Below are 115,343 nucleotides of genomic sequence, written 5' to 3' on the forward strand. Positions count from 1 at the left end.
ATCTCTTCAATTCACATCCTGTATCTTTACATATATCAAGTATTTCCTTAATTTCAGAAACCTTTGCCGATGGCATTGCGACAATAATCTCTTCTACCCGAAGTTCTTCTACATTTTGAATGATTGTAGAACGATTTCCCACAACTTTCACACCATGTATATAATTTCCTATCTTCGCCTTATTATCATCTATTACACCTACCACAGTCATATTGATGTATTTGCTGTTTTTTATTTCACGGATTAGCGCATCTCCCGCATCTCCCGCACCAATTATAAGTACTCTCTTTTTGCCTCTTTCCTTTACACGTTTGCGCATAACTGCACGTACTGCACGGTACATATATCGGCTTACAAAAATGAAGCCTATTAAAGTAACTGTATAGACAACACAAAAACTTCTTGGTAACGGAACCGTAATCTTTCTAAATGAGAGCATAGCAACTAAAGTATAAACAAATCCTGCTGTTATTCCTGCTCCACATATATTCACTAATTCCATAGCACCCGCATAAGTCCACAGGCTAGAATATAACCTAAAGCAGAAAAATATAAATATTGTAATAACTATATTCCATGGCAGCATCTGCCATACTCTTACCTCATATTCATTCGGTATTGTAGAAAGAGAGAAATCAAATCGAACCAAAAGAGCTACATAACTTGCTACCACCACCGCTATTGCATCATATATAATTAAAATCATGCGTTTTATCCATAATGATTTATCAAACTTCTCCATTTTTTCTCCTTTGCATTCTTCACATTTTCTTCGAATTTACTAGCGATGAAATACTCGTGCTATCTTTGCTATCGCCCTCCACCGTTTTGAATTAACAATTGCGCTATATTGTTCTCTACTTTCCATAAGCATTGTCTCAATATTTTTAATATGTGTATCCTTATCTGATACGCATTGCTCTAAAAATACCACACGCTGCTCCAGTGTTTTTTTGTCTTGTAAAATCCGTTCATTTTCTTTCTGCAATAAAACCGGTTCTCTATTCTTTGCACAACTGTCTTTCCAGTACTGCGCTAACTTGGCATTTTCATGCAGTAAATCATCTATTTTATAATTTAAATTTTTATTGTCAAGTTCTAACCTGTCCTGCACCTTATTCTTTTGGTCTATTATTGCATTTAAATTGTCTTTTTCTGACACCAATGCCTGAATTTGTTTATTTAAGCGATCATTTTCTTCACAGCTTCCCTGCCAGTTTTTCGCTGTCTTCTCCCATTCACTCCGCACATATTGTATTTCATCACGCATATCACTAATCTTTTTTATCTCTTGAAGACATTCAAATTTCTTTTCTGCAAAGCAAATATCATTTTTCTCTTCTATTACATTTTTATAAAAATTTTGATAAAATTCCCTCATCTTCTCTATCGGAGTGAATACACGGAGAATATGCATTGCCTCTTGCAGTGGAACGAATTTTTCAAGGTTTTCAAGATGAAGATATGCATCTCCTATACAATGAAAAACAGCTAAATCCGTCGGTATTCCACAATCAAACACCCATTCATAATCAATAAAGCTAATATTATCGCCTACCACAATATTGCTTGGTGTAGCATCAAAATTGGCAATCTTAAGAGATGGTTTTCCATTAAATTCTCTCATATTTCCAAACCATTTTTTTGTCTCTTCGCTTTCCTCAAAAATCCCCTTATTATCCTCTGCACCACATATCATCTGGTAATGTTTTTCTAACAGTTCAAAAAATGCTTCCTTATCATCTAAATTCATGCATCTTTCATACTCATCTAACAGTAAATGACCCTCTATATAATCAAATACAATTTTATCCTTCTCAAATTTCACCGGACAAATTTTAATATCTGGATAAGCCTTTTCTAACATATCCTGATAAGTACATATATTTTTTATATGCTCTATTCCTTCTGGATATATAGGGGTTTTTTCAACAAACTTATTGCCATTTTTCTCTACTATCGTTGTTTGAATACTATATTTTTTATTTCTTTCATCACTGAATTTATAATACTGCATGAATTATTCTTCCCCCTTAATTGCTTCCACTAAAAATGAGTTTGCAAGCATTTTTACTTCTTCCGCCCCCTCTAAGCTTTGGAACGCCTTTGTTTGGTCAAATCCGACATATACTGGCAAATCATAGTTACTATGAGATGCGAAATCTATTTTCTGTGTTAATATACTTGTTTCATCATAAATTACAGTTGGTAATTTATAATCTGGAAATGGGTAAAAGAATTCTGTACTGGAAAATCCATTTTCTAACAAAAGCTTTTTTAGCTGGCTTCTGCTAAAAGTCTTTACCTTGTCACTCTTTTTATATCCCTCTATGCCAACATATGGTTTACCAAGATGATCTTCATGAAAACCTGCTATATATTTCATTCCTAATTTGTTTTCAATAGCAACATACAGTTTTCCATTTGGTTTTAGTGAATTCGATACCTTTCTGATAAAATCCTCATATGGATGCTCACTATTGATATAATGAAATGCATATTCAAGTACACCAATCAATGTTATAACATCATATTTCTTTGTAATCTCTATGTCCTGAAAATTTCCAACAAAAATTTCAATATTGTTTAAGTCTTTATGACGGTTTGCGTTGACTAAAGATCTTCTTTTTGATAATTCGATGCAATCTACTTTTCTACATTTTCTTGCAATTGCACCTGTTACCGCTCCCATTCCGGCACCAATCTCTAGTACTTCATCATCTTTTGCAATTTCCATAGGTGTAACAATATTCTCTCTTTGTCTACTCAGATGATATAATACTGCCCAATTGTTATAATCTGGATGTGCATAATCATATCCATTATCATTTTTTACAATTTCAAGAATACGATTTTCAATCGCATCTCCATCGCTATACAAATCCTCACCCGAATAGTACTGATAATTTAATGTCACTCCACCTATTTTCTCATTCATCTTTCTTCCTCACACTAAACCTTATTTCTTATTTTGCTTCAAATTCATTTTTCTTTATTCTATCAACGACAATTGAATGATAACTTGGTCCATATTTTTCAAAAGCGACTTTATTCAATTCTCGCATTCGATAATCGCTATTTGTAATCGAGACCGGCGCATAATCTGTATTATAAGCTGTCCCTATATAAAACCCTGCATTTTGAATCAAAAATGGAATTGTTAATAATGTTTCCTTTTCATCTTCCATACTCGCCAGACAATTAAAATCTGTTTTATTTCCTTTAAGGGTTTCTGTCTTTAACCAAAAGCTTCCTCCTATTGGTGTTCTAGGCTCATCTTCCCTCTTTATGCTTACTCCAATGTCCATTTTTTCCAAAAAATGTTTTACACTATCGTATTTTCCATACCATCCGTCCTGTGCATTTGCAAACAAAGTTCCAAAATTAGGAATCGGCGGTATTAACATTCCCAAGCGTTCGTTTTCCCGTAATGTCTGTATAATATTATTTACATATGCCTTTGATGCCATTACATTTTTCCAGTCACTGTACTGCCATGACACTGCATTACTGTATGGCTGCTCCTTTTCGCAGTCTTTCATCTCCAAAATTCCAACGTACTCAGCTTTTTCTTTTACGCTTTCTAGGATTTCACACAGCATCTGCGCATATGTACCACCCTCCCATATTTTATAGATGAATTTTTCTTTCTGTAAAAAGGGATTTTTCTTAATTTGTTCCAGTTCCTTTGATTCTCCAACTATTACGCAGGATGTATGATCGTCAATTTCTGATAAATATTTCTCATACTCTATCATATGCTTTGCAGATTGCACATAAATTATGATTGCAACTTTGTGTTCTGCCACATATTCTTTTTGGCATTCACTCTCTGGGAGCATATAATTAAGCTGCATCGCTCTGCTTATTTCCGTCATATTTTCAAGACGAAGTAAATTGTCCCATATTAAATTCAAATCATATAAATTATTTTCCTTTAAGTATTCATATACTTCTGCTGTTGTTTCCCCGCATGAGTTCAACATAAAATCCTGATAATTTGTAAAGAATGAGCGTCTCTTTATTATCGGACATCTTTTAGATATCAGCATGTCCTTGAGACGAAACATTACTGGATTGTATACATATCCTTCATACTCTTTTTCATCACAGTACAAATCTCCAACAAATCCCAAATCCTCAAAATGCTTTCTAAATATAGATTCGTAATCACATATCGATTCTATATATGATCTTGGATTTCTCATATTTATTATAAAATCCTTGTACTCACTGCTCAAAAAAAGACTTCTTCTTAATACAAGAAAATGTGACTGAATATGTTCTGGCAAATACCCATATCTATTCTGCCCATACGGGTCTGGCTCAACTTTAAAATGCCCTGTTATTCCCCAAAAATCAACATCACGATTGCTCATATCATCAAACATTTCTTCAAATGGGTAAATCGGTCCGAAAAATGTATAATTTAACATGATAAGTTCATCATAACTTTGTAATTTTTGGAACCCGTAGTAAAATAATCCTTCTCTATATCCCCCAACATCAAACCCCGCATTATCGCGAACTAATATATCTTGCGTTATCGTCCTAAATTTCCGTTCGCTTTCTTCTGGAATCCTGCCATTGCACACTACAAGAATATTATCTACATTTTTCTTTAATTCTTTTAATAAATACACTACATAATCATCAACAATGCCATCTCGATCGTAAAACAAAAAAATCGCACAGCGCTTTATGTCATCTTTAATTAATTTCATATCTATCTCCCATTTCTTAGGATAAGTTCTTTACTCTCTCTAACAACTCTCTAAAATCGCAATAACCAACTTTTTCAAACATTGCCTTTTCAAGTTCACGATTTATAAATTCCCAGTTTGTAAGTTCTATCTTTGCAAACCAATCTGACATAAGCCACCCTGGATAATATCCCTCATGTTGTACAACAAATGGGTATATTCTCTCTATCGCATGCAAGACAGTTGCATCTGTCTGAATTGGTTCTTCCGGGAATTCTCTATACTGCCAATCATGTGCAAATAATGCTTTCAAAGCCTTTGTTCTTACCCAAAACATGGAACCTAACGGGGCAATTGGTTCTTTCTCCTCATTCATGTCAACTTGCAACCCAAGTTGTATTGCCAATTCCTTTGCAACTTTGAAGTTGTCACCCCATTCTCCTTTTCCAGTTGTAGGATAATATGCTCCATGTTTTGGAACTGGAGGCGTTAACATTCCAAGATATTTTTTTTCTTCAAATAGTGTAATTACATTTTCAACAAATATCTGATTTCTCAATAAGTTCTCGTAACACTCTGTTTGCCAGGAAGCCCCAATTGACATTGGCATAATCTGATACACTTTTTTATCATGCACTTTACAAATCAAATCGTATTTGTCAATAATATCTTTACATCCAACCAAAAATGGTGCTACATCACGCCCTATATTGCCAACAATTCTATACTCTATATTATAATCATCCAAACCTGTAAACTCATTTTTGACAATTTCTGCTTTTTCTTCGTTTGGAACTGTAACATATACATCTGTTCCCTTAGGCATAGATGTAACATATGAAGCACAGAATTTTGCCAGTTCAGTATAATATATATGAATCACAAGCGCTACCGTAAGCTTCTGTGACCCACTCTCTTTCTTTCTGACTTTAGAAGAAAGCACATAATTCCAATGCATTCTCTTCTTAAGGTCTGCCTGATTCTGTAATCTAAGCAAATTTTTATAAATCAAACCCGTATCATAATCCAGATTATTTTCTATATATTCCAATGCCTCTTTTGCTGCTTCTCCGCCGCTTCTTGAAAGTGCCTCTGAATATTCATGAAAAAAAGATCTTCGTTTTATAATTGGGCAACGTTTTCGCTCTATCATATATCTAGGGAAATCTCTAAGTCCCTCATATGTATATCCCTCTAATTCATCTGTATTTGCATACACATCCCACTTGTATCCCTTATCAGCAAAATCTTTTGTGAATACCGTTTCATGAAAACCTACAGCTTCCTCGTAAGAATGAATTACCGGCAACTCTTTCCAATAATTTTTAAAATCATCTGTTAAAAATAAAGATTTACGGAATACCATAAAATAAGATTGAATATGCTTTGGAATATACCCATATTTGATTGTTCCAAATGGATCAAAAGGTACTTCATGAAATTGTGTAATTCCCCAAAAATCCAAATCCTTTCTTGCCATACAATCAAACATTTCCGAAAATGGGTATAGAGGACCAAAGCTTGTAGAATTTAATACCATTATCTCATCATACTTGCTGAGTTCCTCATACCCATAATACTCTATACCAATTTTATACGCTGTAATATCAAATCCCTCATTCGGTCGTACAATTACTTCATCCGCTATTTTTTTGAACTTTTGAAGTCCCTCTTCATTTATTTCTCCATTGCATATAATCAGAAGTCTAGAAAGATTCTTTTTCAAATCATTCAAAAAAACTTCGTTGTATTCATCTACTATTCCATTCTTATCATAGAATACATATACCGCATACCTTTTTGCAGAATCTGTCTGTATAACCATAATTGCTCCTTATCTAATGAGTTAATATTTTTATCTCAGAATTCATATCATAAAATCCTACCGTGTTTTTATCTGAAATTACATTTATATTACATACATCATATAATCTATGATATACATTAAACCTATTATTGTGAAAACCAACACACCCTAGTGCAAGTAAATAGTTTCTTCCTTGCAAGTTCATCACCTGTTTAAACTCTGCTACTCGAATATCACCTTCCTCCACCGTTCCTGTATCAATTCTTTCATACATGGTGTTGGTCCCGGTAACCTCTGTTCCCTGTAAGTCTTTAATTGTAAACGCAAAAATTGGCTCTTGCATTTTTTTATTAAACTTAACCTTCATCTTTATTGTAAATTCGGTATTTTTTTGTATATTTGAAGTGATATCACCTTTATCATCAATAATTGCAAAATCAATAATCTCAGCCTGTTTTTCTCCATACTCAATCAATGATGGATTTAACTTTAATTTGCTTTTCCAAACAACATCATCTCTCTGCTCTATTGTACTACTCTGTACATCAAGTGGCATGTCGTCATGTTTTACAAGTATCTGTTTATATTCATCTACGATTTCTTTCGGTTTTCCCTCAGATATCTTTTCTCCTTTATTTAATAAAATAACCCTATCACAGTATTTACTGATACTTCCTAGGTCATGGCTGACGAACAATATCGTTTTCCCCATTTTTTTAAATTCTTCAAACTTATGATAGCATTTTACCTGAAAGAAAACATCTCCGACGGACAATGCCTCGTCCACTATCAGTATATCCGGTTCAATATTAATGGAAACTGCAAATGCCAATCGTACAAACATACCACTTGAATACGTCTTTACCGGCTGATACACGAAATCTCCGATATCTGCAAATGACAAGATATCATCCATTTTTTTATCAATTTCTTCCTTCGAAAATCCCATCATCGTACCATTCAGGTAAATATTTTCAATACCAGTATATTCCATGTTAAAACCGGCGCCAAGCTCCAACAATGCTGAAATACGCCCCTGTATCTGGACATCTCCATCAGAAGGATTTAAAACACCTGTTATAATTTTAAGCATAGTGGACTTACCGGAACCATTTGTTCCGATAATTCCCACTGTTTCTCCTCTGTGCACATCAAATGAAACATTCTTCAAAGCATAATGTTCCTTGTACATCTTTTTTCTTGATAAACCCAATGACTCTTTCAAACGGTCCATTGGCTTATCGTATAATTTATATAATTTACTAACGTTGTTTACACGTATTGCAACCTCACTCATACTGTAACCTTTCTACTTATAGCACGTCTGCAAAATGCACCTTTAATCTTCTGAACACAAAACTTCCTGCTCCAAAAAGGAGTGCTGTAACAATCCAAAAATAAATTGTCAATTGGGCATTCTCCCAAAACCATGCCTTATTAATCAATGCATCTCTATATCCTGCCACAATATAATACATTGGATTCAATTTGAATATCGTAAGCAATGTTGGGCTTAAATCCATCGCATCTATGTTCCACATAATTGGGGTCATCCAAATTCCAATCTGTAAAATAATATTTATAATCTGTGTCAAATCCTTGAAGAAAACGACAATCGAACATGTTATATACACAATTCCTAATACATAAATAATCATGCAAAATGTATAGTATAGTATTTGCAATGTATATAGGTCAGGATAATAGTGATAGCATGCATACAAGACCAATGTAAAAGCAATAAAAAACAGATGTACAAATAAAGCTGACATTACTTTTACAATTGGAAGAATACTTATTTTAAACACAACCTTTTTTACCAAGTAACTATATTGAACCAGAGCATTCGTTCCACCATTAAGTGCATCCTGAAAGAAAAACCATGGTACAATACCTGCAATCAACCACATTACAAACGGAACCTGTATTCCAGCTCTTGTGTTAATTCCTCCCGCCTTTAAACCTTTCTCAAAAACAAACCAATAAACAAGCACAGTAACAATCGGTTGAACAAATGCCCATATTATTCCTAAATAAGAGCCTGCAAACTGTGTCTTAAAATCGTTTTTCGCAAGATTAAAAATCAGCTTTCTGTTCTGAAACAATTCTATTGGCAACATTGCAATTTTTTTAATATTAATCAAAGTATATATCACCATCAAATCAATAATTAAACATGCAAGCACTTTTAATGCTGTTGATTTCATAAGTGAACCCTGATATGCTACATCTGCAATGTTCCATGTCGAAGCATTCCATGTAATAAACGGATCCTCAGAATTGGCATTTACCTTTACATATCCATCCTGTTCCTGTACTTTGGCTTCATTTACTGACATTAACGAGCACAACTCTTTCGATGTGATTGTACGTTCTACTTTACCACATCTCAACACAATTTTTTCTACAATGTTGGATGATTTTCCGCTTGCAAAATCAAGTCTTAACATTGTAGTGTCACTCGGAATCTGATATGTTAGCGTAGCATCTTTATCTGGAACTTCATATTTGACTATCTGGCTGTTTTGTATAGTAAAACCTTCCTGCGAATTTACCTCTGCATAGAAAAATTGAAACTCCGTTGAAACATCAGATTTCACTGTAACATCGACATCTATATTTTTTGCAGGAAATTTCATGCAAATTATTCCAATATTTATCAATACTGCGACAAGTAAAACTAAGACTCTCACCGCAAGTTTTTTCTTTGACATTTTTTCACTCCTTTAATTGTCACCACTTTTTCACAATTTCATTAAGCATTCTGCATAATTTTATCAATTTTTGATGGATTTCCCCAAATTCCTGGAGAATCATACTTTCGTTCTGGATAAACTCCATACTGTAATTTTATATTATATCCATGATTTTTTATAAAGCTTTCAACTTCATCTGCCAATGATACAGGTTTTCCGGTACAACAATTAATGATTCCCGTCACTTCTTTTTGTAATGCAACTGAACTGATCTGCTTTGCCAGTTCTTCCACTTCTATAAAATCATACAAATTTTTCCCTGTTGTAAATGGGAATGTCGTCTTACCCTCCTCAGCCGCCTGAACAATTTTCGAAAATATGGAATTGCTTCTCAAATCATCACCAATTATATAAAATCCTCTGGTCCATTGCAAAATAGTTCCATGCTCTTTTGCAACAAGTTCTACCAATTGACGTAAAGAATTTTTCGCAATTGCATATAATGACATTGGATTCGTTGGTGTATTTTCATCAATAGCACCTTCCCAGTATCCAACCTCATGCATACTTCCCATCACTACTAACTGTGGGAGTCCTCCCTCTATCATATGTTTTAAAAATGTATAGTGATTCGGCAAGTCTGTTATATGTGTCTCTGCATTATGGATAAAACCGTTTCTCCATGCCAAATGTATACATACATCTGGCTTACCTAATTGTTCGTATATTGTTTCATCACCACTAAATATTTCCACAGGAACTTGATGTACCCTGTTGTCAATTCCATCAAATCGCAAATCGCAGGCATACACCTCGCAGTTTCTATTAAGGAGTTCATTCACAACATGTCTGCCAATATAGCCATTTGCTCCTGTCACAAGAACTCTTTTTTTCACCATTATGTTCACCCCTATTTTTCTTTTCTGGCAATGTACTCTTTTATTCCACCATGTACTTTATCTTTTTCGGATAAGATTAAATCCTTTTCTGTCATTCCTTCTGGCATTGGCCATTCCACTCCAATTTCAGGATCATTCCACATAAGTCCGCCCTCATCATTTGGGTGATAGAAGTCTGTTACTTTATAGCAGAATTCTGCATAATCACTTAGTACAATAAATCCATGTGCAAAATCTTTTGGAATAAAGAACTGCTTCTTATTTTCAGCAGTCAGTTCCACACCAAACCATTTTCCAAATGTTTCAGAGCCTTCTCTTAAGTCCACAGCCACGTCAAATACTCTACCATTTACAACTCGAACAAGCTTATCCTGTGGATAGTTAATCTGAAAATGAAGTCCTCTTAAGACACCTTTCTTAGATGCAGACTGATTGTCCTGTACAAACTCACAATCAATTCCTGCTTCTTTAAAATCATTGTAGTTATATGTTTCCATGAAGTATCCTCTCTCATCACCGAATACTGCAGGTTCAATTACTTTTAATCCTTTAATTCCATTACAATCGTTTGTTACTTTAATTTTTCCCATTTTAATTTCCTCTTTTCTTTTTCAGCTTAATTAATATAGATGCAAAGAAGCTAAATAAATCTATTATTTAGAACAATAGTTTATTTAGCCATACTCTTGCCTTTTATTTTATAATCCTTCTGCGATTTCCATTAAATACTTACCATAATCTGTTTTCAATAACGGCTGTGCTAATTTTACAAGCTGTTCCTTATCAATAAATCCTCTCTTATAAGCAATCTCCTCGATACAGGAAACATACAATCCCTGACGTTTTTGAATTGCAGATACAAAATCTGCTGCTGCAAGAAGCATGTCATGATTTCCAGTATCAAGCCATGCGAATCCACGTCCTAATGTCTCTACGCTTAATGTTCCTTTATCTAAATATGCATTATTAACACTTGTAATTTCAATCTCACCACGAGCAGATGGTTTTACATTCTTAGCAATCTCTACTACACTGTTATCATAGAAGTAAAGACCTGGTACTGCGTAATTTGATTTTGGTTCTGCTGGTTTTTCTTCAATAGACAATGCTTTACCATTCTCATCAAATTCTACAACACCATACTCTCTTGGGTCTCTTACATAATATCCAAAGATGGTTGCACCACCTTCATTTTCGACACGCTCTGCAGCACTTCTCAACACTTTTGAGAAACTCTGTCCATAGAAAATATTATCTCCTAGTACTAATGCCACAGCATCATTTCCAATGAACTCTTCACCAATAATAAAAGCATCAGCAAGTCCTCTTGGGCTCTCCTGTACTGCATATTCAATGTGCATACCAAGCTGACTTCCATCTTCTAATAATTCCTTAAATACAGGAAGATCTCTTGGTGTTGAAATAATAAGAACCTCTCTGATTCCTGCCAGCATTAAAGTTGACAATGGATAGTAAATCATTGGCTTGTCATAAACCGGCATAATCTGCTTTGAAATCGCTTTTGTTAATGGGTAAAGTCTGGTGCCAGATCCTCCAGCAAGAATAATTCCCTTCATATATAATACCTCCAAATTTGTTTTTTTCCTTATTTAGGCATAAACATGCCTATGAAACCAATTCATTATATCACATCTATTTGTAGTTTTCATCTTTTTTTTCTTGACGAATGATGTATAATATGGATATTAATAAAAACTTAAGGAGATTTACCGAAATGAATATACCAAAAGTTAATATACTTCTAGCTACATATAATGGTAATAAATACCTAAAAGCTCAATTGGATAGTCTTATTGCACAAACCTACCCTAATATTAACATCTATATTCGTGATGATGTCTCAACTGATAATACCCTTGACATTATAAATGAATATATTAAAAATAACAGTTCTAATAAAAATATTATTCTTCTAGACAACAAGGGAAGCAATCTACGTCCTCCACGTTCGTTTTATCAAATTTTAACAGAATGCGATAGCGCCGACTATTATGCATTCTGTGATCAGGATGACATCTGGCATCCTGACAAAATCAAATGGGCCGTAGAAGAACTAGAGAAAAAAAGAGACTTGCAAAAACCTCTCGTTTATTTCTCTTCATATGATTATTATACGGATGATGGTACCTTTATCCGACACTCCCCGATACAAAAGGAACATATTTCCCTGAATGATGTTCTCTATTATACACCTGCCTCTGGTTTTCTGCTTGTATTCAATAACATGGCCAGGCAACAATTTTTCCTTGATGTAGATCCAGGCACCGAGATGCATGATAGATGGCTCCTCCGATGTTGTGCATGCTTTGGTGATACCATCTATGATCATAGATGTTCTGCTTATCATATTCGCCATGCAGAAGCCGTTACTTCCGAAGATTCTGGTACCATTAACCTTTTAAAAGGTTTTATTCAAAAAGAGCTATTAGGTTCAGCAAGCATTGAAGCAAAAAAGCACCTACATTATTTTTACAAAACTTTTTCCAATCAGTTCACAACGAATCAAAATCATGTTTTGCATTTATTTACAAGAAAAAATTCTGTTTTCACCCAATTAAAAAAGCTATTCTACCCTCATTCCCTTCGTGCGAGAATACCTGGAGAAATAGCTTTAAGAATTCTGTTTTTGCTAGGGAGAGCTTAATCCCTAGCTTTTTTTATTCCACCTTTTAATATTTCAATCACTTTCACAAATTGTGGTTTAAAACAGATTACACATATTAAAAGTGCTAAAACTGCATAAACAAAAAATGATACTATTGTCTCTACTTTCAGTAAGGCATAAAATGCTATTAAACAGAAAACAATGCATACATATCTTCTCACACATCCATTTAATGGTATATTTAATCTCCTAATAAAGATCCAATCTGTTACCACATACCATATAATGAATGAAATCAGACTTGCAATGGCAATATAGATATAATCATGAAAAAATAAATATGCTAATAAATCTAACAAAAATGAGATGCAAATTGCAAACACATTATTCTGTGTGTATTCCTTAATCATTTTTAATACCTTAAAATAGTTACCGCATACAAGCATAATTAAGGATCGGAATATAACTGTTCCAAATAAAATTGCAGTAATTGCAATACTCTCCGTATACTTGTCCAGCCATATATCTATAATGAACTTTGCGACATAAAATGCAAGCAGAGAAAATATTGAAATCACAGATAGCACATCACTCATCAAACAATAGTATTCTGCATATCTATTTTCATCAACCCGTACCAAATAAGGATATATCAGATTTGAAACGGTACTAATCATTGTATATATAACTGTAATAATAGATACTGCAAATGAATACATCGCAAATTCTTCAATACTAAATAAGTTCTGAACAAAAATACTATCGATTCCGAGAATAATGATTCCAACAAATTCACTTAACATCAGGAAAAATCCACTCTTAATCAAACCAACGCATTCTTCTTTCACATTAAGTATTGATTTTCCCCACACAATGTTCTTATTCTGCCACATGACAATAACCATGCAAACCGCATTAATAGCTGTTGTAAAAATAAGAAGCACTTCAAAATAGTACCAATGTGTCACTACAATGCAGATAACCATAAGTAATGTCAATATATTTTGTAAATAGGTAACATAGCTGTCTATTACAAACCTTTTGGTAAACTGATTTATGGAAGAATAGAACCATTTTATATTAATCAACGGTATATTGATAATAATAAACGCATACGCAATCACATTGTTACTATCCATTTTTCTAAATGTAAGTAACAAAATCACTGCAAGTAAAGCAACCACAATTCCTTGCATTGCAAACATAATTTTACTGAACTTTCGGAACTTATCGATTGGAAGTTCATCTTCATTGTATTTTCCATACTTTAAATAGATTCCATTCACAAATCCAAAATGTAAAAATCCTGCATAGGCAATATATAACATATATACATGATAATATGCATAATCCGCTACACTCAATTGTTTTGGAATTACAAACCCGGTAAACAAAGCAATCAGTATTGTCAAGAGATTACTTGATATTACCATGAACACATTCTTGGTATTTTCATTTTTTATCTTTTTCATATTATTTCTAACATCTCTTTTCTGTTTATTATTTCTGTGTCTGCTATTATACATTAGGAAAAACATTATTGCAATTTAAATACGCCTGTTTTTACTTTTCATGCGAAAACAGGTTGTTCTTTTTCCCTAGCTATTGTATGATAGATAAGAAAATTTTATTATTTAGGAGATAATTATGAGTTTAAAATCACAAATGCCTTATGGCATTTCTTTGCTAAAACACTATGGTTTCCATGACTTTATGCTACGATTTATGGAATGGTTCGACACCAAGAAAAGGGATTCCTATTACCAAAAACACCTAGATTTATTTTTCCCTAGCGAGGCTGAACTAGACATACAGCGGAAAACATCATTTTCTTATGAACCACTTATCAGCATTGTTGTTCCTGCATATGAAACACCAGCTAATTTTTTAAAACAATTGGTTGACAACGTTCTTTCTCAAACATATTCAAAGCTTGAATTATGTATTGCTGACGGAAGTAAAACATCTCTTGTTTACGATACACTGAACGAATACTCTGATTCCCGTATCAAATACATTAAATTATCAAAAAATGCCGGTATCTCTGAAAATACCAATGAAGGTTTTGAACATACTACCGGTGATTACATTGCGTTATTAGATCATGATGATCTATTAACACCAAATGCCCTGTTTGAGATGGTTCAGGCTTTGAACTCCTATGAATCCATTCCAGATATGGTGTACTCCGATGAAGACAAGATTATTGCAGACACAAATGTTTTAAGTAACCCTACCTTTAAATCTGATTTAAACGAAGAATTTTTACGGCATACAAATTATATCTGCCATTTTCTTATTTTTTCCAAAAAACTTTTGAATAAAGTCGGTGGTTTGGATTCTTCTTATGATGGCGCACAAGATTTTGAATTCGTACTTCGTTGTAATGCTTCTGGAGCAGTAATTAAGCATGTTCCAAAGATTCTTTATCATTGGCGCATTCATCCTGCTTCAACTGCTGCAAACCCAGAAAGTAAACTATATGCCTTTGAAAATGGTAGTAAGGCAATTGAAAAATATCTTGCAGAGAAAAATGAAACCGGAACAGCTTCTTTGACAAAAGATCTTGGTTTTTACCAAATTGATTATGCTTTGCAGGGGGACTACAACGTTACTGTTCTTGCATATACAGAAGAACAGATTCGTGAAATGAAAAAAATGCAGGCAGAACGCCAAAATCTTCATATCACGTACAAGCTTATCGACAGATTAACAAATGACTTATTATTGTCTCTTACCGATGATTATATTGTCATTTCCCAACCGGACATCATACCAACCACACCAAACTGGATTGAAGAATTTTTAAAACATTGTCAATGGTCCCGTATCGGTATTGTTGGTGTAAAAACCCTTAACCGCCATAATCGAATTGAAAACTGTGGATTTACATACAATCAAAATGGTCAGATTTTTAGCCTATTTTACAATTTACCTTCCATTTATAGAGGTTACTGTCATCGTGCAGATTCTCCACAAAATGTTTGTGGTGTGTCTTTTTCTCTTTCAATGGTAAGACGTGACGCTTTACATGCCGCTAATGGAATTAATGAAACTTTCACTTTTCCATACCAAGATTTAGATTTTTGTTTTAAATTATCTGCTCTTGATTATGAGATTATATTAAATACAGATATTCATGCTTTATGCAGGAAAACATTCTTATATCCTGCTAAGACTGATGAAATCTTTTTGAACTCATGGAAACTCAAATTAGAAAAACCAAATCCATATTATAACTCTAATCTAGCTGCTAAAAATGGAAATTTTGTTTTAAAATAATTCAAAAGAACGGATCCTCGCTCAACGTGAAGACCCGTTCTTTCTTTTTCCCTATTTTGAATATTCTTTTTTGCACAAAATCAATTTTTCAATTACAATCTCAAACATCTTTACAATAGATATTGACCAGCTTGCAATCAGTAGTGCATAACCAGAACTTAGATACATATAATTTATTGCTGGTGTTTCGTCTAATTGTGTTTTCGCAATTCCAAAACATAAAACCGCAACACTCAAAAACAAACCTGTAATAACAAGCCAAGGATTTACCAAATCATACCTCTTCTTTGTCAGTTCATATATCATAAAACAGGTGATAACTGCGTAAGCGAAAAATCCAAAACGATACGCCGTCAATCCAATCTTTTGGTATAAGGTACTAATCATATTAAGTCTGTTTATTACGCTATTTGCAGTATCATACTTTGCATTATCCATATCTGAGGTATAATAAATATCCTCGTTGCCATATATCTGAACATTATCTTCGTTCTCGTAGGAACCTTGCAATATCTTTACTTTACCAACAGTCTTGCCTTCTTGATATGCCACAAAATAATAATCTGTCTCTGAATTTTCTGATAATTTATTCCATGAAACTTTATAACGACACTTATCTGCCCATGGATAATCACCCTTGTCTTTGACTGCCTCTACCACGTCCTTACTTTTTATAAAATTTACTTTCGTATATTGATTTCCTGCATTATCCTCAATATACACTTGCATATTACTCATATCATAATCCGTAAAGAGAAGCCAGCCTTCTACATAAAAATCATCCTGTGAATACCGATACAACGCATTATCATTTGTGAGATTTTCAAATGACCATACACCAAGTCCTCCATCATACTCACTTTCTAGTGCAACTGCGTTTGCATCATTGAAGCTCGCCATATATTGTATCGCTGTCTTAATTGTACTAAATAATTCCTGTCTACGTTCTCCAGTATCTAAATGATATTTTTGCATTGTCGTCTCTTGTTTTTTTGAGATTTCACCTGTAGCATATGCATCCTCAAGTTCCTCATATACAGCTTTATAAAATTCGTTTGCATCTTTACAGCTATCATAATATCCTGCTTCTTTTACTGCGTCAACAAGAGCCCAACCGAACCATCCATCATCTACATTTCCGTCATCCGGAGCTGTATCATATACACCATAAACATCCATCTTATCCTGCATTTCATCCCATATCGAATTGAGTGTTGGAGATACATCACACAGTTTTTTTAACGATTTTCTCGATATGCTGACTGTATCAGTAGCATCATCCGCAATATAACCTGTTATATCACTAATCGCAGGACCATAATATTCAACCCCCTTATAGCCATATGTTTGAACATTAAAGTAATCTTTGATGCCAGAAAATAACAAAATCCCTATAATTGGAGTTAACAACATTACATATCTAGGGATACTTTTTTTGATTCTCATTTTGAACACAAGAATCCCAGCACTAATAATCATAACCACTAGCGTAAGTGGCAATAGCCAAATTGTATCATTTTTTGTCACCCACAAATACCCTATTGATAATCCAGATAGAACAGACCATATCATAGGTATTTTTGTATTTTTATCTAAAAGTGTAAAATAAAAATTTAATAAACATCCAACAAAAAACAATGCAAGTGCCAACGCAAATCCATTTCTATATACTCTTTGCAACGTCTGTAAAGAAAAGGAAACTGGATTAAAAAGCACAAATATATATACAATATATACCACCCATGATTTTTTTATCACTTTTTTTATTGCGTAAGCAAATACGATTGCAGCAATTGAATACAGCAATGTTGTTGTCATAATATACGATAAATGCAACCTATAACATACTGCAAGATAAAAGCTAAAACCCGGATCTTTTAGAAAGATATAACTAGTAAATGGTCCCGTCCACTCAAGTCTCGATAATGAATATGCCCAATCCCTCATTAGCTGATCATCACATGCAGCAGCAGGAATTGCATAAATAGTTAGTCCATGAATCAAAATTTGCTTCACTATTGCAGTTAAAATAACCGCTATCAGGAACATATGAGACATCACTTTTTCTTTTACAAATTGTTTCATTTTTTCCTCCAAACAGAATGCCATGCGAATCTTGTTCACATGGCATTCCACTTTATTCCAAGATATTTTGCAATATCTCCATATATCTTATTTATTGCTATACATATCCTGATAATATTTCTGATAATCGCCACTTGTTACATTCTTCATCCAATCTTCGTGTTCAAAGAACCATGCGATTGTCTTCTTGATACCTTCTGCAAACATTGTCTCAGGTTCCCAGCCAATCTCTGCTTTAATTTTATCTGGAGCAATAGCATAACGTCTGTCATGACCTTTTCTATCCTCTACATAAGTAATTAAATCCTTGCTAACATTTGCTCTTCTAGGATCATTCTCTGGTAACATTTCAAGTAATGTATCAATAATAATATTGATGATTTCAATGTTACGTTTCTCGTTATGTCCACCAATGTTATAAGTTTCGCCAAGACGACCTTTTTCCTGAACCATGTCGATTCCCTTTGCATGATCATCTACATATAACCAATCACGGATGTTCATACCATCGCCATATACCGGTAATTTTTTGCCCTGTAATGCATTGTTGATGATAAGTGGAATCAATTTTTCTGGGAACTGGTAAGGTCCATAGTTGTTAGAACAGTTTGTAATATTAGCAGGGAAATGATAAGTATCAATATATGCCTTTACCAAAAAGTCTGAGGATGCCTTACTTGCAGAGTATGGGCTGTGTGGGGAATATGGTGTTGTCTCGTAGAAATAGCTTGTACCATCATCTTCCAAAGAACCATATACTTCATCTGTTGATACATGTAAAAATTTCTTACCTTCTTTGAATGTACCATCTGGCAATTCCCATGCAGCTTTTGCGCAGTTTAGCATAACAGCTGTACCAAGTACGTTTGTCTTTACAAATACTTCTGGGTTCTTGATACTTCTGTCAACATGACTTTCTGCAGCAAAATGAACGACACGATCGATATCGTTCTCAGCAAAGATTTTGCTGATTGCTTCGCTGTCTGTGATATCGGCTTTTATGAATGTATAATTGTCTCTATCTTCGATATCTTTTAAGTTTTCTAAGTTACCTGCGTATGTCAGAACGTCAACGTTAATAATTCTGATTTCGTTGTCATATTTTCTGAACATGTAGTGAATGTAGTTAGATCCAATAAATCCAGCTCCACCAGTTACTAAATAAGTTCTCATTTATATTTTCCTCCTTATATAAAAACGCATCTGCGCTTTTCACAATAAATATTTACTCTAAATTTCTTTTTCGAAATTCAATTTCATGCAATTCCATCTCGAAATCCTGACGGTTTTTTTGACAACTTGTCTGTAAAATCAGTCCCGAGAAAAATGCTTGAATTGCTGCTAATAATGTAAAGCCACAAACAACTAATGTCGGGAAATTCGGGACCAAATGTGTCTGAGAAAAAGTTACAAGTACTGGAATTAAAAATGCTATTCCAATAATTGTCAAAATCGCTGCAACTCCTCCAAAAAAGGCCATCGGTTTATAGGTACGAAATAACCTAATAATTGTGCGGATTACTTTAAATCCATCTGAATAGGTATTTAATTTTGATACACTTCCTTCTGGTCTATCACGATATTCAATTACAACATTTTCAACCTGCATATTCTTGTCTGTAGCATGTATACTCATTTCTGTCTCAATCTCAAATCCTTTTGATAAAACCGGAAATGATTTCACAAACTGAAAACTAAATGCTCGATATCCTGTCATAATATCCTTAATCTCTGTACGAAATAAAACATTGATAGATTTTCTAACAAGTGAATTTCCAAAATTATGAAATGGACGTTTATTCTCTTCAAAATATGTGGAAGACAAACGATCTCCAACAACCATGTCAGCGCCATAGTTTAATACTTTATCAATCATCTCTGGTGCCGACTCTGCCGGATAAGTATCATCTCCATCTGTCATAATGTAACATTCTGCATCTATCTCCCGGAACATTCTTCGAATTACATTTCCTTTTCCCTGCATATGTTCATATCTGACAATCGCTCCTGCATTTTTTGCAATCTCTGCTGTTCCATCAGAGGAATTATTATCATAAACATATATCTTTGCCTCTGGCAAAACACGTTTAAAATCTGTGATTACCTTCTCAATTGTTTTACTTTCATTATAACAAGGAATCAGTACTGCTACTTTATCCATCCGTTTTCTCCTTTTTCTATCTAACAAACAGTTTCAGATAAATTGATACTGCAAAGCAACGAAATCTTCGAATCAGAACACTTATCTCTATCTCTAATTCAGACAACCTTAATTCATCCTTATTCTTTTCAAGGAGATAGCGATGTTCTGCAACGTATATGTTTGTTTTTTCTTTATCATCACCCATTACCTGACCTGTATTCGAATCTCCTCTCACACGGAAGAAATTCAATGGTTCGTGTATAATATAGATGTCACCCAACTTTGCGATCTCTGCAAAAAAGTCATAATCTAAAATGTAAGTATACTTCGTATCAAATCCACCAATCTTCTGATATGCTTCTTTACGAAAAGTATTGGCCTGTGGTGCGCCAAAATAGTCCTTATTGAAAAAACCTCTTCTTGTAACCTTTTTACCATTCACAAGCCCTTTCACTGGATATCGCTTATAAAATCCCTTTCCTTTTCCAGCCAAATCAATAAGTTTTGTATCACTTTCAACCATGACCGCACTTGGATTTTCAAGTAATGCCTGTACCTCTCTTTCAATTGCCTCTGGTGCCAAAATATCATCCGCACAGATTAACTTTATAAACTCTCCCTCGCACAAGCTTAAACAATAATTCCAGTTTCCAGACATACCAAGGTTTTTTTCATTATGGTAAATTTTTACTCGTGTATCCTTATCTGCATAGACACGAATCTTCTCCAACGTATCATCTTTAGAATTGTCATCTACAATAATAAGTTCCAGATTCTGATAAGATTGTTTCAAGATACACTCTATTGTTTCTCCGATGTAATCTGCATTGTTGTATGCAGGAATACACACACTTACTAACGGTTGATTCATTAACCTTCTAATCCTTTCAAGTAAACATCCAATGCATCATGCCAGTCTGCCATTCTATAATCAGATGTCAATTTTAACATATAATCCTCTAAAATGGAATATGCTGGTCTGTCAGCAGATGCCGGATTCATTTCTTTGTACTGTTTAGAAGTTACATGATTTACCTTTGTTGTCTTTCCCGTCTTGCGGAAAATTTCTTCTGTAAAATCTGCCCAGTTTGTATCACCTTCACAAGTAGCATGGAATGTTCCGTAGTTCTCTGTCGGTTCTAAATGGTGAATCAATTTTGCAAGTTCTACCGCACTTGTTGGAGAGCCTACCTGGTCACATACGACATTCAATTCATCATGTGTCTCAGACAATGCTAACATTGTCTTTACAAAGTTTTTTCCATCCCCATATAACCATGCAGTACGGAAAATAAAATGTTTAGCAGCAAATTCTTTTACAAATTTCTCACCTTCCCATTTTGTCTTTCCATAAGCACTGATTGGATGTGGCTCATCAAACTCTGTATATGGTCTTGTACCATTTCCTTCAAACACATAGTCAGTAGACACGTGAATCATTTTTGCTCCAACTTCTGTTGCTGCAATACTTAAGTTTCTTGGTCCAAGTGCATTAATCTTGTATGCAAGATCCCACTGTTCTTCACATTTATCAACATTTGTATGTGCTGCACAGTTAATGATAACATCTGGTCTCGTCTCACGAACCAGCTTCAATACCGCATCCACATCTGTAATATCAAGGGATACTACACCATCGCCTTCTACAACGTCTGTGTTGATAAACTCAACTCCGTCATTTTCATACTCCTTACGGATAGCTCGTCCCAATTGTCCGTTACACCCTGTTACTAAAATCTTCTTCATGGATTTATCCTCTCTTCTTTCTACAGTAATCTATTTATCAATAATAAAATTTTCGCAATTATTTGATCTAATTTACTTTGTCTTACAAAAGAACAATGAAGCAACATCTTACACTTACCTGCAAATTTCTTTGTATTCAATATATCAAGAACCAAGGTATCCTTTTCTTTATCCCCCTGATATAGTTCATGAAATTCACGCAATTGATTTTCTAGTTTACCTCTACTCTTTTTTAAATGTTTTGCTTTGGCCTTTACAGTGTCCAAAAACTTATCACTTGCACCAATCTCATTATTACCATGTTGGCGATACCAAATATAGGAATTTTCGTCAAATATTACCTTCCCATGATACGTTGCCACCAAATAACACCACCAGTCATGCATCATAGCATGTTTTGGTATGTTTTGTCTAATGATTTGTGCTAATTTCTGGTTTAATACAGTTGTGCACCCTGTACAAATACACTCTACAACTGCATTTTCAAATGATGGAGACAAATATTTTCCATGGTTTTCTGCTATAACATGATTATCTGCATCAATTAAAATTTTATTACTGCAGTACAATGCAGGTTCTTTTATTTGCTGTAAATTCTGGATTGCTTTTTCAACCTTGTTTTCAAGCCAAATATCATCCTGATCACAAAATGCGATATAACCCGCCTCACTTTTTTTCAAAAGGTTAAAAAAACTATTAACAACTCCAATATTCTCCTCTTTGAAAACCTTTATACTCGGATAGTTCTGACTGTATTCCTCTAGTATAGATATTGTTCCATCCTTCGATCCATCATCTCGAATCAGTATTTCTATATTTGAATACGTCTGACTAAGAAGACTTTCTATTTGTTCTCTCAGATATTTTTCACCATTGTAGGTAGACATTAATATCTGTACTTTTTGTTGTTCCATAATGTTAATATCTTTCCCTCTACTTCGCCAACCTGTTCAGTGCACTAAACACGCCCTTAATAGAAGCATGTGTGATATTGGAGCTTACTCCAACACCAAATGTTACTTTTCCGGTTCTATTATCGCGCATCTGAATATAAGCTGCTGCTTTTGCATGGGAACCTTCGCTGAGTGCATGTTCCCAGTAATTCAGCACTTTTATGTCAACCGCACTGACACACTGTCTGATAGCAAGTTTGACTGCGTCAATCGGTCCATTTCCTTCTGCAACGGAGTGCATCTGCTCGCCCATATACTTAAAAGCAAGTTCTACGTGAACATCATCACTCTCTTCTGATTCCACAACCTTTAGTTTCTGGAATTCAAATGGAGCTTTGGACTCTAAATATTCTGTACGGAATGCCTGCATAATCGCAGCCGGTGGCACTTCTCCACCCTGTCTTTCTGAAATCTTTTGAATGACATCTGCAAATTCCCGCTGCATCTCTTTTGGAAGTTTGTATCCATACACGGTATCCATCACAAATGCAACACCACCTTTTCCAGACTGGCTGTTAATTCGGACAACCGGCTCATACTTTCTTCCAATGTCCGCAGGATCAATCGGTAGATATGGAACCTCCCAGATTTCAGATCCTTTTTCCTGTAATGCCTGAACACCTTTATTGATTGCATCCTGGTGGGAACCAGAGAAAGCAGTAAACACTAATTTACCGCCATACGGATGACGCATGCCGACACCCATTTTACAACATCTTTCGTATATGTCAATAATTTCGTTGATATTTTCTATATTCAGGTTCGAATTGATTCCCTGTGAAAACATGTTGTAAGCTACGGTTAAGACATCAACATTTCCTGTTCTTTCACCATTTCCAAAGAGGGTTCCCTCTACTCGCTGTGCTCCTGCAAGAAGGGCTAACTCTGTTGCTGCAACGCCTGTTCCGCGGTCATTGTGCGGATGAATACTTAAAATCACCTGGTCTCTGTCCTCAAAATGTTTATTCATCCATTCAATCTGATCTGCATAGACATTTGGCGTGTTCATTTCAACGGTTGCAGGAAGATTGAAAATAATTGGGAAATCGTTCGCATGATTCCATTCTTTCTGAACTGCTGTACAGATTTCTAATGCGAAATCCATCTCCGTTCCGGTAAAGCTCTCAGGGGAGTATTCAAGCTGGATATTCCCTGGAAAATCCTTCATCTTTTCCTTTACCATTCTCGTTCCGTCCACCGCAATCTTTATGATTTCTTCGCGGTTTTTATGGAATACAACCTCTCTTTGCAAGGTCGAGGTGGAATTATAAATATGCACAATCACATTTTCAATTCCCTCGATTGCCTCAAAAGTCTTATCAATCAGTTCCTGTCTGCACTGTGTCAAAACCTGAACCTTGACATCTGATGGAACCATATGTTCATTGACTAATTTTCGAAGGAAATCATACTCAATCTGGGATGCAGCCGGAAAGCCAATCTCAATTTCTTTGAATCCAAGTTTTAAAAGAAGCTGGAACATCTCTACTTTTTCATCTACATTCATCGGTTCGATGAGCGCCTGATTTCCATCTCGAAGGTCTACGGAACACCAGGTTGGTGCTTTTTCAATCTCCTTATCTGGCCATTCCCTCTCAGGGTAAGAAAGAACCGGATTTTTTCGATATCGCTGATAATTTAGCATTTCCTATTCTCCCAATCCATTTTCAATCTGTTCAATGATATGTTTTAACGCCTCTTCCTCATCTTCTCCCTCACAGATTAATTCGATTTCATCTCCGGATTTGATGCATGCGCCTAATACACTTAATACACTTTTTGCATTCGCAATATTATCACCGTAACGAAAGGTAACATGAGACTTATATTGCATTGCTTCCTTACATAAAATTCCAGCAGGTCTTAAATGAAGTCCTGTCGGATTTTGGATTGTTACTCTCTGCTTTACCATGTTGCTTCCTCCTAAATTTGTATTTCAAGATTACACAATTATTTTTGTAATTAAATCGGCAAGGTTTTCTGCCTCTCTTTGGATTTCTTTTTGATTTTTTCCTTCAATCATGACACGGACCAGTGGCTCTGTACCGGATGGACGAATCAACACCCTTCCCTCTCCATTGAATTTTTCTTCTAATTTCTGAATTGCCTCTGCGACTTCATGATACTCCATAAATATCTCTTTCTTATCATTGGGAACTTTCGCATTGACAAGAGCCTGTGGCAACACTTCCATAACGGATGCAAGCTCTGACAATTTCTTTTTACTGTCCACCATAACCTGCAACAAGTGAAGTGCGGACAAAAGTCCATCTCCGGTTGTATTGTCATCTAAGAAAATAACATGACCAGACTGCTCTCCTCCAATGTTGTAACCGTTCTCTCTCATATTTTCTAAGACATAACGGTCTCCGACCTTTGTTTTTTCAATATGGATGCCTTGTTTTTCTCCCATCAAGGTAAAACCGAGATTGGTCATTACCGTAACCACAATCGTATCTTTTGCAAGTGTTCCTTTTTCTTTCATGTAATTTCCACAGATTGCCATAATCTGGTCACCATCTACTAAGGCTCCTGTCTCATCTACCGCAAGCATACGGTCTGCATCACCATCGAATGCAAGACCTACATTCGCCTTTTCCGCTGCCACTCTTGCCTTTAACTCATCCATATGGGTAGAGCCACAATTTGCATTAATGTTGGTTCCATCTGGATTTACATGAATTGCTACAAGGTCTGCTCCCAGATCTTTTAACGTCTGTACCGATGTATGATAGGACGCACCTTCTGCGCAGTCAATCACAATCTTCATTCCGCTCAAATCAACAGGAACTGTTTTCTTCATAAAATTGATATATTCCTGAGCCATATCGAAGCGGTATTCTACTTTTCCAATTCCAGAACCGGTTGGAAGTGTTACGCCGTCCATATTGGAATGAATCAGTGCCTCAATCTCATCTTCTAATTCATCGGAGAGTTTATAACCTTCCCCATTGAAAAATTTAATTCCATTGAATTCCATCGGATTATGAGAAGCTGAAATTACAACTCCTGCATCTACTTTATGCATTCTGGTCAGATAGGCAATCGCTGGCGTCGGCATCACACCCACAAAGATTGCATTTGCTCCAACAGAACAAATTCCTGCCATCAAGGCATTTGCAAGCATTCCTCCTGAAATTCTGGTATCACATCCTACAATAATAGTAGCCTGATGCTCTGTTTCTTTGGTCAGCACATAAGCTCCTGCCTGACCTAATTTCATTGCCAAATCAATTGTAAGTTCTGATCCCGCTACACCTCTTACACCGTCGGTACCAAACATTCTTGCCATTCTTCTAATTCCTTTCAACTTTTTCATGTACTTATTTTATACAAATTGCTATGTTTTCCATAGCAGTAAGAAAATATCCCTTACATTTGTCTGATTCTCTTATGTACCACTCTCATCCCCTGCCTTGGAAGACGAAGAACTTCCAGTGGTTCCACTGCTTGTTCCACCAGTATTTCCAGAAGTTCCGTTTCCATTCGTCTCACTTCCGGTAGTTCCGCTGCCAGCAGTTCCTGTCCCCGAAGTACCATTTCCACTTCCAGAAGAGCCTGTTCCTGAAGTATTTGTTCCATTTTCCGTATTATCCGTGTTATCCGTTGTCTCTGAATCTGCTTCCTGTTTTTCAGTCAGACTTACAGACGCTGTCACATTCGTTTTTACCGAATAGATACTGTCATCCAAATTCCAGGATACCTGTGCCATATGAACACCTTTTCCAAGGCCACTCACATCTACCGTTCCGGAAATATTTGCAACATTCAACCGGTTCATATCAGACGCAAGACCACTCACTGTAATCTTGACCGTTTCCACCTCAAATGCTGCATTATAGTTGCTTGCAACATTGGTAATTGACAAGTTCGAAACCGGCACATCAAAATCTTTTGTCACAACTTCTTCTACATGCACTGTGACGGTTACTTTGTTCTCACTCTTATCAACCAATGAGACTCCATCCGGTAAATAGGAGGTCACATCGATTTCTTTTACAAAATCACTGGTGGCGCCGGAAATATCTAAGACTTCCACCGGAATCTCAATTTTTGTCACAGCATTCAAAACAGACGCCGTGCCTTTTATCTTGACTGTACCCGGCGAAAACTCTGTTCCCGTCACTTCATATCCATCTGCCGGCTCACCCATCGTATCAACCGCTAATTCTACCTCTTTGGTACCAAGAATCTTCGCTGTTACCGTAACAACATCGATGCTTAATTTCAGCTTCGTCGTATCAATTACATTACCGTCCGCATCATATAAAACCGGAATGACATTATCCGTGATATCATCTGTCATGCCATCCACATTAATCGTCGCAACCGCAGAGTTAATCTTGCTTACAATGGATTTTGGTCCTGATACATTTACAACATTCGTTGTATCAATCGAAACATCACCAATCGCGCATCCATCCGCCACTTCACCCTCTGTATTCGCGGTAATCATAACCTTCTTTGTTGTTAATTCTTCCAAGTCAACCGTAACATACTGTGTTCGTGACACAACAGCAACCTGGGACGCACTATATCCGTTCACAGAAATCGTAATCGGAATCTGATAAGTTTTTGCCTTGTCATTATATTCAATTCGTTCCATATCTGCCGACGCACTGAATGCAGTACTGCTTAATTTTTCCAGAATACTTCTTTTTGCAGATACTGAAAACGTTACCGTTGTACTGTCATTTGTGACTTCATAATATTTTTCCAGTGTTCCGGTAATGTAGTCGGAATTCTCCAATGTGACATTTGTCGTAAACGGTTTGGTCCGTGTCGGATCATCAATATTGACAACCACTAGCCAGAGGATCATTGCAAACAAAATTGCAAGGATTTTCAGGCCGAAGTTATTCGTTAAGATCTTGCCCAGCTTTTTTAACATTTTTCAGCCTCCTCTTCCATGATTCAATTTTTGATATATCCTGCTCTCTCTTTTGAATATAAGCTAATTTATTGCGTAGGAAATCAGCATCCACATTCCGGTATAATTCTCCGGACAATGCTATGGATACCTTACCTGTTTCCTCTGAAACTACAATTGTAAGTGAATCACTTACTTCGCTGATACCAAGTGCTGCACGATGTCTGGTTCCCAAATCTTTGCTGATTGTCATGCTGTCAGAAAGTGGCAGATAACAGGTTGCTGATATCACACGGTCTCCACGGACAATTACAGCACCATCGTGTAACGGTGTGTTTTTTTCAAAGATATTGATTAAAAGCTGACTTGTCAAAACACCGTCAACCGTGATACCGGTTCTCTCATATTCACTTAATACAATCTCGTCCTCAACTACGATTAATGCGCCTGTCTTTACCTTGCCCATCTCAAAGCTGGCTTTTACAAGTTCATTGATGGTTTTATCAGAGAATTTTTCATTGGTACCTTTTGAAAAATCAATCGGGATAATGCTGGCCAGAAAATTCTTTCGTCCAAGATTCTCCAAGGCTTTCCGCATCTCAGGCTGGAAAATGACAACCAGGGCAACCACACCGACACTAAAGGTCTTTTCCGCCAGCCAGAGGATTGTATTCATCTGGAAAATTGCTGCAATCAGCACAAATGTCAAAATGACTAAAATACCTTTTAGTAACATCCAGGCTCTTGTATTTTTAATCCATAACAGAACCTGATAAAACAGGAATGAAATAATGCAGATTTCCACTACATCCGTTATTGACACATCCGGTAAATACGAATATGCCTTTTCCAATAACGTTTCTATATAAAATGTAACATTCTGCACATTTTTCACTTCCTTTCTCTTTCTTCTCTATCTCATCTTAATCAAAGAGATTTTCATCAATTTCCATCTCTTCTGCGAATTTTTTCTTGTTAAGTTTTTCGGTTTCTTCCTTCTTATTGAAGTGTTTTACCTGTTTGTCAGAACCGGAAACATATACTTTCGGAACCGCTTTTACATAATAATAATACTCATCATCCTCAAACTGCAAATGCTCCGTTCTTGAATAATCCAAGTCAAAAAATAAAAACTGAATCACAAAGGAAATCGCAAATGAAATGATGTTTCCAACAATCAGCCACAACGTCTTGCCTGAAATTCCAAGCAAAATATATCCGGTAAAAAACGCAACGATTTCAAACAGAATTCCCGCAAGGATTGCAATGCTCCAGGCGTGATCGATGGAAAGTCTTCTCACAAAATAAACAATCAAAGTTGCCACTAACATCACACCGATTGCAAGATACATTTCTTTGTTGCCAAACAACTGATTCAACGCAATTACAACCTTCGAAGCTGCGCCCGTTCCTTCTTCCGCATTCTCACTGAGCAATGTTGCATTCTCTCTTACACCATCCAGGAAAAAGAAAATCACCGTTCCACAGACAACAGAAAATACAGAGTAAGCCTCTCGAAGTAATCCAACTCCAACCGGCATTACATAAGGAATATGAAGTTTAAAACAAATCGGTGTCAGTAATGCATTGTATCCATTCTTTGGTGCAAACCGGAAATAGATAAAATAAATAATGATAAACATCGCAATTGCAGTCAGGCACACTTCTACCGAAAGCACATAAAAATCTGCCACAATTACCAGCGCTGCTATAATCAAAGTTCCATTAATCGGAAGAATGGAACATACCAGTGCAAGAATCAATGCAACCGGCACACTGCTGATTTGTTTCATGTAGCCAATATTCCCATTTATCAGTAAAAATGTAACAAGCGCAACCACAAATTTAATTACCGGCAGCACATATACTTCATTTTTTCCATAAAATCTTGTCAGTTTCTCTCTATATTCCAATAAGGTTGTCATCTTTACCTCCCAAGTCCGGTTTCTTGCCAATCGCCTGTGGACGTACCTTTTAGTCTGTCCTCGCGTTCGTACATTCTATTCACTTTTTTCAGGCAGGAATAGTATTGTTTTACTTTTTTCCTTCCCGAACTGTATTTCATCTGAAAAACAAGATACGTTGCAATCTCATAGACAACCATAAATACAACGTATAACAGCAATAGGGTTCCAACAAATTTCTGAATATCCATCCCTGTAATCTCTTCCATCAGACGTTCCATCTCATAGACCGCCCACATAACCAGCATAATTACATAGGTAATGGTTCCTGTAATCAAACTTCTTAACATCTGCATGGAAACATAATCCCGTCTGGCATACTGCGCCATTGGTTTGCACGCTTTTCCATCGTGCTTTTCAAATGTTTCCATCTTAATCATATGCCTTAAGCGTTCTTCATTTACCATATTAAAACTCATGCCTCTCTTATTTTGCACGCAATTTTGCATTCTTATATGCTATTATAACACATACAGTATCGTTTTCAAAGAAAAATCATTGATTTTCCGCCATAGAAAAACAGGTCGTACCGATTCCGAATTCTCACATCTGTAAGGATTCCCCTTCTGTTTACGACCTGTTTTTCTTTTTCTCTATTATTTTAAGAAACGCATCTTATCGCCATCACGGTCTTTTTTCTTCGGAGGCTCGATGATTTTCTTTGGTTTCTCAATCGCATCGCGCATCTCATGTGCCATGGAATTCTTGCATGCCTCACAGAATCTTCCCGTCCGAATCAGCTTGCCACATCCCTCACACTCAATTCCTTCTATGGAATCGTCAGAAAATGCCAGTCTTTCTTCACGAATCCACTGTTTAATCTGTTTGACGGAGACATCATTCTCCTCTGCCACAGCAGCCACCGGGGCATGTGGATTATCCTCGATATAAGTTTTCACCTGACGGAACTTCTCTTCCAGCACCGCCTGACAACTTGGACAAATCGGCTGTCCGCCAAGATAATTAAACATTCGTCCACAGTTTCTGCAATTTCTAACATCCATATAGGTATCCTCCTAAACTTCCTCTTAAAAAACAATAGAACCACAATAAACCAGTATCCGTTCAAACTCTGCTTCCATTAACATCCTGCTCCGATACTGATGCACAAAAAATAAATCTCTTCTACGCCCGCCTTTTTCAATTCTTTTGAAACGGCGTCCATTGTGCTTCCCGTCGTATAAATATCATCAATTAATACTATTATTTTATATTTTACAATATTATCCCGAATTTTAAAAGCTTTTTTCAGATTATTTTTGCGTTCGACGTCATTTAATTGTTTTTGAGGCACTGTATTTCGGATTCTTATGACAGTATTGTTCAAAACCGGCAATTGCATTTGTTTTCCAATTTCCCTGGCAAATACCTCTGCCTGATTATATCCACGAAGACGTTGCTTGCCCCGATACATCGGAATCGGAATGATTGCTTCTACTTTGTGGTGCAGCAGCCAGTCTCCATATTCTTTTACAGCTTCCCTTGCGTAATAAGCCGCATATTCTCTTTTATTGCTATACTTAAACCGATACAAAGACTGCTTGATTCCTTTTTGATAAAGAAAAACTGCTTTCCCTTGTGTGAATTCATGATGTTTCTTTGTGCAATCATAGCAGAATTCAATTCGCTCATTCTCCACAGATTTTCCACAGCGTTTACAGGTCGGTTCGCTGATGATTGTTACCTCTTTCTGGCATTCTGTACAGATTAGTTCTCCCGCCGGTGCAATTTCGTCACAAATTGGGCATCTTCTTGGAAAAATAAAATCCCATATTCTCTTTTCCCCCATGTTATCCTTTCTAGCAGCCAGGCGTCACCCCTTCGCTAATCTCTCCCATCCTGTAAGTGTAACATATTTCGCCGGAGCATTTTCGAAAGTTTTTCTTAATTTTCTATTATCGTTTTTTCAAAATTCCTTCTGTTTTTCCAGTTTTCTTTTTGTCGATATTTTTATAGGTTTTCTGCCTGTTCGCGCAACCGGTTAGCCAAGCCGCTGTATCGTTTTTGCTGAGAGGTATTTTGTATCATTTGCTGAAATGTCACGTCATTTCCGACCAAAGTGACGCATTTTCTCGCACGTGTGACCGCTGTATAAAGAAGATTCCGGTTCATTAACATTGCCGGTCCACTCAAAAGCGGAATCACAACCGCCGGATATTCACTACCCTGGGATTTGTGAATCGTAATTGCGTATGCAAGTTCCAACTCTTCCAAAAGTTTAAACGGGTACTCTACCATTCTTCCTTCCTCAAATTCAACCGTTACAATCTCTGTGTAATCGTTGATTTCACGAATGACTCCCATATCTCCATTGAACACACCGGTTCCCTTATCGATTGTTAGTCCGTACTTACTCCGAATCTCCCACTCCAACTGATAATTATTGCGGGTCTGCATAATCTTATCTCCCTCCCGAAAAAGAGTGGAGCCGACTTCTTTTTCCCTTTTTCCTTTTTCAGGCGGATTCATATACTGTTGAAGAATTCCATTCAGTCTTTCCACACCAAGAAGTCCTTTTCTCATTGGAGTTAAAACCTGGATATCATACGGTGTTGCATTGACAAACTTTGGAAGTTTTTGCTTAATCAGCTGCAACGTCACACTGATAATCACATCCGCGTCATATCGCTTTAAGAAAAAGAAATCCATGCTCTTATTATCTAATGTTACTTCTTCTCCTCGATTAATTTTATGCGCATTGACAATAATATCACTCTCACTTGCCTGACGGAAAATCTTGGTTAGTTTTACAACATTACAGGTACCGGAATCAATGATGTCTTTTAGTACGCTTCCCGGTCCGACACTTGGCAGCTGGTTGACATCGCCAACCAAAATCAATCTGGTTCCAGCCACGATTGCTTTTAAAAGCGAAGTCATTAGGCTGATATCCACCATTGACATCTCATCGATAATAATGACATCCGTCTCAAGAGGATTGGTCTCGTTTCGCTCAAAACCGGCGCTGCCTTCCATCCCACCATTCAATTCCAGCATACGGTGAATCGTCCGCGCTTCAAATCCTGTTGTCTCACTCATTCTCTTTGCCGCACGTCCGGTCGGTGCCGCGAGGAAAATATCCATCCCTTCCGACTCAAAATAACGGATAATCGTATTGATGGTTGTTGTCTTACCGGTACCAGGACCACCTGTGATAATAAGAAGTCCATTTCGGACTGCCTCTTTTACCGCAGTCACCTGATGTTCATCTAACGTCATGCCTGTCTGCTTTTCTATTTTCCGAATGCGCTGTTCAATCTCAATATCCGGGACATCATAGGATACATTCAACCCCCTTAGCATCGTTGCCGTGTTCGCTTCCATATAATAAAAAGTTGCAGCATATATCTGCGTCTGTTCCTGCATTTGTTTCATGATGATTTTTCTCTCAATTGCAAGATCCATATAATGACGTTCGATGTACTCTGGCTCTACCTCCAACAGATTACTGGCACGTTTCGTCAGTTCCTCCTGTGGCAAATAGGTATGTCCCTCTGCAGACGCCTGTAAAAGTGTATACAGTATACCACTTTTAATTCGGAAATCAGAGTCTGTGCGAATTCCAACCCTACTGGCAATCTCATCTGCTGTACGAAATCCCACTCCCGCAATATCATCTGCCAGACGGTATGGATTTTCCTTGATAATTCCATATACTTCCTGACCATATTCCGCATACACTTTTACTGCAAGATTCATCGTAATTCCATATTGCTGTAAAAAAATCATTGCCTGACGGAGGTCTCTTTTCTCATTCACCTGGGCTGCAATCTCCATTGCCTTTCGCTCACTGATTCCTTTTATCTCTGCAAGCCTCTCCGGTTCTTCCTCGATGATTCGAAATGTATCTTCTTTAAAGCGGCGCACAATCCGGGCTGCCAGTGCCAGGCCAATCCCCTTGATTGCTCCAGATCCCAGATAACGCTCGATTGCCTCCTCATCCTCCGGTGCCTTTTCTTCAAACCGTTCCACCTTGAACTGTTTTCCATAGGTCGGATGTGATGTGTAATCACCCTCCGCTTCGATATTCTCTCCTTCTGCAATGTCCGAGAAAATACCGACACAGGTAATTTCATCCTCTCCACTGACAAGGTTTAATACGGTATATCCATTGTCTGTATTCCGGTATATAATGTGTTCCACATAACCTGCTAACTTTTCCACTTGCTATTCTCCTCGAAAAAAGAAAACCTTGACAAAATCAAGGTTTTCTAACATTTCTTATCTTAATCAAGATTGTAATTTCGTTTCATCTGTTCATAGAGCTGCTGTGTATAACTGTCGCCAACCTGATCTACCAGTTCTTCTGACACTGTCTGAATGACACTGTCCATGTAAAAGTCCTTCTGTGTTGACATCCCGGAATCACTTTCTTCTTCGTCATCGGAAAGGAGAGATTCTTTCACTTCCTTTAACACTTCCTCTACAAAATAAGACTCAAAATCTTTCACAGTCTGTAACAATTCATCATCTGATGAATCTGACGAGACACTGCTCAATGAATTTTTTAACTGACTGGCTCCATTCGTCGCGTTCGACGTTGTATTTTCAAGTATGGATGCCATTCCATCTATCGAAATACTCATCTATTGTCCTCCTTCAGGCATCAAAAGACTTATCGTTTCAAATTGTTTGCCTGTTCCAGCATATCGTCCGCAGTTGTAATCGCTTTTGAATTCAACTGATAGGCACGTTGTGCAACAATAAGGTTCACCATCTCATCTGCAACCTGGACATTAGAAGATTCCAGATATTTCTGATTTACCTGGCTTCTTGTAAGTCCTACTGTTGTAGCTTCATTCATCGGATTGCCGGAAGCTACTGTTGCCTCATAGAGACTGGAAGATGTCTTCTCCAGACCTGCCGGATTATTAAACTGGAAAACTCCAAGTGTCTGATTCATGTTGGTATATGTTCCATCCAGATTGTAATATCCAATCTGTCCGTATCCATCCACAACTACTTTTTCTGAATTCACATTACCCGGAATGACAATCTGGTTGCCATTGGAGTCCAAAACAGGATAACCTTCTGATGTACATAAAGTCACGCCGTTTGTTCCCATTGCCCAGCTAAAGTCACCATTTCTGGTATAATAAGTCTCTCCATTCACACCTCTTACCGCAAAGAAACCGCTTCCTTTTAAAGCAAATGCAGAATTGCTTTCGCTTTCTGTCAAGGTTCCCTGCGTAAAAGATGAAGTTGTAGAAGAAACTCTGGTACCAAGTCCAACCTGTGCCCCAATTGGTTTTTGCTCACCATTGGCACTTGTTGTTCTGGTCTGAATGTTCTGGTATAACAACGATTTAAATTCTGTTTTGTTGGATTTAAACCCTGTTGTATTTACATTCGCAATATTGTTTGAAATTGTATCAACGCTTGTCTGCTGGGCAATCATTCCGCTTGCCGCAGTATAAAGTGCTCTCATCATTGTCGTATTCCTCCCTCACGGATTCCTCATAGCCTGTATTTTAAATACATCTGTAGTTAAACTTTACCTACCTGGTTTACTGCTTTATCAAGAGTGTCATCAATTGAATTGATGACTTTCTGTCCTGCCTGATAAGCTCTTGCTATAGTAATCATATCGACCATTTCGTTCACAACATTAACATTTGACATCTCAATAAATCCCTGATTTACTTTTGCATCAGATGCTGTAACCTGACCACCCTGCACTAACTGATACATATTCTCGCCATAATGTTCTATGTAATTATAATCTGCGACATCAACAACGCCTAATCTCGCAACCACCTGGTCGTTCTGGTAGATATTTCCAAGTTCATCCACGGTAACATCCTGGTTTGGATCAAGGCGAATATAATTCGCCTGTCCCGGATCTGAATTCAGTGCACCGTTTGCGTTCAACACATAATCTCCGTCTTTTGTCACAAGATATCCCTGTGTATTAATGGTAAATGCACCATCTCTTGTATATTTTACGGATGTATTCCCAGCCTTGTCTGTAAAAGAGATTGCAAAAAATCCATCGCCATCCAATGCAAAATCGGTCTCATTTCCCGTCTCATCATAACTTCCCTGGCTATAATCTGTATAAGATTCCCCTACATGTACTCCCATGCTCATGGTTCCTAATTTCTTCGCCATGTTATAATAAGAGGTATCCTTGATTTTAATTGCAAGCTCATCACTGAATGTCTGAGAAGTCATTCCTTCTTTTTTAAAGCCATTGGTTGCAGCATTTGCAAGGTTATTCGATAATGTGTCTAATCGTTTCTGCTCATTAATCATGCCTGTGTAAGCAGTGTATAATCCTTTTACCATATCGTATTCCCTTTCCTGATATTTCTTCTATCTGTTGCACTTCCATGTCTCTATCTACAAGTCAAATTCACATCCGTGTTTTCTAGTCGTCGTCTCTTTTTCCTGAGAGAAATTCTACGAATTTTCCAGTACCAATTGCAACGCAGGTCATAGGTTCATCTGCTGTCATGGTATTGATACCTGTTCTGTCCTCGATCAATTCCTCAAGACCGCGGAGCAATGCTCCACCACCAGTTAATACAATTCCTCTGTCTGCGATATCTGCAGCTAATTCTGGTGGAGTTTTCTCCAATACAGAGTGTACTGCTTCTACAATCTGTAAGGTTGGCTCTCTCAATGCCTCTTCTGTCTCCTCTGAAGATACTGTAACAGTCTTTGGAAGTCCTGTTACCAAGTTACGTCCTCTGACATCCATTGTCTCGTTCTGAGCTAATGGGAAGCAGCTTCCGATTTTAATCTTAATGTCTTCTGCTGTTCTCTCACCAATTAAGAGGTTGTGTTTCTTTCTCATGTAACGAACCAATGCCTCGTTAAAATCATCACCTGCAATCTTAATCGATGTGCTGACAACAGAACCACCCAGAGAAATAACTGCGATATCTGCGGTACCACCACCGATATCTACAATCATGTTTCCGCATGGTCTTGAAATATCAATTCCAGCACCGATTGCAGCCGCAATTGGCTCCTCAATAATTGCAACTTCTCTGGCACCAGCCTGATAAGTTGCGTCCTCTACTGCTTTTCTCTCTACCTCAGTTGCACCACTTGGGATACATACGCTGATACGTGGTTTACGAAAGCTCTTCTTGCCAAGTGCTTTCTGGATAAAATATTTAATCATCTTCTCTGTCACAGTGTAATCTGAAATAACACCCTGACGAAGAGGTCTTACTGCTACAATATTTCCCGGTGTTCTACCAAGCATCAGTCTTGCTTCTTCACCGATTGCTTTAATCTTATTGGTGTCGCGGTCAAAAGCCACTACGGATGGCTCTTTTAACACAACGCCTTTTCCTTTAATATATACTAATATACTTGCAGTACCTAAATCGATACCAATATCTGTTCCAACCATGGTCTCTAGTTGCCCCTTTCTAAACTATGCAATAACCTTATATGGTAACACCCTTTGCATCCAAAACGACACAAAGGTTCATTTAATCATATTTTTGCTTATACGGTTATATTATATACAATTGATTCCATTTTTTAAAGGGCTTTTTTTAATTTTTCATTTTTTCATCACATATTCATCACATTTGTACTTTATATTACAAGAGTACTAGCTAATAAAGCTAATATAATTTTTCATAACTCATGCTTCCCAGAAAGCTTCTGCTTCTGGGAAGTACTCCCCGAAGAATCATCCTATTTCAGGTAACGTTTGATATACTGTCCTGTATAGGATTTTTTATTTTTCGCCACTTCTTCCGGTGTTCCTTTTGCGATTACCATTCCACCGCCGTCTCCACCTTCCGGTCCCATATCAATGATATAGTCGGCTGTTTTGATGACATCCAGATTGTGTTCAATTACAACAACTGTATTTCCATCATCAGACAAACGGCGAAGAATCTCCGTTAATTTGTGCACATCTGCAAAGTGAAGTCCGGTTGTCGGCTCATCTAAAATATAAATGGTCTTTCCGGTGCTTCTCTTACTAAGCTCAGTTGCTAGCTTGATACGCTGTGCTTCTCCTCCTGACAGTTCGGTAGAAGGCTGTCCTAATTTCACATAGGATAATCCTACATCATAAAGCGTCTGAATCTTTCGATGAATGGTCGGCACATTCTTAAAGAACTCCAATGCCTCCTCCACGGTCATGTCCAGCACATCGTAAATACTTTTTCCTTTATATTTCACTTCCAACGTCTCACGGTTATATCTTTTTCCGCCACAAACCTCACAAGGAACGTAAACATCTGGAAGGAAATGCATCTCTATCTTTAAAATACCGTCACCGGAACATGCCTCGCAACGTCCACCTTTTACATTGAAACTGAATCTGCCTTTCTTATAACCCTTTGCTTTTGCATCTGGTGTCGCTGCAAACAAATCACGAATCATATCAAAAACGCCTGTGTATGTTGCAGGATTAGAACGCGGCGTTCTTCCAATCGGTGACTGGTCAATATCAATAACCTTATCTAATTTCTCAATTCCAAGAATCGCATCATGTTTTCCCGGAATACATCTTGCACGGTTTAAATCTCTCGCCAGTCTCTTGTACAAAATCTCGTTGGTAAGAGAACTTTTTCCAGATCCGGAGACACCGGTAATACAGGTCATAACACCAAGCGGGATATCCACATCAATGTTGCGCAGGTTGTTCTCCCTGGCACCTTTGATGGTCAAAAATCCGGTTGGCTTTCTTCTGACATCCGGCACCGGAATTTTGATTTTCCCGCTTAAATATGCCCCTGTAATGGAATTCGGATTCTTCATAATCTCTTCTGCGTTACCGGTTGCAACCACTTCTCCACCGTGTGAGCCTGCACCCGGTCCGATATCCACAATAAAATCTGCTGCTCTCATGGTATCTTCGTCATGTTCTACCACAATCAGACTGTTCCCCAGGTCTTTTAAATTCTTTAGGGCATTCAAAAGCTTGTCATTGTCGCGCTGATGAAGTCCGATGGATGGCTCATCTAAGATGTATGCTACCCCAACCAGACCGGAACCAATCTGTGTTGCAAGACGAATACGCTGTGCCTCTCCACCCGAAAGGGTTCCTGTTGCACGTGTCAGTGTCAGATAATCAAGTCCTACTTCACGAAGGAATCCAACTCTTGCACGAATCTCTTTTAAAATCTGGTCTCCAATCAGATGCTGCTGTTTGGTTAGTTCCATCTGCTCTAAGAATACACACAGGTCTTTTATCGACATCGAAGTTATCTCATGAATATTTTTTCCACATACGGTAACAGCCAGAGACTCTTTTTTCAAACGCTGTCCACCACATACCTTACAAGGTGTGATTCTCATAAACTGTTCATATTCCTGCTTCATCGTATCGGAACCGGTTTCACGGTATCTTCGCTCCACATTCTTGATCAGACCGTCAAACGCAATATCGTAAACACCTTCTCCACGCTGTCCTTTGTAATGTACTTTTACCTCACGGCCATTTGTTCCATGAATTAACATATGACGAATGTCCTCTGGCAAATCCTGGTAAGGGGTATCTAACGAAAATCCATATTCCTTCGCCAGTGCCTGCAGCGTTGCATTCGTAAAGCTTCCCTTCTCCGAGGAGGACTGCCATCCCATCACCTGAATTGCACCTTCAGACAGACTCAGGCTTTTATCTGGAATCATTAGATCTTCATCAAATTCCATCTTATATCCCAAGCCAAAACATTCCGGGCAGGCACCGAATGGATTGTTAAACGAAAAACTTCTCGGCTCGACCTCATCAATGCTGATTCCACAGTCCGGGCAGGAAAAACTCTGTGACATCTGGAACGACTCTCCATCAATCACATCTACAATCATAAGTCCATCCGCAAGTTCCATCACATTTTCGATGGAATCTGTCAGACGTTTTTCAATTCCTTCTTTTACCATCAAACGGTCTACCACAATCTCAATATTGTGCTTCTTATTTTTATCTAGTTTAATCTCTTCTGACAGTTCATATATACTGCCATCTACAATCACCCTGACATAACCACTCTTTTTCGCCTGCTCAAAAAGTTTCTGATGTTCGCCCTTTCTTCCTCTTACAACCGGAGCTAGAAGCTGAATCTTTGTTCTCTCTGGCAGGGACAAAATCTGGTCTACCATCTGGTCAATCGTCTGTTTCTTAATCTCTTTGCCACACTTTGGGCAGTGTGGGATTCCAATTCTCGCATAAAGTAATCGAAAATAATCGTAAATCTCAGTTACGGTTCCGACCGTAGATCTTGGATTCCGGTTGGTCGACTTCTGGTCAATCGAAATTGCCGGAGAAAGTCCCTCAATCTTCTCAACATTTGGTTTCTCCATCTGACCTAAGAACTGTCTTGCATAAGAAGACAGCGATTCCATATATCTTCTCTGTCCCTCTGCATAGATGGTATCAAATGCCAGGGATGATTTTCCTGAACCGGAAAGTCCGGTCAGAACTACAAATTCATTTCTTGGAATATCTACATTAATATTTTTCAGATTATGCTCGTTGGCGCCTCTGATTTTAATATATTTTCGTTCACTCATGTTCTATCTGTTCCTTTTTTTAATATCTCTTACTTTGTCACTAAATCTTGATTCTGCTCCGCTGCAAGGCTTATTCTGACTTTTCCAGTTCCTGCAGCATATGCTTTAACCCTACCATCTTATCACGGTACTCTGCTGCCGCCTCAAAGTTCAGGTCTGTTGCGGCTTTCTTCATCTTCTTCTTGATGTCTGCAATCAGCTTGGTTAGTTCATCCTTACTCATGGATTCCGGATCTTTCTTGAAGGTCAGTTCTTCTTCTGCTACTTTCTTCGAAATACTAATCAAATCCCGGACGGACTTCTGAATTGTGGTCGGCGTAATACCATGTTCTTTGTTATATGCCTGCTGCACTTCCCTTCGTCTTGCCGTCTCGTCGATTGCAAGGCGCATGGAATCTGTAATCTTGTCTGCATACATGATAACATGTCCCTCACTGTTACGTGCAGCACGACCGATGGTCTGAATCAAAGAAGTCTCAGATCTTAGGAATCCTTCTTTGTCTGCATCCAGGATTGCCACCAAGGTAATCTCCGGTATATCAAGTCCCTCTCGCAACAGGTTAATACCGACTAACACATCAAAAACATCCAGGCGAAGATCTCGGATAATCTCGGCTCGTTCCAACGTATCAATATCAGAATGTAAATATTTGACACGGATTCCAACTTCGCTCATATAATCTGTCAGGTCTTCTGCCATTCTCTTTGTCAAAGTCGTAATCAATACCTTGTGGTGATTCTGAATCTCTTTTTTCACCTCACCAAGCAAGTCATCAATCTGACCTTCAACCGGACGGACGGAAATCTCTGGATCTAGCAGACCGGTCGGACGGATAATCTGCTCCGTACGCAGCAGCTCGTGCTCCTGCTCATAGACATTCGGCGTTGCAGATACAAATAACATCTGATCTATCTTACTTTCAAACTCTTCAAAATTAAGAGGTCTGTTATCTTTTGCAGACGGAAGACGAAAACCATAATCAACCAACGTGCTCTTTCTCGCCTGGTCCCCTGCATACATTCCACGAATCTGTGGAATTGTAATATGAGACTCATCTACGATAATCAGGTAGTCATCTTTGAAATAATCCATCAGGGTATGTGGTGTTGCCCCTGCAGGAAGCCCCGCAAGGTGTCTGGAATAGTTCTCAATTCCACTACAAAATCCGGTCTCGCGCAGCATCTCGATATCAAAGTTCGTTCTCTCTGCAATTCGCTGTGCCTCTAACAGCTTATCCTCCCCTTTAAAGTAGCGGACACGTTCTTCCATCTCTGCCTCAATTGCTTCACATGCCTTGTTAATCTTCTCCTGTGGCACAACATAGTGTGATGCCGGGAATACCGCAAAATGCTCTAGTCTGCACTTAATCTCACCCGTCAGCACATCTATCTCTGTAATCCGGTCAATCTCATCACCGAAAAATTCCACACGGATTGCCGTATCGCCGTAGTTTGCCGGAAAAATCTCTAACACATCTCCTCTTACACGGAAGGTTCCCCTGTGAAAATCCATATCATTTCTTGTATATTGGATGTCAATCAGACTCCGGATGACATCATCTCTGTCACGCTCCATCCCCGGTCTTAACGATACCATCATACCTAAGTAATCTTCCGGGCTTCCCAAACCATAGATGCAGGATACACTCGCAATGACAATGACATCCTTACGCTCCACAAGGGATGCTGTCGCAGACAAACGCAATTTATCAATCTCTTCGTTGATGGAAGAATCCTTTGCAATATAGGTATCCGTCTGCGGCACATAAGCCTCCGGCTGGTAGTAATCATAATAGGAGACAAAGTACTCTACTGCATTTTCGGGGAAAAATTCTTTAAACTCGCCGTACAACTGGCCCGCAAGGGTTTTATTGTGCGAAATAATCAAAGTCGGCTTATTTAATGCGGCTATTACATTCGCCATTGTGAAGGTCTTTCCAGAACCCGTAACACCTAGTAAAGTCTGGAATTGATTGCCTTCCTTAAAGCCTTTTACAAGCTCCTCAATTGCCTGTGGCTGGTCTCCAGTCGGTTGGTATTTTGAATGTAATTTAAACTCCATCTCTGCCTCTTTTCTCTTAGTCTTTATGCTCTGCTATATTCGCAAATAATATGCACAAAAATAGACAATCGGATCACATTTCATTTATAAAATCTTCTGCAAATTATTGCATATTTTATCATGAAATGTTCCGATTGTCCATAGATTTTAGAACATTTGTTCTATTTGTTATACGCACTAATTTCCTACACAGGAAAAAGCGGTTGCAATTCCCCTACTAATGGATACCGCAGCCGTTTTACCTTAGCATTATTTATTTTTGTTTGATTCTAAATACCTTTAGTCCCTCAGAAAGTTCTGCTGAAATCTGTGCAAGCTCACTGATTTCTTCTTTCACACGATACATCATATCGCTCTGCTCATTTACCGCATCAGATATGTTTTCTGTATTCTCACTCACCTCACCAGCTATCTCCTCAATGGTTTCTATAGCTGCCTGCAATGAATCAACTCCATCGGAGGTTTCCTGTACGACATCAGCAATACTTCTAATCTCATTAGAAATCTCATTAATTTTCTCATTGATGCCCTCAAAGCTTACCATTGTATCCTCAGCCAAATCTACACCTTCCTGAGCTGAGTCAACACCTTCCTCCATAAGAGAAACACATGCCTTTATGCATTCCTGAATCTCACGAATCATGTCAGCTATCTTCTCTGCAGACTCACTTGACTGAACTGCAAGTGCACCAACTTCTGTTGCAACCACTGCAAAGCCTTTACCTTGCTCGCCAGCACGCGCTGCCTCAATTGATGCATTAAGAGAAAGAAGATTTGTCTGTGATGCTATATCAGCAATCATCTTAATAACACTTTCAATCTCACTTGACATGCTCTCAAGCTCGCCAATCTGTTTTCTCGTCTCATGTACATTTGCACCAATTTTCTGAACCTGATTAACTACGTTGTTCAGCTTCTCTGCTCCCAACTCTGCTGCTGATGCCGTTTCCTGAGCCGCAAGACTAATATTTGAAATATTATCAGATACGCTGTTCACGCCTTCACTTATATCCTTTGCACGATTCATGTTATCAGCTGACAAAGATTTCTGCTCTGCTGTATGCCCCACAGCATTATCTGTAATTGAAACAATAAATGATGACTTATTTCTAGTATCATCAATTCTCTCTGTAAGATTTTTCTGCATCTGGGAGAGAACCTCAACCTCTTTGTTGGTTCTTCCAATAAGTCTCGCCAGATTTTCTTTCATATTCTCTGCTGATTTTGCAATTATACCAATTTCATCATTGCGCTCTACATACTTTGGGTCTATTTCTACAGTAAAATCTCCCTCTCCCATAATATCAAAAACAGCTGCTAGCTTGCCAAAATCCTTCAACTCACGTTTTAACACTATTACCAGCAAAGCACCTACTATAAGTGATAAAACCACTGCAGAAATTATCTCTGTCTTTTTTACTGCAGATGAAACATCACTCACTGTATTATCGTATATTCCAATATCCATAGATGCAACAAGCTCTCCATTTTGATAAATAGGATACATTACATCATATGTCCACGCCTGCTGTACATCTGCCCAGAATTCACTTGTCTTTACTTCCCCCTGTGTAGCCGCCGGTACCGTATATGATGTGTCATCAGAATAATTTTTCCCAATTTTTTCAGTATCAGAATGAGCAATCGCAGTAACTGTAGTATCTATCACAACTGCATAAGCAATATTTTGATTCTTCTGTGTAAGATTTTGTACAAAAGTTTGTAGCTCCTCTGTTCCGCCTCCCTTTTCCAAAATAATTTCTACTTGTGCAGCAATTTGCTTGTCCTCTTCTACAAATTGCTTAATCATCGAATGTTTGATTCCAGATTCCATAGTTTTGACTGAACTCATTACTAATAATAAGATCCCAATCCAAAGAACCACAAGCGATATTATGATTATTCTTGTTTTCATTGCCAGTTTCTTCATGTAATACCCTCCAAAATCATTGTAATTTTCCCTTTAAACCAATTAGATGTCTATTTAGTATTATAGGACTATCACTTTATACAGTCAATACCACTATTCTTATTTTATGGCACACACAATTTTCCTTATTCTCTATAATTAATCTCAAAAACGTTTCGGTGATTGTACTTCTTTCCTGATTCACATGGACATGGCTCATTTGGAAATACCTTTTTGCTTGCTCGTTTTTTAGGTGCATTTGCTGCTGACTCATCCTTATTGGTTCCTGTAACCTTTGCTACCTGCTCACGCTCAACCTTCTGCTGAACCTGTACATGATAGAGAAGTCTGATTGTGTCTTCCTGAATTGCAGAAATCATTGCGTCAAACATGTCAAATCCAGCCATCTTATATTCTACAAGAGGATCTCTCTGTCCATATGCCTGCAGACCAATTCCCTGACGAAGCTGTGTCATATCATCGATATCCTTTGCATGAATTTTCTCAAGAGGAATAATTGGGTCACCAGCGAAATACTGTCTATATAGTCCGTATAGTCTGTGAGAGTATTGCGGACACAATATACAGATTAAAAAACCGCACTTTTCCCAATATTTTGTGGTACATATTTTCTAGGCATAATAGGAGACAAAATACTCTACTGCATTCTCCGGGAAAAATTCCTTAAATTCCCCGTATAGCTGTGCTGCCAACGTCTTGTTATGGGAAATGATAAGCGTAGGCTTCTGAAGCTGCTGGATGACATTCGCCATTGTAAACGTCTTTCCTGAGCCCGTTACACCCAGCAATGTCTGGAACTGATTGCCTTCTTTAAATCCCTTTACTAGCTGTTCAATTGCCTGGGGCTGATCCCCGGTCGGCTGATATTTCGAATGCAATTTAAATTCTGCCATACACCCATCCTTTCCTCATCGTTTTGTGAATATTTTCAGTATAGCACTAGAACACATGTTTGTAAACATGTGTTCTTTGTTTTATCCATTATTAATAATATTAATAAAAAATACCTTTCTTCTTCACATTCCAAAATATCCTATGCCAGAACCCCTTTTGCAATTTCCTCCGCCATCTGCCAAAGCTCCGCTTCCTGTGCATCCTTCATGGCTGATTTTATTGTAATCTGCTGTTCTAAGATGGTCATATTCTTTAACTGTTCTAACTCTGCACGCATCTGTTTTGCTGTCGTCGCTGCCCAGGTTCCGTTCTCCATCAGTGCAACCGTCTTGTTCTGAACATTGAGTGCCTTCATATCATGGAACAGATTGCTCATAACCGGATAGATTCCGGCATTGTAAGTCGGGCATGCAAAAACAAGATGGCTGACACGGAAAATCTCGCCAATAAGAGTTGAAATATCGACGTTTGAAACATCATATACTGCAATATTTTTTACCCCTTTTTCTGCAAGTTTTCCTGCAAGTGCATCTACGGCGCTCGCTGTGTTTCCGTACATGGAAGCATACATGATTGCGACTGCTTTATCCTCTGCTTCGTAAGTGCTCCACTTCTGATATTTTTCCAAAATATATCCTAAGTTTTCACGCCAGATTGGTCCGTGTAAAGGGCAAATCATCTGGATGTCAAGCGTTGCCGCTTTCTTTAAAAGTGTCTGGACAGATGGACCGTATTTTCCAACGATATTGGTATAATAACGTCTTGCATCGTCAAGCCAGTCGCGGTCAAAGTTTACCTCATCCGCAAAAATATTTCCGTTCAGCGCTCCGAATGTTCCAAATCCATCCGCTGAAAATAAAACCTTATCCTTTTCATCATAGGTCACCATCGCCTCCGGCCAGTGTACCATCGGTGCCATCACAAAATGAAGCTTATGTGCTCCGGTTTCTAGTGTATCGCCCTCTTTTACTACAATTTTTCTTTCTTCAATTGGAAAAGTAAAAAACTGCTCCATCATAGTAAAAGTCTTTGCATTTCCAACAATTTTTACTCCCGGATAACGGGAAACAATGTCGCCAATCATGGCACAGTGGTCTGGCTCCATGTGATTTACAATCAGATAATCCAGTGTCTTTCCATTTAATGTTTTCTCTAGATTTTCAAAAAACTGTCCTGACACCGATGCATCTACTGTGTCAAGAAGTACCGTTTTCTCGTCATGAAGTACATACGCATTATAAGAAACCCCTCTTGAAATTGGGAAAATATTTTCAAACAACGCAAGTCTTCTATCACTTGCTCCTACCCAAACCAAATCTTTTGTAATATTTCGAACCTGATACATCTTTCCTCGTCTCCTTTTTCTTTTTTATTGTTCGGATAATTTTTGATATCCGTTTTTTATAAATTTACAGCTTCGGCACCTGTCACTCGTGCTTTCTTATTTCATATTAACATATTATCTTAAAAATAGCAATAGTTACTATTATTATTTTTAAAATTATTCCAGTGTTATCCTTGCGGTACATTTTTTATGCAACAAGAACAAAATTGACTTGTCATTGTGCAATTTGCCAATAAGAGAACGGTGAGCAACCTTTTTACACCCGAATGCTATTATATAAAGAAAATAGGGACCGTAGTCCATACCTGCCGGTATGGACGCCAATCCCTATTTTCATGCGATTTACCTATTATATATTATGCAGTTTTTTCTTTTTTAAAGACTGAGTTGCATAAGAAGATTCCAAGGAATACAACTGCTGCGATAATTCCGATTGGATAAGCAATCTTCGTACCTAAGTTCAGGCACTCTGGTGCGTAGAAGAAATAGGTAACGGATACTGCTGACATGAAGGTTGCTGGAATTACCGTTATCCAGTAGAACTTCTTATTCTTAAACAGATACATGGATGCTGTCCAAAGGGCAATCATTGCGAGTGTCTGGTTAGACCAGCTGAAGTATCTCCAGATGACGTTGTAATCTAACTGGCTGATAATTGCACCTGCTAAAAGTAAAGGTACGCAGATGAATAAACGTTTCTTGTAAGATTTCTGTTCAATCTTGAACCAGTCTGCAATGACAAGTCTTGCGGAACGGAACGATGTATCGCCGGAAGTAATTGGACAGGCAATAACACCAATCATCGCAAGAATAACACCGACATTTCCCATGGTCTTTACGCTGACATCGTATACCGTTGCTGCCTGACCGGAATCGGTTAAGATTTTTGTTAATCCAGTCATCAAACCGCCTGTTTTCTCATAAACAGCACATCCTGCTGCAGCCCAGATTAAAGCGATGATACCTTCGCTGACCATTGCTCCATAAAAGACACTGTGTGCTTCTTTTTCGCTCTTACAACAACGTGCCATCAAAGGTGACTGGGTTGCATGGAAACCGGAGATTGCACCACAGGCAACGGTGATAAACATAACCGGCCAGATTGGTGTTCCGGATGGATGCAGGCTGTGTAACGTAATCTCTGGAATGGTATATCCATGTGTGAAGATACCAACACCTACACCGATTGCCATAATGATAAGGCAGATACCAAAAATCGGGTAAATCTTACCAATAATCTTATCAATTGGAATGAAGGTTGCAATAAAGTAGTAAATCAAAACAATTGCTAACCAGAAATATGTATTTACAAGGATTCCGGAAGTAACACCCTGTTTTCCAATTAACATGGAAATCAAGGATGCAGGTCCTACTGCAAATACGGTACCAACCATAACAAGAAGTACTACACTAAAGACTCTCATGACATTTTTCATGAAATTGCCAAGATAGGTTCCGGTCAACTCTGAAACAGAAGCACCATCATGACGCATACTCATGAATCCAACGGAAAAGTCATGCACAGCACCTGCTAAAATCGTACCACCTGTAATCCAAAGGAAAACTGCAGGTCCCCACTGTGCTCCTGCTAATGCACCGTAAATAGGTCCTAATCCTGCAATGTTCAACAGCTGAACAAGGAAAAGTTTCCATTTTGGCATTACAACATAGTCAACTCCGTCATTGATTCTTACTGCCGGTGTCTCACGATCATCCGGTCCGTACAATTTTTCTACCACTTTACCATAGGTGAAGTAGCCGATAATAAGAATTGCAAGACATACAAAAAAGCTTACCATAATATCAACCTCCCTGATATTTATTCTAACTGTAGTTTATAATTTTTTTAGAATTAGCTCAATAGATTTTGTATGTAATGCATAATTTTTGTCATGAATTGTATTTTTTATTGTATAAAATGCATTGTCATTGAATCACAAACAGATTCCGGACATTTTTCACCTGTGTACGGCTGATTGGAATCTTTTCTTCTAAATATTTCATCTTCATGGCATAGCCGTTGTTGTAGCTTGGAATCAGCTCCTCCACGTAATCGAGATTCACCAGATAACTCTTATGTACCCTGTAAAAATTGTAGCCTTGCAGTTTTTCTTCCATATGGCTCATTGTGATGTTTTCTTCATAAACATGATTTTTGGTGCAAATCCGGCAGCTTCTTTGATTTGCCTCCACCACAATAATCTCTTTTAAGTCAATCAGATGAATGCGGTCTCCACCATTGACTGCAATTTTTCCTGCATGTGGCTTTGCGATATTCTCCTTTTGCACCTGTTTCATCTCTAAAAACCCCTGATTTTTTAGCTTTTCTACCGCTTTTTGCAGACGTTTCATATCAAATGGCTTCATCACATAATCCACAGCATCTAATTCAAATGCCTCCACGGCATAATTTTCATATGCTGTCACAAAGACAATACCTGCATCCGGCTGTTTTTCCCGGATGATGGACGCTAATGTCGTTCCCTTGACTTCGCCTAAATTAATATCTAAGAAAAATGCCTGTATCTTTTCGTTTTTTACAAGTTCAATTGCCGACTCTGCACTGTCTGCCTCTAAAAATTCTGCATCCTCCAGGATGGATTCTAACAGGAAAATCAACTCTTTTCTTGCCGGTCTTTCATCATCAATCACTGCTATTTTCATACTAATCTCCATTCTTGCACTGTAAAAATTTATTTCTCACACTATCTGTATTTTTACATAAGTCTCGTTTTTCGCGGAATCCGCATCGTGACAATCGTTCCGCTTTCTCCGGTATCTATCTGAAGTCCAAAGGTTTCTCCATAGATGCTGCGCAGCCTCGAATCTACATTCAACAGTCCATATTGTCCTGTCGTGTCCTTATCGTAAAAGCCTTTTAGCACTTCCTTTGGAATTCCGTATCCATTATCTTTTACAGCTATCACCAAAATATCTTCCACAACAGATGCCTTTAGCAAAACTTTTCCCTGCTGACGCTTCATGGCGCCATGTTTTACCGCATTTTCCACGATTGGCTGTAAAATCAGCGTTGGCACCATAAAATCAAGAGCCTCCGGGAAATCAATCGTTACTTCTAGCCGCTCTTCAAACCTTGCCTCCTCTAGCATCAGGTATGCTTTTACATGCTCTAATTCCTGCTCGATTGAAATCATGTAGGCACTGCTCGAATTTAGCGTATGACGAAAATAGACGCTAAGTGCCAGCAAAAGTTCCCTTGCCCGCTCCGGCTTTTCCCTGCAAAAATAGGTAATCGTATTTAGCGAATTAAACAAAAAGTGGGGATTAATCTGTGACTGCAGCGCACGGAATTCCGCCTGTTCCCTTAACTTTTTCTGGTGCTCAATCTGCGACAACTCATAATTTGTGGAAAAGAATTTGGCAAGTCCCTGCACAAAATTAAGTTCCGAGTGAATGGACTCGACATGTCTTGGAAAAAAGAGTACCAAAAATGCCCACGTTTCCGATCCCATCGTCATTTTATCCCCGATGGCAAGATATTTTCCAAGCTCTTTGTAATTCGGGTCACTTTTTTTCGTCTCCACACAGTAGTTGTTCGGTTCATCCATATGTTCTAACAATTCATACGGAACTACAATATTAGTTGTATTTAACGCATGGGTTCCATCCGGCGACAAGATAACGACTGCAAGACAGCCGGAAAAATCCTGAATGATTTTCGCAACATGGTCATACCCTTCTCTTGGAATCGTCGTCTTCTGCAGGTAAGGCACACATTTATCTGCAATATTTAGTGCAAGCCGGATTTTATCCGCAGCAAGAAGATCCTGCCTGGTAAAAGCCTCCCGAAATACAGAAAAGAATAACACCATTCCGCAGGAGTTAAAGGTAATCATCGAAAAGGCAATCTGTTTCACCAGCGCTAACGCTTCCGCATAAGGCTTTGCTATCGCTAAAATAATCAACATCTGGCACGCCTCTGCAAACGCCGTGATCAAGAAAAGCGAAATGGTATTCTGTTTTAAATTTTTCTTTTTACAGATTATCCAGATTGCAGAGCCCAGCACACCTTCAAATAAAGTCGATATGGTACAGGATACCGATGTCAGTCCCTGTGCATCATAGAAAAACCGATGCAGTGCACCGATGACTGCTGCCGTCATCCCAACAACGGGGCCTCCGAGAAGTCCACCCGCAAGTACACCAAGCACCCTTGTATTCTGGATACCTCCGGACACTCTCACACCGGTACACGTCGAGAAAATACAAAACATTCCAAAGATAACCCCCAGTGTAAAACGGTCCATCAATCCAGAACCATGTTCTTCGGACAGTACCCGTTTCACCAGCGGTACCTTTGTTAAAATTGTAGCAATCAGCACCAATAAACTGATATTGATGACCAGACTTCCGTATGCATTTGTCAGCATTTCCTTTCATCCCCTATCTTTTGTACATTGCTTTCTTTTTATTATACTCATCCTTCTTGTGATAGGAAAGCATTTTCTAGCGTTGTTTTCTATTGAAATTTTGATATACAAAAAAGGCCGTGCACGGCTGATTTTCTCAACCTGTGCACGACCTGTCTATTTCTGCAATGTTCCAAATTGCTGGATTTTTTGTATGGTTGACTTTCTTAAGCCATTCTTCCACAACACTGTTTGTATTTCTTTCCACTTCCACATGGGCATGGATCGTTTGGATATACTTTTGCAGCGGCACGTTTCTTTGGTGCACTTGCTGCAGATTCGTCTTTGTTGGTTCCGGTTACTTTTGCAACCTGTTCACGCTCTACCTTCTGTTCAATCTTCACATGATATAAGAGACGAACCGTGTCTTCCTGGATGTTTGCAATCATTTCATCAAACATATCGAAACCAGCCATCTTGTATTCTACAAGTGGGTCTCTCTGACCATATGCCTGAAGACCGATACCCTGGCGAAGCTGATCCATATCATCGATGTGATCCATCCACTTACGGTCGATAACCTTAAGAAGAACCACACGCTCTAATTCACGGAACTGTTCTGGTTCAGGGAACTCTGTCTCTTTTGCTTCATATAACTTCACAGCCTTCTCTTTTAAGCTATGTTTCAATTCTTTGTTGTTCTTGATGGAATCTAAGTCTTCCTCTGTTACCGGTTCCATTGGAATAATGGAGGTCAGTAACTGGTTCAATTCATTCAAATCCCACTCTTCTTTTGGAATATCTGCAGAAATACAGGTATCCACGCAGCTTTCCACGCGATCTGTAATCATCTTGAAGATAACATCTCTCATGTTCTCACCATTCAAAACACGAAGACGTTCTGCGTAGATGATTTCTCTCTGGTCGTTCATAACCTGATCATATTCTAACAGGTTCTTTCTGATACCAAAGTTGTTTCCTTCAATCTTGGTCTGTGCCTTCTCGATTGCAGAAGTTAACATCTTATGCTGAATTGGTTCTCCTTCTGGCACACCGATGGTATTGAATACTTCCATCAATTTGTCAGAGCCAAATAATCTCATCAAATCATCTTCCAGGGAGATGAAGAACTGAGATTCACCCGGATCTCCCTGACGTCCGGAACGTCCACGCAGCTGGTTATCAATTCGTCTGGATTCATGACGTTCTGTACCAATAATCTTAAGACCACCTGCTGCTCTCGCTTCATCATCAAGCTTAATATCGGTACCACGACCAGCCATGTTGGTTGCGATGGTTACAGCACCATGTACTCCGGCTCCTGCAACAATCTCAGCTTCCTGCTCATGGAATTTTGCATTTAAGACCGTATGCTTGATGCCTTCTCTCTTTAACATCTCACTGATTAATTCAGAAGTATCAATGTTAATCGTACCAACCAGAACCGGCTGTCCTTTTGCATGTGCCTCTTTTACGCTCTCGACAACTGCATGATATTTTTCTTTCTTGGTCTTGTATACAATATCGTGTAAATCCTTACGAAGGATTGGTTTGTTGGTCGGTATCTCGATAACATCCATTCCATAAATATCACGGAACTCTTTCTCCTCTGTCAAAGCAGTACCGGTCATACCGGATTTCTTTTCAAACTTGTTAAAGAAGTTCTGGAATGTGATGGTTGCAAGTGTCTTGCTCTCACGTTTTACTTTTACATGCTCTTTTGCTTCGATTGCCTGATGAAGACCATCGGAATAACGACGTCCTGGCATGATACGTCCGGTAAACTCATCGACAATCATAACCTGGTCATCTTTTACAACATAATCCTGATCACGGAACATTAAGTTATGTGCTCTTAAGGCAAGGATGACATTATGCTGAATCTCAAGGTTCTCTGCGTCTGCAAGGTTCTCAATCTTAAAGAACTGCTCTACTTTCTTCACACCTTCCTGTGTCAAAGAAACGACTTTATCTTTTTCGTTGACAACGAAGTCTCCGCTCTCTTCCTGCTCAACTCCCATGATGGCATCCATCTTAGAATACTCAGGGACATCCTCACCACGTACAAGCTGACGTGCCAGGATATCGCAAGCCTCGTAAAGTCTTGTAGACTTGCCACTCTGACCGGAAATGATAAGAGGTGTTCTTGCCTCATCAATCAAAACGGAATCGACCTCATCGATGATGGCATAGTGAAGTCCACGCTGAACAAGCTGTTCTTTGTAGATAACCATGTTATCACGCAGGTAATCGAATCCCAATTCATTATTGGTTACATAAGTAATATCACAATTATAGGCCTCACGGCGTTCCTCGTTGGACATGTCATTTAAAACAACACCGACTTTCAGTCCCAAAAATTCATGAACCTGTCCCATCCACTCGGAATCTCGTTTTGCAAGGTAGTCATTGACCGTTACGATGCAGACGCCCTTACCCTCTAATGCATTCAGATATGCCGGAAGGGTGGAAACCAATGTCTTACCTTCACCGGTTCTCATCTCCGCGATACGCCCCTGATGTAAGATAATACCACCAATAATCTGTACACGGTAATGTTCCATTCCAAGCACACGTTTTGCAGCCTCGCGGACTGTTGCGTATGCCTCTGGCAATAACTGGTCTAATGTCTCGCCTTTTTCAAGCCTTTCTTTATATTCTTTTGTTTTGTTTTTTAATTCTTCATCGGAAAGTTTCTGCATAGATTCGCGATAGGATTCTACTTTATCCACGATTGGATAAATTCTTTTTAATTCCCTTTCGCTGTGTGTTCCGAAGATTTTTGTAATTGCGCTCATAAAAACTCCTATTCTTTTACTACGTTCTCTCTGCGAGCCCCATTCTTAAGTCAAACAATTCTCGCACAATATGGATATTGTATCACTTTTTATGTACAACCACAATATACATTCCCGTGAACGAATTGTAAATTTTTTATAAACCAGACATGACAAACGATGAGAAACACATACGACCTGCCATACACGCGAAGAAAAATTTGCAAGACATGCCAACTTATCGTATAATAAGTGCAATTATCAACAAAATTTTTTACGAGAAGGAGAATCACAATGAAATATACCTATAAAACAAAAGGAACCTGTTCCACTTTGATTGAATTAGAGTTAGAAGGAGATGTCGTTCACAACGTAAAATTTACCGGCGGATGTAACGGAAACCTTCAGGCAATCCCGAAATTAGTAGAGGGACTTACCGTAGACCAGGTCGTAGAAAAAATCGGTGGTATTTCCTGTAACGGACGTCCAACCTCCTGTGGCGACCAGCTTGCACGCGCCTGTCGTGAGGCTCTTGAAGCATCCAAACAGCAGTAATTATGTAAACCTTCAAGAATTCAGACGGTACGATTTTTATTTTTCAAAAAATTTTCCGACTGTCTGGTTTTTAAAATAAGGAAACTTTCCGGCAATCTGACATAAATTAGAAAGAGTTCAATCTTTTGGAGTATTTATGAGCAGTATTGCCGGTTTTTTTCATCCATTCATGGATTTTACAAAAGAAAATGGTTCTTACACGACCATTTTAAAACAAATGTCTGCGACCTTGCTACATCGTGGACCCGATGAGCAGCATTTCTATTATGCACCGCACGCCTTTCTAAACCATAACCGCCTCTCGTGCGGGTTAAACCAGGATTCTGGGAAAGGCAGCCTTACTTATGAGACACTTCCCGCCACCAAAAAATTCAAGGACAATCATCTGACCATCGCCTATGACGGTGCCATCTACAATTTTAATGAACTGACCCAGTCTTTGCGCCGCGACGGTGTGGAAACAAAAGGTCTGTCTGACGCAGAACTTTTACTTTGTGCCTTCATCCGTTATGGAACTGATTTTGTCCAAAAGCTAAACGGTGGTTTTTCCATCGTTATCTATGACGAGAAGAAAAATCAGCTCTTTCTTTTCCGTGACCCGCTTGGCATCAAACCTCTTTTTTACACACTTACCGATAAAACCCTCGTCTTTTCCTCCGAATTGAAAGGTCTGTTCTGCCACCCTGCAATTACACCCGTAGTTGATTTGAACGGGCTGAACGAAATTTTTTCCATAGGTCCTGCGAAAACACCTGGATGTGGTGTTTTTTCTGATATCTACGAAATCAAGCCCGGACATTTTCTTGCGTATGGACCAAGCAAGCTATACGATGAATGCTACTTCCGTTTTTCCTCTGATTTAAGCAGCGACTGCTACGAGGATGCATTAGAAAACGTTTCCTATCTGGTAAAAGATGCCGTTATCCGGCAAATGGAGGGCGACGCACCACTTTCTTGTTTTCTTTCCGGTGGACTTGACTCTTCTGTTGTAACTTCCATCTGCGCGCATCAGCACCCGGATGAGAACATTAGGACCTACTCTTTTGACTTTAAAGGAAATGACCAGAATTTTAAGGCAAACAGCTTTCAGCCTTCCTTAGATGCCCCTTTTGTACAGGAAATGGTGGACTATCTTCACACCAACCATACCCGTTTTGAATGCAACAGTGCGCTTCAGGTTGACCTCTTATCTGCCTCCGTCGCTGCACATGACCTTCCTTGTATGGCAGATATTGACGCCTCTTTGCTTTATTTTTGCAAGCTTGCCGCAAAAGACAGCCGGATTGTTTTAACCGGTGAGTGCGCCGACGAACTTTTCTGTGGGTATCCTTGGTATCATAAAAAGGAAATGTATGAGGCCGATACGTTCCCATGGAGCCTTGATTTTTCTCCAAGGCAGCTGTTGTTAAAAGATTCTTTTATGGGAAAATTAGATGGCGCGTCCTACTTAGAACAGACTTATCAGAATGCCTGCGGGGAACTTCTTTTTGCCGATGATTTGTCAAAAGAGCAACGGCTGCACCAGAAGACATTTTTCCTTACTGTCCGCTGGTTTATGCAGACTCTGCTTGACCGTATGGACCGTGCCGCTGCCCAGACCGGACTCGATGCAAGAGTTCCGTTTGCCGACCTTCGGATTGCAAAATACCTGTTTGGACTTCCATACGAATTCAAAACGAAAGACGGAGAAGTCAAACATCTGCTTCGAGCCGCTTTTGCTTCGATTCTTCCACCGTCTGTTTGCCAGAGAAAAAAGAGCCCTTATCCGAAAACCTACGATCCAGGCTACGAAGCCTTGCTTGCAAACCGCTTAAAATCTGTCATTAGTAATCCAAACAGTCCGCTGCTCGAATTTGTAGAGCCAAAGAAAGTGCTTGCGTTCTGCCAGAACCCAAAGGACTATGGCAAACCATGGTACGGACAACTGATGGCCGGACCACAGCTGATGGCTTATTATTTGCAGATTAACGAATGGATTGAAAAATATCAGGTTCAACTAAAACTGTAACAAAGCCTTGACACCCGACACAGTGCGATCCTCACGGAGCATTTTTTATGTATTAGGAACGGATTTTCCTATTACATAAAAAAGGAACTGCATGTAGCATCTAACTACAAATGCAGTTCCTTTTTCTTTATTCATTTGGATTCTGTAAAATCGGCTGAATCTGTTTTCCTTGTATTGCCTGTTCTATGGTGTCTGGCAAAAGCTCCATTTTTGCAATCATGGAGTTCGGTTTGCTTTTTGTATTATCCTGCCCAAACGGCACAAAATAAATCTGTTTGGTGTTCATCAGGCTTCCAATATTCTTAAAGTTCGCAGATAGCGCATCATTCGTGGAAATTGCAATCACGAGGGGCTTTCCGTTTCTCATATGTGCCTTTGCAGCCATCAGTACCGGCGTGTCTGTGATTCCATTGCAGAGCTTCGCAGCGGAATTTCCGGTACAGGGTGCAATTACCATCACATCCAAAAAATTGTTTGGCCCGATTGGTTCTGCGGCACATATCGTACGGATGCCTTCGTTTTCTGTGATATCACAAATTCCTTCCACAAAGTCTCTTGCACTTCCAAATCTTGTGTCACAGCTTTGTGCATTAAATGAAAAAATAGGGATCACATTTGCCCCCATATCCTTAAGCCTTTGTATCTCACGTCTTGTCTTCGCAAATGTACAAAACGAACCTGTAATTCCAAGTCCAATTGTAAGCTTTGAAAAATCCATTACGCATTTCCTTTCCTGCTTTCCATGAGCGTAAAACGTTCCATCGCTCTTGCCAGAATATAGGCACTTTCCATTGGTGCATATTTTCCCGGTATTCCAAGAAGCAAATCCGATCGAATTCCATATTCCCTCGCCACATCAAAATCAACTCCTCCGGGAGCAGAAGCTATATCCAGAATATAGGCATCCTTTGGAAGTTCCCGAAGGATAAGTTCCGTTACAACCGGTGCCGGAACCGTATTTACTACCATTGTTGTTCCCATTGCCTCCTCCGGTCCGAACGCAAAATCTGCTGCATAAAATCCTTCTTTCTTTGCAAGCTTACGAACTTCCTTGCGCCTTGCCAGGATTGTCACTCTTGCACCAAGTGCCTTCAAACGGATTGCCAGTGCCCTTCCACATTTTCCATATCCGGTTACGATAATTTTTGCATCCTTTATATTATAAGGACTCTTACGGATCAGTTCTGAAATGGCACCCTCGGCTGTTGCGATGGCATTTTCCTCTACTACAATTTCATCCTCCATAAAATCCAAAGCACGAAGGTCTCGTTGCTGTAATAATTGTCTTAGTTCTTCCGTAAAACATCCCCCTAAAATCATGATGTCCTGATTCAGATTTTTATTTAAAATCGTAAGAAACATTTTCTGGTCCGTTATTTTCGTAACGGGAATAGGAAGAATCAGCATCTTCGTCTCCGGCAGAAATTCACTCAGTTTTGCAAGCTGTTCCTGCATCTTTTCCGGGTTGCGGATATCCAGGCACCGTAAGGTATAACCTTTTTTTGTCAAAATATCTGCCAGATAGACCTGACGCATATCACTGATAAAAAGAACCGTCTGTCCGTTCATAATAATCTCCATTCTTGCGCGACTTCTTCACGCGAACGATATTTATCATCTACGCTCCCTCAATTGTATTATATGTCTGCTGTGGCTTTTGGTTCCTTCCGTTTCCTCGACCTTTTTCATTGTTGTAGTTGTTTTAATTTTCAGAATATTTTATTTTATTTATACATTTTGCAATGTATTTCATTTTATTTTAATTATTTTCTAAAAATATATTGACAATCTTATAAAGTGATACTATAATACAATTAAACAAAAGATAACAAATATAGAAAAAAGGAGGAGAGACCACCAGAAACGAAACGATATACCCCATAATTTAACGAAGGAGGTACGGACCACCAGAAACAGTACATGCATTCGTTTTTCTTAATGGAAGATGGAAACCATGACACCTACCCCACATAGAACGGAATCAGAGCCAGTCAGATAATTTATCTTATATGTCTCGATTCTAAGGTCATCGGAATACAGATATTGGAAAGAAAGAGAAAGCGAAGAAGTCCATAATAATTCGAAAAGGAACGAAAGAATACGATTAGAGTCGTAAATAAACGAAAGAGGTACAGTCCCATGGACAACGAAAATTGAAAGGCGGCATCCCTTATTGATAAAAGAGATGTCGCCTTTCTTCATGCCTTTTTAGCAAATTCTATATTATCTGTTCCATCTTGTATGGATTTCACCAGCCATTCGTTTTTTAGGATTCTTCACTGGAGGCCTCAACCAGTTCGTTTGTAATCTGGTTAATACTCTGATATCCCGTCACGACCTGACCGATATTATCCTGTAAATTGGTGATACTGGAACTGATTTCTTCCATTGCAGCCGAAGTCGACTCTACATTCTGGCTAATCTGTTCTGCCTGCGTCAGCGTATGCTCTAGCAAATCTTTTAAGGTATCGGTACGCTCCTCTACCTGTGTTGCCTGCTCTAATACATTTGATGTATTCTCTGAAATTTCATCAAACGATTCTTTTACATTGTTTACATAATCGGTACAGTCTGAAACTGCCTCTAACTGTACTTTTAACTCAGAATTTACCTGATTGGTCAGTCCGTTGATACCATCTAAGATATCGTGAATCTGTTCGGTAAAGCTTTTGGAATCCTCGGAAAGCTTACGGATTTCGGATGCAACAACTGCAAATCCTTTGCCGTGTTCTCCTGCTTCTTACGTTTGCATCATTTCCTATTTCTTATTTCGTTCTGATTATACCTTCTTTTTCCAAAAAAGTATAGGAAAAAAGCAACAAAAATACCAGTCTCTAAGGATTCAACCGATATGGGTCGTTCCCTCTTTGACTGGTATGTTGTATTTTATCCCGTTATCGCGATAATTTATCAATTTTTAAATCTGTGTGAGTACAAAAATATCGTAAATTGCCTTGATTGCATTCTCAAAATCATTGTTGCTGACACCGATGATAATGTTAAGCTCAGAAGAACCCTGGTCAATCATTTTTACATTGATGTTTGCGTGTGCTAATGCAGAGAAAATTCTTCCTGCAGTTCCGCGCGTGGACTTCATTCCTCTACCTACAACGGCAATCAATGCAAGATTTCCTTCCAAATCAATAGTGTCTGGTTTTGCAAGACGATGGATGGAGGAAATGACCTGCTGCTCTTTTCCTTCAAATTCTGCCTGATGCACAAACACGGTCATCGTATCGATTCCAGATGGCATATGTTCAAAAGAAATATCGTTCTCCTCAAATGCCTGCAGCACTTTTCTTCCAAATCCGACCTCGGAATTCATCATGTCCTTATCAATATTGACAGAAACAAATCCTTTCTTTCCGGCAATACCGGTGATGGTAAATGCAGATGCCTGGCAAGTACTTTCCACAATCCAGGTTCCCTCATCCTCTGGTGCATTCGTATTGCGGATGTTGATTGGGATTCCAGCCTTACGTACCGGGAATACGGCATCCTCATGAAGTACGCTTGCACCCATGTAAGATAACTCACGAAGTTCACGGTAAGTGATGGTCTTGATGGTCTGTGGATTCTCGATAATTCTTGGATCTGCAACAAGGAAACCAGAAACGTCAGTCCAGTTTTCATAAACAGATGCGTGAACTGCCTTTGCAACGATAGATCCTGTGATATCAGAGCCACCTCTTGAGAAAGTCTTTACGGTTCCATCTGGAAGAGCTCCATAAAATCCTGGAACGACCGCACTCTTTGTCTTCTCCAATCGCTTCGATAATACCTCGTCTGTCTTATTGGCATCGAAGTTTCCATCCTCATCAAAGAAGATGACTTCTGCTGCATCGATAAATTCATATCCCAGATAATTCGCCATGATGATACCATTTAAGTATTCTCCACGTGATGCAGCGTAATCAACGCCTGCCTTCTGCTTGAAATTCTCTGCGATTTTTTTGAATTCTTCATCTAATGATAATTTTAAATTTAATCCATTGATAATGGAATCGTAACGCTCTTTTATTTTCATTAACGGTACACGGAATTCTTTTTCTTCCTCCACTAATGCATAGCAGGCATAAAGCATATCCGTAACCTTGGTATCCTTGGAATTTCTTTTTCCAGGTGCACTTGGCACAACATATCTTCTCTGTTCATCCGCACGTATGATCTTACCGACCTTTGCAAACTGCTCCGCACTTGCAAGGGAGCTTCCACCGAACTTTACAACTTTTTTCATCTTCTTTTGCTCCTATCGAATAATCTTAACTTTTTCTATCTTACCATAAATAGGGGGAGCGTCAAACCATTTTTTTATTTTTGTCCAATTGCAAAAAAATATCGGCTGTTTCTTGTCTATTTTTAGCACTTTTTCACGGTGTTTCGTTAAAGTGTTAATTCTATTCCAAAGAAAACGCAGTTTCCATACAAACCGAAAGACTGTTGGAAACTGCATTTTCTTATACCAGACGGGAAGCTATGAACTTTGCAAGTGACTCTGCCTGCTCGGCTGCAATATCAAAGGTCTCAATGGATTTTTTATATTCGCCGTCATAATATTGTTCCATCTCCTGGCGCAATAAATCCAAATGTTCAAACAGCATCCTTCTTAATTCCGTCTCACTGCCTGGTTTCATATTTTTTGCAAGCAAGGATGCCATCTTGGCCGCATTCTCATACCATGCATTCACCTCTCTTTGATAGGCATCCATATCTTTTGCCATCAGAAGTTTCATCATTTCAGCTGCCATATCTTCGTGTTCCAGCAAAAGATCACGCAGCTGATTCAGTTCTGTCTGGGAAAGGTACCCCTGAAATGTATTCACAATCTCCCCCACATTCCGAAGCAGACGCTCCTTCGTTGCCTGCTCATTTGACATCTGCATCTGCGGTGTCTCCTCCATTGGCATGGAAAGCATCAGCATACGATGCCAATAGACATGCTCTAACCATGCCCGCATCATCTCTTCGCTTAGGCTATCCTCTTTTTCCTCCGGTACCGCATAGCCCGGTCCCGGACAGATATTAAAACGCATTCCAACCTGGAGGTTATACGGATTTACTCCCGGATTTTCCAAAATCAGTTCCGTAACAGTTGTCATGTACTGTTTTGCCAGCTTGTATAGGGAATCCCCCTCTTTAATCGTGTGCACAATTTTGTTCTTACAATACAATGATTATTCTCCAAAATCTCTTTCCTTTTATCTTATGCAGCGAAAAAAAAGTTGCGAAACAATTTCTTGCTTCACAACTTCGTTTTATAATAATCCTGCAAAAAATGGTGCTACCACAACCGTCAAAAGACCTGCAACTGCGATTGACAGGCTGCTCATGGCTCCTTCAATCTCTCCAATCTCCATCGCCTTTGCCGTTCCGATTGCATGTGCGGCAGAACCAAGCGCAATCCCTTTTGCAATCGGCTCTTCTATTTTAAAAAGGTGGAACACAAATTCTGCAATAATATTTCCAACTACGCCTGTAATTATAATTACTGCCACTGTAATCGTAACAATTCCACCTAACTCTTCTGACACACCCATGCCAATTGCGGTCGTAATGGACTTTGGAAGCAGAGTTACATACTCCTTATGATTCAAATGAAACAAAAGTGCCATTGTCATCACACAAAGTACGCTGGTAAACACGCCGGATAAAATTCCTGCTGTAATCGCTTTTGCATTGTTTTTCAAAAGCTGTACCTGTTCATACAATGGAATTGCAAGACAAACCGTAGCCGGTGTCAGCAGATAACTTAGGTATTTTGCTCCCTCATTGTAACTGTCATAGTCAATTCCGGTTGCAAGTAAAAACAGGATTACCACTATGATGGAAACAAGAAGTGGATTAAACAATGCCAGCTTTAATTTCCGTTTTAAAAATGCTCCGATTTCGTAGGTTGCAATACTTATCATGACTCCAAAGAAAATGGAGTTATTTAACATCTCTCTCACTTTTATTCCTCTTTTCCAAACGAATTACAAACTGTGTGACTCTTCCTGATATTCCCATAACTACAATTGTAGATACAATGGTAATCACGATAACCGGAATGCAGATTGGCTTTAACACGCCCCACGCATTCATGAGTCCGACACCTGCCGGGATAAACATCAGTGGCATAATCTCAATCAGATATTTTGCAGCTTCCTTTACCTGCTCTAACTGAATCACTTTAAATTGCAATGCCAGAAACATTAGCACCAGTCCATAAATACTCGACGGAATCTTAAAAGGAAGTATCATTTTTAAAATTTCTCCCAGAAACGTAACCGCCAAAATCAATCCAAATTGCCTGATATACTTCATCTTTATCGCCCTTCATCATTCGACATATTTCTACATTTTTTCAGTACACATTGTATACGCATTATTCGAATAGGGCAAGATGTATTTTTATTTGTACAATTTTGCTATTTTTTGAGCGGATCAGACGCCGGATTCTTGATTGGATTTCCTTCTTCATCAAATCTGGAGCCGTGACACGGGCAGTCCCAGGTGTGTTCTAACGCATTCCAGCGCAGCTTGCACCCTAAATGTGTACAGCGTTTTCCACCAAATGACAGCAAGTTTACTGTCGCTTCTTTCAGATTGGTAAAAAACTGACGGGAAAACATTCCCCTTGACGGCAAAAACAATTTTGCATATTCGTTGTCATATCCTTGCACTAAATCCGTTAAAATCTGGGCTGCAATCATGGCGGAGGTCATTCCCCATTTGTTAAATCCGGTTGCTACATATAAATCCGGTGTACTTTTGGAATAACACCCGATATAAGGCATTCCGTCCAGCGACATACAGTCCTGTGTCGCCCAGTTTGCATATTCTGTCGCATCTGGGAAATACATGTTTGCAAAATTCCGTAAGTATTCATATCCCCTTGCAGGCTTTCCGGTCCGGTTTCCGCCGCCGCCAAGTAATAAGGTATCCCCCACCGAGCGCAGGGAAATTCCGTTTTCCTCAGCCTCCAGATAGATACCCTCTAATTCTTTTACCCCCTTTAGGGCAAGCACATAGGAACGTTGCTGGTAAAGTTTTAAAAAATAAAGTCCTTTTTTATCGATGATTGGAAAATGCGTGGCAATGATAATCTTTTCTGCCGTCACCGTACCTTTTTCCGTCACTGCAAAATATTCCGTCATCTCTTTTACTCTTGAATGTTCATAAATTGGAAGATCTTTGCTAATCTCCGCCACTAACCGGTACGGATTCATTTGCCCTTGCTCTGGGAAACGCACTGCTGCCTTCACCTCAAAAGGCAGTTCTGTTTTGGTAACATATTCTGCCGGATAAGTCAGGCGGTGCAAAACATCTACCTCTTTTCGAAGCATCCATTCATCCGTTGTCGAAAACAGATAGGCATCTTTTTCTTCAAACTCAAACTGATAATGCCAGGATAATTTTTTGTATTGGCGAATTGCAAGCTCATTCGCCTCCAAATACTGTCTGGTAAGTTCCAGACCATACTGGTCACACATCTTCGCGTAACGCAATCCATGCTGGCTTGTCACCTTTGCCGTCGTATTTCCTGTGACACCACCTGCAATGGTATCTGCCTCAAGCAAAACGGCTTCTATCCCTGCCTGCTTGCAATAATAAGCGCAAAGAAGACCTGCAAGCCCACCCCCTATAATCAGGACGTTGGTTCGCAGGTCCTCCCGTAATTCTGGAAATTCTGGTAATGTTATCTGTTCTGACCATATCGAACTCATTGTCTTATCCTTTCCTGCCAAAGCATCTGGCACTCTATACACAATTCTTCATTCTGCATTTAATATGGTCAGTTTTTCATTTTTTATGCGGGATTTTTCCCGATACTGTCACTAAGGCTCTGATATAACTCACCCGGATTGATTGGTTTGGTCAGATGTCCGTTCATTCCAGCCGCTAACGATTTTTGCACATCTTCCTCATAAGCATTCGCTGTCATGGCAAGAATCGGAACTGTTTTTGCATCTTTCCGGTCTAAACCGCGGATAGCCTGTGTTGTCTCAAGCCCGTTCATCACCGGCATACGGATATCCATCAGAATCGCATCATAATGCCCTAATTCACCTGATAAAAACATATCCAGGGCATCCTTTCCGTTCTCCGCGTGCTCAACCTTCATGCCTTTGCTCTCCAAAAGTCTTCGCGCCACAAAGGTATTGATTTTATTATCTTCTACTAATAAAATACATTTTCCCTTTAAACATGCAAAATCTTCCGCACCGGAATGGTTCTTTTTGCCTTTTTCTTCAAGCGGTTCTGCTTCTGTCACTGGCAAATCAACTATGATTGTAGTTCCTTTTCCAGGTTCACTTTCAATCTGTAAAACACCGCCCATAATCTGAACGAGCTTATCTACAATCGTAAGTCCAAGACCTGTTCCCTGCCATTGAAGATCTGCTCCATTTTGTTCCTGTTCAAACGGTTCTAGCGCCTTTTTCAAAAATTCAGGACTCATTCCGATTCCATTATCCGAAACTCTGTAACGAATCCAGGTGTCCTCCGTTGGCATTTCCTTTTTCTGCGCTGTAAACTCAACTTTTCCACCAGACATCGTATATTTGACTGCATTGGATAACAGATTAAAGAAAATCTGTTCCAGACGGACTCTGTCTGCATAGATACATTCCACACCACAGTCAATGTTGCAGTAGAACTCCATATTTTTTTCTTTTATAAGAGGACGGATTGTGGTATCAATGGATTCCTCAAAATCGTCTTTTGTAAATACGGTAGGGTTCAATACCAGCTTTCCGCTCTCAATTTTGGAAATATCCAAGATGTCATTGATTAAGCCTAGCAAAAACTTGCCGGAACCTTCGATTTTTCCAAGATAATCGTCTAGTTCTTCCTTGGACTTGCACTCTTTTGCAAGCTCTGTCACACCTAAAATCGCGTTCATCGGTGTTCTAATGTCGTGACTCATCCTTGCCAGAAAATCACTTTTTGCATAGCTTGCTCGTTCTGCCGTCTCAAGCGCCTGCTCTAAAATGTCCTGTTTTTCCTTTTCCCTTTTTACAATATCATCAATATCTGTTCTGGTATTGATGATAAATCCTTTTTCATGGTCCGCATAAGTGTAACGGAGCAGCTTCCGGCGAACAGAGCCGTCCGCCTCTCTCATATCATATTCGTAGGTGTAAAATTCTTCCCGCTGAAGATTATGCAAAATATTCGTAAGTGAGACATTGGCAATCAGCTTTTCCATGTCATCTGTCACTGCAACACGGCGCATGTAATCCGCAACCATCTTGTCATAGTTTTCGTGAAATTCCTCCGGTTTTACAATGCCATCCTTGCTGGAATACATCTTAAAATGCTTGTTCCACACATTGATTCCACTCATGTAGTCATAATCAAAGCGGCTTGTCGTATTCACCATCATGTTAAGCATGCGTTCATTTGTAATGTCACGGTTATAGAAAAAGGCAACCACGTCATCACTCTCCGGGCGTCTTAACATCTTTACATCCACCTGCATCCAGACAATGTCACCGGACTTTTTCCAGACCGCCCAGTATGTCGTCTGATAGTCCTCTTTTCCCTCCTGGAACATCTTTAGAAGAGACTCGGTTCCAAGCTTTTGATTTTCTTCGTCTGACAAGTGAATCGCGGTCAGATACTGGCTGACACGCTTTTTGTAATCGACAACCGGGAGCTTATCTTCCTCGCCGAGTTCTTTTCGTCCAAAATTGATTTCTTCCACACATTTTTTGGTCAGATTCACACAGCAGGTCACAACCGTACTTGAAATCGCGTTCTTGTGATAATTAATTTCCTCCTGATAACGCTGTTCCATCAGGGTTTCGCGCGTAATATCCCGGCTGGCACCGTAGGCATGTGTTGCGACCTGATTTTCATCTTTTACCGCAAGATAGGTTGTGTGTTTTCTCCACCAGCCATCATGATTCTTGTTTGCAACCCAGAAACTTCCAGATACTTTCGGTGCACCGTTTTGCAATTCTTCGTACATGCGAAGAAATTCTTCCCTGGAATCTTCCCTGACATATCCATTTTCAATAAAAAACTCCGGTACATTCTCAATGACAAGCGGATATTCGTTCAGTTCTGTCGAGGTATCAGTCTGTAAAATCCGTTTCCGTTCGATATCATATTCCCAGACGCTGATAGAAGCCCCCTCAAGTGCACGCATATATTTTTGCTCACTCTCACGGATTTTCTTTTCCAACAGGGTCTGTTCTGTCACATCATTCATCGTAAAGGCACAGTAACCCGCATCCTCCTGATAGATGGTTAAGGAAAAGTATCTTTGAAAAATCTTACTGTAAAAAACAGAGTTTCTCTCCTGTCCGCTTCTTTCCACCTGTTCAATCAGTTTCAGCCAGATTTTTCTTCCTTCCACAAACACATCATAATGGTATTTTCCAATCAGATCATCCGCAGAACATTTGATCAGATTCGCATACGCATGGTTTACATAACGATATGTCATATTGGAAACGTTTCCATCCTCATCATATTCCGGTCTTACAATCCCAAACGGAATCGGGCTAAAATCCATGCAGTAACGGAACTGTTCGATTCTGGCATTCGACTTATCCTCCGACATAATGCCCCGCACTCTGTGATACAACAATTTTGAAGCAAACGGTTTTGTAATAAAGTCATTTGCTCCTAGCTCCAATACACGGTTTTCAATCACTTCATTATGTTCTGTTACCGCTATGATAGGCAAAAGGTGATAACGCTCATCTTTTCTTAAAATCTCAATCAACTGGAAACCGTCCATCACCGGCATATAAAGATCAGTCAGCAGAAGATCTACAAACTGTTTTTGCAGAATATCAAGTGCTTCCTGCCCATTTTCGGCCTGAATAATCACATATTCTTCTTTAAAATATTCGTTCAGGATGACTCTGTTCATCTCGATGTCATCCACTATCAGCATTACCTTTTTACTCGCGTCCATCTTATGTACCTCAAGCATTCTCAAACATCATCTAATTTCTAATTTTAAACGAATTTTTGTAAATAGCAACTAGAATTCATACACTTTTCAAAAAAGAATCCTGTTACATAAAAAAGTTTTTACCGCAGAATTTGCACATTTCGTTTTCTGAGCGGGGAATTGTGACATATATCCTATTGACAATAACTTTACACCAATGCTATCATGAAAAAAAATTTTGGAAAGATGAATTATTCGGAGTCTTTCCAAGCAATTATCCTGGACCACTCATCCCGAGTCAAGGCCATACGGACAGCCGGGTCCACTGCCGATTGGCAACTTTCGTTGCCTTATTGATTGAGTTAGAAGCTCAAATTTTATAAGTTGGTTCCTTTATAACCAAAATGCGTGAATCGCAGACTTGTGAAACGGTCAATAAGAGTAGTAAAAGTATGATTGCTATATAGACTCTGATTATCCCGAATCCTTACATATTGATATCCCACCGGCAGGTAATGCTGGTTTTTCTGTGATAGAGCGGAAGCTGTATGTTTTATAACTACGTTTTTCGTTGTATTGCATCATCATGGATTTGTAACGCAGGTTATGCACACGCATACCCTGCGTTTTTTCGTCTATTGAATTAGGGTAACAAAACATGATTTATCACTTGAAAAACTAGAAATCATGTTTTGTCACCCTAATTCTGTAGGAGAAAATTTCGAGTATTTGTATAAAATTTACCTTACAGATTGTGCAAAAAAGGAGAAACTAGAAATGAATTCAACTACAAACCGCACACCTCTCGACCAGAACCGTGCGCCAATCCACGAAGCCTTGGAACAATTCCGCCAGATGCGTGTTGTTCCATTTGATGTACCGGGTCATAAACGGGGACGTGGCAATCCAGAACTGACCGCTTTTCTCGGACAGCAATGCGTCTCTGTCGATGTCAACAGCATGAAGCCTCTTGACAATCTCTGTCATCCGGTCTCTGTCATCCGCGAGGCAGAGCAGCTTGCCGCCGAAGCCTTTGGAGCTGCGGAAGCTTTTCTTATGGTCGGAGGAACCACAAGTGCCGTGCAGAGCATGGTCTTAACCGCCTGCAAACGTGGCGACGAGATTATCCTGCCACGTAATGTGCACCGCAGTGTCATTAACGCTTTGGTACTCTGCGGCGCCGTTCCTGTCTATGTAAACCCGGAAGTGGATCACCGCCTCGGTATCTCGCTTGGCATGAAGCTTTCCCAGGTAGAAAAGGCGATTCAGGAACATCCAAACGCTGTCGCCGTGCTCGTAAACAATCCGACTTATTATGGCATCTGTTCTGACCTGCGCGGCATTGTAAAGCTTGCGCACGAACACGGCATGCTCTTCCTTGCCGATGAGGCTCATGGAACCCACTTTTATTTTGGAAAAGACTTACCGGTCTCTGCCATGGAAGCCGGCGCCGATATGGCATCCGTCTCCATGCATAAAAGTGGCGGCAGTCTGACACAGTCCAGTTTTTTGCTTGCCGGGCCAAACGTCCATGCCGGATATGTCAGACAGATTATCAACCTGACACAGACAACTTCCGGCAGTTATCTTTTGATGAGCAGCCTGGATATCTCAAGGCGCAACCTCGCACTGCGCGGTGAGGAAATTTTCGGAAAAGTACGGGAAATTGCGGAGTACGCCAGAGCCGAAATCAACTCCATCGGCGGCTACTACGCTTTCGGCCCTGAGATGATTAACGGTGACTCCATCTATGATTTTGACCCAATCAAGTTAAGTATTCATACGCTAGACATTGGTCTTGCCGGAATCGAGGTCTACGACCTGCTCCGCGATGACTATGACATTCAGATTGAGTTCGGTGACATCGGAAATATCTTAGCCTATCTTTCCATCGGCGACCGTATTCAGGAAGTCGAGCGGTTAGTGAGCGCTCTCGCCGAAATCCGTCGCCGTTACCAGCATGATAAAACGGGTATGTTAAGCCAGGAATATATTGACCCACAGGTTATTGTAAGCCCGCAGGAAGCCTTCTATGCTGAAAAAGAAAGTCTTCCAATCTTAGAGACAAAAGGAAAAGTCTGCAGCGAATTTGTGATGTGCTACCCGCCTGGAATTCCAATCTTAGCGCCCGGCGAAATGATTACGGAAGATATTTTAAATTACATTTTGTATGCGAAGGAAAAAGGGTGTAGTATGACCGGTCCGGAAGACCCGGAAATTCTTCGCCTCAACGTTTTAAAATAAGGAGCAGAAAATGGAACTTTGGTTTAGTGAATTGCACACCCCGGATGTAAAACTCAGCATCCGTGTGGAAAAACAACTTTTTTCCAAGGAAAGTGATTATCAGCGAATTGACGTTTTTGACAGTCGGGAGTTTGGCCGTATCCTTGCTTTGGATGGAAATATTATGTTAACCGAACGTGACGAATTTATCTACAATGAAATGATTGTACATGTCCCGATGTCCGTTCACCAGAATGCGAAACGTGTCCTTGTCATCGGTGCCGGGGACGGCGGTGTTGTAAAAGAGCTGACCCGCTACGAACGCATCGAACACATTGACCTTGTTGAGATGGACCCTATGGTTGTGGAGGTCTGCCGCCGGTACTTACCGGGAAATGCCTGCCAGCTCGACGATGAGCGCGTCCATATTCATTTTGAAAATGCCTTAAAATTCATGCGTTACCGTGAAAATGAATACGACCTTATCATCGTCGATTCCAACGACCCTTATGGCCCGTCCGAAGGATTTTTCACAAAAGAATTCTACGGAACCTGTTACAAAGCGCTTCACGAGGATGGCATTATGGTAAACCAGCAGGGAAGTCCTTTTTACAAACAGGATGCCGATGCCATGCAGCGCAGTCACAAACGAATCGCAAATACGTTTCCCATCAGCCGCGTCTACCAGGCACATATTCCGACCTATGCGGCCGGTTACTGGCTTTTTGGATTTGCCAGCAAAAAATACCATCCCATCGATTATTTAGACGGGGAAGCATGGAATCACCTGCACTTAAGAACCCGTTATTACACCACGCGTCTTCATAAGGGTGCCTTCTATTTACCTGCATTCTTAGAAGAAATGCTAATGGAAGTGGAATAGAAAGGAGTCCTATGAACAAAAACATTGAAACCTTTATCGGATGTGATGCCGAATATGAGGATGCATCCCTCGTCTTATTCGGTGCTCCGTTTGACAGCACGACAAGCTACCGCCCCGGCGCACGGTTTGGTTCTTCCGCCATTCGCCACGAAAGCTATGGTTTAGAAACCTACAGTCCTTATCAGGATGAAGATTTAGAGGACTACTCTATTTTTGACAGCGGGGATTTAGAGCTTTGCTTTGGTTCTTCTAAGGCAGCTCTCTCGGATATCGAAGCACGCGCATCCGAGATTTTATCCGATGGAAAACTTCCGCTTTTGCTTGGCGGAGAACATCTTGTCACCTTAGGTGCCGTCCGTGCTGCCCTGCAAAAATATCCAGATTTACATATCGTGCACTTTGATGCACACACGGATTTGCGCGATGATTACCTTGGTGCCACGCTCAGCCATGCATGCGTCATCCGCCGCTGCCACGACCTCATCGGGGATGGGAAAATCCATCAATTCTGTATCCGAAGCGGAGAACGGGAAGAATTTCGTTTTGCAAAAGAGCACACGGACCTTCATAAATTCAATTTTGAAGGATTAGAGGAATCGCTTCACGCCATCGGTGACGCACCGGTCTATTTTACCATCGATTTAGACTGCCTTGACCCAAGTGCATTTCCGGGAACCGGAACCCCGGAGGCTGGCGGCGTCAGCTTTTTAGAATTATTATCAGCAATCGAACTTGTTGCAAAATCAAATGTAGTTGCAATGGATTTGAATGAATTAAGTCCAATGCTTGATGCGAGCGGTGCAAGTACGGCACTCGCGTGCAAGGTCACAAGAGAGCTGATGCTTTCCGTTTTAAAAAACAAAAAATAAGCGGTACATTTCTAAGAATTGAAATGTGCATGCCCTAAAAAAATACATGGTACATTTCTGAAAGTTGAAATGTGCATGCCTTGAAAAATAAAAAGAAAACGTACACTTTTGGTACGAATTGGAGGAGAAAATGAGTAGAGTTTTAGTTATCGGCTGCGGTGGTGTTGCTTCCGTTGCCATTCAAAAATGTTGTCAGGTGAGCGAAGTATTCACCGAAATCTGTATTGCAAGCCGCACGAAATCCAAATGTGACGCACTTGCTGCAAAGTTAGAGGGCAAAACTGCCACCAAAATTACGACTGCCCAGGTCGATGCTGACAAGGTAGAGGAAGTGATTGCCTTAATCAACGCTTACAAACCGGAACTTGTCATGAACATCGCCCTGCCTTATCAGGACCTTACCATCATGGACGCCTGCCTTGCCTGCGGCGTCAACTATATGGATACTGCAAACTATGAACCGGAAGACATTGAAGACCCGGAATGGAAAGCCATCTATGAAAAACGCTGCAAAGAGGAAGGTTTTTCTGCTTACTTCGACTACTCCTGGCAGTGGGCATACCGCAAGAAATTTGAGGAGGCCGGCTTAACTGCTCTTCTCGGTTCCGGATTTGACCCTGGTGTCACACAGGCTTACTGTGCGTATGCTTTAAAACATGAATTTGACCAGATTGACACCATCGACATCTTGGACTGCAACGGCGGCGACCACGGTTATCCGTTTGCCACAAACTTCAACCCGGAGATCAACCTTCGTGAAGTATCCGCTCCGGGAAGCTACTGGGAAAACGGCCACTGGGTTGAGATTCCTGCCATGAGCATCAAACGTGAATACAACTTTGACCAGGTCGGAGACAAAGATATGTACTTGCTCCACCATGAAGAAATCGAATCTTTAGCCAACACCATCCCCGGCGTCAAAAGAATCCGCTTTTTCATGACCTTTGGACAAAGCTACTTAACCCATATGAAATGTTTGGAAAACGTTGGCATGCTTTCCACAACTCCTATCGAGTACGAAGGAAAAGAAATCGTTCCTATTCAGTTTTTAAAAGCATTATTGCCAGACCCTGCAAGCCTTGGTCCACGTACCGTCGGCAAAACCAATATTGGCTGCATCTTTACCGGAACCAAAGATGGAAAACCAAAAACTTACTATATTTATAATGTATGTGACCATCAAGAGTGCTACAAAGAGGTAGGCTCCCAGGCAATCTCCTATACCACCGGCGTACCAGCCATGTGCGGCGCCCTCATGCTTTTAACCGGAAAATGGAACAAACCTGGTGTTTATACGGTTGAGGAATTTGACCCAGATCCATATATTGCAGCATTGGATCAGTATGGACTTCCACATCAGGAGAATTTTGCACCGAAACTGGTGGACTAATTTCGGATGATGCAAAATGCATGCAGGATTTTGTGCGACATGAATCGTATTCGGGAAACCACCGCAGGCACGCTCCCGCTACTTGTCGCTCGTAGCGGTACATAAGGTGCTAGAATACAGCACCTAAGTACCGACGGCTCCAAAGTACCTGCTTGTGGTCTTCCCGAATACGATTCATCTCAATAAAGGTTGTGAGCATTTTGCTTATTAGAAATTGAATCTACGGTTTTTATACCCACTGATTTGTGGCATTTTGCATATTAAAATTTAGTCACTTTTTATGTCATGATTCGGAAGTCAAAAGGTAACTCACAATTTTCCTTTTGGTAAATTGTAAACTGCTTTTTTACACCAAAATCATGTTATTTTACAGTTAGATTTAATTAGGATGTTTGACTTTGGAAAGGTTTTTGTAATGAAACGAGAGGAAATGATTTTGAGACACACTTCTCTTCCTACGCCCTGTTATCTTTTGGATGAGGCGAAGTTGATGGAGAATGGGAGAATTTTAAAAGAGGTGCAGGAGCATACGGGATGTAAGATTTTACTTGCGCAGAAGGCTTTTTCAAACTATGACTTGTATCCTATGTTAGAGCCTTATCTTGCCGGAACGGAGGCAAGTGGGCTATATGAAGCGCGCCTTGGTTTCGAGGAAATGCCGGATAAAGAATGTCATGTCTTTTGTGCTGCCTACCGCGAGGACGAATTTGAGGAACTTTTAAACTATGCGGATCATATTGTCTTTAATAGCCCCGGACAGTTGAAAAAATTTGGTGCCCGTGCCAAAACAGCCGGAAAAGAGATTGGACTTCGCATCAATCCAGAATGTTCCACGCAGGATGGACACGCCATCTACGACCCCTGTGCACCGGGAAGCCGTCTTGGCACAACCCTGGCTCAATGGAATGCTTTGATGACACCGGAGCTCATTGCAATGCTCGACGGTCTTCATTTCCATACACTCTGTGAACAAAACTCCGATGATTTAGAGACAACCTTATCCACATTTGAAAAAAATTTTGGCTTTGTTTTGCACAAGATGAAGTGGTTAAATATAGGCGGTGGACATCATATCACACGTGCCGATTATGATATTGCACGTTTAGAACGCTGTATTACAAAAATGCGGGATACCTACCAGTTACAGATTTATTTAGAACCGGGAGAGGCCGTTGCACTCAATGCAGGTTATCTTTGTACCAGTGTACTTGATATTCTGCAAAATGGCGATATTTCTTTGGCTATTTTAGATATGTCACCTGCCTGCCACACCCCAGATGTCATTGAGATGCCATATCGGCCACCACTTTTTGGTTCCCTGCCGGAGGAAGAAAACGATTTTTCCGGTGCAAAACCGGATTGCTTCACCTACCGCCTGGGAGGCCCGACCTGTCTGTCCGGTGATGTTGTAGGCGATTACAGTTTTAAGACACCTCTATCAATTGGCGACCGGCTTCTATTTCAGGACATGGCAATCTATTCCACCTGCAAAAATAATACCTTCAACGGCATGCCTCTTCCAGATATCTGGGTGCTTCATGCAGATGGTTCTTATGAGCAGCTGACACACTTTGGCTATGATGATTTTAAATATCGTTTAGGAAAAAGACGGCGATAATTCCTATGTCTGATGTTTTGGAATCTTTTTCATAGAATTATGATTGATTTTTTGAAAGAACTTGTTTGTTCTTAAAATAGAATCCTAGATAAGCATCTACTAAAATAGATATTTGTAGGAAAATTGACTGGAACCGCAATAACATGAGGAATCTGCAAAATTTCTCACGTTATTGCGGATTTGTTATGCTTATACCAACGCTTTCGCTGTTTCTATCTGTGCTTCAAAGCCCTGCATACTTTCTGCTTGTAATGCAAGCTTCATCCAGGAATCCAGCACCTCTAGCTCTCGCTGATTTTGGATACTTTCCTTAAGTTTAGACGATACGTTTCCCTTCTGTGATAAAATTAACAATAATGCTTCCTGTTTTGCCTCGGCTTTTCCTTCTGCCATTCCCTCTTTCTTGCGCTCTTCGAGCAACTCTTCAAAATACATATAACTCGCCTCCAACTCTCTCCATTCCTTTAGTTGTTTTACCTTGTTATGTATCTTTTCTACAGCTTTATCCTCAATACTTGCCACATACTCGTCCGTGCTTTCCTCAACATATTTTAGAAAATGGATTAGTTCTTTTGGTACTTCATCTGCATTTTTCCCCTTTGTACTCAGGAAAATCTTTGTCGTTCCATCGTTCAGCTTTAAATCTCTCTCCAGACATTTCTGCTCAAACGTGTAACGATACAGCCCATACCCAAATGGGTCAAATGCACAGATAAAAATAACGTAACTTGGCTTTAAATCATTAAAATCTTCTCCCGGTTTTAATGACATCACATCCATTTCCGCCTGATGATACCGGCTCCTTTTCGCGATATTCTTCTCATCGGAATTCTGCATCTCAATGTTATACATAACCTGCATCTCATCACTTGCATAGATGTCAAGCCGAATGCTGCGAAAATCAGAACTAAACAGCAACGAATGTTCTGCGTGGACTTTTACTTTTGAAATTGGAAATCCTAAAATAATTTCTAAAACCTGCTGGCAGGTTTCCTCATCTTCTAAGGCAGCTGCAAAAAGAAAGGCATTACTTAAATCTAACTCTTTAAATGGTTTTTTCATAGGTTTCTCTCCTGTTCTGTTTGTGCAGACACAGGATATCGCCGTCACCTTTTTTGCAAAGACGCATCTTTTCATCGTCTTTGTCTTGATTATAGTATCCAGCAACTAAAACTGCAAGCAGTTCCTTCTTTTTACAACTTCTTTTAATTCTTTTTCAGACGCCCGCATGGTATAAGACATCAGACAGGCTCCGTCTGCACCAGCGAAAAATACACGCTCTAGATTTTCCAGTGCAATACCGCCCAGTGCATAGACTGGCATAGCAGCCTGCTTGCAAATTGTCTCAAGAAAAGGAATCCCTCTCGCCGGAAGATTTTTCTTACATTCTGTCGGAAAAACGTGGCTTGCCGTAATATACATGTGATTTACGTGCAATCTTTCCTGCAAGCCCTTTACTTTTTGCAGCTCCTCCGCCGAATGAATGGAGCCTCCTACTTCATAAAAATTGTGAAGTTCTTCACAATCTTCTGGAAGTTGCGATTCTTTTTTCCCCAGATAACCCTGCTGCATCCATGCCAAAATCGCGCCTTCCTTTTCCCAAAGCAGCGGTAACGGCAGATGTATACTTTTCACCTGAAGTTTAACTGCAGCTTCAAGGAAAGAATGAAGGGTACAAATCGTCTCGTAGGGTTCTAATGCACGCATCACCTGCTCCGCCAAAGCCTGGTATGCATCAGGTGTTAAATCTTTTTCTCTTAAAATAATCCGGTCAAATCCAGCGTCCGCAATTCTTTTTATCTGGTCTAGGAAGTCGTTCTCGCAGAGTTTTCGATTCGTAATTGCAATCAGTTCCTTCATTTTGTCTCCATTCTATTGGTGTGCATTATACATAGATGTAATCGCTCATAACCGGCTGCAATCCAAGGTTCTCAATTGCCTCATACACTTCTTTTACGCTTCTGCCATCGGAAATTTCAAACTGCTCATCGCCTTTTGCATCTTCCTCGTCAAGATGTTCTCCGATTCCAACCGAAACACCGGCGGAGATTTTTGTGGCTGCAATGTCGATGAAGGCATCCCTCACACGTGCACATTCTCTCGTCGAAATTGTGATGCTCGCATATGGCAGGAAAATACGATACGCCGTAACAACCTGCAAAAGCTGTGCCTCATGAACGTCCATCGGATTAATTTTGTCATTGTTAATAATCGGACGAAGTCTCGGACAGGAGATTGCAATCTCTGCGTGCGGATATTTTTTCTGAAGCAGACTTGCATGATAGCCGACCGCCAATGCATCTTTCCGAAAATCGTCCAATCCTAACAGCGCTGCAAATCCAACACCACGCATACCACCTTTTAATGCACGTTCCTGTGCATTGAGACGGTATGGGAAAATTCGTTTATGTCCGGCAAGATGAAGTGTCTCATATTTATCAGAATTGTAGGTCTCCTGGAATACCGTCACATAATCAGCTCCACACTCATGCAGATAGGCATACTCATCGGAATTCATCGGATAGACTTCCAGACCAATCACTTTGAAATATTTTCGTGCAATTTTACAGGCTTCTCCAATGTACTTCACATCTGACTTTGCACGGCTCTCCCCTGTTAAAATCAAGATTTCCTGCAAACCTGATTTTGCGATATATGCCATCTCTTCTTCAATCTGCTCATAATTTAAGCAGGCACGATGAATCTTATTGTGGCAATTGAATCCACAATAGATACAATAGTTTTCGCAATAATTTGCAATATATAATGGTGTAAACATCATCACGGAATTTCCGAAATGTTTCTGTTTTTCTAATTTTGCACGCTGCGCCATCTCCTCTAAATGTGGCAATGCAGCCGGAGAAAGCAATGCCTTATAATCCTCTAACGTACATGTCTCATGCGAAAGTGCACGTCTGACATCCGCATCGGTGTATTTGTCATAATCATACGCTTCCATCTCACGGATTACTTTTTCCTGCACCTCTGACTCTAACGCCTCCATGCCCGGAAGATACGTCATATGGTCAATTCTATTTTCTTTTAAATGCTCCCGAATCTCATCGTTCAAGATACTCTCATTTATTTTTTCACTCATGTCTACTCTTCTTTCTTTTATATCGTTGCTGGTAAAATCCGAATATGAAAAAGGCTGTCCAAAAAGTATCAGAATAGACATATAAATAGAATACTGAAAATTACTGTAAAAGTTTTATCAAAATGATTTCACAACAAAATTTTGGAATCTTCTATTTATAAAGTCTTTTTTAATTGTATTCAGCCTTTTTTCACATCCGAATTGTCCTTTTTACTCGCGAAGAAATCCCGTCAATGGAGAGGATGCCTCTGCTCCTTTTTCACGGACACGTCCTAACCCTGCCAGATAAGCGCTTCTTCCTGCCTCAATTGCTTTGCGGAATGCTTCTGCCATTGCCGGAATGTCTCCTGCAGTTGCAATTGCGGTGTTTGCCATAACGGCTGCTGTTCCCATTTCCATCGCCTCACACGCCTGTGACGGACGTCCGATTCCGGCATCCACGATAATTGGCAAATCAATTTCATCGACAAGAATCTGGATAAATTCTTTGGTGCAAAGACCTTTGTTCGATCCGATTGGTGCGGCAAGCGGCATGATGCTGGCTGCTCCTGCATTCTGTAAATCTCTTGCGACATTCAAATCCGGGTACATATACGGCATGACGACAAATCCTTCTTTTGCAAGAATTTCGGTTGCCTTGATGGTTTCCTGGTTATCCGGGAGTAAATATTTAGAGTCGCGCATGATTTCAATTTTTACAAAATCACTTCCGCAGACTTCTCTTGCCAGTCTTGCAATTCGGACTGCTTCCTCGGCATTTCTTGCCCCGGATGTATTTGGCAATAATGTAACATCCTTTGGCATATAGTCCATGATATTTGCCGTTCCCTGGTTTGCTCTTCGAAGTGCGAGCGTGATAATCTGCGCACCGGCCTGCTCCACTGCAGCCTGAATCAAATCCAGTGAATATTTTCCAGAACCTAAAATAAAACGTGATGTGAACTCATGTCCACCAATTACTAATTTGTCTTGATTACTCATTTTTCTATCTCCTTTATACCTCGTTCTCTCCAAGCAGCAGTCGAATTACCATATTTGCCTCATGTCCGGCGCAAATGCTGACGCGCGGTGCCATAAGACTCTGTCCGCTTTCTAATCCATTTACGCCATCCCCGCATAAGTAAAAGCGTTTATTTAACTGACGGGTTTTTATGGCATTGCTGCTGTGATATCCAGCCATTCCACTGCCGGACAACAGAATTTTTTCTTCTTTAAAACTGGAAAAAAATGCGTCCACTAACATTGCCTTCTCTTTTGCCTGGTCAAATGCCTCACAGACAATGTCCTCCTCACGGAAAAGTTCCGACACGTTATCTGCCTCCACACGGACGCAGTCTAGTTTTAATTGTACAAACGGGTTAATATCCCGGATAATCTGTGCAAGTGCTTCTGTTTTCTTTCTTCCAATGTCCCGGATGCGGTACTGCTGCCGATTCAGATTGCTGATATCCACAACATCAAAATCAATCAGGTGAAGGGTTCCCACACCTGCCCTCGCAAGTGCTACCGCAATGTTAGACCCAAGCCCGCCAAGCCCTGCTATTGCAACTTTTCCCTGCAAAAGTTTATCCTGTACTTCCTTCGTATGGCGCTCGCAAAGGCTTGCATACATCTCTTCCCAGGTTAATTTTTCGCCTTGCATCAGCCGCCTCCCACAAAGGACACTACTTCTAATTTATCATTCGGCGCAATCACATATCCCTCATACTCTGCTTTCGGGATAATTGCTTCGTTTACTTCGACAGCAATCTGCTCCTTCTTATAGCCCTCCCGCTCAATCAACTGCAGGATGGTGATGTTTTCCTCATATTCTTTTTCTTTTCCGTTAACCCAAACGAACATAAATCCTTCCTTTCCCCGATAACCCAGAGTTCGTTACATCGAACAAAACTTCATTCATTTGCTTTCGCTGTATACAACCAAACTTCATTCATTTATTTTCGTTGTATACAACCAAACTTCATTCATTTATTTTCGCTGTATACGACTTTCATGTAGCTTTTTTATAATTTTATAAATCGTTGCACTTGGTATCTGCTATTCTATAACTCTTTTCTGTGACTTTGGAAATGAATTAGATTTTCTTAATATATCTGTCTACGCCCAGCAATGTTCTGCCATGGATGGCAGAACAAATTCGAACGAACCACGGACGGTTCGTTTCGAATGTTTGCGTCACCTCTTATCACACTAAATCAGATATATTTAGAAATTCTTATTCATGTACAACGGAGCAAAAAGAATTATAGAATAGCAGATACCAAATTCAATGAAATTCATAAAAATCCATAAAAAAAGGTTCATGAAAGAACATACCCGCGGTGGTATGCCCCTTCATGAACCATAAGTTCACTCTGTGTTATCTATATTTTGTTTCCAAATAGAAATTATAACAGATTGATTTCAAATTGCAAGCTTTTTATGCTTTTGGTCCTGCTGCAACTAATGCTTTACCAGCATCGTTTCCTTCGTATTTTGCGAAGTTCTTCACGAATCTGGATGCAAGATCTTTTGCTTTTGTTTCCCATTCTGTAGGATCTGCGTATGTATCACGAGGATCTAAGATACCGGAATCTACGCCTGGAAGTTCTGTTGGAACTTCGAAATCAAACATAGGAATCTTCTTGGTAGGAGCGTCTAAGATTGCGCCGCTTAAGATGGCATCGATGATACCACGGGTATCTTTGATGGAGATACGTTTTCCAGTTCCGTTCCATCCTGTATTTACTAAGTAAGCTTTTGCTCCACTCTTCTGCATTTTCTTAACGAGTTCTTCTGCATATTTAGTAGGATGTAACTCTAAGAATGCCTGTCCAAAGCAAGCAGAGAAAGTAGGGGTAGGCTCTGTGATTCCACGCTCTGTACCAGCTAATTTTGCTGTAAAGCCAGATAAGAAATAGTACTGTGTCTGTTCTGGAGTTAAGATGGAAACTGGAGGAAGTACACCAAATGCATCTGCGGATAAGAAGATTACGTTCTTAGCTGCTGGAGCAGAGGAAATTGGACGTACAATATTCTGAATGTGATCGATTGGATAAGATACACGTGTATTCTCTGTCACGCTCTTATCTGCGAAATCAATCTTACCGTTTGCATCAAGAGTAACGTTCTCAAGAAGTGCGTTACGTTTGATTGCATTGTAGATATCCGGCTCAGATTCTTTATCCAGGTTGATAACTTTTGCGTAGCATCCACCTTCGAAGTTGAATACACCATTGTCATCCCAACCGTGCTCATCATCACCGATTAAGAGACGTTTTGGATCGGTAGAAAGCGTTGTTTTACCTGTACCGGAAAGACCGAAGAAGATTGCTGTATTCTCACCGTTCTTGTCTGTGTTTGCAGAACAGTGCATAGAAGCAATACCTTTTAATGGAAGGTAGTAGTTCATCATGGAGAACATACCTTTCTTCATCTCACCGCCGTACCATGTATTGATGATAACCTGCTCGCGGCTTGTGATGTTGAATGCAACACATGTCTCAGAGTTAAGACCTAATTCTTTGTAGTTCTCAACTTTTGCTTTAGAAGCATTGTAAACAACGAAATCTGGCTCGAAGTTCTCTAATTCTTCTGCTGTAGGTTTGATGAACATGTTTGTTACAAAGTGTGCCTGCCATGCTACTTCTACGATGAAACGAATTGCCATACGTGTATCTTTGTTTGCACCACAGAATGCATCTACTACGAATAATCTCTTATTGGAAAGCTCTTTCTTTGCGATATCCTTTACAGCGCTCCAAGCTTCCTGTGTCATTGGATGGTTGTCATTCTTATACTCATCAGATGTCCACCATACAGTGTCTTTTGAGTTCTCATCTACTACGATAAATTTATCTTTTGGAGAACGTCCTGTGTAAATACCAGTCATAACGTTGACTGCGCCCAATTCACTTTCCTGACCTTTTTCGTAACCGTCAAGTCCTGATTTGGTTTCCTCTTCATACAGTACATCATAAGAAGGATTGTATACGATTTCTGTTGTTCCGGAAATACCATACTTGCTTAAATCAATTTTTGCCATCTTACATTAACCTCTTTTCTTTAATAGTAGTGAATCTGATTCCCGCTTGCGAGCGTAGGTAACAATTTCATTCGTCACTAGCTTACCACTTCACCTAGATAACATTATACACAACTATCGCTCATTTGACAGTCAAATCTTGAAAATTTTTTCATTTTTTGTAAATTTTTTTCGTTTTTCTTTCTTTTGTGACAAAAGTACTATATTTTCAAGTCATTCTATATGCAAAAGTTATGCCCGCAAAATCCGGTACGCCTGCTCTAGCCTTTTTTCAAACTGTGAATAAAAGTCTGCCTGCATATCATACGGTTTCAGATAAAAATTATGGAGTAAAAACATATTCAGCGTTTTTACAAGCTCCTCATCCTGCTGTGCTGCTATCACCGCCTGTGCTTCCTTGCGAAGTCTGTACCATGCCATTGCAAATGCTTCATACCTGGTCCGATCTGGAATGTTCAGCCATTTTCCTACTTTTACCTTCGAGCAATTCTGTTTTTCACATTCGCCTGTCTGCAAAATATAGCTTACTTTTCCATCTTCATAAATCCTTCCTAATGGAAAAAGCCTGCATATCCCCGGCCGGAACGCATGAATCTTGCAGCGCCCCTCCTGGTTTAAAAAAACGCATGCCCCATCCGTCTTTAAATGTGGCAGAATCATTCCCTCTTCCACACCAAGTGCTATCTCCTTCGAAAGAAGTGTCTCAAACTCCTTTTCCAATCCTTTTGTCAGGAAAAAAGCATCATACGGGTCAACTTTTACCGTATCTGCCATATCCCTGCAACAGGAAGAACAGCCCGCGCAGTCGTTACAACTTACCCGTACCATATCATTCCAGCCATATATTTTTCCATCCGAGATTTCTGCTAAATCCCTCTGCATATTTCTTCCTACCTTTTCTAAATCATTCCTGCCCACTGACAGTTTCTTCTATTATAATTGCAAACTTTTTCACGGTCAACCGCTAGCCAATTCTCGCAGAGCATTTTTACACTATTGGAACAAAATTGGCTTGTCATTGTGTAATTTGCCAGTAGGAAAACTGTAAGCAACCCTTTGACACCCGAATCCTATTACATAAAGAAAAAAGGGAGTGTGAAAAATTTCACACTCCCAAATTGCTACCTATTCTTAGTCTTCAAAAGGAATAACAGCTCCATCGTATTTTTCATTGATGAAATTCTTGATTTCGTCTGATTTTAATACGTTAACAAGTGCTTTGATTCCTTCGTTGTTCTCATTTCCTTCTTTTACGGCAATGACATTTACATAAGTTTTTGCTGCTTCGGAATCAGATTTTTCATAAGCAAGCGCATCTTTTCCAACAGAGAAACCAGCCTCTAATGCATAGTTACCATTTAAAACTGCGTAGGAAACTTCGCCAAGTACGTGAGGAATCTGTGCTGCTTCTAACTCTTCAATCTTGATATTGTAAGGATTTTCTGCGATATCGTTCACAGTTGCCTCTAATCCTGCGCCATCTTTTAATTTGATGATGTCGTTATCCTGTAACAGTAAAAGTGCACGTGCTTCGTTTGTTGTATCGTTTGGAACTGCAATAACATCGCCATCTGCGATATCAGCAAGATCTGTCTTTGTTCCTGGGTAGATTCCAAATGGTTCGTAGTGAATACCACCGGCATTTACAAGGTGTGTTCCTTTTTCTTCATTGAAGCTATCCAAATATGGGATGTGCTGGAAGTAGTTTGCATCAAATTCGCCGCTCTCTACGACTTCATTTGGCTGTACATAGTCATCAAACACTTTTATCTCTAAGTCCCATCCCTCTTTTGCCAAGATGTCTTTTGCTTCTTCTAAGATTTCTGCATGAGGAGTTGCGGATGCTGCAACCTTAATCACTTTGTTTTCTGTGGTCTCGGATGCTGTTTCTGTTGCTGCAACATCGTTTGTGCTGTTGTCTGCTGCTGTGCTGTTATCTTTTGCACTGCTTCCGCATCCTGCTAATACTCCAACTGCTAATACTCCTGCTACAATACTTGATAATACTTTCTTTTTCATAATTATAATCCGCCTTTCTGCGAAAGGCACCAATGCGTCATGAAACACTTTGGCTAACTTCCGCTTTTCTAATTTATATTCCTTCTGATATTATTTACCTATAAGACTGACACACTACAGAACACGTGGAGGTGAGTGGCGGGGCTGTATAGCGGCGACCTCGTATAATTATTTGTTGTCGGTCATCCGTTAAGGCATCAATGATTGGCGCATAACGTAGCCCGTAAACTTATCTCTTCCAAAGTCGACTCGATTTTGCCGGATGACCAGTCACTGTCAGTTTTATAACGCTAAATCATCAGGAGGTACTTTTATTGTCGTTTAAAATTCTCAAAAATAACTGTTGTGGTCTTGACGTCCACAAAACCTGGATCTATGCCTGTATCGGCATAACTGATTCCCTGAAACGTACCGAGTATAAAGAAGCCCGCTTTTCTTCCTTTACCAAAGGTCTGCAGGAGCTGTGTGACTGGCTTTCCAAATACAACTGTACGGATGTCTGCATGGAATCTACCGGTAAGTACTGGATCCCTGTTTTTAATGTTCTGGAGAAGAATAACATCTGGGTTACTCTTTCCCACCCCAAATATACCAAACCGCAAAAAGGCAACAAGACTGACCGCAAGGATGCTAAATGGATTTGTGACCTATATATGTGTGGAATGGTAAAACCTTCCTTTATTCCACCGGCTGACATCCGTGAATTAAGAGATTTAGTAAGATACCGTTTCAAACTCACTTGTATGATCACCGGTGAGAAGAATCGTGCTCATAACTGTCTTACTGTTTCTAACTTAAAACTGGATGATGTCTTTTCTGATATATTTGGTAAATCCTCCCGTTCCATTACGGAACAGATTTTACAACACCCTGGGGAAACATTTGATGTGTCACCTTTTGTGGATAGCAGATGTAAGACTCCTACCGAAGAAATACAAGCTGCTGTTGATGGTGCCATATCCAAACAACAAGCTGTAAAGCTCAGACAATGTTTAAATCACATTGATGAATTAGAAATGCACAAAGTAGAAATAGAACGGGAAATCTTTCGTCTCAGTGATAAGTATGAAAGCATTCTCAATCTTATACGAACCGTACCTGGATTCGATAAGACCCCAATGACTGCTATTCAGGTGCTTTCTGAAATCGGAGGTGATATGTCTGTCTTCCCCACAGCTAAAAACCTCATATCATGGGCTGGATGTTGTCCCCGTAATGATCAAAGCAATCATAAAATCAAATCCACTAGGATTTCCCGTGCTGGTTCTTATTTTAAACCAGTTTTGGTGCAAGTTGCAAATGCTTTAATCAAATCCAAGAAACACCCAGAATTTACAAACCGTTATCGACGTATAAAAGCACGTCGTGGTCACAAGAAAGCTATCATTGCCATCTGTCGTATGATCCTGACCGCTATCTGGCACATACTCACAGATCTAAAACCATATACGCCTGAAGGTTTTCTTGAATCGCGACCTGTGAATAAATCCAAAGTATTGACTACTTCACAGGCACTTAATTTAATGAAGCAGCGAGGCTACATTATCAAAGATGATGTTGTTCCTGTTACCTGATTAGGTGTTGTGTATATATTCAATTTTTAAAACCGACTGCTTAGGCGGTTTATTTGCTATGCTCTTTATTTTTAGGCTGTCCTCTACTTGTTTGTTTCAAACTTTTTCTCTCCTTCTTTTTTGTTATGTAAACCTCTTTTGTAGATGTTTCTCGAAATCATTTTTTCGTAGAATAAAAGCTTTTGCTTTCTGTCTGGCTATTTTCTTCGGTCAAACTTTGTTGCGACCTTCATTCCGATTGTCTGGAAAATCTGAACCAGCGCAACCAGTAATACTACGCAGACAATCATGATATCTGCTTCATAACGATAATATCCGTATCGGATTGCAATATCGCCGAGTCCGCCACCGCCGACAACTCCTGCCATGGAGGAATATCCAAAAATCGTTGCAAATGCAATCGTAACGCCTGTAATCAGAGAGGTTCTTGCTTCTACTAAAAGAACCTTGGTAATGATTGCAAAATTTCCGGCTCCCATGGATCTTGCTGCCTCAATGACACCTGCATCCACCTCTTTGATGGAGGATTCTACCATTCTTGCAATAAACGGTGCTGCCGCAATTACCAATGGCACGATGGTTGCTGTGGAACCATAACTTTTTCCAACCACAAATCTGGTAAATGGAATCAAAAGCATCAGTAAAATCAAAAACGGAATACTTCTGACAATATTTGCGATAAAGTCCAAAATCTTGTATACAACCGCGTTTGGCCGGATTCCTTCTTTATCCGTTACCGCTAAGACAATTCCCATTGGAAGTCCTAACACATAACCCACTAAGGTAGAGACCAAGGACATATAGAGTGTCTCCCCGATTCCTTGTATCAGCATTGTTACAACTTCGCTACTCCACATCGTCGGTCACCTCCTCAATCTCTAATCCTTTATCTAACAGATATTGCTCCATGTCCTGTAACAGTGCCTGATCTGCGGACAGTCCAAGAATCATTTCGCCTTTTGCAACACCATTCACATTTTTGGTATCTGCTTTTAAAATGTTAACCGGTATTCCAAATTTTAAAACCATGTTCGCAACTACCGGCTCAAATGCGGAATTCTCTGAGAATACGATTCGAAGCTTTTTATCTCCTTTTAAAAGTTCCTGCTGTCTTTCCTCTCCATTCCAGGAAGCCGTCTGCTGTCCTGAAATATCCTTGATAATCAGCTCTCTTGCCGCCTTTGATTTTGGATGATTGAAAATGTCTTCCACCGTTCCCTGCTCCACCAAGCATCCTTTTTCCACGATTGCAACATGGCTGCAAATCTCCCGAACCACAGCCATCTGGTGTGTGATGATGACAATGGTAATTCCAAACTTCTGGTTGATTTCCTTTAACAATTCCAGAATAGAGGATGTGGTCTGCGGATCAAGTGCGCTGGTTGCCTCATCACAAAGAAGAATCTTTGGATTCGAGGACAACGCTCTCGCAATGGCAACCCTTTGTTTCTGTCCACCGGAAAGCTGTGCCGGATATGCCTTTGCTTTTTCGGTTAAACCTACTGTCTCTAACAGTTCGTATGCTCTTTTTCTTGCTTCCTTTTTCTTAACTCCCTGTAACTGAAGTGGAAAACAGATGTTGTCAATTACATTTTTTTGCATCAGCAGATTGAAATGCTGAAAAATCATTGCAATCTCGCTTCTTTGTTTGCGAAGTTCCTTTTCACTCAAAGAGCCAAGGTCTACTCCTTCAATCAAAACTTCTCCCTCGGTCGGACGCTCCAAATAGTTAAAGCATCGAACCAGGGTACTTTTTCCAGCACCGGACATTCCAATGATTCCGTAGATATCACCTTTTTCAATCGAAAGGTTGATATCTTTCAGTGCCTCTACTTTCAACTCTTTCTGGTTAAAAACCTTCGAAAGATGTTTTACTTCGATTTCTGCCATATCGATATCTCCTAACTAAAAAAGCAGATACACACAATTGCATGCATCTGCTTCCTTCTATCTTGCAAAACTTATCAGTTCCGCTTTAAGCCGGGACAGCCAGAGGCAGGCAAAGAACGCATGCACATCATACCACAAGAGCACTCGCACATGGTGCTCATCATTTCATTCATCATGGTTGTCATCTGTCTTTTCATTTCTTTTGTCATCCTCATAGCTGACTCTCCTTTCTCTTTCTTTTCTCACACACTTTTTATTCGTGCGTGTGTTTCATTTGATAGTTGTATTATAGCAAGGCTTTCAAAAAAGTGTTAATACATGAAATTGATAGTTGGGTATAGGTAAAACCTATACTTAAAACTATTACATGACCTTTTCTTTGTATTTTTTCAGTTCTTCGATATAAAGTTCGCCTAAGTGGCTTACTTTCGCACCTTTTCGCTTGATATAGCCAATCCGCATTTTCTCCGATTCCTTTAGCGGAATTGCCAGATAATCGCTGCCGTTTAGCTCCTCACAGACAATTCCGGAACAGAGCGTGTAGGCATTTAAGCCAATCATCAGATTCAAAAGCGTTGCCCTGTCATTTGCCTTAATCAGACGTTTGTATTCGTAGGTACTTTTCATCTCCTCCGCAAGATAAAGGGAATTATTTTTTCCCTGGTCAAAGGACAGACATGGGTATTCGTCTAATTCTTCCATTGTGATAACCTTCTTTTTGGCAAGGGGATGTCCTGACCAAAGGTAAACATAGGTATCACACTGGAAAAGTTCGATGAACTCCAGACTGTTTTCTTTGATTATTTTGGTCATAACTTTCTCATTAAAGTCGTTTAGATAAAGCACACCCAGTTCACTTTTAAAATTCTTGACATTGTCAATGACATCATGGGTCATCGTCTCGTGCACCGCAAATTCGTACTGCTCCATACCGACTTTTTTTACAGTCTCGACGAAGGCTTTGACTGCAAACGTGTAATGCTGCATCGAAACACTGAACTTTTCTTTGGTCTGTTTTTCGATGTAGCGCGATTCCAGCAAACCAAACTGCTCCTTTACCTGCCTTGCATAACCTAGAAATTCTTCCCCTTCCGGTGTAATCACAATTCCCCGGTTAGAACGCAGGAAAATCTGAAAACCAATCTCTGCCTCTAATTCTTTCATCGCCTCCGATAAACTTGGCTGCGAGATAAACAACTGCTTTGCTGCCTCGTTCATGGAACCGCTGTCCGCTATCGTCAATGCGTATTTTAACTGTTGAAGTGTCATTCTTTTTCTCCGCCTTCTTTATTTCTGAAAATACCAATCCTATATATGGTAACATATCTTACCTGGTTGTTCTATTTTTTTACGAAAAAAATGCATTTACGTCAAATATTTTCTTCTCTTTTCTGCATGTCTGTAATAGAAAAACATGAGAATACTGCAAAGAATCCACCCTGCCGGATATGCAAACGCCACCGGATAAATACCTCCGATAAAATGTGCCGTCAATGCAAGGTAAATCTGGCGGAAAACAACAAACGAGCCTAACATAATAAACATCGGACCATTTGCATCCCCCGCACCACGAAGTGCTCCTGCGTGAATCTGATTGAAACAACAGCATACGTAAAACGGTGACATAAAATGAAGAAAAATTCTTCCAAAGTGAAGCACCTTCGCATCTCTCGTAAACATCATGATTGCAGGTGTTGCTGCGATATTTAAAAGAATTGTCAGCACAATCGTAACACCAAGTGATAGGTAAAGTGCCGTTTTCATTCCTTTTCCTGCACGTTTGTCATCATGCGCTCCCAGATTTTGACCTACAAATGTAGTTGCAGCAAGTGACAGGCTCTGCATCGGCAGAATCACGAACTGATCAATCTTAGAGTACGAGGTCCAGCCCGCCATACAGGAGGAACCAAAATGATTGATATAAGACTGTACAAACACATTGGAAAAAGATGTCACAGCCATCTGCAAGCCTGCCGGAATTCCGACGATACAGATTTTCTTTAAAATCTCTTTTGTCAGGCATAAATCTCCCCAATTCAGACGGTATACATCTTTTGTCTTTGTCAGAACCCATAAGACCATAATTGCAGAAATAAGCTCCGACAAAATGGTAGCGTAGGAAACTCCTTCAATTCCCATTCCAAGTCCAACTACAAAAAGCAAATCCAAAACAATATTGATGACAGAGGAAAGACACAAGAAATAAAGCGGGCGCTTCGAATCCCCAACTGCACGTAAGATTCCTGAGCCCATATTATAAACCATAAGTCCCATCAGACCTGCAAAATAAATTCTTAGATATCTCGTTGACTCCGCTACTACATCTGCCGGTGTTTTCATGAAAGATACCATAAAAGGAACCATCAGAATTCCAATCACGGTAAACAAAATTCCAAGTAAAAACGTCAGAAGAACCGTCGTGTGAATCGCCTGGTGCAATTTCTTTTCATCCTTCGCCCCAAAATAATGGGAAATCACAACGCCGGCACCGGAGGACATTCCAAGGAAAAATCCAACTAACGTGTTAATAACCGGCCCTGTCGAGCCGACTGCCGCAAGCGCCTCGCTGCTGACAAAATTTCCAACAACAATGCTGTCCACGGTATTGTATAATTGTTGAAAAAAATTTCCGATTAATAATGGTATGGAAAAGAGAACAATGTGTTTCCAGATTGTTCCGCTTGTCATATCTCTCGTATTACGCTTTTCTTCCATTTCCCACTCCTGCTAAATCCTTTTTTTACAAATATCGGCAAGACAGCACCGGTCACAGTATGGTTTCGTCCTTGCCGTACAGACGGCACGCCCATGCTCCACGAAACGATGACACAAATCATTGCCTTCTTCCAGCGGAACAATCTTACGAAGTTCCATCTCTACCTTCTTCGGGTCTTTTATCCCATCTACCAAACCAATCCGGTTTGCCAGGCGAATACAGTGTGTGTCTGTTACAATCGCCGGTTTTCCAAACACATCCCCCATAATCAGATTTGCGCTTTTTCTTCCGACACCGGGAAGTTTTAGCAAAGCATCAAAGTCGTCCGGCACATTTCCGTTATATTTTTCACAAAGCATCTTCATACAGGCACTGATATCGCGCGCCTTACTTTTTCCAAGACCACAGGGACGCACAATCTGCTCAATTTCGTCTACACCGGCTGCTGCAAGTGCGGCCGGATTTGGAAATTTTTCATATAAATCCTGTACGACAACATTCACCCTTGCATCCGTACACTGGGCTGCAAGCCGAACACTGACTAAAAGTTTCCACGCCTGATCATAATCAAGACTGCAGGATGCATCCGGGTATTCTTTTTTCAAACGATCTATCACTTCTAATGCCAATTCTTTTTTTCGCATTGCATCTTCCACCTTTCACTTCTTATTTTATGTGCACTTGTCAAGAACCCGATGGAATCCGAATCAGACGTATTTCTCCATCGACCTCTGCTTTTGTAAGAACCGTTATCTTTTTCTTGCGAAGCAAATGCACAACCGGATATGTCTCCCATACGGTTCCATCAACGTAAACCGCCTCCGGTTTCTCCGCTAACAGTTCCTTGCACTTTTCTTTTTGAAGCTGCTTCCAGTCCTGTTTTTCTAACGCAACCTCGTCATACCCTTGCTCCGATGTCAGCTCTGGAATATCGGAAAAAGACTTTCTTACCATTTTTGCCTGTTCCATCCCCGGAATCTCCCGCAATAATTTTTCCATTTGCGGGTCTAACTCACAATCTTTTGTCACCGTCACAAGTACCGGCTGGAACCGGTACTCCCTCTGACTGATTTTACATGCTTCGATGGCATCCTCTAAGGTATCGACCGTCATCAAAAATCCGCCCTTATGGCAAAAAGATGCACTCTTCAATCCACTCTCTTTTTGGAGTTCCTCCTTCTCTAATCCAAGCCAGCGTTCCGGGAAACTACATTTGTAGTTCATAGAGTGTTCCCTTTTCTGTGGTTGTATACAGTATCCACCACGATTCGATGGAAATACGACAAATTCAATTTCTGTTTCCTTTAATTTCTTCTGGCAAGGCACAAACTCTTTCAACACCAGTATCTTCTCTTCTCCAGGCTTTTCTCCCTCTAAAACCGCCTGCTCATGCTGCAACAAAACACGTTCGACCTGCTCATCTGCACGCCCGTTTGCCTGATACTTTAAAAATTTGTGTTCCAAAATCTTTCCAGCAACACCCACTGCTTCGAAAAAGGAGTCATCGCTTCCCCCTTCTTCGTCCCAGGATGGGTTAAAACTTCCAATCAACGATGCAAGCTCATTCTTCTCTCCCGTATTATCATTGCAATCAAGCGGCTGCACAAATTCCTCGTCAAACTGTCCGGCAAGTTCCTCCCCTAAAATATCCGCGCCAAGTGCCTCCCACAAAAGTCCAAATGCGGCATACGGCACTCCGTTTTCCCGGATTCTGCTATCCTTTTGATGGTGGTCAAACGCACCTCTTCCAATGTCATATACAAGTCCTGTAAAATCATCCGGCACCTGATTTTTTCTTAAAATTTTAATTTGGGGATTTATATAAAAAAGCAACGCAGTCGAAAACACATCATCTGCATGAAATTTTCCGCCATGCGTCAACGCAACCGCATTGGATTCCTTTATCTGTTCTATCATCTGTCTTTCTCTCTTTTCTATTTCTGTCAGCTGAAAAAAGAGCAACCGCAGTCGCTCTTTTTTCTAACTTTTTTTAGTCTTCTATTGCTGCTGTTTCTTTTAAACGTTCCAGTGCTTCAAACGTATCATCAATCGCTCCGGAAAAGCTTGTAACACTATCATGTAGGTGTTCCATATCTTCTTTTCCTGCTGTTGTACTTGCCGAAATCTCTTGTGAAATTCCTGACAATGTTGTGATACCATCTACAATCACCTGGTTTGCATTCAGTACTTCCTGTACTTCCTCGCTCACCGTCGTCATATTCTCAACCAAAGAATTGACATCTTCCTCCACGACAATAAAGCTCTCGTGAACGACTTTTACCTTTTCTCTTTGGACATCTATGCTTTCCACCGCCGTCTTTAACTCGGTCTGTGTCGCATTGGTAATGGAAATCAGTTCGTTCATAATTTCCGTAATCTGCTCCGTAGAAACCTTTGTCATCTCCGCTAACTGCCGGATTTCGTCCGCAACAACCGCAAAACCTTTTCCTGCTTCCCCTGCACGCGCTGCTTCAATTGAGGCATTGAGCGCCAGAAGATTCGTCTGACTTGAAATATTTAAAATCGCATCGGTAATGCCGGATACTTTGTCCACATGTTCAGCCAGTTTCTCGATGGTCTTGGAAATCTGAACCGTCGATTCATCCACAATAACCGATTGTCTTGCAAGTTCATCGGATTCGTTCTTTCCATTTTCAATAATATGCTGTAACTTTTCTGTGGTATCCAATGCACGGACTGCAGTGTCGTTGGTATTTCCCAATCGTGCCTGAATCTCATTTGTTTTCTCAGTCTGCACAATGGTCTGGGATGCACTGTTACTGGAACCATCTGCGATAAAATTCATTGCAACCTGAGTATTATCAATTGTGGATGAAATCGCCGCAAGGTCTTTTCTTACTTCTGAAAACTGTTCATTCACATTATTGACAATCTCCTCAACCTCAAGTGCAACCTGTAACTGCTTTTCTGCCTTGCTTGCAACTGCATTTGTCTCTTCATCTGAAAATTCAATCAGACGTTTTACCGCCTTGCATCCACCAAATACACACATAAGCAGACACGCAATTACCAGGTTCAGACGGTTCAGCTGGTCCTGCCCATCTGCCGGATTCAACATCTTAATGCGAATAATCTTCGTAATAATAAATACCAGTGTCGCCCCGGCTCCCCAGATAATCAGGTATTCATTCAGATAAACCGCCAAAGAAAGAAGTACCGGAAAAATTAACATCATCGTACTCGGCGGCTGTAAAAAGGAAATGATGCCAAAGCCAATACCAAAACCGGCTGCAATAAAAATCTCCGCTTTTCTTGTCTCAATATACTTCTTGGTAAACACGGTTGTGATTGCAAACCAAACCACAAAAAACGATGTGAATATGACTTTCTCTATCATATTCTGTTCTTTTGACGCTAAAATAATTACAATAAAGAAGAAATATGCCATTGCAACTGTTGTCGAAGTCGTAATATTGGCACGTCTCATCTGGTCTGGCGTCAAATCTTTTCTCATTAATTTTATCATGCGTGCACCTCTCCCTTTTGATCTGTATTTTTACTTTTTCACTTTACCAAACCACCTTAGCTTGCTGTATCATAACATAAAATTCCCGCTTTCCGCAATAATTTGCGCAAAAACGGGAATTTTTTTACCAAAAAGGATAACGCTGTCAGACTTTCGGTGCTTACTCGCCTACCTCTACCAATTCAATTTTAAAATTCAGTTCTTTTCCTGCCATCTCATGATTTGCATCAAATGTAATGGTCGTCTCATCTTTTTCTACAACTTTAACCGGAATCGGCTGGTTTAATTCATTGGTCAGGTATACCTGTGCTCCCACCTCTAAATCCTCTGCACCCGGAAGCTCTGCGATGGTCACGCCAAAAATATTGCGCGGGTCAGGCTGTCCGTATGCTTCCTCCGGCATTAAATGGATGTCCTTGATTTCGCCGACTTCCATATCCTTTACCGCTTCATCAAAGCCTTTAATCATCATGCCCGCACCGCAGATGAATTCCAATGGTTCGCCACGGTCGTAAGAAGAGTCAAATTTGGTTCCATCATTAAATGTTCCTGTATAGTGTACCTTGCATGTTTTATTTTCGTTACTCATTCTGTTTCCTCCAATGTGTTTGTTCTATTGTGATTTGGGTATAAAAATCAACGGTATCATAGCATATCCGCCGCAAAACGTAAATGCTCCAATTTAAACCCCTATTTCATTTCCAGCACAATCGGACAGTGATCCGAACCCATAACGTCTGTCAGAATCTTTGCATCTTCCAACCGGTCTTTCAAGCACTCTGACACACAAAAATAATCGATACGCCATCCTGCATTCTTCTCTCTCGCCTTAAAACGGTAAGACCACCAGGAATAAACGCCTTCCTGATCCGGATAAAAATAGCGGTAAGTATCGATAAAACCTGCCTCTAAAAGCTCTGTAAATTTCTGCCGCTCCTCGTCCGTAAAACCAGCATTTTTCCGGTTTGTCTTTGGATTCTTTAAATCAATCTCTTTGTGCGCAACGTTCATATCTCCCGTCACAACAACCGGCTTTGTTTCCTCTAACTTTTTCAGATAGGCACGGAAATCATCCTCCCATTGCATGCGGTAATCTAAACGTTTCAATTCATTCTGGGAATTCGGTGTATACACGGTCACAAAATAAAAATCTTCAAACTCACAGGTAATCACACGTCCTTCCTGGTCGTGCTCCTTAATTCCAATCCCATAATGCACGGACAGTGGTTCTTTTTTGGTAAAAACAGCGGTTCCGGAATATCCCTTTTTCACCGCAGAATTCCAGTATTGATAATATCCATCTAACGCTAATTCCAACTGCCCTTCCTGCATCTTCGTCTCCTGCAGACAAAAGATATCCGCATCTATTTCGTTAAAAAAATCTAAAAATCCTTTTTGCACACAGGCACGTATTCCATTGACATTCCATGATACAAATCTCATTTTTTCTACACCTTTCTTTTTCACATATAAAAAAGAATCCTGCTTGCAGGATTCTCCGCCTGCGGCGGGTCGCATTTGCGACATTGTTCAACTCACCGGCAACACCTGGCCATCATGCTCTTTTCCTATCATACCATGAATTTCTCCTTCTTAAAAGAATCGAATTGTCCTTACAAAATAACAACATTTTCCAGATACTTCACCTCTTCCACCTGTTTTAGCCGAATCGAGAACTCTGCAATCTCTTTTTCAAAATATTTTGTAATGTTCTGGTTTCCGTCATACTTTTCTTGTATGAGCAGCTGAAAACAATTATACAACGTATTTTTTAGTTGAATCTCATCTTTTTCTTTCAGCAACGTAAACAGATTTTGATAATCTGTGTCTGTTGCAGCCGTCCCCATTCTCTTTTCTATCATCATGTTTCCTAACAGGTGACGCACCACAACACTTCCAATGTTAAAAAACTGCTCCTTATACTCTGAATCAAACCGGTAAAGCAGAGGACAAATGTACTCCCTTGGCAGTTTTTGCAAAAAAATCTGTTCCGTATAAATTGCTTTCACATATACCGCAATTGCATCGATTCCCTGCAGTTTCTGGTCAACATTCAAAACCGGATAATCCATTGTGATTCTGGTATGCTGCGGTGCAAAAACCGGATCATAATACTGGAAAAATCCGTAGATTGCCTTCTCCACGGTGTCTTTTAAAATGTCATTTCCATAATCGTAAAAAAATGACATTAATTCGTTATACATTTCCTGCGTTTTCTTAGCCTTTTGCATCACTGCCTCAAAGCCTAGCTGATATGCCTCCTTTGCCGGAATTCCCTTTTGTTTTGCAGGCATATTCTCTTGCAGCTGTTCGAATTCGTCAATGCAAAATAAAACCGCACCCATAAACTGCTGCGCTTTTTCATAACTTATGGATGTACTCTCCGTCGTTGTAAACCTCCGGCTTAACTGCGCCACAACGGGCAGCAGTTCCTCCATCTCATACCTCATCTTCAACCGTTCTCCTTCTCCTTTGCTCCCTCAAAAAACGTTCCCCACCGACACGTATGGCTCTTGCCATCTTCTCTAGTATGGTTTCTTCCAGATAATCAGCACTTCCCTGGCATTCCCCATTGAACGCCTCTTCCATAAAAGAAAGGAGTTCCTCATCCGTCAGCGTATCCATCGACTCATTTTTATATTCATAAAAAATATCCATCAGCCGGCCTAGCGTCTCAACATAATTGTCCTGGTAAAGATACGGCGAATCATAAAACGTATCGATAATCTGTGGCAAAATCCCTGCTCCAAACTCCACCCGCCTCTTTTCCATCAGAATGTTCTTTCGATCCGCCAAAAGCACCCTTGCATCCGCTTCCGATAACGCCAATCCGTAGGATTTCGTCTTTTCATTTAGACGAAGTACCCTTGCCAGTTCCTTTTTTTCATCCCATAATTCCACCCCAAAATCTTGTTCCATCATTCTAATGCACCTTCCCTTCTCCTTACGGTTTGCCTATTATACGATGACCTCTACCGCTTTACAAGCCTTGAAAAATTGGGCATTTTATGGTAATATAAGTTATGAAAAGAGGCAGAAATTTATTTTTTTGCCCCTTTTTTCTTTTTCCCTTCTTTTGATTGTAAAAGTTCTTTTTTACATATTTTTCATTATTTTTGCCTTTTTTTGTATATTTCGCTGTAAAACAACACTTTAATGTGGTAAAATAGAACTATATTATTGATGATTTTGGGAGGGACTTATGAAACAGACTATTAAAATATGTAATACCGCTTCCTTTTCCGAAGCACTCCAATCCGTTGCATCTGCAAACCTGGTTATTTTAATTGCACCATCTCCTATTTTTGATGACTGTGCAAGCAGCATGAAGCTTGCTCTATCTGACGTTCCAAACATTGGAATTTGTGGTCAGGGGTATGCAGAGTCCAAGGACCATCCGGAAGATATCATGCTCGTTGGCTTTTATGATTGTCATGCTGTGGTTGATGTCATCCAGGATGCGAATCAGCCTATCTTATCCGTGGATTCCCTTATGCACCATGTAACCAGTCTTGCTGGGAATAAATCGAATACCGTCTGTCTGGACTTTACGACGGGAAACGACAGTGTGATTGTCACCACTTTTAATGCCTGTCTGAATGAAAAGCAGATTCCTTTGATTGGTGCAACCGCCTGGGATAATAAAGTAAGCTGCAATGGCATTGTCTACCAGAATGCCTGTGTCTATGCCTTTCTTACAAATAAAACCGGTTCTATCCGTCCATATAAGGAAAACATTTACTGTATTGACGAAACAATGCCTGCTTTTACCGCCACAAAAATTGATGCGGCAGCACAAAAAATTGTGACACTGGATAATCAAAAGGCATCCTCTGTCTACCAGAATGCCTTGCATATCAGTGAAAATGCCATTGAAAACCAGACCTTTCAAAATCCGATTGGTCGTCTTGTCGGGGATGACATTTTCATTATTTCAGTAAAAAACAAATGTCCGGATGGCAGTCTGGAATGCTACAAACGCGCAAACCCGATGGATGCATTAACCATTTTGCAGCTTGGCGATTATGAAAAAATTATTCAGGAAACCGTCTCACAGATCAAACGTGATTTTCCAAAGCTGAGCGGTGTGTTTTCCATCAACTGTATTCTGCGTTATCTGATGTTCCAGGATTTACATTATTGGGATGATTATTTAAAGACAATGAATCAGCTTGGCACACACATTGGCATTGTCGGCTGTGGGGAACATTTTCTGACGCAGCACGTAAATCAGACTATGACTTGTTTTGCATTTGATTAATACATGCGCATACTAAGAAAGGAATGAGAAAATCTATGAGTATCTTTCGTAAAAAAAATGACACTGCTGAACAGCATTTTGCCGTGGCACCGGGAAAACCTAATTATGTCAACCATGATGCTGCCGTAAAACAGCTTGCATCTTATCAGAAAAAACAAATGGACGCTGTCCTGAAAGAAGATTTTAAACTGACACAGGATATTAAAAATATCCGAACCGAGTTTGACTCTGTTACTGGAAATATGAGTGCTTTAGATGGCATCATCAGCAATTTCAAGCATAATTTCCATGATTTGCTAGAAACGGTAAATCAGTACCGGGAGTACCAGTCACGCGTTCACAATTCCATTCAGACGGCACAAAACCGCGTTACTAATTTTACCCAGGAATCTTCCGAAATCAGGAACCGTTTTGACTTACTTGACAGCTCTTTTACTGAATTAGAAGAAGCTGTGGAAAATATCGGATTGTGTGCAAAAAGCATTGAAAATGTGGCTGCCCAGACAAACCTCCTTTCCTTGAACGCGAGCATTGAAGCTGCAAGAGCCGGGGAAGCCGGAAAAGGATTTGCCGTTGTTGCAACAGAAGTACAAAGCTTGTCCGGTGAAATCAAGCAGCTTGTCAATCAGGTAAATTCCAGCATTGAAATGGTAAACAAATCCATCGAAAAAATGAATCTTTCTGTTACCTCCAGCAAGGAAATGATTGTAGAAAATCTCGAAAACACAACCAAAATTGATGAAGATTTTGCTGCAATTACAGCGGAAACCGATGAGCTAGAGTCCATCAACAGCTCCATTGAATCCATGGTGACAAAATCCAACGATGAACTTGGAAATATCACAGAATTTATGGATTCCTCCAGCCAGTCTTACGCTTCCGTTGCAGCCTGCATCAAGGAGATGGAGAATAACTCCAAGACAAAGGGCATCATGTATGAGGATATCAACAATATCATCCAGCAGTTTGAGACGCTTTCGTAACAACACGAAAAAAGAGTTTTTGCACCATCTGACTTCACTCAGTCGTGCAAAAACTCCTTTTTTATCTATTCTGTTTCTATCCTATTCCGCCTCTTCAAATTCAACCGTATAACCGGATTCCTCCGTCACATCATTTTGAATCAGGTGCTCAATCATTTCTTTTGCATTTTGGGATGCTTTTTCCAGGATGCCTTGATCTATTGCACGCTGCTCCATGTCATCCTTGCTGACAGCATCAAAACTTTTTACATCCTCCACCTTGATGGAATTGAACAATCCGTCTTTTTCATCTAAAACCTCGACACTGTCATCATCGATATCATTCGATAAAATCTTAGCTTTTGGAAGTTTGACCACAATTTTCTTTTCCGTATCGTCTGCCTCTTCCGTTACCTGAGTGATATCCACGCCTGCCTTAATGACGCCATCCCATTTTACAACAAATGATTTTGTGGTAAATTCGAATGGAAGTTCTTTTCCAAATAATTTCTTCGGATCTTCAAACTTTGCCGCATCCGTATATAGGTATTCCACCGTGGCAAGTTCCCCTATGTCCTGAATCTCTGCATTTATGACACTGATATCAACTTGTTTGGATGCTTCCTCATAAACGGCAACCGGGTCGGATAATCGGTCCACTTCCCCTTCTAATTTCTTTATCTTTACGGTGGAATAAGCAATAAAGATAACCGCCGCTGCTAAAACAAGCAGCCATACGAGAAACTTCATTTTTCTTTTCTTATACTTTATCATCACATCTAATCTCCTCTTTTGTTTTCTCTTTTCCAATACCGGAAAAATGCCTCCTCCTGTTCCGACCGGATGCCATATTTTCTTCTCGCTATGTAGAATTTTGACTTCCAGGTCGATGTCTGTACCGGAATTGTCACGATATTATGAAGACGTACGATATCCATGTACGGCAAAACCGAAATACCAAAGCCGTTCTCCACCAGCCCCGTGACAACCTCAATTTCTTCTGCCGAGCACACCGGTTTTACCTTGATTCCTTCCTCCGCGAAAATCTGTTCCTGTAAGGAGCGAAAACCGCTCGTTTTGGAAAACATAATCTGTGGATATTTTGCCACCTCTTTTAAAGAAACCGTATCTCTTTTTTCAAGCGGATGTCCTTTTGGCACCACTGCTGCAATATACGATTCTAAAATCGGATAATACTCTAAATCCTCTGATTTTAAAAGATCTGAACAAAAGCCAATGTCATATTTTCCGTTCAAAAGCCCTTCCGCAATCTCCGGTGTCATGCGGTTATAAACGATAAACGGAAATGTTGCGCCAAATTCCCGCAGCATCCGCGGAATCGTTCCCGGTGCCAGCGGATACACGGTACCAATCCGCACCGTTTTCTCCTGATTCTTAAGTCCTGCTGCCCGCTCCTCCATCCGTAAATAAGCGTCAAGAATCTCCTCCACATCCTGCATCAATTCTTTTCCATATTGGCTCAGGCTCACATTTCGTCCCTCTCTTAAGAAAAGTGGAACTCCATACTCCTCCTCAAGTGTCTTGATTGCATGACTAAGACCCGGCTGTGAAATGTTAAGCGCCTTCGCCGCTTTTCCATAATGCTGCACCTTCGCCAGCTCTGCAAAATATTTCAAATATTCAATATTCATCTGCTTCCTCTGCCTTCATTCCAGCGTTCGTTCTTGATATTACAATTTCCTCTAAAATTGTTTCTTTTTTCATTCTATCATGTTTCATTCAATTTTAGAATCAATTTATTCAAAATAATCATTTGTTTTTATCAATCGTATTCCATATAATAAATAGCGTTTCAAATATATATCGGATTTCGAAACTACAATTTACAGTTTTTCATGTTATCTATCAGGAAAGAAGGATATTTTACTTATGAATACAAAAAGATTTTACCTTGCCGGAGAGGCAGCTCTTTTGATTGTTTTACTGATTAATTCACTTGGCGTGGATTTGATGTCCAAAAGCGGATTTGGAATTTCAACCATTTCCTCTGTGCCACTCATCTTTAGCACTGCCTTCCCGGTTTTCAGTTTTGGCACATGGAATTACATTTTTCAGACTCTTTTGGTTATCACACTGATGATTCTAAAACGTTCTTTTTGCCCCGGCTACCTGTTCTCTTTCGTAGTCGGACTTGGATTTGGAAAAATGATTGACGTACACAACGCATGGCTTGGGGCTTTGCCAAACTCCTTACCATTCCATACTTTCTACTTTATTGCAGGATTTCTCTTAGTATGTTTTGGTATCTGCCTTGCAAACAACTGTATGCTCCCAATTATTCCCACAGACATTTTCCCTCGTGACCTGTCTGAGATTTTAAAGAAGAATTATAAAAAAATAAAAACCACCTTCGACCTTTGCTGCCTGACAACAACCGTCATTCTGTCCCTTACAATCCTTCACAAATTTTACGGAATCGGCGTTGGCACTGTTTTCTGTGCATTTTTAACCGGTAAAACGGTTTCCGTTGTCCAGAACTTCATCGGCAAACATGTGGAATTCTACCGCATTACAGGAAACAGGAACGTGCATTTTAGTTAAAGCTGCTAGGAAAGTAACTTTTTCCTAACCAATGGAAAAAATCACCTTTGCCCCCTTTTCTCCATTGGTTAAAACCAGCTCTCCGTGATGTTTTTTTGCAATCTGCTCCACAATATAAAGTCCCATTCCATAATGGCCATCCATGCTTCTCTCGTTCTTCGCACGATAGAACTTCGTCTTAGCATATTTTAAATCTTCTGCGGAAAATCCGGCTCCTTCATCTTCCACAGATACCGACCATATCCCCTTCTCCACACACGAAGCCAGATAAATGTTTCCACCTTCTTTGGAAAACTGGACGGCATTATCCACAAGATTTAATAATGCACGCATGCATTGCTGTCGATCCAGTCGCATCCTGGTGCCACTCGGATGATAATCAAGGACAGCCTGAATATGTTTCACCTTACATAACTGCTTTGCCTGTTCCACAAACTCTGACCAAAAATTGTCAATCACCGTCTGCTCCATCTTCACTTCAAACTCATTTCCCTTGGAAATTTCCAAAAGATCCACCACGTAATTTTGAATTCTTTCCACATTACCGGAAATCGAATTTAGATAATCGGATTGTTCCTCCTCTAATTCTGTCTCTGCGAGCAGTTCTGCATTTCCACGAATAATGGTGAGCGGCGTCTTGATGTCGTGGGCAAGTGCTCCCATCTGTTCCTTTTGCATCTGTTGCAGCTGCCACTGGTTTTGCAACGACTCTTTTAAATCATCGCGAAGGTCTTTCAGCGAATCCACAACCGTGTCTAATTCCTTTACACCCGTATAGGAAATCTCAAATTCCAGCTCCCGTTCCTTAATCTGATCCGCCATCTGTTTCATTGTCTCAATTTTTTCAGAAAGCTTTTTCGCCATTTTGACAGACTCCGCTAAGATTCCTCCTAACACCAAGACCAGGTACAGTGGAATCGCGATGCGTTCTATATGTGGAAATACGCTTCGTAGAACATCAGACGAAAACTCTGCATAGACATAACAGGAAAATACATATGTTTTTTCAGATGTTCTCAAAATGCGAATCTGTTTTTTATTGCTATTTTGTGATAGGGTTTCCGATTGTGAATCTTTTAACAATGCCACAGCACTCTTTCTATCCTTATTCGAAAGCGTTGACTGCAACACATTTTTATCGGAGTCAAGTACCGCATAGCTGATTTCTTTTGGAATCTCCCCCATATCCAGCGTCCCATTTTTTTGAATGGATTCCATGTACTGATCCACCTTCTTTGGATAATAATCCGCTGGCAGAAATAAATGATTGATAATCCCAATTGCCCATAACGCTACGTACCCAATTGTAATTACCACAACACAGACCGCTACCTTTATCAGATAGGTCAGAAACAGCTGGCGAAGAGACATCCCGGAACGTTTCCGATTCTTTTTTCTTATTTCCACTTATATCCTACCCCCCACACGGTTTCAATGGAATTCAATCCAAATGTCGCTAACTTTTTTCGAATATTTTTGATGTGCTCCGTAATTGCAGACTCATCGCTCTCGCCTTCATACCCAAAAACATGCTCATAAATCTGTTCCTTGCTATAAACCTGCCCGTGATGTCTGGCAAGAAACAGCGAAATCTGATACTCGCTTTTGGTAAATGGAATCCTGGTATGTTCCACATACGCTTCCTCTTTTTGCAGGAAAAAACGGACACCGTCCACTACCAGGCTCTGTGTGTGTTCTCTGGTCTCTCTTCTAATGTGCGCGTTCACCCTAGCCCGCAATTCCTGAATGGAAAATGGTTTCCTGATATAATCATCTGCCCCTAGCGAAAATCCAAATGTGACATCCTCCTCCATACTCTTAGCCGTCAGAAAAAGAATCGGACAATCCACAATATCCCGAATTTTGGAACATACCTCAAATCCATCTGTGCCCGGCATCATCACGTCAAGCAAAATCAAATCATACCAGCCAAGAGCATCCAGCGGTATCTGTGCCGAATCTGATATTACCGTCACCTCATGACCGTCCTTTTGTAATGCTTGTTTTATGATTTTTAAAATCTCTGGTTCATCATCCACTGCAAGGATTTTCGACATCTGCATTCTCCTTTTTTATTCAAACGTTTTCCTGCCTTCCCATCTTTTCACCCAGCCAAAAAACAGCAGATGGGCAAGAATCAATTCAACTACAATTATAAATGGTAATGGTGTTATCTCATTTTGAAGAACCATTCTTAATTCCATTATCTTTTTTGTATAGGGCTGGTCAATGAAATACAACACATTTGCCCCTCTTGCTCCCATTGCAAATGGCATAAACTTCCAAATGCCGTCCCCTAGCCCTGTTAAAAATACCATACTCATCACAGTCTCACAGATTCCGGCAAGCAAATTGATGCTGTTGCCCAAACATAAGAACAGGAAACTATGAAAGATATAAATTATTATATTCGAAAACATCACAATGGAAAAGATACCAATCAGACATTTTATAGAGGCACCTTTTCCAACAATAACTTCAAACAATCCCATAAGGATAAGTTCTGCCATCATTCCCATACCATTCAAAAGCAGCAGTTTTGCCAACACGGCGCTTTCCCGATTCACCGCAGATAACATATTGAAAAAATTATTTTCTTCTTCCTTCTTGAAAATCAGGTTCACCACCAATGAAATCATAAAGGGAAACGCTGCCTGCATCAAAACATAATAGTTCACAAACTGCTCTTGTAGGGAAAACTGTCTTACATGAAAGTATTCCAATATTAACGCAGCTGCAAATATGGGGGCAACAACATGGATTGGAAAAAAGATTCCTCTTTTATTTTTTATCAGTTCACTCCGAATATTGTTTTTCAAATGCTTCATAACAAAAATCTCCTACTTTTTATTGGCAATCTCTTTTTGCAAGCTTTCCCGTTATCCATGCAAAAAGGAAACATAAAATCATCGACAATAGCACAAGCACCGCAATGGCAGTATTCGAAATAATAAAAGCCTTACCTGCCTCATCGACCCAAAGTCCATTTACCATAATGCCAAGTACCTGATACATTGCTCTATTGCACCAGGTCATCGGGAAAAGATACCAATATGGCTTTTCCACGAAACCAGCTCCTATTAACAATGAGATAACGCTTACTAACATCACAACAATCACATTGTATTTTTTTGCAAGAAACATATAGATGGGTATTTTATAAAGAGATAACAGGCTCATCACAACGGCCGCCACAATCATCTGACCGAATCCAAATTCCAAGCTATGATAAATGGAATTCGTGGCCACTATCAAAATTACAACGAGCAGGGCACTCACGGTTGCATACCAGGCAGCCAGAAAGATTTTTGCTGTCCAATATTTTTCAAAGGAGACCGGCGACGCCAGAATGTTCCGGTAATCCAGTTTCTTTTTCTCTTTTTCCTGAATCTGGCTACAAATAATTGCAATCACAACGCTAAAAATAAAAACATACCACCAATTCATTGCCACACTGTAAAAAAGTACCCCCGCAAATACGGAAAGTACCATATTGACAAGAGGTGCAATCGCTACAAGTCTTTTTCCCATGGTTCTTTTCATTTTCAAATTCTCTGTATACAATAAATTACGCATGGCTCTTTGCTCCCTCCTTGACGATGTCTAAAAACAACTGCTCAAGATTCTGCCCTTGATGATTTGCCTCTTGATATCTTAATTCCCCATCCATAATAATGCCGATATCATCCGCAATTTGTTCCACCTCCGACAAAATATGGCTGGAAAGAATCACTGTAATGCCATGCTCGGTGAAAGAGCGAATCAGCTGACGTAACTCCTGGATTCCCAATGGGTCTAATCCATTCGTCGGTTCATCCAAAATCAAAAGACTTGGCTCATTTAACAGGGAAAGTGCTATTCCTAGCCGTTGTTTCATTCCAAGGGAAAATTCCTTAGCCCTCTTTTTCCCGGTATTCTTAAGCCCCACAACTTTTAAAACCTCCGGTATTCTACTCTTTTCAAGCCCCAATGCGCTCACTTGAACCAGCAAATTTTCCTCTGCTGTCAGATTGTCATAAAGTGGCGGATTTTCAATCAAGGCAGAAATTTTCCACAAATCATTTCTGCTCCATTTATGTCCATCAAAAGAAATCTCCCCTTTTGTAGGCGTCAAAATACCCGTAAGCATCTTTAGCGTTGTTGATTTTCCTGCTCCGTTCGGCCCTAACATGCCATAAACTGTATTTTTCCTGACACGAAGATTTACCCCCTTTACCGCCGTATTCTTCTTAAAAATCTTGGTAAGGTTGTTTGTTTCCAATAAAATTTCACTCATTATTTTTCCTCTCTTTCCTCTTCATCCTCTTTTTCGTTTCTAAAATTCAGGTGAAGAATCTTGGATGTTCTATTTTCATGATAAAGGGAATTTATAAGGAAATGATAAGGAAACGTAAATTTTATTATGAAAATTGGGGGAGCAAAAAAAGAAGCCCTTTGACAGGCTTCTTTTCCTCTATGCAAATCTTCGTACACGAACACGATCCACACATTTATTTAAAATAACCGTATAAAACGATGCAGCAACATTAATACCCACACGAAGCGCCACTGCCATCGGCATGCCAAACAGTGATGATGCAATCGCAAGTGCACCAAACGTATTAAACGCTGTCTGCCACTTGTAACCCGCAGAATAACCGACGCCAATTCCACCGATAATGCCAATCATGCTATACATGGATTCTGGTAAAACCAGATACAACACAATGAAAAGTGCACAACCCACGATATTGAACAATCCTCTGTCTTTTGCTCTCGGTGCACAGTCTTTTGTAAAAGGCAGACAAACTGACATACAGGCAATTCCCGCCCACATAGCACGTGGCAAGCCAAGCAGTGTCACAATAAGCATGGCACTCGACACAAGAAATGTTAATTTTACATACCACAGATTTCTGGCGGAACAGATATCAAATTCCCGGAACAAATCCAAAAATGTTCTACGATATAGCCGGTTCTTCTGATTTTTGTAAAAAACGGCCATGCAAATTACCATACCCACCAATAATCCAATCAAACGCATCTGATAGGCATGTCCATTCACATCATATCCATACAGCAACAGGTATCCAAGTACAAATGTCGAGTGATTATACATAATTACATTGTGACATCCCAAAATCATCAGCAGGAAAATGCAAAATGCATTTACCACAAATGCACCAAACGGTGGCAGACTATTTGCCAGACGCGGTCCCGCCATCAAAATTGCAAAAATTCCCGCTATGGAAATCAATCCATGCGTTGTCCTAATTCCAAAATCTGCCTGTCTTTGCACAAGAAGTGCTAATAAGACAGTTACAGCAACAACACTGTTCTCATTTCCGGTCCATTTACTATATAAGGTCACCACGGCAACACAAAACGCCATAACCAGATATACTTTGAAGTTGTATATCAGGATGTGGCGTCTTTTTTCTTTTTTGTCGGTCGTGCTTCGAATCAACTGCTTCGAGCCGACTTCAACCTATAATTTGGGCTGAACTCTAACGCTACGTGCCCAACACCTTTATATTCAAGTTTTGCAATATTATCCTTCACTATATCTCTGACATATGCTTCTGTATCATTGTAAATAACCTTACCAAACGCAATATGATATGGACTAATTGAATTTAATTCTTCAAGTATCTTTTTATCAAATCCTATAGCAAGACCTTTTCCGTTTTGTGCATACCCTCTCCATTGGCTTAACTGATCTTCACTTTCTGAAAAACAAACACCAAATGTTCTAGTTGAAAAATTACTTTCTACTCCATTATCATACCAAACTTTCCATGCTTCTAACGCTTGCGTATCATTACATAAGTATTCTTTTATCTTTTCATTTACGCTTTCTCTACAAGCCACACATTCTCGATAATCATTTGATTTTTCAATATCGGACAGCCATAATTTTGCATTTTTTATAATGTTGAAAAAAGTTTCTGTACTACAATAGTGGTATAATATTTCTTTTTCATGTTTTATTCTTTTATCTGTTCTTTCTTTCATAGAACCACATATTCTCCCATAATATAATTAGTGGTAGCTTCTAATTAGTACACAAAAAATGAGATATTTCCTTGAAATAGTATATAATAAGCAAGAGGATTAACTCATTATACCACGTGAGAAATCGCACCTTTCAAAGAAATTCAAGTTAAATGCTATCCACTATCGCAATGAATATTTTAATTTAATCCAGGTTGAAGTTGCCAAAAATCTCAGTATAGGCGTCTAAAGTTCCGGACACCATGTCTCTTCTTCCGAAATGCTGAAATTTTTAGGTGTGTCCCGCTCTGGATATCGTCCTTTTCTTAATCAATAATTATCTGCAACCAAGTAATATCCGGAAGCTGTCAAAAAGAGAATCCAGACTATCTATGATAATTCCAAACAAAATTACAGTGCTCCTAAAATCCCCCTGGTACTTCCCGAAACAAATGAAATGCCCAACACACTGTATGTAAATACATGCGTGAGAAAGGCAAGCAACGCTACAATCAGGCTACCAAAGGACATCAACAATGCTAATATCCCGATGAAAATCGAAATAATCTCATAAGCCGTCATCGGCGCCACATCTACACTCCGTTTCGGTCGGTGCTAAGCAAGCGTCCCCGGACGCTTGACGCCCTGTCATGGATACTTTTCTTAGATGATGGTGCACCATAAAAATAAAATATCTGCAATATACAATCCCACAAAATCACCATTCAAATGGCTGATAACTAATAATCACTTAAAAAACTTTTAATCTCCTCACTTATTCTTCCATACTCATAATCATGCACATAATGTGGACACTCCAATTCTATATACTTTCCAGACTCCACTTCTGAGATGTATTCTTCCGGTATCCTTCTCCATGTTTCTTTATCAAAACCAGTTCCACCAGTACCATCAGAAATAAATAGCAGCATATCAATCTGTGGCACTCCATTTTGAGCTACAATCCTTGCATTAGCCTTAACATTCTTTACTTCATTTATCATTGTTACAGTTGCCGTCCTGCTATAAAAAATTGCTCTATACATATTCTTTTCATCATCAGTCAATGTTCCATGCTTTATAGCATCACTTTCCGCAAGTGTAGGAATTAGTCTTGTAATTCCTAAATCCGCTGCGCATTGTCCAAATTTTATCAGTGGAAGATTTATTTTCATATTCTCGTAATATTCTGGCACAGCCATATCCAAACCTATGATTGCTTCAATTTCATCCGTATATTCTTGTGCCCAATACAGGGCTTCAATTCCAGACATAGAATGCGGACATAAAACATATGAACCATCAATTCCTGCTTTATTCAAAGCTAATCTTGTTTCAGATAATATAGTCTGTATGTTTCTGTTTTCATCAACAACATCACTATACCCATATCCAAACTTTTCGACAACAACAATTTTATACTCGTCACTTAACATTGAATATAGTGATTTAAAATCCAGAATGGGAGAACATGTTCCGCCCCCAGACAAAAACACAAGTGTTTTGGAACCACTACCCTCAGCATAAATGCTAATATTATTTCCATTTATATCTATAAGTTGCCCTAATGGTTGTCTTAGTTTTTCCTCTTTCTTAAGCCTGTACCTATGATACCCAAAGCAAATCCACATTAAAATAACAATGATTGTTGCAATCCCTAGAAAAACACGTAACATACTTTTAGTTTCCTTCCCTTTTTTCATTATCTATACATACCCCTCTTGAAATAAAAACGGCAATACAAATAATTATTACCTTACATATCAGTGAAATAATCAGATTTCCGCCAACTGATATTTGCGATAATGTATTAATCAATGCATGTGTCATCACACATATCCATAAACTCTTTGTTTTTTTGTATAGTGCAGATAAAATAAAACAATTTATCAAAAGTCCAAGTAAAAAGCTCCCGACCCGAACAAATTGTATTGATCCTTCAATATAAAAATAAAAAATATGCCATATTCCCCAAAAAACAAATGTCATGCATGTCGAAACCACATAATTATGCTGTTCCTCAACAATAGGTTGAAAAGTGTATCTCCAGCCTACCTCCTCAATCCCACCAAACAAAATAGCTTTTACAAATAATACCACCGGTATGTACCAATAGCTAACCTGAAACGTTCCACCCATTAGCATATAACAAAACTCTATACCTAAAAACATGAACACAAGCAAATAGCTAAAGACAGGCTGCTTTATGTTTATAAAATCAATTACGATCTTCTTGAAACTTATTTTCCGATAGCGAGTTGTGACAATACTCCCCCACATTGCAGAAGATATTCCACCAATCCCAATTGCTATCATTCCGGTTCCCGTTGTATAATCAATGACAATCCTCATCCTACGCAATAAGCAGACAATAGCTGCTATAACCATTATTTGACCTATGGTTCCAGTTAAATATAATCTAATTGCATTTTTCCTATCCACAGATTATCAATATCCTTTTTTACTTAAAATGTGCATAGGCGCTTGCGAAACGCCAAAAGCCGCATAAATACGGCTTTTTTTGTTGTTAAAATAAAATATCTCCTCAAGGTTTATGGTGAAATAGAGTTGTGAGAAACTATCAACCAATCCACCTAAAGGAGATATACCTACATGATAACACATAAACAGCTCTCTTGGGCAGAAGTTTTTGAAGATTGCCAAAATAAATTCGACAACGACAAATACCAGTTCCTTTCTCTTCTTGATGAAGCCATTAACCTTGATGAAATTGTTCCTGTTTCTTTTGTTACTCATTTTCATGCTTCAACCGGAAGACCTCGTAAGCACCAGCTTTATCCAATGCTTAAAGCTTTTCTGATTCAGCGTATATTCTCAATCCCGACTGATATGCTCCTAATCGTTTTCTTGAAATACTCTCAGGAATTACGTGATTTCTGTGGCTTTGATGTTGTTCCTGATGCCTCAAAATTTACCCGTTTTAAACAGGATTTCCTGATGGACTTACAATCTATGTTCGTTCACATGGTTGATATGACCGAACCGATATGCCAAAAACTTGATCCTCATCTGGCGGCTATGACCATCTTCGATACCTCTGGCATTGAAGCCTGGGTGACTGAAAATAATCCAAAATACGCAAACCGTATTATCAAGCAGTTAAAGGCTTTCAAGAAATCCCATAACCTTGATGATTCCTATGATCCTTATAAGGCTGCTTATGGTTCCATGCCTACGCATGCTGCTTCCAATCAGGCAATCCAGCAGATGTACATTAATGGACATTTCTGTTACGCCTATAAGTTTGGCATTGTAACCAACGGACTTGGTATTGTCCGTGATATCACTTTCTATAACAAAGAGTTCCTAAAGGCTCATCCGGATATCGTTGTGGAAAAGAAATCTGACTCTCCTGATGAGGATAAATCTCTTGCCGATTCAAAAGCCCTGCTTCCTGTCCTGGTTGATTTCTTTCAGAAGCATCCGCTTATCGCCCCTAAGACTTTTCTTGGTGATGCTGCTTTTGACACGATTGAAATCTACAAATCTCTTTTCGGTGAAATTGGATTTGAAAAAGCATTTATTCCTCTCCGCGTTAAACTTTCTATGGAAGATAACGGTTATACCATCAACGAAAATGGTGTTCCCTGTTGTCCTCATGATCCTTCGCTTCCTATGAAAAGAGAAGGTAGTAAATCACACTTAAAAAGCAAAATTCCCACGATGAAATTTGTCTGCCCGAAAATGAAATGGGAATACAATAAAGCAGATAAAACAAAACGCCGTGTATGCCATTGTGATAATCCCTGCACAACATCTTCCTGTGGAAGAATGATTTACGTTTATCCCGAAAAGAATCTTCGTGCCTATCCCGGAGTGGAACGGGGGTCAGACGAATGGGAAGAAACATATAAAATCCGTGTAAACGTTGAAAAATCTATTAACCACTTTAAAGACAGCTTTTGCGTAGCTAATCGTAAAACCCAGAACGAAAAAACGCTTCATGCCGATTTACTTTTGGCTGGCATAGCTCAACTTGTTACAGTAATCGTTGCTGATAAAATTCATCAACATCAATACATCCGAAGTCTTAAGCCTTTGATTGCTTAAAATTGAGATTTTATAAATTTTTCTGCTTCATACTAACTATGAAGCCTTTTTGTCATGCCCTAAATGAATGACTGCCACCTTCCATTCCAAGAATCCTGCATTGCAGGATTCTATCCTTGTTTTCAATCAAGATTGCGAACTTGTTTCGCAATTACCTATTAAAATGTGCATAATTCTTTACATTACTCCGCCCACAAATAGAGCCAAAGTAGAGCCATTCGATAAAACAAATGCCGGAAACCCGCATAAATACAGGCTTTCGGCATTTTAATTCATTATTCAAACTCGCAAAGTTCTATTCGCTTTGTAGTTTTTCTCTGGTATTTCAGTTTTTAAACCGTTCGTTTTTGAACTGTTTCGTGTGGATTCGCTATGTTTTCAGCTAATTGTATTGTCATTTTATTGTCACGTTTCATTTTTCCATCTTTACGGCATTTATTATATTATTCGTTTTCATTCTAATATTCATTAATATAACCAATATTAAATAGCTAATAAATCATCGAATATTTTTCTTCTATCTCCATTAGTCTTATTTGTAAACTCTACCGTTGTAAACCATTTTATTATATTCTCTTTTTTTACCTGAATATCATTATCACAATGAAACATGCAATATCCTGCCAAGTACAAAATATAGTCCATTCTATCAACATAATCTTCTAAATTTTCATTATCAATAAATTCAAGTGCTTCGCATAATCCCGTTAGCGATATTTTTACTATTTCATTTAAACGTTCAACTTCCAATGCTGTAAGTTGACTTTCTTTTGTATCTGACGGTATTGGTGCATAATTCAAGTTATGTTTTCCTCCATTAACAACTATCTCGTATGCTGGATTAAGGGACGAAATTGGATATGATACATTTGTAGTAAATGGTGAAAACATATCCTCAAAACCATACTCCTGAATATACTCCTTAAAAGGATTAATATAATCATTATATATATCAAAATTGTGGATTTTCAATTTAGAAAATGACATTTGTAAAGCAGTAACTTTGCTTCCCGCATTATTTAAAACTTCGAACCATTCAATTTGCTCATCTTCACTCAAATCATTTGCTTGATTAATGGTGTAATTATAATCCATCAGCTTACTTCTAATATCAATACATATGGCATATAAATCATTAAATGTTTTTTGTTGCATCAAATACTCCTGGAGTCTCTTACGATCTTTATTTAATAACATACCAACTGGTATTTGATTCTTTTTAATTGATGCCTTAATTATTTTAAAACAAGCACTTGCCACATCTAATACAACATTTCTAAAATCGTTACTATCTATATATGCTTTATAATTTGTTGTCAAACGTTGTTGTCCATCTACAACTGACTGATGAGCATTTAATATTTGATCTTTCGGTACTATTTCTCTATTAATAAAAGAAACCTGTGGTACAGATAATCCAACTTCTCCTATCTCATTGATAGAAATCGGGGCTACCGGTGCCTTTCCAAAAAGTTGATAATTTAATAAATCAACTGATTTTTGTAATGACCAACTAACATCTCTTTGATATAAAGGTAACGTCAGTTTATTCTGGTCAATTTTTTCGCACATCTGCAATACTGACATTTGAAAACTTTTTTTAGTCGGGTTAAATTGTACTGCTTCTAACAATTTTTTATTAATTTTCATTAAACAAACACCTCTTTCTAAACTCCTAAAGACAGTATATTATACGACCCCATAAAAATCAAGTTTTTATTCGCAGCATAATTATTTTTATTGCTTTTTCAATTATATTGCATAATTTTATTATAGCAGCTTTTAAAAGCTGCTATAATAAAATCCATGTTAATTTTCATTTTCCTCAAAATACATCCTTTAAATTTATCAAATAAACAAAAGAGTTTAGCTATCGAGATTCAATCGATATCTTTCAACTTATTCATATGGATGCGCTTGTTTTTTCTTTTTTACATTTTGGACACCAACATCTATCTACTAAATGATCTGCCCGAGTTGTCCATTTATAACCGCAATTAACACATATTACATCTACATCATCCTTTGATCCTGTGTAATTAATTGCAACTATTGTATGATTGCTCTTTCTTAGTATTTTCTCATAATAATTATCCGCACGAAGTTTTTTTCTATCTTGTTCAGATATGAAAGGATTTTTTTCTCTTGATCTATGCACTTTACACTTAGGACAATCCGGAATTTTTTTCATTAATGTAGAATATCTAACCGTCCATTCATGTTCACAATTTTTACATTGCAATTTAATAGGCGAGCTGATATTAGTGAAAGATACTAAAGTCAAATCCGAAGATGACAAGTATTTCTGAATTTCACCAATTTTTTGTAATCTTTTTTCTTCTCTTTTTCCTTCAACCCAATTGGAGGAACCTGGCGTACCTATGTGTGCATCAACATAAGATATATGAAAAATTACTTTTTTAAGCAAATTAGTATCCCTGTTTTTTACCCACTCCATCTTTAAATGATAGATATCTCTTCCTTTAGCTTCATAAAAAAACTGTTCTTTATACGCCAATGAATCAGTAGGATTGGTTTTTATTTCTAATATTGCTTTTTCTGTAGAAAGATCACATAAGGCAAGAATATTATTCTTCGAATCAACCACTAATTCTTGCGATAATATGCGTTCTTTATTAAAAATATCATTTTGAATATAATCAACCAAAGGACCGATTTGTTCTTTAAGTTTTTTTGTGGTAGAATTTAATCTCTCTTCCATTTCCTTATCTTTTTTACGAAGTGCGGTAACGGTACCATCTAAATTAAAAACCATCGGAAGTGCCAGAATACCATTATCAATTTTTCCAATGAAATCTAATTTTCTCTTGTTCTCTTCTAAAAAAGGCAACGAATTCTGTTTATCAACTTCTAACATGGAATTTATCAAATGTTCTATTGTCATTCCTGTAAAATTAGTTGGGAACTTCTCAATTCCTTTTGCGTCAATCTCGAAAGACTTAATAACATTACTTTGACATTCAATATATGGTCTTTCGCTGAGTATACGACTCAAATTCGGATGTGAAGATAATAAACTAGCTGGAATAATATAATCTTCATTCAACCTAAATACATTATCTCCACCATTCCCTTCTGTCACAAGATAATAATAACCTCCCATTCTTTCAAACAACTTCCATTCTAATTTACAATCGTTTAAACTATTATGAACTTGTTTCACACCCTCAATATTAAAAATTGAACAAAGATTATCCTTTGTAATATTACCATATGAATATTTTGATGAAATAATGTTTCTTTTAAAATTGTAAAATCGCAATTTATCAAATCCAAAAATTTGGTGTCTTTTCATATATTCTGAGAGAAATACCTTGTCAAAATTTCCACCTGCATAAATTAATATTGTTCTTTTCTCCAATTCAAACTCATCTACAATATAATCAAACTCGTCTTGACTAAGTGCTGTTGCGCCAATCAAATCTTTATCAGTAATACCATTTATATGCGTTGTAACAATCTTTCGATTCAATTCCAAAGGCAAAAACTTACTGTATTCTTTTTTGTCATCTGGTTTATAAAATGAAATAGAAAGCAAATCATCTTTTTTTGACTTTAATCCATTTGTTTCCACATCAAACACCACATATTCTCTTGGGTCTATACTTACTTTTTCCATTAACGCCCCTCCTCAATGCCACATGAAATATCTCATTTACCAATAAATATATAATACCATATATATCAAGTTAGCAATCTCTCATAAATTGGTCTATTTTTTCTAAAACGTCTATGTTTGTTTGATATGAAAAATCATTTGCATTAATATCTATTGTATTACCAAGAATTTTTTCACTTCTCGAATATTCAGTATATCTTCTAAAATCGTCAAAAACATCTAATGTTGTACTTAAATGTACGGGATGCCTATTCTCATTATGCATTCGATTTAAATATCGCTTATGTAAAATCTCAACATCTCCACGAAGAACAAGGGTAAGCACCTCATAGTTTTTTTCATATGCCATTTTGTGTAATGTTTCCAATTCTATAGTATGAAAGTTTGATTCCAAAATGAGATTCTTATCTAGTTTTTCAAACTCTGAAAAGATAAAGAACATTAATTCCATTGTTGCTCTTGATAATTTCTTATTTTCTTCTCTATTTGAGAATCCAATTGTATCTCCTAACACTTCTTTGATTGAATCCTTAAAAAATACATTTGTATCATATCTTTTTGAAAGAATATTTGCAAAAGTAGATTTTCCTGTTGCCAAATCTCCCATAATAAGTAAAAGTTTCTTCATAATATACCTCGCAAAATTCAAATTTGTCTTACACATTATATCATGAGAACCTATAAAAAAACTACCCCTAATACTTTCAATCTTTCTGCTTACTCAAAAACTCTTCCAATTCATCAATAGCTTCATACAGTAGCTTGGCAGTAAAAAACAAAGCTAAATCATTATAAACTACTTCTTCATCTGTGCTGACCATGTTCTGAATAATTGCTGCTGCACCTTTAATTTTATCAATAGACTCTTGCATATTTTACACTCCCCTCTCATCCAAGTACGTGTATGATACCTCTCATTTTTACTTTGTCAAGAAAATGTTTTTAGGCATTAGTACCCCAAAGCACCTCAAATTTTTCTGAGCAAACTCA

Annotated in this window: 98 protein-coding genes and 4 pseudogenes (1 of these 102 only partly in view); 14 read left to right on the plus strand and 88 right to left on the minus strand. The window is 39.3% G+C overall.

Going from position 1 to position 115,343, the window contains the following annotated elements; translation table 11 throughout:
- From BIV16_RS09355 to rfbA, 10 genes are all read right to left on the minus strand, one after another.
- Positions 1 to 742, minus strand: the 5' end (the start) of a protein-coding gene (locus BIV16_RS09355) for a polysaccharide biosynthesis protein (RefSeq protein ID WP_075680565.1). The gene continues 1,121 nt to the left of window position 1, outside the view; the window shows 742 of its 1,863 coding nt (coding positions 1-742); it begins with the start codon at positions 740 to 742; the stop codon falls past the left edge of the window.
- 39 nt (positions 743 to 781) lie between these two features.
- On the minus strand, positions 782 to 2,017 hold the full coding sequence (locus tag BIV16_RS09360; protein WP_075680566.1) for a hypothetical protein: 1,236 nt from the start codon (positions 2,015 to 2,017) through the stop codon (positions 782 to 784).
- 3 nt (positions 2,018 to 2,020) lie between these two features.
- The gene (locus tag BIV16_RS09365; RefSeq protein ID WP_075680567.1) at positions 2,021 to 2,938 is read right to left on the minus strand and encodes a class I SAM-dependent methyltransferase; all 918 of its coding nucleotides are present in this window, start codon (positions 2,936 to 2,938) and stop codon (positions 2,021 to 2,023) included.
- A gap of 28 nt (positions 2,939 to 2,966) precedes the next feature.
- Positions 2,967 to 4,724 carry a rhamnan synthesis F family protein gene (locus tag BIV16_RS09370; protein ID WP_075680568.1) on the minus strand — a complete coding sequence of 586 codons (1,758 nt, stop codon included), beginning with the start codon at positions 4,722 to 4,724 and terminating at the stop codon, positions 2,967 to 2,969.
- A 16-nt stretch (positions 4,725 to 4,740) separates the two neighbouring features.
- Positions 4,741 to 6,528: a rhamnan synthesis F family protein gene (locus tag BIV16_RS09375; protein WP_075680569.1), complete on the minus strand. Its 1,788-nt coding sequence runs from the start codon at positions 6,526 to 6,528 to the stop codon at positions 4,741 to 4,743.
- Positions 6,529 to 6,541: 13 nt separating this feature from the next.
- Positions 6,542 to 7,807: an ABC transporter ATP-binding protein gene (locus BIV16_RS09380; protein ID WP_075680570.1), complete on the minus strand. Its 1,266-nt coding sequence runs from the start codon at positions 7,805 to 7,807 to the stop codon at positions 6,542 to 6,544.
- 16 nt (positions 7,808 to 7,823) lie between these two features.
- The gene (locus BIV16_RS09385) at positions 7,824 to 9,224 is read right to left on the minus strand and encodes an ABC transporter permease (protein ID WP_075680571.1); all 1,401 of its coding nucleotides are present in this window, start codon (positions 9,222 to 9,224) and stop codon (positions 7,824 to 7,826) included.
- Between the two features lie 41 nt (positions 9,225 to 9,265).
- The gene (locus BIV16_RS09390; RefSeq protein WP_242940376.1) at positions 9,266 to 10,084 is read right to left on the minus strand and encodes an NAD-dependent epimerase/dehydratase family protein; all 819 of its coding nucleotides are present in this window, start codon (positions 10,082 to 10,084) and stop codon (positions 9,266 to 9,268) included.
- Positions 10,085 to 10,116: 32 nt separating this feature from the next.
- A complete protein-coding gene (gene rfbC, locus BIV16_RS09395) occupies positions 10,117 to 10,695 on the minus strand; it encodes a dTDP-4-dehydrorhamnose 3,5-epimerase (protein WP_075680573.1) in 579 nt (192 codons plus the stop codon).
- A gap of 108 nt (positions 10,696 to 10,803) precedes the next feature.
- Positions 10,804 to 11,682, minus strand: coding sequence for a glucose-1-phosphate thymidylyltransferase RfbA (rfbA, locus tag BIV16_RS09400; RefSeq protein ID WP_075680574.1), 879 nt, complete (start codon positions 11,680 to 11,682; stop codon positions 10,804 to 10,806).
- A gap of 158 nt (positions 11,683 to 11,840) precedes the next feature.
- Here rfbA and BIV16_RS09405 point away from each other — a divergent pair, with 158 nt between their 5' ends.
- Positions 11,841 to 12,770: a glycosyltransferase gene (locus BIV16_RS09405; RefSeq protein WP_075680575.1), complete on the plus strand. Its 930-nt coding sequence runs from the start codon at positions 11,841 to 11,843 to the stop codon at positions 12,768 to 12,770.
- On the opposite strand, the gene BIV16_RS09410 is transcribed toward BIV16_RS09405, so the two are convergent.
- The gene (locus BIV16_RS09410) at positions 12,767 to 14,203 is read right to left on the minus strand and encodes an oligosaccharide flippase family protein (protein ID WP_075680576.1); all 1,437 of its coding nucleotides are present in this window, start codon (positions 14,201 to 14,203) and stop codon (positions 12,767 to 12,769) included. The two genes, BIV16_RS09405 and BIV16_RS09410, sit on opposite strands and share 4 nt — an antisense overlap.
- A 175-nt stretch (positions 14,204 to 14,378) precedes the next feature.
- Between BIV16_RS09410 and BIV16_RS09415 the strand changes: the two genes are divergently transcribed.
- Entirely contained in the window at positions 14,379 to 16,013 is a 1,635-nt protein-coding gene (locus BIV16_RS09415) for a glycosyltransferase family 2 protein (protein WP_075680577.1), read from the plus strand.
- Between the two features lie 51 nt (positions 16,014 to 16,064).
- Here BIV16_RS09415 and BIV16_RS09420 read toward each other — a convergent pair whose 3' ends face one another.
- The 30 genes and pseudogenes from BIV16_RS09420 to secA all read right to left on the minus strand — a co-directional run bounded on the left by BIV16_RS09420 (position 16,065) and on the right by secA (position 53,661).
- Entirely contained in the window at positions 16,065 to 18,098 is a 2,034-nt protein-coding gene (locus BIV16_RS09420; protein ID WP_075680578.1) for a hypothetical protein, read from the minus strand.
- An 87-nt stretch (positions 18,099 to 18,185) separates the two neighbouring features.
- Entirely contained in the window at positions 18,186 to 19,271 is a 1,086-nt protein-coding gene (rfbB, locus tag BIV16_RS09425) for a dTDP-glucose 4,6-dehydratase (RefSeq protein ID WP_075680579.1), read from the minus strand.
- A gap of 52 nt (positions 19,272 to 19,323) precedes the next feature.
- Entirely contained in the window at positions 19,324 to 20,259 is a 936-nt protein-coding gene (locus BIV16_RS09430; protein ID WP_075680580.1) for a glycosyltransferase family 2 protein, read from the minus strand.
- Between the two features lie 16 nt (positions 20,260 to 20,275).
- On the minus strand, positions 20,276 to 21,112 hold the full coding sequence (locus BIV16_RS09435) for a glycosyltransferase family 2 protein (RefSeq protein ID WP_075680581.1): 837 nt from the start codon (positions 21,110 to 21,112) through the stop codon (positions 20,276 to 20,278).
- Positions 21,112 to 21,987 (minus strand): dTDP-4-dehydrorhamnose reductase, encoded by an 876-nt coding sequence (gene rfbD, locus BIV16_RS09440; RefSeq protein WP_075680582.1) that lies wholly within the window; start codon positions 21,985 to 21,987, stop codon positions 21,112 to 21,114. Before rfbD ends, BIV16_RS09435 begins: the two co-directional genes overlap by 1 nt.
- Before the next feature lie 20 nt (positions 21,988 to 22,007).
- Positions 22,008 to 22,901, minus strand: a complete 894-nt coding sequence (locus BIV16_RS09445; RefSeq protein WP_075680583.1) for a glycosyltransferase family 2 protein — start codon at positions 22,899 to 22,901, stop codon at positions 22,008 to 22,010.
- Positions 22,902 to 22,920: 19 nt separating this feature from the next.
- The gene (gene leuA, locus BIV16_RS09450; protein WP_075680584.1) at positions 22,921 to 24,585 is read right to left on the minus strand and encodes a 2-isopropylmalate synthase; all 1,665 of its coding nucleotides are present in this window, start codon (positions 24,583 to 24,585) and stop codon (positions 22,921 to 22,923) included.
- A 3-nt stretch (positions 24,586 to 24,588) separates the two neighbouring features.
- Positions 24,589 to 24,852, minus strand: a complete 264-nt coding sequence (locus tag BIV16_RS09455) for an HPr family phosphocarrier protein (RefSeq protein WP_075680585.1) — start codon at positions 24,850 to 24,852, stop codon at positions 24,589 to 24,591.
- A gap of 30 nt (positions 24,853 to 24,882) precedes the next feature.
- Complete coding sequence (gene glmM, locus BIV16_RS09460; protein WP_075680986.1) at positions 24,883 to 26,232, minus strand: phosphoglucosamine mutase; 1,350 nt, start codon at positions 26,230 to 26,232, stop codon at positions 24,883 to 24,885.
- Between the two features lie 99 nt (positions 26,233 to 26,331).
- Positions 26,332 to 27,831 carry a CdaR family protein gene (locus tag BIV16_RS09465; protein ID WP_075680586.1) on the minus strand — a complete coding sequence of 500 codons (1,500 nt, stop codon included), beginning with the start codon at positions 27,829 to 27,831 and terminating at the stop codon, positions 26,332 to 26,334.
- Complete coding sequence (gene cdaA / locus BIV16_RS09470; protein ID WP_330546277.1) at positions 27,797 to 28,705, minus strand: diadenylate cyclase CdaA; 909 nt, start codon at positions 28,703 to 28,705, stop codon at positions 27,797 to 27,799. The genes BIV16_RS09465 and cdaA overlap by 35 nt, the downstream gene beginning before the upstream one ends.
- Positions 28,706 to 28,733: 28 nt before the next feature.
- Positions 28,734 to 29,735, minus strand: a complete 1,002-nt coding sequence (locus BIV16_RS09475) for a hypothetical protein (protein WP_075680587.1) — start codon at positions 29,733 to 29,735, stop codon at positions 28,734 to 28,736.
- 2 nt (positions 29,736 to 29,737) lie between these two features.
- Complete coding sequence (locus BIV16_RS09480) at positions 29,738 to 30,193, minus strand: hypothetical protein (RefSeq protein ID WP_242940377.1); 456 nt, start codon at positions 30,191 to 30,193, stop codon at positions 29,738 to 29,740.
- Between the two features lie 177 nt (positions 30,194 to 30,370).
- On the minus strand, positions 30,371 to 30,778 hold the full coding sequence (locus BIV16_RS09485; protein ID WP_075680589.1) for a flagellar protein: 408 nt from the start codon (positions 30,776 to 30,778) through the stop codon (positions 30,371 to 30,373).
- 77 nt (positions 30,779 to 30,855) lie between these two features.
- A complete protein-coding gene (locus BIV16_RS09490) occupies positions 30,856 to 31,563 on the minus strand; it encodes a ComF family protein (protein WP_075680590.1) in 708 nt (235 codons plus the stop codon).
- A gap of 161 nt (positions 31,564 to 31,724) precedes the next feature.
- Positions 31,725 to 33,938, minus strand: coding sequence for an SF1B family DNA helicase RecD2 (recD2, locus tag BIV16_RS09495; protein WP_075680591.1), 2,214 nt, complete (start codon positions 33,936 to 33,938; stop codon positions 31,725 to 31,727).
- Positions 33,939 to 34,000: 62 nt separating this feature from the next.
- The gene (locus tag BIV16_RS09500) at positions 34,001 to 34,360 is read right to left on the minus strand and encodes a hypothetical protein (RefSeq protein ID WP_075680592.1); all 360 of its coding nucleotides are present in this window, start codon (positions 34,358 to 34,360) and stop codon (positions 34,001 to 34,003) included.
- A 29-nt stretch (positions 34,361 to 34,389) separates the two neighbouring features.
- Positions 34,390 to 35,205, minus strand: a complete 816-nt coding sequence (locus tag BIV16_RS09505; RefSeq protein ID WP_075680593.1) for a flagellar hook-basal body protein — start codon at positions 35,203 to 35,205, stop codon at positions 34,390 to 34,392.
- A 56-nt stretch (positions 35,206 to 35,261) separates the two neighbouring features.
- Positions 35,262 to 36,062 carry a flagellar basal-body rod protein FlgF gene (flgF, locus tag BIV16_RS09510; RefSeq protein WP_075680594.1) on the minus strand — a complete coding sequence of 267 codons (801 nt, stop codon included), beginning with the start codon at positions 36,060 to 36,062 and terminating at the stop codon, positions 35,262 to 35,264.
- A gap of 82 nt (positions 36,063 to 36,144) precedes the next feature.
- Positions 36,145 to 37,140, minus strand: coding sequence for a rod shape-determining protein (locus BIV16_RS09515; protein ID WP_075680595.1), 996 nt, complete (start codon positions 37,138 to 37,140; stop codon positions 36,145 to 36,147).
- Between the two features lie 293 nt (positions 37,141 to 37,433).
- Positions 37,434 to 40,262: an excinuclease ABC subunit UvrA gene (gene uvrA / locus BIV16_RS09520; RefSeq protein ID WP_075680596.1), complete on the minus strand. Its 2,829-nt coding sequence runs from the start codon at positions 40,260 to 40,262 to the stop codon at positions 37,434 to 37,436.
- Positions 40,263 to 40,332: 70 nt separating this feature from the next.
- Entirely contained in the window at positions 40,333 to 42,324 is a 1,992-nt protein-coding gene (uvrB, locus tag BIV16_RS09525; RefSeq protein WP_075680597.1) for an excinuclease ABC subunit UvrB, read from the minus strand.
- Positions 42,325 to 42,577: 253 nt separating this feature from the next.
- Entirely contained in the window at positions 42,578 to 44,254 is a 1,677-nt protein-coding gene (locus BIV16_RS09530; RefSeq protein ID WP_075680598.1) for a methyl-accepting chemotaxis protein, read from the minus strand.
- 125 nt (positions 44,255 to 44,379) lie between these two features.
- A pseudogene (locus tag BIV16_RS09535) lies at positions 44,380 to 44,718 on the minus strand (SEC-C metal-binding domain-containing protein); the annotation flags it as partial.
- Positions 44,719 to 44,871: 153 nt separating this feature from the next.
- A pseudogene (locus tag BIV16_RS09540) lies at positions 44,872 to 45,147 on the minus strand (DEAD/DEAH box helicase family protein); the annotation flags it as partial.
- A gap of 140 nt (positions 45,148 to 45,287) precedes the next feature.
- On the minus strand, positions 45,288 to 46,493 hold the full coding sequence (locus tag BIV16_RS09545) for an FprA family A-type flavoprotein (protein WP_075680600.1): 1,206 nt from the start codon (positions 46,491 to 46,493) through the stop codon (positions 45,288 to 45,290).
- Between the two features lie 356 nt (positions 46,494 to 46,849).
- Positions 46,850 to 48,292 (minus strand): carbon starvation CstA family protein, encoded by a 1,443-nt coding sequence (locus tag BIV16_RS09550; protein WP_075680601.1) that lies wholly within the window; start codon positions 48,290 to 48,292, stop codon positions 46,850 to 46,852.
- Positions 48,293 to 48,419: 127 nt separating this feature from the next.
- Entirely contained in the window at positions 48,420 to 49,157 is a 738-nt protein-coding gene (locus BIV16_RS09555) for a LytR/AlgR family response regulator transcription factor (protein WP_075680602.1), read from the minus strand.
- A gap of 53 nt (positions 49,158 to 49,210) precedes the next feature.
- The gene (locus BIV16_RS09560; RefSeq protein ID WP_075680603.1) at positions 49,211 to 50,884 is read right to left on the minus strand and encodes a LytS/YhcK type 5TM receptor domain-containing protein; all 1,674 of its coding nucleotides are present in this window, start codon (positions 50,882 to 50,884) and stop codon (positions 49,211 to 49,213) included.
- Positions 50,885 to 51,090: 206 nt separating this feature from the next.
- Positions 51,091 to 53,661 carry a preprotein translocase subunit SecA gene (gene secA, locus BIV16_RS09565; protein ID WP_075680604.1) on the minus strand — a complete coding sequence of 857 codons (2,571 nt, stop codon included), beginning with the start codon at positions 53,659 to 53,661 and terminating at the stop codon, positions 51,091 to 51,093.
- A gap of 273 nt (positions 53,662 to 53,934) precedes the next feature.
- Here secA and BIV16_RS09570 point away from each other — a divergent pair, with 273 nt between their 5' ends.
- Both BIV16_RS09570 and asnB read left to right on the plus strand, forming a co-directional pair.
- Positions 53,935 to 54,195: a TIGR03905 family TSCPD domain-containing protein gene (locus BIV16_RS09570; RefSeq protein ID WP_075680605.1), complete on the plus strand. Its 261-nt coding sequence runs from the start codon at positions 53,935 to 53,937 to the stop codon at positions 54,193 to 54,195.
- Positions 54,196 to 54,331: 136 nt separating this feature from the next.
- The gene (gene asnB, locus BIV16_RS09575; RefSeq protein WP_075680606.1) at positions 54,332 to 56,203 is read left to right on the plus strand and encodes an asparagine synthase (glutamine-hydrolyzing); all 1,872 of its coding nucleotides are present in this window, start codon (positions 54,332 to 54,334) and stop codon (positions 56,201 to 56,203) included.
- Between the two features lie 127 nt (positions 56,204 to 56,330).
- On the opposite strand, the gene BIV16_RS09580 is transcribed toward asnB, so the two are convergent.
- The 10 genes and pseudogenes from BIV16_RS09580 to BIV16_RS09620 form a co-directional block, all read right to left on the minus strand.
- Positions 56,331 to 56,921: a dipicolinate synthase subunit B gene (locus BIV16_RS09580; RefSeq protein WP_075680607.1), complete on the minus strand. Its 591-nt coding sequence runs from the start codon at positions 56,919 to 56,921 to the stop codon at positions 56,331 to 56,333.
- Positions 56,921 to 57,784 (minus strand): dipicolinate synthase subunit DpsA, encoded by an 864-nt coding sequence (locus BIV16_RS09585; RefSeq protein WP_242940378.1) that lies wholly within the window; start codon positions 57,782 to 57,784, stop codon positions 56,921 to 56,923. The genes BIV16_RS09580 and BIV16_RS09585 overlap by 1 nt, the downstream gene beginning before the upstream one ends.
- Positions 57,785 to 58,469: 685 nt before the next feature.
- Complete coding sequence (locus tag BIV16_RS09590) at positions 58,470 to 58,658, minus strand: hypothetical protein (protein WP_075680609.1); 189 nt, start codon at positions 58,656 to 58,658, stop codon at positions 58,470 to 58,472.
- Between the two features lie 87 nt (positions 58,659 to 58,745).
- Positions 58,746 to 58,898 (minus strand): annotated as a pseudogene (locus BIV16_RS15810) (hypothetical protein); the annotation flags it as partial.
- Positions 58,899 to 59,120: 222 nt separating this feature from the next.
- Positions 59,121 to 60,440 (minus strand): aspartate kinase, encoded by a 1,320-nt coding sequence (locus tag BIV16_RS09595; RefSeq protein ID WP_075680610.1) that lies wholly within the window; start codon positions 60,438 to 60,440, stop codon positions 59,121 to 59,123.
- Between the two features lie 220 nt (positions 60,441 to 60,660).
- On the minus strand, positions 60,661 to 61,374 hold the full coding sequence (locus BIV16_RS09600) for a LysM peptidoglycan-binding domain-containing protein (RefSeq protein ID WP_075680612.1): 714 nt from the start codon (positions 61,372 to 61,374) through the stop codon (positions 60,661 to 60,663).
- An 84-nt stretch (positions 61,375 to 61,458) separates the two neighbouring features.
- Complete coding sequence (locus BIV16_RS09605; protein ID WP_075680613.1) at positions 61,459 to 62,151, minus strand: LrgB family protein; 693 nt, start codon at positions 62,149 to 62,151, stop codon at positions 61,459 to 61,461.
- The gene (locus tag BIV16_RS09610; RefSeq protein ID WP_075680614.1) at positions 62,132 to 62,506 is read right to left on the minus strand and encodes a CidA/LrgA family protein; all 375 of its coding nucleotides are present in this window, start codon (positions 62,504 to 62,506) and stop codon (positions 62,132 to 62,134) included. Before BIV16_RS09610 ends, BIV16_RS09605 begins: the two co-directional genes overlap by 20 nt.
- A 104-nt stretch (positions 62,507 to 62,610) precedes the next feature.
- A complete protein-coding gene (locus BIV16_RS09615) occupies positions 62,611 to 63,909 on the minus strand; it encodes an FAD-dependent oxidoreductase (protein WP_075680990.1) in 1,299 nt (432 codons plus the stop codon).
- 83 nt (positions 63,910 to 63,992) lie between these two features.
- Positions 63,993 to 67,115, minus strand: coding sequence for a response regulator (locus BIV16_RS09620; RefSeq protein WP_075680615.1), 3,123 nt, complete (start codon positions 67,113 to 67,115; stop codon positions 63,993 to 63,995).
- Positions 67,116 to 67,871: 756 nt separating this feature from the next.
- On the opposite strand from BIV16_RS09620, the gene BIV16_RS09625 reads away from it, so the two are divergent.
- From BIV16_RS09625 to nspC, 5 genes are all read left to right on the plus strand, one after another.
- A complete protein-coding gene (locus BIV16_RS09625; RefSeq protein ID WP_075680992.1) occupies positions 67,872 to 69,338 on the plus strand; it encodes an aminotransferase class I/II-fold pyridoxal phosphate-dependent enzyme in 1,467 nt (488 codons plus the stop codon).
- A 10-nt stretch (positions 69,339 to 69,348) separates the two neighbouring features.
- Positions 69,349 to 70,200, plus strand: a complete 852-nt coding sequence (speE, locus tag BIV16_RS09630; protein ID WP_075680616.1) for a polyamine aminopropyltransferase — start codon at positions 69,349 to 69,351, stop codon at positions 70,198 to 70,200.
- An 11-nt stretch (positions 70,201 to 70,211) separates the two neighbouring features.
- A complete protein-coding gene (gene speB / locus BIV16_RS09635) occupies positions 70,212 to 71,069 on the plus strand; it encodes an agmatinase (protein WP_075680617.1) in 858 nt (285 codons plus the stop codon).
- Between the two features lie 130 nt (positions 71,070 to 71,199).
- Positions 71,200 to 72,459, plus strand: a complete 1,260-nt coding sequence (locus BIV16_RS09640; RefSeq protein ID WP_075680618.1) for a saccharopine dehydrogenase family protein — start codon at positions 71,200 to 71,202, stop codon at positions 72,457 to 72,459.
- Between the two features lie 415 nt (positions 72,460 to 72,874).
- Entirely contained in the window at positions 72,875 to 74,077 is a 1,203-nt protein-coding gene (gene nspC, locus BIV16_RS09645; protein ID WP_075680619.1) for a carboxynorspermidine decarboxylase, read from the plus strand.
- A 189-nt stretch (positions 74,078 to 74,266) separates the two neighbouring features.
- Here the strand turns inward: nspC and BIV16_RS09650 are convergent, their stop codons facing one another.
- From BIV16_RS09650 to BIV16_RS09690, 9 genes are all read right to left on the minus strand, one after another.
- On the minus strand, positions 74,267 to 75,139 hold the full coding sequence (locus BIV16_RS09650) for an Rpn family recombination-promoting nuclease/putative transposase (protein ID WP_075680994.1): 873 nt from the start codon (positions 75,137 to 75,139) through the stop codon (positions 74,267 to 74,269).
- Positions 75,140 to 75,244: 105 nt separating this feature from the next.
- Positions 75,245 to 75,937, minus strand: a complete 693-nt coding sequence (locus BIV16_RS09655; RefSeq protein ID WP_075680620.1) for a thiamine phosphate synthase — start codon at positions 75,935 to 75,937, stop codon at positions 75,245 to 75,247.
- Positions 75,938 to 75,962: 25 nt separating this feature from the next.
- Positions 75,963 to 77,174, minus strand: coding sequence for a 2-iminoacetate synthase ThiH (gene thiH, locus BIV16_RS09660; RefSeq protein ID WP_075680621.1), 1,212 nt, complete (start codon positions 77,172 to 77,174; stop codon positions 75,963 to 75,965).
- Positions 77,175 to 77,384: 210 nt separating this feature from the next.
- A complete protein-coding gene (locus BIV16_RS09665; protein WP_075680622.1) occupies positions 77,385 to 78,155 on the minus strand; it encodes a thiazole synthase in 771 nt (256 codons plus the stop codon).
- Positions 78,156 to 78,168: 13 nt separating this feature from the next.
- The gene (gene thiF, locus BIV16_RS09670; RefSeq protein ID WP_075680623.1) at positions 78,169 to 78,816 is read right to left on the minus strand and encodes a sulfur carrier protein ThiS adenylyltransferase ThiF; all 648 of its coding nucleotides are present in this window, start codon (positions 78,814 to 78,816) and stop codon (positions 78,169 to 78,171) included.
- On the minus strand, positions 78,816 to 79,016 hold the full coding sequence (thiS, locus tag BIV16_RS09675; protein WP_075680624.1) for a sulfur carrier protein ThiS: 201 nt from the start codon (positions 79,014 to 79,016) through the stop codon (positions 78,816 to 78,818). Before thiS ends, thiF begins: the two co-directional genes overlap by 1 nt.
- Positions 79,017 to 79,593: 577 nt before the next feature.
- On the minus strand, positions 79,594 to 81,198 hold the full coding sequence (gene pckA / locus BIV16_RS09680) for a phosphoenolpyruvate carboxykinase (ATP) (protein WP_075680625.1): 1,605 nt from the start codon (positions 81,196 to 81,198) through the stop codon (positions 79,594 to 79,596).
- Positions 81,199 to 81,429: 231 nt separating this feature from the next.
- Complete coding sequence (locus BIV16_RS09685) at positions 81,430 to 82,080, minus strand: YkgJ family cysteine cluster protein (RefSeq protein WP_075680996.1); 651 nt, start codon at positions 82,078 to 82,080, stop codon at positions 81,430 to 81,432.
- Positions 82,081 to 82,329: 249 nt separating this feature from the next.
- A complete protein-coding gene (locus tag BIV16_RS09690) occupies positions 82,330 to 83,217 on the minus strand; it encodes a MetQ/NlpA family ABC transporter substrate-binding protein (protein WP_075680626.1) in 888 nt (295 codons plus the stop codon).
- Between the two features lie 314 nt (positions 83,218 to 83,531).
- Here BIV16_RS09690 and BIV16_RS09695 point away from each other — a divergent pair, with 314 nt between their 5' ends.
- Positions 83,532 to 84,791 (plus strand): IS110 family transposase, encoded by a 1,260-nt coding sequence (locus BIV16_RS09695; protein WP_075680103.1) that lies wholly within the window; start codon positions 83,532 to 83,534, stop codon positions 84,789 to 84,791.
- Between the two features lie 197 nt (positions 84,792 to 84,988).
- On the opposite strand, the gene BIV16_RS09700 is transcribed toward BIV16_RS09695, so the two are convergent.
- The 11 genes from BIV16_RS09700 to BIV16_RS09750 all read right to left on the minus strand — a co-directional run bounded on the left by BIV16_RS09700 (position 84,989) and on the right by BIV16_RS09750 (position 95,806).
- On the minus strand, positions 84,989 to 85,648 hold the full coding sequence (locus tag BIV16_RS09700) for a methionine ABC transporter permease (RefSeq protein WP_075680627.1): 660 nt from the start codon (positions 85,646 to 85,648) through the stop codon (positions 84,989 to 84,991).
- Positions 85,638 to 86,681 carry a methionine ABC transporter ATP-binding protein gene (locus BIV16_RS09705; RefSeq protein ID WP_075680628.1) on the minus strand — a complete coding sequence of 348 codons (1,044 nt, stop codon included), beginning with the start codon at positions 86,679 to 86,681 and terminating at the stop codon, positions 85,638 to 85,640. The genes BIV16_RS09700 and BIV16_RS09705 overlap by 11 nt, the downstream gene beginning before the upstream one ends.
- A gap of 363 nt (positions 86,682 to 87,044) precedes the next feature.
- Positions 87,045 to 87,950, minus strand: coding sequence for a LysR family transcriptional regulator (locus tag BIV16_RS09710; protein ID WP_075680629.1), 906 nt, complete (start codon positions 87,948 to 87,950; stop codon positions 87,045 to 87,047).
- Positions 87,951 to 88,046: 96 nt separating this feature from the next.
- Complete coding sequence (locus BIV16_RS09715; RefSeq protein WP_075680630.1) at positions 88,047 to 89,396, minus strand: MATE family efflux transporter; 1,350 nt, start codon at positions 89,394 to 89,396, stop codon at positions 88,047 to 88,049.
- 12 nt (positions 89,397 to 89,408) lie between these two features.
- Complete coding sequence (locus BIV16_RS09720; RefSeq protein ID WP_075680998.1) at positions 89,409 to 90,041, minus strand: endonuclease III domain-containing protein; 633 nt, start codon at positions 90,039 to 90,041, stop codon at positions 89,409 to 89,411.
- A 40-nt stretch (positions 90,042 to 90,081) separates the two neighbouring features.
- A complete protein-coding gene (locus BIV16_RS09725) occupies positions 90,082 to 91,314 on the minus strand; it encodes an MYG1 family protein (RefSeq protein WP_075681000.1) in 1,233 nt (410 codons plus the stop codon).
- Between the two features lie 73 nt (positions 91,315 to 91,387).
- The gene (locus tag BIV16_RS09730) at positions 91,388 to 92,884 is read right to left on the minus strand and encodes a methyl-accepting chemotaxis protein (protein ID WP_075680631.1); all 1,497 of its coding nucleotides are present in this window, start codon (positions 92,882 to 92,884) and stop codon (positions 91,388 to 91,390) included.
- Between the two features lie 160 nt (positions 92,885 to 93,044).
- On the minus strand, positions 93,045 to 93,473 hold the full coding sequence (locus tag BIV16_RS09735) for an FKBP-type peptidyl-prolyl cis-trans isomerase (protein WP_075680632.1): 429 nt from the start codon (positions 93,471 to 93,473) through the stop codon (positions 93,045 to 93,047).
- 101 nt (positions 93,474 to 93,574) lie between these two features.
- Positions 93,575 to 94,327 carry an exodeoxyribonuclease III gene (locus BIV16_RS09740; protein WP_075681002.1) on the minus strand — a complete coding sequence of 251 codons (753 nt, stop codon included), beginning with the start codon at positions 94,325 to 94,327 and terminating at the stop codon, positions 93,575 to 93,577.
- Between the two features lie 170 nt (positions 94,328 to 94,497).
- Positions 94,498 to 95,334 carry a DUF6179 domain-containing protein gene (locus BIV16_RS09745; RefSeq protein ID WP_075680633.1) on the minus strand — a complete coding sequence of 279 codons (837 nt, stop codon included), beginning with the start codon at positions 95,332 to 95,334 and terminating at the stop codon, positions 94,498 to 94,500.
- Entirely contained in the window at positions 95,324 to 95,806 is a 483-nt protein-coding gene (locus tag BIV16_RS09750; RefSeq protein WP_242940379.1) for a DUF6323 family protein, read from the minus strand. The genes BIV16_RS09745 and BIV16_RS09750 overlap by 11 nt, the downstream gene beginning before the upstream one ends.
- Before the next feature lie 280 nt (positions 95,807 to 96,086).
- Here BIV16_RS09750 and BIV16_RS09755 point away from each other — a divergent pair, with 280 nt between their 5' ends.
- A complete protein-coding gene (locus BIV16_RS09755) occupies positions 96,087 to 97,145 on the plus strand; it encodes an FIST N-terminal domain-containing protein (protein WP_075680634.1) in 1,059 nt (352 codons plus the stop codon).
- Between the two features lie 35 nt (positions 97,146 to 97,180).
- On the plus strand, positions 97,181 to 98,128 hold the full coding sequence (locus BIV16_RS09760; RefSeq protein WP_075680635.1) for a methyl-accepting chemotaxis protein: 948 nt from the start codon (positions 97,181 to 97,183) through the stop codon (positions 98,126 to 98,128).
- An 81-nt stretch (positions 98,129 to 98,209) separates the two neighbouring features.
- Here BIV16_RS09760 and BIV16_RS09765 read toward each other — a convergent pair whose 3' ends face one another.
- Together BIV16_RS09765 and BIV16_RS09770 are read right to left on the minus strand one after the other, a co-directional pair.
- On the minus strand, positions 98,210 to 98,881 hold the full coding sequence (locus tag BIV16_RS09765) for a DUF4230 domain-containing protein (RefSeq protein WP_075680636.1): 672 nt from the start codon (positions 98,879 to 98,881) through the stop codon (positions 98,210 to 98,212).
- 5 nt (positions 98,882 to 98,886) lie between these two features.
- Positions 98,887 to 99,759 (minus strand): LysR family transcriptional regulator, encoded by an 873-nt coding sequence (locus BIV16_RS09770; protein ID WP_075680637.1) that lies wholly within the window; start codon positions 99,757 to 99,759, stop codon positions 98,887 to 98,889.
- Between the two features lie 238 nt (positions 99,760 to 99,997).
- On the opposite strand from BIV16_RS09770, the gene BIV16_RS09775 reads away from it, so the two are divergent.
- Positions 99,998 to 100,669, plus strand: a complete 672-nt coding sequence (locus BIV16_RS09775) for a DUF6198 family protein (protein ID WP_075680638.1) — start codon at positions 99,998 to 100,000, stop codon at positions 100,667 to 100,669.
- A gap of 24 nt (positions 100,670 to 100,693) precedes the next feature.
- Here BIV16_RS09775 and BIV16_RS09780 read toward each other — a convergent pair whose 3' ends face one another.
- The 11 genes from BIV16_RS09780 to BIV16_RS09830 all read right to left on the minus strand — a co-directional run bounded on the left by BIV16_RS09780 (position 100,694) and on the right by BIV16_RS09830 (position 109,267).
- Positions 100,694 to 102,076, minus strand: coding sequence for a sensor histidine kinase (locus BIV16_RS09780; protein WP_075680639.1), 1,383 nt, complete (start codon positions 102,074 to 102,076; stop codon positions 100,694 to 100,696).
- Positions 102,067 to 102,726 carry a response regulator transcription factor gene (locus BIV16_RS09785; RefSeq protein ID WP_075680640.1) on the minus strand — a complete coding sequence of 220 codons (660 nt, stop codon included), beginning with the start codon at positions 102,724 to 102,726 and terminating at the stop codon, positions 102,067 to 102,069. The genes BIV16_RS09780 and BIV16_RS09785 overlap by 10 nt, the downstream gene beginning before the upstream one ends.
- 15 nt (positions 102,727 to 102,741) lie before the next feature.
- Positions 102,742 to 103,497, minus strand: coding sequence for a lantibiotic immunity ABC transporter MutG family permease subunit (locus BIV16_RS09790; protein ID WP_075680641.1), 756 nt, complete (start codon positions 103,495 to 103,497; stop codon positions 102,742 to 102,744).
- A gap of 19 nt (positions 103,498 to 103,516) precedes the next feature.
- On the minus strand, positions 103,517 to 104,245 hold the full coding sequence (locus BIV16_RS09795; protein WP_075680642.1) for a lantibiotic immunity ABC transporter MutE/EpiE family permease subunit: 729 nt from the start codon (positions 104,243 to 104,245) through the stop codon (positions 103,517 to 103,519).
- Positions 104,238 to 104,945, minus strand: a complete 708-nt coding sequence (locus tag BIV16_RS09800) for a lantibiotic protection ABC transporter ATP-binding protein (RefSeq protein ID WP_075680643.1) — start codon at positions 104,943 to 104,945, stop codon at positions 104,238 to 104,240. The genes BIV16_RS09795 and BIV16_RS09800 overlap by 8 nt, the downstream gene beginning before the upstream one ends.
- Positions 104,946 to 105,122: 177 nt before the next feature.
- Positions 105,123 to 106,115, minus strand: coding sequence for an FUSC family protein (locus BIV16_RS09805; protein WP_075680644.1), 993 nt, complete (start codon positions 106,113 to 106,115; stop codon positions 105,123 to 105,125).
- A complete protein-coding gene (locus BIV16_RS09810) occupies positions 106,112 to 106,663 on the minus strand; it encodes a DUF2971 domain-containing protein (RefSeq protein ID WP_075680645.1) in 552 nt (183 codons plus the stop codon). Before BIV16_RS09810 ends, BIV16_RS09805 begins: the two co-directional genes overlap by 4 nt.
- Before the next feature lie 390 nt (positions 106,664 to 107,053).
- On the minus strand, positions 107,054 to 107,233 hold the full coding sequence (locus tag BIV16_RS09815) for a hypothetical protein (RefSeq protein WP_075680646.1): 180 nt from the start codon (positions 107,231 to 107,233) through the stop codon (positions 107,054 to 107,056).
- A 149-nt stretch (positions 107,234 to 107,382) separates the two neighbouring features.
- The gene (locus tag BIV16_RS09820) at positions 107,383 to 108,345 is read right to left on the minus strand and encodes an alpha/beta fold hydrolase (RefSeq protein WP_143524749.1); all 963 of its coding nucleotides are present in this window, start codon (positions 108,343 to 108,345) and stop codon (positions 107,383 to 107,385) included.
- Positions 108,323 to 109,084, minus strand: coding sequence for a CPBP family intramembrane glutamic endopeptidase (locus tag BIV16_RS09825; protein WP_075680647.1), 762 nt, complete (start codon positions 109,082 to 109,084; stop codon positions 108,323 to 108,325). The genes BIV16_RS09820 and BIV16_RS09825 overlap by 23 nt, the downstream gene beginning before the upstream one ends.
- 6 nt (positions 109,085 to 109,090) lie before the next feature.
- Positions 109,091 to 109,267: a hypothetical protein gene (locus tag BIV16_RS09830; protein WP_159435937.1), complete on the minus strand. Its 177-nt coding sequence runs from the start codon at positions 109,265 to 109,267 to the stop codon at positions 109,091 to 109,093.
- Between BIV16_RS09830 and BIV16_RS09835 the strand changes: the two are divergent.
- A pseudogene (locus tag BIV16_RS09835) lies at positions 109,256 to 110,633 on the plus strand (transposase). The gene BIV16_RS09830 and the pseudogene BIV16_RS09835 overlap by 12 nt on opposite strands.
- A 563-nt stretch (positions 110,634 to 111,196) precedes the next feature.
- Here the strand turns inward: BIV16_RS09835 and BIV16_RS09840 are convergent.
- From BIV16_RS09840 to BIV16_RS09855, 4 genes are all read right to left on the minus strand, one after another.
- Entirely contained in the window at positions 111,197 to 112,363 is a 1,167-nt protein-coding gene (locus BIV16_RS09840; RefSeq protein ID WP_083625219.1) for a GmrSD restriction endonuclease domain-containing protein, read from the minus strand.
- A 253-nt stretch (positions 112,364 to 112,616) separates the two neighbouring features.
- Positions 112,617 to 114,353: an exonuclease domain-containing protein gene (locus tag BIV16_RS09845; protein ID WP_075680649.1), complete on the minus strand. Its 1,737-nt coding sequence runs from the start codon at positions 114,351 to 114,353 to the stop codon at positions 112,617 to 112,619.
- A gap of 70 nt (positions 114,354 to 114,423) precedes the next feature.
- Positions 114,424 to 114,981: a hypothetical protein gene (locus BIV16_RS09850; protein WP_075680650.1), complete on the minus strand. Its 558-nt coding sequence runs from the start codon at positions 114,979 to 114,981 to the stop codon at positions 114,424 to 114,426.
- Between the two features lie 76 nt (positions 114,982 to 115,057).
- A complete protein-coding gene (locus BIV16_RS09855) occupies positions 115,058 to 115,225 on the minus strand; it encodes a hypothetical protein (RefSeq protein WP_154430668.1) in 168 nt (55 codons plus the stop codon).
- Between the last annotated feature and the right edge of the window lie 118 nt (positions 115,226 to 115,343).

Origin of the sequence: Roseburia sp. 831b, from assembly GCF_001940165.2 — a bacterium.
Lineage (GTDB): Bacteria > Bacillota > Clostridia > Lachnospirales > Lachnospiraceae > Roseburia.

Excerpts from the sequence above, each read along its gene's own strand:
- BIV16_RS09360 (WP_075680566.1), bottom strand. The coding sequence starts at position 2,017 with ATGCAGTATTATAAATTCAGTGATGAAAGAAATAAAAAATATAGTATT.
- BIV16_RS09365 (WP_075680567.1), bottom strand. The coding sequence starts at position 2,938 with ATGAATGAGAAAATAGGTGGAGTGACATTAAATTATCAGTACTATTCG.
- BIV16_RS09370 (WP_075680568.1), bottom strand. The coding sequence starts at position 4,724 with ATGAAATTAATTAAAGATGACATAAAGCGCTGTGCGATTTTTTTGTTT.
- BIV16_RS09375 (WP_075680569.1), bottom strand. The coding sequence starts at position 6,528 with ATGGTTATACAGACAGATTCTGCAAAAAGGTATGCGGTATATGTATTC.
- BIV16_RS09380 (WP_075680570.1), bottom strand. The coding sequence starts at position 7,807 with ATGAGTGAGGTTGCAATACGTGTAAACAACGTTAGTAAATTATATAAA.
- BIV16_RS09385 (WP_075680571.1), bottom strand. The coding sequence starts at position 9,224 with ATGTCAAAGAAAAAACTTGCGGTGAGAGTCTTAGTTTTACTTGTCGCA.
- rfbC (WP_075680573.1), bottom strand. The coding sequence starts at position 10,695 with ATGGGAAAAATTAAAGTAACAAACGATTGTAATGGAATTAAAGGATTA.
- rfbA (WP_075680574.1), bottom strand. The coding sequence starts at position 11,682 with ATGAAGGGAATTATTCTTGCTGGAGGATCTGGCACCAGACTTTACCCA.
- BIV16_RS09405 (WP_075680575.1), top strand. The coding sequence starts at position 11,841 with ATGAATATACCAAAAGTTAATATACTTCTAGCTACATATAATGGTAAT.
- BIV16_RS09410 (WP_075680576.1), bottom strand. The coding sequence starts at position 14,203 with ATGAAAAAGATAAAAAATGAAAATACCAAGAATGTGTTCATGGTAATA.
- BIV16_RS09415 (WP_075680577.1), top strand. The coding sequence starts at position 14,379 with ATGAGTTTAAAATCACAAATGCCTTATGGCATTTCTTTGCTAAAACAC.
- BIV16_RS09420 (WP_075680578.1), bottom strand. The coding sequence starts at position 18,098 with ATGAAACAATTTGTAAAAGAAAAAGTGATGTCTCATATGTTCCTGATA.
- rfbB (WP_075680579.1), bottom strand. The coding sequence starts at position 19,271 with ATGAGAACTTATTTAGTAACTGGTGGAGCTGGATTTATTGGATCTAAC.
- BIV16_RS09430 (WP_075680580.1), bottom strand. The coding sequence starts at position 20,259 with ATGGATAAAGTAGCAGTACTGATTCCTTGTTATAATGAAAGTAAAACA.
- BIV16_RS09435 (WP_075680581.1), bottom strand. The coding sequence starts at position 21,112 with ATGAATCAACCGTTAGTAAGTGTGTGTATTCCTGCATACAACAATGCA.
- rfbD (WP_075680582.1), bottom strand. The coding sequence starts at position 21,987 with ATGAAGAAGATTTTAGTAACAGGGTGTAACGGACAATTGGGACGAGCT.
- BIV16_RS09445 (WP_075680583.1), bottom strand. The coding sequence starts at position 22,901 with ATGGAACAACAAAAAGTACAGATATTAATGTCTACCTACAATGGTGAA.
- leuA (WP_075680584.1), bottom strand. The coding sequence starts at position 24,585 with ATGCTAAATTATCAGCGATATCGAAAAAATCCGGTTCTTTCTTACCCT.
- BIV16_RS09455 (WP_075680585.1), bottom strand. The coding sequence starts at position 24,852 with ATGGTAAAGCAGAGAGTAACAATCCAAAATCCGACAGGACTTCATTTA.
- glmM (WP_075680986.1), bottom strand. The coding sequence starts at position 26,232 with ATGGCAAGAATGTTTGGTACCGACGGTGTAAGAGGTGTAGCGGGATCA.
- BIV16_RS09465 (WP_075680586.1), bottom strand. The coding sequence starts at position 27,831 with ATGTTAAAAAAGCTGGGCAAGATCTTAACGAATAACTTCGGCCTGAAA.
- BIV16_RS09475 (WP_075680587.1), bottom strand. The coding sequence starts at position 29,735 with ATGACAACCTTATTGGAATATAGAGAGAAACTGACAAGATTTTATGGA.
- BIV16_RS09480 (WP_242940377.1), bottom strand. The coding sequence starts at position 30,193 with ATGAGTTTTAATATGGTAAATGAAGAACGCTTAAGGCATATGATTAAG.
- BIV16_RS09485 (WP_075680589.1), bottom strand. The coding sequence starts at position 30,778 with ATGGATGTTAGAAATTGCAGAAACTGTGGACGAATGTTTAATTATCTT.
- BIV16_RS09490 (WP_075680590.1), bottom strand. The coding sequence starts at position 31,563 with ATGGGGGAAAAGAGAATATGGGATTTTATTTTTCCAAGAAGATGCCCA.
- BIV16_RS09500 (WP_075680592.1), bottom strand. The coding sequence starts at position 34,360 with ATGAGTATTTCGATAGATGGAATGGCATCCATACTTGAAAATACAACG.
- BIV16_RS09505 (WP_075680593.1), bottom strand. The coding sequence starts at position 35,205 with ATGATGAGAGCACTTTATACTGCGGCAAGCGGAATGATTGCCCAGCAG.
- flgF (WP_075680594.1), bottom strand. The coding sequence starts at position 36,062 with ATGGTAAAAGGATTATACACTGCTTACACAGGCATGATTAATGAGCAG.
- BIV16_RS09515 (WP_075680595.1), bottom strand. The coding sequence starts at position 37,140 with ATGGTTGGAACAGATATTGGTATCGATTTAGGTACTGCAAGTATATTA.
- uvrA (WP_075680596.1), bottom strand. The coding sequence starts at position 40,262 with ATGAGTGAACGAAAATATATTAAAATCAGAGGCGCCAACGAGCATAAT.
- uvrB (WP_075680597.1), bottom strand. The coding sequence starts at position 42,324 with ATGGAGTTTAAATTACATTCAAAATACCAACCGACTGGAGACCAGCCA.
- BIV16_RS09530 (WP_075680598.1), bottom strand. The coding sequence starts at position 44,254 with ATGAAGAAACTGGCAATGAAAACAAGAATAATCATAATATCGCTTGTG.
- BIV16_RS09545 (WP_075680600.1), bottom strand. The coding sequence starts at position 46,493 with ATGTATCAGGTTCGAAATATTACAAAAGATTTGGTTTGGGTAGGAGCA.
- BIV16_RS09550 (WP_075680601.1), bottom strand. The coding sequence starts at position 48,292 with ATGGTAAGCTTTTTTGTATGTCTTGCAATTCTTATTATCGGCTACTTC.
- BIV16_RS09555 (WP_075680602.1), bottom strand. The coding sequence starts at position 49,157 with ATGAAAATAGCAGTGATTGATGATGAAAGACCGGCAAGAAAAGAGTTG.
- BIV16_RS09560 (WP_075680603.1), bottom strand. The coding sequence starts at position 50,884 with ATGCTGACAAATGCATACGGAAGTCTGGTCATCAATATCAGTTTATTG.
- secA (WP_075680604.1), bottom strand. The coding sequence starts at position 53,661 with ATGAGCGCAATTACAAAAATCTTCGGAACACACAGCGAAAGGGAATTA.
- BIV16_RS09570 (WP_075680605.1), top strand. The coding sequence starts at position 53,935 with ATGAAATATACCTATAAAACAAAAGGAACCTGTTCCACTTTGATTGAA.
- asnB (WP_075680606.1), top strand. The coding sequence starts at position 54,332 with ATGAGCAGTATTGCCGGTTTTTTTCATCCATTCATGGATTTTACAAAA.
- BIV16_RS09580 (WP_075680607.1), bottom strand. The coding sequence starts at position 56,921 with ATGGATTTTTCAAAGCTTACAATTGGACTTGGAATTACAGGTTCGTTT.
- BIV16_RS09585 (WP_242940378.1), bottom strand. The coding sequence starts at position 57,784 with ATGGAGATTATTATGAACGGACAGACGGTTCTTTTTATCAGTGATATG.
- BIV16_RS09595 (WP_075680610.1), bottom strand. The coding sequence starts at position 60,440 with ATGAAAAAAGTTGTAAAGTTCGGTGGAAGCTCCCTTGCAAGTGCGGAG.
- BIV16_RS09610 (WP_075680614.1), bottom strand. The coding sequence starts at position 62,506 with ATGAAGTATATCAGGCAATTTGGATTGATTTTGGCGGTTACGTTTCTG.
- BIV16_RS09615 (WP_075680990.1), bottom strand. The coding sequence starts at position 63,909 with ATGAGTTCGATATGGTCAGAACAGATAACATTACCAGAATTTCCAGAA.
- BIV16_RS09620 (WP_075680615.1), bottom strand. The coding sequence starts at position 67,115 with ATGGACGCGAGTAAAAAGGTAATGCTGATAGTGGATGACATCGAGATG.
- BIV16_RS09625 (WP_075680992.1), top strand. The coding sequence starts at position 67,872 with ATGAATTCAACTACAAACCGCACACCTCTCGACCAGAACCGTGCGCCA.
- speE (WP_075680616.1), top strand. The coding sequence starts at position 69,349 with ATGGAACTTTGGTTTAGTGAATTGCACACCCCGGATGTAAAACTCAGC.
- speB (WP_075680617.1), top strand. The coding sequence starts at position 70,212 with ATGAACAAAAACATTGAAACCTTTATCGGATGTGATGCCGAATATGAG.
- BIV16_RS09640 (WP_075680618.1), top strand. The coding sequence starts at position 71,200 with ATGAGTAGAGTTTTAGTTATCGGCTGCGGTGGTGTTGCTTCCGTTGCC.
- nspC (WP_075680619.1), top strand. The coding sequence starts at position 72,875 with ATGAAACGAGAGGAAATGATTTTGAGACACACTTCTCTTCCTACGCCC.
- BIV16_RS09650 (WP_075680994.1), bottom strand. The coding sequence starts at position 75,139 with ATGAAAAAACCATTTAAAGAGTTAGATTTAAGTAATGCCTTTCTTTTT.
- BIV16_RS09655 (WP_075680620.1), bottom strand. The coding sequence starts at position 75,937 with ATGAAGGAACTGATTGCAATTACGAATCGAAAACTCTGCGAGAACGAC.
- thiH (WP_075680621.1), bottom strand. The coding sequence starts at position 77,174 with ATGAGTGAAAAAATAAATGAGAGTATCTTGAACGATGAGATTCGGGAG.
- BIV16_RS09665 (WP_075680622.1), bottom strand. The coding sequence starts at position 78,155 with ATGAGTAATCAAGACAAATTAGTAATTGGTGGACATGAGTTCACATCA.
- thiF (WP_075680623.1), bottom strand. The coding sequence starts at position 78,816 with ATGCAAGGCGAAAAATTAACCTGGGAAGAGATGTATGCAAGCCTTTGC.
- thiS (WP_075680624.1), bottom strand. The coding sequence starts at position 79,016 with ATGTTCGTTTGGGTTAACGGAAAAGAAAAAGAATATGAGGAAAACATC.
- pckA (WP_075680625.1), bottom strand. The coding sequence starts at position 81,198 with ATGGCAAAAATTGATTTAAGCAAGTATGGTATTTCCGGAACAACAGAA.
- BIV16_RS09685 (WP_075680996.1), bottom strand. The coding sequence starts at position 82,080 with ATGCAGAGGGATTTAGCAGAAATCTCGGATGGAAAAATATATGGCTGG.
- BIV16_RS09690 (WP_075680626.1), bottom strand. The coding sequence starts at position 83,217 with ATGAAAAAGAAAGTATTATCAAGTATTGTAGCAGGAGTATTAGCAGTT.
- BIV16_RS09700 (WP_075680627.1), bottom strand. The coding sequence starts at position 85,648 with ATGTGGAGTAGCGAAGTTGTAACAATGCTGATACAAGGAATCGGGGAG.
- BIV16_RS09705 (WP_075680628.1), bottom strand. The coding sequence starts at position 86,681 with ATGGCAGAAATCGAAGTAAAACATCTTTCGAAGGTTTTTAACCAGAAA.
- BIV16_RS09710 (WP_075680629.1), bottom strand. The coding sequence starts at position 87,950 with ATGACACTTCAACAGTTAAAATACGCATTGACGATAGCGGACAGCGGT.
- BIV16_RS09715 (WP_075680630.1), bottom strand. The coding sequence starts at position 89,396 with ATGGAAGAAAAGCGTAATACGAGAGATATGACAAGCGGAACAATCTGG.
- BIV16_RS09720 (WP_075680998.1), bottom strand. The coding sequence starts at position 90,041 with ATGCGAAAAAAAGAATTGGCATTAGAAGTGATAGATCGTTTGAAAAAA.
- BIV16_RS09725 (WP_075681000.1), bottom strand. The coding sequence starts at position 91,314 with ATGATAGAACAGATAAAGGAATCCAATGCGGTTGCGTTGACGCATGGC.
- BIV16_RS09730 (WP_075680631.1), bottom strand. The coding sequence starts at position 92,884 with ATGATAAAATTAATGAGAAAAGATTTGACGCCAGACCAGATGAGACGT.
- BIV16_RS09735 (WP_075680632.1), bottom strand. The coding sequence starts at position 93,473 with ATGAGTAACGAAAATAAAACATGCAAGGTACACTATACAGGAACATTT.
- BIV16_RS09740 (WP_075681002.1), bottom strand. The coding sequence starts at position 94,327 with ATGAGATTTGTATCATGGAATGTCAATGGAATACGTGCCTGTGTGCAA.
- BIV16_RS09745 (WP_075680633.1), bottom strand. The coding sequence starts at position 95,334 with ATGAGGTATGAGATGGAGGAACTGCTGCCCGTTGTGGCGCAGTTAAGC.
- BIV16_RS09750 (WP_242940379.1), bottom strand. The coding sequence starts at position 95,806 with ATGATGGAACAAGATTTTGGGGTGGAATTATGGGATGAAAAAAAGGAA.
- BIV16_RS09755 (WP_075680634.1), top strand. The coding sequence starts at position 96,087 with ATGAAACAGACTATTAAAATATGTAATACCGCTTCCTTTTCCGAAGCA.
- BIV16_RS09760 (WP_075680635.1), top strand. The coding sequence starts at position 97,181 with ATGAGTATCTTTCGTAAAAAAAATGACACTGCTGAACAGCATTTTGCC.
- BIV16_RS09765 (WP_075680636.1), bottom strand. The coding sequence starts at position 98,881 with ATGATAAAGTATAAGAAAAGAAAAATGAAGTTTCTCGTATGGCTGCTT.
- BIV16_RS09770 (WP_075680637.1), bottom strand. The coding sequence starts at position 99,759 with ATGAATATTGAATATTTGAAATATTTTGCAGAGCTGGCGAAGGTGCAG.
- BIV16_RS09775 (WP_075680638.1), top strand. The coding sequence starts at position 99,998 with ATGAATACAAAAAGATTTTACCTTGCCGGAGAGGCAGCTCTTTTGATT.
- BIV16_RS09785 (WP_075680640.1), bottom strand. The coding sequence starts at position 102,726 with ATGTCGAAAATCCTTGCAGTGGATGATGAACCAGAGATTTTAAAAATC.
- BIV16_RS09790 (WP_075680641.1), bottom strand. The coding sequence starts at position 103,497 with ATGAAGCATTTGAAAAACAATATTCGGAGTGAACTGATAAAAAATAAA.
- BIV16_RS09795 (WP_075680642.1), bottom strand. The coding sequence starts at position 104,245 with ATGCGTAATTTATTGTATACAGAGAATTTGAAAATGAAAAGAACCATG.
- BIV16_RS09800 (WP_075680643.1), bottom strand. The coding sequence starts at position 104,945 with ATGAGTGAAATTTTATTGGAAACAAACAACCTTACCAAGATTTTTAAG.
- BIV16_RS09810 (WP_075680645.1), bottom strand. The coding sequence starts at position 106,663 with ATGAAAGAAAGAACAGATAAAAGAATAAAACATGAAAAAGAAATATTA.
- BIV16_RS09820 (WP_143524749.1), bottom strand. The coding sequence starts at position 108,345 with ATGAAAAAAGGGAAGGAAACTAAAAGTATGTTACGTGTTTTTCTAGGG.
- BIV16_RS09830 (WP_159435937.1), bottom strand. The coding sequence starts at position 109,267 with ATGTGTTATCATGTAGGTATATCTCCTTTAGGTGGATTGGTTGATAGT.
- BIV16_RS09840 (WP_083625219.1), bottom strand. The coding sequence starts at position 112,363 with ATGAAAATTAATAAAAAATTGTTAGAAGCAGTACAATTTAACCCGACT.
- BIV16_RS09845 (WP_075680649.1), bottom strand. The coding sequence starts at position 114,353 with ATGGAAAAAGTAAGTATAGACCCAAGAGAATATGTGGTGTTTGATGTG.
- BIV16_RS09850 (WP_075680650.1), bottom strand. The coding sequence starts at position 114,981 with ATGAAGAAACTTTTACTTATTATGGGAGATTTGGCAACAGGAAAATCT.
- BIV16_RS09855 (WP_154430668.1), bottom strand. The coding sequence starts at position 115,225 with ATGCAAGAGTCTATTGATAAAATTAAAGGTGCAGCAGCAATTATTCAG.